This window comes from Sphingobium agrisoli (assembly GCF_041877245.1).
In the GTDB taxonomy this organism is placed as follows: domain Bacteria; phylum Pseudomonadota; class Alphaproteobacteria; order Sphingomonadales; family Sphingomonadaceae; genus Sphingobium.
Window position 1 is genome coordinate 1 of sequence record NZ_JBHDJI010000013.1, and the last position, 106,565, is coordinate 106,565.

General features: G+C 65.4%; 123 protein-coding genes and 5 tRNA genes. 51 read left to right on the plus strand and 77 right to left on the minus strand.

Annotated features, from left to right (window positions below; genetic code table 11):
- Positions 1-277: 277 nt before the first annotated feature.
- The 7 genes from hflX to dusB form a co-directional block, all read right to left on the minus strand.
- Entirely contained in the window at positions 278-1,591 is a 1,314-nt protein-coding gene (gene hflX / locus ACETPF_RS17705; RefSeq protein WP_373935927.1) for a GTPase HflX, read from the minus strand.
- Between the two features lie 62 nt (positions 1,592-1,653).
- Positions 1,654-2,136, minus strand: a complete 483-nt coding sequence (hfq, locus tag ACETPF_RS17710) for an RNA chaperone Hfq (RefSeq protein WP_373935928.1) — start codon at positions 2,134-2,136, stop codon at positions 1,654-1,656.
- A gap of 163 nt (positions 2,137-2,299) precedes the next feature.
- Positions 2,300-3,670: a nitrogen assimilation response regulator NtrX gene (ntrX, locus tag ACETPF_RS17715; RefSeq protein WP_373935929.1), complete on the minus strand. Its 1,371-nt coding sequence runs from the start codon at positions 3,668-3,670 to the stop codon at positions 2,300-2,302.
- The gene (locus tag ACETPF_RS17720) at positions 3,660-5,915 is read right to left on the minus strand and encodes a sensor histidine kinase (RefSeq protein ID WP_373935930.1); all 2,256 of its coding nucleotides are present in this window, start codon (positions 5,913-5,915) and stop codon (positions 3,660-3,662) included. The genes ntrX and ACETPF_RS17720 overlap by 11 nt, the downstream gene beginning before the upstream one ends.
- A 105-nt stretch (positions 5,916-6,020) precedes the next feature.
- Positions 6,021-7,472 carry a nitrogen regulation protein NR(I) gene (ntrC, locus tag ACETPF_RS17725; protein ID WP_373935931.1) on the minus strand — a complete coding sequence of 484 codons (1,452 nt, stop codon included), beginning with the start codon at positions 7,470-7,472 and terminating at the stop codon, positions 6,021-6,023.
- Positions 7,472-8,581: a two-component system sensor histidine kinase NtrB gene (locus tag ACETPF_RS17730; protein WP_373935932.1), complete on the minus strand. Its 1,110-nt coding sequence runs from the start codon at positions 8,579-8,581 to the stop codon at positions 7,472-7,474. Before ACETPF_RS17730 ends, ntrC begins: the two co-directional genes overlap by 1 nt.
- Positions 8,578-9,600, minus strand: a complete 1,023-nt coding sequence (gene dusB / locus ACETPF_RS17735; protein WP_373935933.1) for a tRNA dihydrouridine synthase DusB — start codon at positions 9,598-9,600, stop codon at positions 8,578-8,580. Before dusB ends, ACETPF_RS17730 begins: the two co-directional genes overlap by 4 nt.
- A 109-nt stretch (positions 9,601-9,709) precedes the next feature.
- Between dusB and ACETPF_RS17740 the strand changes: the two genes are divergently transcribed.
- Complete coding sequence (locus ACETPF_RS17740) at positions 9,710-10,876, plus strand: bifunctional 2-C-methyl-D-erythritol 4-phosphate cytidylyltransferase/2-C-methyl-D-erythritol 2,4-cyclodiphosphate synthase (protein WP_373935934.1); 1,167 nt, start codon at positions 9,710-9,712, stop codon at positions 10,874-10,876.
- Between the two features lie 5 nt (positions 10,877-10,881).
- A complete protein-coding gene (locus ACETPF_RS17745; protein WP_373935935.1) occupies positions 10,882-11,394 on the plus strand; it encodes a CinA family protein in 513 nt (170 codons plus the stop codon).
- Here ACETPF_RS17745 and ACETPF_RS17750 read toward each other — a convergent pair.
- Complete coding sequence (locus tag ACETPF_RS17750) at positions 11,346-11,816, minus strand: type II toxin-antitoxin system RatA family toxin (protein WP_373935936.1); 471 nt, start codon at positions 11,814-11,816, stop codon at positions 11,346-11,348. The genes ACETPF_RS17745 and ACETPF_RS17750 overlap by 49 nt on opposite strands.
- A gap of 7 nt (positions 11,817-11,823) precedes the next feature.
- Positions 11,824-12,765, minus strand: coding sequence for a lipoyl synthase (gene lipA / locus ACETPF_RS17755; RefSeq protein ID WP_373936054.1), 942 nt, complete (start codon positions 12,763-12,765; stop codon positions 11,824-11,826).
- Between the two features lie 66 nt (positions 12,766-12,831).
- Between lipA and ACETPF_RS17760 the strand changes: the two genes are divergently transcribed.
- Both ACETPF_RS17760 and ACETPF_RS17765 read left to right on the plus strand, forming a co-directional pair.
- On the plus strand, positions 12,832-13,470 hold the full coding sequence (locus tag ACETPF_RS17760) for a carbonic anhydrase (protein ID WP_373935937.1): 639 nt from the start codon (positions 12,832-12,834) through the stop codon (positions 13,468-13,470).
- Positions 13,471-13,489: 19 nt separating this feature from the next.
- A complete protein-coding gene (locus ACETPF_RS17765) occupies positions 13,490-14,275 on the plus strand; it encodes an NYN domain-containing protein (protein WP_373935938.1) in 786 nt (261 codons plus the stop codon).
- A gap of 163 nt (positions 14,276-14,438) precedes the next feature.
- Here the strand turns inward: ACETPF_RS17765 and ettA are convergent, their stop codons facing one another.
- Positions 14,439-16,124 carry an energy-dependent translational throttle protein EttA gene (ettA, locus tag ACETPF_RS17770; RefSeq protein ID WP_373935939.1) on the minus strand — a complete coding sequence of 562 codons (1,686 nt, stop codon included), beginning with the start codon at positions 16,122-16,124 and terminating at the stop codon, positions 14,439-14,441.
- A 102-nt stretch (positions 16,125-16,226) separates the two neighbouring features.
- Between ettA and ACETPF_RS17775 the strand changes: the two genes are divergently transcribed.
- From ACETPF_RS17775 to ACETPF_RS17795, 5 genes are all read left to right on the plus strand, one after another.
- Positions 16,227-17,600, plus strand: coding sequence for a M28 family peptidase (locus ACETPF_RS17775; protein ID WP_373935940.1), 1,374 nt, complete (start codon positions 16,227-16,229; stop codon positions 17,598-17,600).
- A gap of 156 nt (positions 17,601-17,756) precedes the next feature.
- The gene (locus tag ACETPF_RS17780; protein WP_373935941.1) at positions 17,757-17,969 is read left to right on the plus strand and encodes a hypothetical protein; all 213 of its coding nucleotides are present in this window, start codon (positions 17,757-17,759) and stop codon (positions 17,967-17,969) included.
- Positions 17,970-18,094: 125 nt separating this feature from the next.
- A tRNA-Pro gene (locus tag ACETPF_RS17785) sits at positions 18,095-18,171 on the plus strand.
- Positions 18,172-18,329: 158 nt separating this feature from the next.
- A complete protein-coding gene (locus ACETPF_RS17790) occupies positions 18,330-19,583 on the plus strand; it encodes a tyrosine-type recombinase/integrase (protein ID WP_373935942.1) in 1,254 nt (417 codons plus the stop codon).
- A gap of 19 nt (positions 19,584-19,602) precedes the next feature.
- The gene (locus tag ACETPF_RS17795; protein ID WP_373935943.1) at positions 19,603-20,337 is read left to right on the plus strand and encodes a hypothetical protein; all 735 of its coding nucleotides are present in this window, start codon (positions 19,603-19,605) and stop codon (positions 20,335-20,337) included.
- Positions 20,338-20,646: 309 nt separating this feature from the next.
- Here the strand turns inward: ACETPF_RS17795 and ACETPF_RS17800 are convergent, their stop codons facing one another.
- Both ACETPF_RS17800 and ACETPF_RS17805 read right to left on the minus strand, forming a co-directional pair.
- A complete protein-coding gene (locus ACETPF_RS17800; RefSeq protein WP_373935944.1) occupies positions 20,647-21,393 on the minus strand; it encodes a Mom family adenine methylcarbamoylation protein in 747 nt (248 codons plus the stop codon).
- Between the two features lie 166 nt (positions 21,394-21,559).
- Positions 21,560-22,744 carry a tyrosine-type recombinase/integrase gene (locus ACETPF_RS17805; RefSeq protein WP_373935945.1) on the minus strand — a complete coding sequence of 395 codons (1,185 nt, stop codon included), beginning with the start codon at positions 22,742-22,744 and terminating at the stop codon, positions 21,560-21,562.
- A 14-nt stretch (positions 22,745-22,758) separates the two neighbouring features.
- Between ACETPF_RS17805 and ACETPF_RS17810 the strand changes: the two genes are divergently transcribed.
- Positions 22,759-23,391 (plus strand): SOS response-associated peptidase family protein, encoded by a 633-nt coding sequence (locus tag ACETPF_RS17810; RefSeq protein WP_373935946.1) that lies wholly within the window; start codon positions 22,759-22,761, stop codon positions 23,389-23,391.
- Between the two features lie 62 nt (positions 23,392-23,453).
- A complete protein-coding gene (locus ACETPF_RS17815) occupies positions 23,454-23,585 on the plus strand; it encodes a hypothetical protein (RefSeq protein ID WP_373935947.1) in 132 nt (43 codons plus the stop codon).
- 80 nt (positions 23,586-23,665) lie between these two features.
- Here the strand turns inward: ACETPF_RS17815 and ACETPF_RS17820 are convergent, their stop codons facing one another.
- The 10 genes from ACETPF_RS17820 to ACETPF_RS17865 are packed head-to-tail and all read right to left on the minus strand — an operon-like array spanning position 23,666 to position 34,040.
- Positions 23,666-24,241: a glycoside hydrolase family 108 protein gene (locus ACETPF_RS17820; protein WP_373935948.1), complete on the minus strand. Its 576-nt coding sequence runs from the start codon at positions 24,239-24,241 to the stop codon at positions 23,666-23,668.
- A complete protein-coding gene (locus ACETPF_RS17825) occupies positions 24,238-24,441 on the minus strand; it encodes a phage holin family protein (RefSeq protein ID WP_373935949.1) in 204 nt (67 codons plus the stop codon). Before ACETPF_RS17825 ends, ACETPF_RS17820 begins: the two co-directional genes overlap by 4 nt.
- A 3-nt stretch (positions 24,442-24,444) precedes the next feature.
- Positions 24,445-25,755, minus strand: coding sequence for a hypothetical protein (locus tag ACETPF_RS17830; protein ID WP_373935950.1), 1,311 nt, complete (start codon positions 25,753-25,755; stop codon positions 24,445-24,447).
- A 2-nt stretch (positions 25,756-25,757) separates the two neighbouring features.
- Positions 25,758-27,449: a hypothetical protein gene (locus tag ACETPF_RS17835; protein WP_373935951.1), complete on the minus strand. Its 1,692-nt coding sequence runs from the start codon at positions 27,447-27,449 to the stop codon at positions 25,758-25,760.
- 22 nt (positions 27,450-27,471) lie between these two features.
- The gene (locus ACETPF_RS17840; protein ID WP_373935952.1) at positions 27,472-28,473 is read right to left on the minus strand and encodes a hypothetical protein; all 1,002 of its coding nucleotides are present in this window, start codon (positions 28,471-28,473) and stop codon (positions 27,472-27,474) included.
- A gap of 4 nt (positions 28,474-28,477) precedes the next feature.
- Complete coding sequence (locus ACETPF_RS17845; RefSeq protein ID WP_373935953.1) at positions 28,478-30,064, minus strand: phage tail protein; 1,587 nt, start codon at positions 30,062-30,064, stop codon at positions 28,478-28,480.
- Positions 30,064-30,465, minus strand: coding sequence for a DUF6950 family protein (locus ACETPF_RS17850; protein WP_373935954.1), 402 nt, complete (start codon positions 30,463-30,465; stop codon positions 30,064-30,066). The genes ACETPF_RS17845 and ACETPF_RS17850 overlap by 1 nt, the downstream gene beginning before the upstream one ends.
- Before the next feature lie 4 nt (positions 30,466-30,469).
- The gene (locus ACETPF_RS17855; protein ID WP_373935956.1) at positions 30,470-31,018 is read right to left on the minus strand and encodes a hypothetical protein; all 549 of its coding nucleotides are present in this window, start codon (positions 31,016-31,018) and stop codon (positions 30,470-30,472) included.
- A 3-nt stretch (positions 31,019-31,021) separates the two neighbouring features.
- The gene (locus ACETPF_RS17860) at positions 31,022-31,615 is read right to left on the minus strand and encodes a hypothetical protein (RefSeq protein WP_373935957.1); all 594 of its coding nucleotides are present in this window, start codon (positions 31,613-31,615) and stop codon (positions 31,022-31,024) included.
- 10 nt (positions 31,616-31,625) lie between these two features.
- Positions 31,626-34,040 carry a hypothetical protein gene (locus ACETPF_RS17865; protein ID WP_373935958.1) on the minus strand — a complete coding sequence of 805 codons (2,415 nt, stop codon included), beginning with the start codon at positions 34,038-34,040 and terminating at the stop codon, positions 31,626-31,628.
- Positions 34,041-34,070: 30 nt separating this feature from the next.
- Between ACETPF_RS17865 and ACETPF_RS17870 the strand changes: the two genes are divergently transcribed.
- On the plus strand, positions 34,071-34,346 hold the full coding sequence (locus ACETPF_RS17870; RefSeq protein WP_373935959.1) for a hypothetical protein: 276 nt from the start codon (positions 34,071-34,073) through the stop codon (positions 34,344-34,346).
- Here ACETPF_RS17870 and ACETPF_RS17875 read toward each other — a convergent pair.
- The 20 genes from ACETPF_RS17875 to ACETPF_RS17970 form a co-directional block, all read right to left on the minus strand.
- Positions 34,343-34,513: a hypothetical protein gene (locus tag ACETPF_RS17875; protein ID WP_373935960.1), complete on the minus strand. Its 171-nt coding sequence runs from the start codon at positions 34,511-34,513 to the stop codon at positions 34,343-34,345. The two genes, ACETPF_RS17870 and ACETPF_RS17875, sit on opposite strands and share 4 nt — an antisense overlap.
- Positions 34,514-34,635: 122 nt before the next feature.
- Positions 34,636-35,007 carry a hypothetical protein gene (locus tag ACETPF_RS17880; RefSeq protein WP_373935961.1) on the minus strand — a complete coding sequence of 124 codons (372 nt, stop codon included), beginning with the start codon at positions 35,005-35,007 and terminating at the stop codon, positions 34,636-34,638.
- Positions 35,004-35,432 (minus strand): phage tail protein, encoded by a 429-nt coding sequence (locus ACETPF_RS17885; RefSeq protein WP_373935962.1) that lies wholly within the window; start codon positions 35,430-35,432, stop codon positions 35,004-35,006. Before ACETPF_RS17885 ends, ACETPF_RS17880 begins: the two co-directional genes overlap by 4 nt.
- A gap of 5 nt (positions 35,433-35,437) precedes the next feature.
- Complete coding sequence (locus ACETPF_RS17890; protein WP_373935963.1) at positions 35,438-35,848, minus strand: hypothetical protein; 411 nt, start codon at positions 35,846-35,848, stop codon at positions 35,438-35,440.
- Entirely contained in the window at positions 35,845-36,327 is a 483-nt protein-coding gene (locus tag ACETPF_RS17895; RefSeq protein ID WP_373935964.1) for an HK97 gp10 family phage protein, read from the minus strand. Before ACETPF_RS17895 ends, ACETPF_RS17890 begins: the two co-directional genes overlap by 4 nt.
- On the minus strand, positions 36,324-36,695 hold the full coding sequence (locus ACETPF_RS17900; protein WP_373935965.1) for a head-tail adaptor protein: 372 nt from the start codon (positions 36,693-36,695) through the stop codon (positions 36,324-36,326). Before ACETPF_RS17900 ends, ACETPF_RS17895 begins: the two co-directional genes overlap by 4 nt.
- Complete coding sequence (locus ACETPF_RS17905; protein WP_373935966.1) at positions 36,695-37,240, minus strand: head-tail connector protein; 546 nt, start codon at positions 37,238-37,240, stop codon at positions 36,695-36,697. The genes ACETPF_RS17900 and ACETPF_RS17905 overlap by 1 nt, the downstream gene beginning before the upstream one ends.
- A 6-nt stretch (positions 37,241-37,246) precedes the next feature.
- Complete coding sequence (locus ACETPF_RS17910; protein WP_373935967.1) at positions 37,247-37,687, minus strand: hypothetical protein; 441 nt, start codon at positions 37,685-37,687, stop codon at positions 37,247-37,249.
- A gap of 89 nt (positions 37,688-37,776) precedes the next feature.
- Entirely contained in the window at positions 37,777-39,084 is a 1,308-nt protein-coding gene (locus tag ACETPF_RS17915; protein ID WP_373935968.1) for a phage major capsid protein, read from the minus strand.
- 10 nt (positions 39,085-39,094) lie between these two features.
- Positions 39,095-40,039, minus strand: a complete 945-nt coding sequence (locus ACETPF_RS17920; protein WP_373935969.1) for a head maturation protease, ClpP-related — start codon at positions 40,037-40,039, stop codon at positions 39,095-39,097.
- Positions 39,966-41,303 (minus strand): phage portal protein, encoded by a 1,338-nt coding sequence (locus ACETPF_RS17925; protein WP_373935970.1) that lies wholly within the window; start codon positions 41,301-41,303, stop codon positions 39,966-39,968. The genes ACETPF_RS17920 and ACETPF_RS17925 overlap by 74 nt, the downstream gene beginning before the upstream one ends.
- Positions 41,304-41,318: 15 nt before the next feature.
- Positions 41,319-43,001, minus strand: a complete 1,683-nt coding sequence (locus tag ACETPF_RS17930; protein WP_373935971.1) for a terminase large subunit — start codon at positions 42,999-43,001, stop codon at positions 41,319-41,321.
- Between the two features lie 79 nt (positions 43,002-43,080).
- The gene (locus ACETPF_RS17935) at positions 43,081-43,527 is read right to left on the minus strand and encodes a P27 family phage terminase small subunit (protein WP_373935972.1); all 447 of its coding nucleotides are present in this window, start codon (positions 43,525-43,527) and stop codon (positions 43,081-43,083) included.
- A 240-nt stretch (positions 43,528-43,767) separates the two neighbouring features.
- Positions 43,768-44,106: an HNH endonuclease gene (locus tag ACETPF_RS17940; RefSeq protein ID WP_373935973.1), complete on the minus strand. Its 339-nt coding sequence runs from the start codon at positions 44,104-44,106 to the stop codon at positions 43,768-43,770.
- Positions 44,106-44,618 carry a hypothetical protein gene (locus ACETPF_RS17945; protein ID WP_373935974.1) on the minus strand — a complete coding sequence of 171 codons (513 nt, stop codon included), beginning with the start codon at positions 44,616-44,618 and terminating at the stop codon, positions 44,106-44,108. Before ACETPF_RS17945 ends, ACETPF_RS17940 begins: the two co-directional genes overlap by 1 nt.
- 40 nt (positions 44,619-44,658) lie before the next feature.
- Complete coding sequence (locus ACETPF_RS17950; protein WP_373935975.1) at positions 44,659-44,982, minus strand: hypothetical protein; 324 nt, start codon at positions 44,980-44,982, stop codon at positions 44,659-44,661.
- A complete protein-coding gene (locus ACETPF_RS17955; protein WP_373935976.1) occupies positions 44,979-45,590 on the minus strand; it encodes a host-nuclease inhibitor Gam family protein in 612 nt (203 codons plus the stop codon). The genes ACETPF_RS17950 and ACETPF_RS17955 overlap by 4 nt, the downstream gene beginning before the upstream one ends.
- A complete protein-coding gene (locus tag ACETPF_RS17960; protein ID WP_373935977.1) occupies positions 45,590-45,754 on the minus strand; it encodes a hypothetical protein in 165 nt (54 codons plus the stop codon). The genes ACETPF_RS17955 and ACETPF_RS17960 overlap by 1 nt, the downstream gene beginning before the upstream one ends.
- Entirely contained in the window at positions 45,751-45,975 is a 225-nt protein-coding gene (locus ACETPF_RS17965; RefSeq protein ID WP_373935978.1) for a hypothetical protein, read from the minus strand. Before ACETPF_RS17965 ends, ACETPF_RS17960 begins: the two co-directional genes overlap by 4 nt.
- A gap of 11 nt (positions 45,976-45,986) precedes the next feature.
- Positions 45,987-46,202: a hypothetical protein gene (locus ACETPF_RS17970; RefSeq protein WP_373935979.1), complete on the minus strand. Its 216-nt coding sequence runs from the start codon at positions 46,200-46,202 to the stop codon at positions 45,987-45,989.
- Positions 46,203-46,451: 249 nt separating this feature from the next.
- Between ACETPF_RS17970 and ACETPF_RS17975 the strand changes: the two genes are divergently transcribed.
- Positions 46,452-47,171 (plus strand): hypothetical protein, encoded by a 720-nt coding sequence (locus ACETPF_RS17975; protein ID WP_373935980.1) that lies wholly within the window; start codon positions 46,452-46,454, stop codon positions 47,169-47,171.
- Here the strand turns inward: ACETPF_RS17975 and ACETPF_RS17980 are convergent.
- The 8 genes from ACETPF_RS17980 to ACETPF_RS18015 all read right to left on the minus strand — a co-directional run bounded on the left by ACETPF_RS17980 (position 47,164) and on the right by ACETPF_RS18015 (position 51,515).
- The gene (locus ACETPF_RS17980; RefSeq protein ID WP_373935981.1) at positions 47,164-47,793 is read right to left on the minus strand and encodes a hypothetical protein; all 630 of its coding nucleotides are present in this window, start codon (positions 47,791-47,793) and stop codon (positions 47,164-47,166) included. The two genes, ACETPF_RS17975 and ACETPF_RS17980, sit on opposite strands and share 8 nt — an antisense overlap.
- Positions 47,747-48,241 (minus strand): LexA family protein, encoded by a 495-nt coding sequence (locus ACETPF_RS17985; protein WP_373935982.1) that lies wholly within the window; start codon positions 48,239-48,241, stop codon positions 47,747-47,749. Before ACETPF_RS17985 ends, ACETPF_RS17980 begins: the two co-directional genes overlap by 47 nt.
- 59 nt (positions 48,242-48,300) lie before the next feature.
- Complete coding sequence (locus ACETPF_RS17990; RefSeq protein ID WP_373935983.1) at positions 48,301-48,624, minus strand: hypothetical protein; 324 nt, start codon at positions 48,622-48,624, stop codon at positions 48,301-48,303.
- Between the two features lie 76 nt (positions 48,625-48,700).
- Positions 48,701-49,282, minus strand: a complete 582-nt coding sequence (locus ACETPF_RS17995; RefSeq protein WP_373935984.1) for a hypothetical protein — start codon at positions 49,280-49,282, stop codon at positions 48,701-48,703.
- Between the two features lie 17 nt (positions 49,283-49,299).
- Entirely contained in the window at positions 49,300-49,725 is a 426-nt protein-coding gene (locus ACETPF_RS18000; protein WP_373936055.1) for a thermonuclease family protein, read from the minus strand.
- A gap of 49 nt (positions 49,726-49,774) precedes the next feature.
- A complete protein-coding gene (locus ACETPF_RS18005) occupies positions 49,775-50,038 on the minus strand; it encodes a zinc ribbon domain-containing protein (RefSeq protein WP_373935985.1) in 264 nt (87 codons plus the stop codon).
- 2 nt (positions 50,039-50,040) lie between these two features.
- On the minus strand, positions 50,041-50,820 hold the full coding sequence (locus ACETPF_RS18010) for a hypothetical protein (RefSeq protein ID WP_373935986.1): 780 nt from the start codon (positions 50,818-50,820) through the stop codon (positions 50,041-50,043).
- Positions 50,821-51,086: 266 nt separating this feature from the next.
- Positions 51,087-51,515 (minus strand): helix-turn-helix domain-containing protein, encoded by a 429-nt coding sequence (locus ACETPF_RS18015; protein WP_373935987.1) that lies wholly within the window; start codon positions 51,513-51,515, stop codon positions 51,087-51,089.
- An 85-nt stretch (positions 51,516-51,600) separates the two neighbouring features.
- Between ACETPF_RS18015 and ACETPF_RS18020 the strand changes: the two genes are divergently transcribed.
- The 10 genes from ACETPF_RS18020 (at position 51,601) to ACETPF_RS18065 (ending at position 55,489) form a co-directional block, all read left to right on the plus strand.
- On the plus strand, positions 51,601-51,861 hold the full coding sequence (locus ACETPF_RS18020) for a transcriptional regulator (RefSeq protein WP_373935988.1): 261 nt from the start codon (positions 51,601-51,603) through the stop codon (positions 51,859-51,861).
- A 313-nt stretch (positions 51,862-52,174) separates the two neighbouring features.
- Positions 52,175-52,645 (plus strand): hypothetical protein, encoded by a 471-nt coding sequence (locus tag ACETPF_RS18025; RefSeq protein ID WP_373935989.1) that lies wholly within the window; start codon positions 52,175-52,177, stop codon positions 52,643-52,645.
- A 182-nt stretch (positions 52,646-52,827) separates the two neighbouring features.
- Positions 52,828-53,220 (plus strand): helix-turn-helix domain-containing protein, encoded by a 393-nt coding sequence (locus ACETPF_RS18030; RefSeq protein WP_373935990.1) that lies wholly within the window; start codon positions 52,828-52,830, stop codon positions 53,218-53,220.
- 3 nt (positions 53,221-53,223) lie between these two features.
- Positions 53,224-53,442: a hypothetical protein gene (locus ACETPF_RS18035; protein ID WP_373935991.1), complete on the plus strand. Its 219-nt coding sequence runs from the start codon at positions 53,224-53,226 to the stop codon at positions 53,440-53,442.
- Positions 53,439-53,834, plus strand: coding sequence for a hypothetical protein (locus tag ACETPF_RS18040; RefSeq protein WP_373935992.1), 396 nt, complete (start codon positions 53,439-53,441; stop codon positions 53,832-53,834). The genes ACETPF_RS18035 and ACETPF_RS18040 overlap by 4 nt, the downstream gene beginning before the upstream one ends.
- Complete coding sequence (locus ACETPF_RS18045) at positions 53,834-54,157, plus strand: hypothetical protein (protein ID WP_373935993.1); 324 nt, start codon at positions 53,834-53,836, stop codon at positions 54,155-54,157. The genes ACETPF_RS18040 and ACETPF_RS18045 overlap by 1 nt, the downstream gene beginning before the upstream one ends.
- A gap of 2 nt (positions 54,158-54,159) precedes the next feature.
- Complete coding sequence (locus ACETPF_RS18050; protein ID WP_373935994.1) at positions 54,160-54,408, plus strand: hypothetical protein; 249 nt, start codon at positions 54,160-54,162, stop codon at positions 54,406-54,408.
- Positions 54,401-54,754, plus strand: coding sequence for a hypothetical protein (locus ACETPF_RS18055; RefSeq protein WP_373935995.1), 354 nt, complete (start codon positions 54,401-54,403; stop codon positions 54,752-54,754). Before ACETPF_RS18050 ends, ACETPF_RS18055 begins: the two co-directional genes overlap by 8 nt.
- On the plus strand, positions 54,747-55,010 hold the full coding sequence (locus tag ACETPF_RS18060; protein WP_373935996.1) for a hypothetical protein: 264 nt from the start codon (positions 54,747-54,749) through the stop codon (positions 55,008-55,010). The genes ACETPF_RS18055 and ACETPF_RS18060 overlap by 8 nt, the downstream gene beginning before the upstream one ends.
- Positions 55,011-55,045: 35 nt before the next feature.
- The gene (locus ACETPF_RS18065; RefSeq protein ID WP_373935997.1) at positions 55,046-55,489 is read left to right on the plus strand and encodes a hypothetical protein; all 444 of its coding nucleotides are present in this window, start codon (positions 55,046-55,048) and stop codon (positions 55,487-55,489) included.
- A 67-nt stretch (positions 55,490-55,556) separates the two neighbouring features.
- On the opposite strand, the gene ACETPF_RS18070 is transcribed toward ACETPF_RS18065, so the two are convergent.
- Complete coding sequence (locus tag ACETPF_RS18070) at positions 55,557-55,718, minus strand: hypothetical protein (RefSeq protein ID WP_373935998.1); 162 nt, start codon at positions 55,716-55,718, stop codon at positions 55,557-55,559.
- Between ACETPF_RS18070 and ACETPF_RS18075 the strand changes: the two genes are divergently transcribed.
- Genes ACETPF_RS18075 through ACETPF_RS18095 form a run of 5 tightly spaced genes read left to right on the plus strand, consistent with a single transcriptional unit; the run spans position 55,717 to position 59,573 of the window.
- Positions 55,717-57,879 (plus strand): ParB/RepB/Spo0J family partition protein, encoded by a 2,163-nt coding sequence (locus tag ACETPF_RS18075; protein ID WP_373935999.1) that lies wholly within the window; start codon positions 55,717-55,719, stop codon positions 57,877-57,879. The genes ACETPF_RS18070 and ACETPF_RS18075 overlap by 2 nt on opposite strands.
- On the plus strand, positions 57,876-58,088 hold the full coding sequence (locus tag ACETPF_RS18080) for a hypothetical protein (protein ID WP_373936000.1): 213 nt from the start codon (positions 57,876-57,878) through the stop codon (positions 58,086-58,088). Before ACETPF_RS18075 ends, ACETPF_RS18080 begins: the two co-directional genes overlap by 4 nt.
- The gene (locus ACETPF_RS18085) at positions 58,085-58,918 is read left to right on the plus strand and encodes a DUF6551 family protein (RefSeq protein WP_373936001.1); all 834 of its coding nucleotides are present in this window, start codon (positions 58,085-58,087) and stop codon (positions 58,916-58,918) included. Before ACETPF_RS18080 ends, ACETPF_RS18085 begins: the two co-directional genes overlap by 4 nt.
- Positions 58,915-59,238: a hypothetical protein gene (locus ACETPF_RS18090; protein WP_373936002.1), complete on the plus strand. Its 324-nt coding sequence runs from the start codon at positions 58,915-58,917 to the stop codon at positions 59,236-59,238. The genes ACETPF_RS18085 and ACETPF_RS18090 overlap by 4 nt, the downstream gene beginning before the upstream one ends.
- A complete protein-coding gene (locus ACETPF_RS18095; protein ID WP_373936003.1) occupies positions 59,235-59,573 on the plus strand; it encodes a hypothetical protein in 339 nt (112 codons plus the stop codon). The genes ACETPF_RS18090 and ACETPF_RS18095 overlap by 4 nt, the downstream gene beginning before the upstream one ends.
- Before the next feature lie 11 nt (positions 59,574-59,584).
- Here the strand turns inward: ACETPF_RS18095 and ACETPF_RS18100 are convergent, their stop codons facing one another.
- On the minus strand, positions 59,585-60,109 hold the full coding sequence (locus ACETPF_RS18100; RefSeq protein WP_373936004.1) for a hypothetical protein: 525 nt from the start codon (positions 60,107-60,109) through the stop codon (positions 59,585-59,587).
- A 69-nt stretch (positions 60,110-60,178) separates the two neighbouring features.
- Here ACETPF_RS18100 and ACETPF_RS18105 point away from each other — a divergent pair, with 69 nt between their 5' ends.
- The 4 genes from ACETPF_RS18105 (at position 60,179) to ACETPF_RS18120 (ending at position 63,418) form a co-directional block, all read left to right on the plus strand.
- Positions 60,179-60,709, plus strand: a complete 531-nt coding sequence (locus tag ACETPF_RS18105) for a hypothetical protein (RefSeq protein WP_373936005.1) — start codon at positions 60,179-60,181, stop codon at positions 60,707-60,709.
- Positions 60,706-62,412, plus strand: coding sequence for an ATP-binding protein (locus tag ACETPF_RS18110; protein ID WP_373936006.1), 1,707 nt, complete (start codon positions 60,706-60,708; stop codon positions 62,410-62,412). Before ACETPF_RS18105 ends, ACETPF_RS18110 begins: the two co-directional genes overlap by 4 nt.
- Positions 62,409-62,615 (plus strand): helix-turn-helix transcriptional regulator, encoded by a 207-nt coding sequence (locus ACETPF_RS18115; protein WP_373936007.1) that lies wholly within the window; start codon positions 62,409-62,411, stop codon positions 62,613-62,615. Before ACETPF_RS18110 ends, ACETPF_RS18115 begins: the two co-directional genes overlap by 4 nt.
- 257 nt (positions 62,616-62,872) lie before the next feature.
- Positions 62,873-63,418, plus strand: a complete 546-nt coding sequence (locus tag ACETPF_RS18120) for a hemerythrin domain-containing protein (protein WP_373936008.1) — start codon at positions 62,873-62,875, stop codon at positions 63,416-63,418.
- Positions 63,419-63,436: 18 nt separating this feature from the next.
- On the opposite strand, the gene ACETPF_RS18125 is transcribed toward ACETPF_RS18120, so the two are convergent.
- The 3 genes from ACETPF_RS18125 to ACETPF_RS18135 all read right to left on the minus strand — a co-directional run bounded on the left by ACETPF_RS18125 (position 63,437) and on the right by ACETPF_RS18135 (position 72,666).
- Positions 63,437-66,472 (minus strand): glycosyl hydrolase family 28-related protein, encoded by a 3,036-nt coding sequence (locus ACETPF_RS18125; RefSeq protein ID WP_373936009.1) that lies wholly within the window; start codon positions 66,470-66,472, stop codon positions 63,437-63,439.
- A gap of 79 nt (positions 66,473-66,551) precedes the next feature.
- On the minus strand, positions 66,552-69,506 hold the full coding sequence (locus tag ACETPF_RS18130; RefSeq protein WP_373936010.1) for a TonB-dependent receptor domain-containing protein: 2,955 nt from the start codon (positions 69,504-69,506) through the stop codon (positions 66,552-66,554).
- 136 nt (positions 69,507-69,642) lie between these two features.
- Entirely contained in the window at positions 69,643-72,666 is a 3,024-nt protein-coding gene (locus ACETPF_RS18135) for a glycosyl hydrolase family 28-related protein (RefSeq protein WP_373936011.1), read from the minus strand.
- Between the two features lie 219 nt (positions 72,667-72,885).
- Here ACETPF_RS18135 and ACETPF_RS18140 point away from each other — a divergent pair, with 219 nt between their 5' ends.
- The 4 genes from ACETPF_RS18140 (at position 72,886) to ACETPF_RS18155 (ending at position 75,011) form a co-directional block, all read left to right on the plus strand.
- Entirely contained in the window at positions 72,886-73,365 is a 480-nt protein-coding gene (locus ACETPF_RS18140; protein WP_373936056.1) for a gluconokinase, read from the plus strand.
- A gap of 130 nt (positions 73,366-73,495) precedes the next feature.
- Positions 73,496-73,738 carry a hypothetical protein gene (locus ACETPF_RS18145; protein ID WP_373936012.1) on the plus strand — a complete coding sequence of 81 codons (243 nt, stop codon included), beginning with the start codon at positions 73,496-73,498 and terminating at the stop codon, positions 73,736-73,738.
- A 13-nt stretch (positions 73,739-73,751) separates the two neighbouring features.
- Positions 73,752-74,705 carry a manganese catalase family protein gene (locus tag ACETPF_RS18150; protein WP_373936013.1) on the plus strand — a complete coding sequence of 318 codons (954 nt, stop codon included), beginning with the start codon at positions 73,752-73,754 and terminating at the stop codon, positions 74,703-74,705.
- A gap of 75 nt (positions 74,706-74,780) precedes the next feature.
- Positions 74,781-75,011 (plus strand): hypothetical protein, encoded by a 231-nt coding sequence (locus tag ACETPF_RS18155; RefSeq protein ID WP_373936014.1) that lies wholly within the window; start codon positions 74,781-74,783, stop codon positions 75,009-75,011.
- On the opposite strand, the gene ACETPF_RS18160 is transcribed toward ACETPF_RS18155, so the two are convergent.
- The 3 genes from ACETPF_RS18160 to ACETPF_RS18170 all read right to left on the minus strand — a co-directional run bounded on the left by ACETPF_RS18160 (position 74,993) and on the right by ACETPF_RS18170 (position 77,933).
- Positions 74,993-76,258 (minus strand): MFS transporter, encoded by a 1,266-nt coding sequence (locus ACETPF_RS18160; RefSeq protein ID WP_373936015.1) that lies wholly within the window; start codon positions 76,256-76,258, stop codon positions 74,993-74,995. The two genes, ACETPF_RS18155 and ACETPF_RS18160, sit on opposite strands and share 19 nt — an antisense overlap.
- 3 nt (positions 76,259-76,261) lie before the next feature.
- On the minus strand, positions 76,262-76,954 hold the full coding sequence (gene thiE, locus ACETPF_RS18165; RefSeq protein ID WP_373936016.1) for a thiamine phosphate synthase: 693 nt from the start codon (positions 76,952-76,954) through the stop codon (positions 76,262-76,264).
- A gap of 73 nt (positions 76,955-77,027) precedes the next feature.
- Positions 77,028-77,933, minus strand: coding sequence for a fructose bisphosphate aldolase (locus ACETPF_RS18170; RefSeq protein WP_373936057.1), 906 nt, complete (start codon positions 77,931-77,933; stop codon positions 77,028-77,030).
- Between the two features lie 229 nt (positions 77,934-78,162).
- On the opposite strand from ACETPF_RS18170, the gene ACETPF_RS18175 reads away from it, so the two are divergent.
- Positions 78,163-78,681, plus strand: coding sequence for a TlpA family protein disulfide reductase (locus ACETPF_RS18175; RefSeq protein ID WP_373936017.1), 519 nt, complete (start codon positions 78,163-78,165; stop codon positions 78,679-78,681).
- Here the strand turns inward: ACETPF_RS18175 and ACETPF_RS18180 are convergent.
- From ACETPF_RS18180 to tkt, 3 genes are all read right to left on the minus strand, one after another.
- A complete protein-coding gene (locus ACETPF_RS18180; protein WP_373936018.1) occupies positions 78,662-79,864 on the minus strand; it encodes a phosphoglycerate kinase in 1,203 nt (400 codons plus the stop codon). The two genes, ACETPF_RS18175 and ACETPF_RS18180, sit on opposite strands and share 20 nt — an antisense overlap.
- A gap of 123 nt (positions 79,865-79,987) precedes the next feature.
- Positions 79,988-80,998, minus strand: a complete 1,011-nt coding sequence (gene gap / locus ACETPF_RS18185) for a type I glyceraldehyde-3-phosphate dehydrogenase (RefSeq protein ID WP_373936019.1) — start codon at positions 80,996-80,998, stop codon at positions 79,988-79,990.
- A 31-nt stretch (positions 80,999-81,029) separates the two neighbouring features.
- Positions 81,030-82,997 (minus strand): transketolase, encoded by a 1,968-nt coding sequence (gene tkt, locus ACETPF_RS18190; RefSeq protein ID WP_373936020.1) that lies wholly within the window; start codon positions 82,995-82,997, stop codon positions 81,030-81,032.
- A gap of 190 nt (positions 82,998-83,187) precedes the next feature.
- Between tkt and ACETPF_RS18195 the strand changes: the two genes are divergently transcribed.
- The 4 genes from ACETPF_RS18195 to ACETPF_RS18210 all read left to right on the plus strand — a co-directional run bounded on the left by ACETPF_RS18195 (position 83,188) and on the right by ACETPF_RS18210 (position 84,817).
- Positions 83,188-83,373 (plus strand): hypothetical protein, encoded by a 186-nt coding sequence (locus ACETPF_RS18195; protein WP_373936021.1) that lies wholly within the window; start codon positions 83,188-83,190, stop codon positions 83,371-83,373.
- Positions 83,366-83,701 (plus strand): cell division protein ZapA, encoded by a 336-nt coding sequence (locus ACETPF_RS18200; protein ID WP_373936022.1) that lies wholly within the window; start codon positions 83,366-83,368, stop codon positions 83,699-83,701. The genes ACETPF_RS18195 and ACETPF_RS18200 overlap by 8 nt, the downstream gene beginning before the upstream one ends.
- Before the next feature lie 292 nt (positions 83,702-83,993).
- A complete protein-coding gene (locus tag ACETPF_RS18205) occupies positions 83,994-84,584 on the plus strand; it encodes a 5-formyltetrahydrofolate cyclo-ligase (RefSeq protein WP_373936023.1) in 591 nt (196 codons plus the stop codon).
- The gene (locus tag ACETPF_RS18210; RefSeq protein ID WP_373936024.1) at positions 84,581-84,817 is read left to right on the plus strand and encodes a DUF2842 domain-containing protein; all 237 of its coding nucleotides are present in this window, start codon (positions 84,581-84,583) and stop codon (positions 84,815-84,817) included. The genes ACETPF_RS18205 and ACETPF_RS18210 overlap by 4 nt, the downstream gene beginning before the upstream one ends.
- 28 nt (positions 84,818-84,845) lie before the next feature.
- Here ACETPF_RS18210 and ACETPF_RS18215 read toward each other — a convergent pair.
- The 3 genes from ACETPF_RS18215 to ACETPF_RS18225 all read right to left on the minus strand — a co-directional run bounded on the left by ACETPF_RS18215 (position 84,846) and on the right by ACETPF_RS18225 (position 86,303).
- Positions 84,846-84,922 (minus strand) — tRNA-Asp (locus ACETPF_RS18215).
- An 89-nt stretch (positions 84,923-85,011) separates the two neighbouring features.
- A tRNA-Asp gene (locus tag ACETPF_RS18220) sits at positions 85,012-85,088 on the minus strand.
- 42 nt (positions 85,089-85,130) lie between these two features.
- Positions 85,131-86,303: an AI-2E family transporter gene (locus ACETPF_RS18225; protein WP_373936025.1), complete on the minus strand. Its 1,173-nt coding sequence runs from the start codon at positions 86,301-86,303 to the stop codon at positions 85,131-85,133.
- A 145-nt stretch (positions 86,304-86,448) separates the two neighbouring features.
- Between ACETPF_RS18225 and ACETPF_RS18230 the strand changes: the two genes are divergently transcribed.
- The gene (locus ACETPF_RS18230) at positions 86,449-86,910 is read left to right on the plus strand and encodes a hypothetical protein (RefSeq protein WP_373936026.1); all 462 of its coding nucleotides are present in this window, start codon (positions 86,449-86,451) and stop codon (positions 86,908-86,910) included.
- Positions 86,911-87,052: 142 nt separating this feature from the next.
- Here ACETPF_RS18230 and ACETPF_RS18235 read toward each other — a convergent pair whose 3' ends face one another.
- From ACETPF_RS18235 to thyA, 4 genes are all read right to left on the minus strand, one after another.
- The gene (locus tag ACETPF_RS18235; RefSeq protein WP_373936027.1) at positions 87,053-88,360 is read right to left on the minus strand and encodes a dihydrolipoamide acetyltransferase family protein; all 1,308 of its coding nucleotides are present in this window, start codon (positions 88,358-88,360) and stop codon (positions 87,053-87,055) included.
- A 4-nt stretch (positions 88,361-88,364) separates the two neighbouring features.
- Entirely contained in the window at positions 88,365-89,369 is a 1,005-nt protein-coding gene (locus ACETPF_RS18240; RefSeq protein WP_373936058.1) for an alpha-ketoacid dehydrogenase subunit beta, read from the minus strand.
- 217 nt (positions 89,370-89,586) lie between these two features.
- The gene (locus ACETPF_RS18245) at positions 89,587-90,882 is read right to left on the minus strand and encodes a 3-methyl-2-oxobutanoate dehydrogenase (2-methylpropanoyl-transferring) subunit alpha (RefSeq protein ID WP_373936028.1); all 1,296 of its coding nucleotides are present in this window, start codon (positions 90,880-90,882) and stop codon (positions 89,587-89,589) included.
- Between the two features lie 120 nt (positions 90,883-91,002).
- Positions 91,003-91,926 (minus strand): thymidylate synthase, encoded by a 924-nt coding sequence (gene thyA / locus ACETPF_RS18250; RefSeq protein WP_373936059.1) that lies wholly within the window; start codon positions 91,924-91,926, stop codon positions 91,003-91,005.
- A gap of 142 nt (positions 91,927-92,068) precedes the next feature.
- On the opposite strand from thyA, the gene ACETPF_RS18255 reads away from it, so the two are divergent.
- Positions 92,069-92,368: a JAB domain-containing protein gene (locus ACETPF_RS18255; RefSeq protein ID WP_373936029.1), complete on the plus strand. Its 300-nt coding sequence runs from the start codon at positions 92,069-92,071 to the stop codon at positions 92,366-92,368.
- 109 nt (positions 92,369-92,477) lie between these two features.
- Positions 92,478-92,554, plus strand: a tRNA-Pro gene (locus tag ACETPF_RS18260).
- 35 nt (positions 92,555-92,589) lie between these two features.
- Here ACETPF_RS18260 and ACETPF_RS18265 read toward each other — a convergent pair.
- From ACETPF_RS18265 to ACETPF_RS18275, 3 genes are read right to left on the minus strand one after another with little or no spacing between them, the layout of a single operon-like run.
- Positions 92,590-92,988, minus strand: coding sequence for a YdbL family probable chaperone protein (locus tag ACETPF_RS18265; protein ID WP_373936030.1), 399 nt, complete (start codon positions 92,986-92,988; stop codon positions 92,590-92,592).
- Positions 92,985-93,173 carry a YnbE family lipoprotein gene (locus ACETPF_RS18270; RefSeq protein ID WP_328278408.1) on the minus strand — a complete coding sequence of 63 codons (189 nt, stop codon included), beginning with the start codon at positions 93,171-93,173 and terminating at the stop codon, positions 92,985-92,987. The genes ACETPF_RS18265 and ACETPF_RS18270 overlap by 4 nt, the downstream gene beginning before the upstream one ends.
- On the minus strand, positions 93,170-96,400 hold the full coding sequence (locus ACETPF_RS18275; protein ID WP_373936031.1) for an intermembrane phospholipid transport protein YdbH family protein: 3,231 nt from the start codon (positions 96,398-96,400) through the stop codon (positions 93,170-93,172). Before ACETPF_RS18275 ends, ACETPF_RS18270 begins: the two co-directional genes overlap by 4 nt.
- 133 nt (positions 96,401-96,533) lie before the next feature.
- Between ACETPF_RS18275 and radC the strand changes: the two genes are divergently transcribed.
- A complete protein-coding gene (radC, locus tag ACETPF_RS18280; RefSeq protein WP_373936060.1) occupies positions 96,534-97,229 on the plus strand; it encodes a RadC family protein in 696 nt (231 codons plus the stop codon).
- 5 nt (positions 97,230-97,234) lie between these two features.
- Here radC and ACETPF_RS18285 read toward each other — a convergent pair whose 3' ends face one another.
- Positions 97,235-97,888: an MOSC domain-containing protein gene (locus ACETPF_RS18285; protein ID WP_373936032.1), complete on the minus strand. Its 654-nt coding sequence runs from the start codon at positions 97,886-97,888 to the stop codon at positions 97,235-97,237.
- A gap of 56 nt (positions 97,889-97,944) precedes the next feature.
- The gene (locus ACETPF_RS18290; protein WP_373936033.1) at positions 97,945-98,163 is read right to left on the minus strand and encodes a hypervirulence associated TUDOR domain-containing protein; all 219 of its coding nucleotides are present in this window, start codon (positions 98,161-98,163) and stop codon (positions 97,945-97,947) included.
- 166 nt (positions 98,164-98,329) lie between these two features.
- Here ACETPF_RS18290 and ACETPF_RS18295 point away from each other — a divergent pair, with 166 nt between their 5' ends.
- Genes ACETPF_RS18295 through ACETPF_RS18305 form a run of 3 tightly spaced genes read left to right on the plus strand, consistent with a single transcriptional unit; the run spans position 98,330 to position 101,718 of the window.
- Positions 98,330-99,508 carry a glycosyltransferase family 4 protein gene (locus tag ACETPF_RS18295; RefSeq protein WP_373936034.1) on the plus strand — a complete coding sequence of 393 codons (1,179 nt, stop codon included), beginning with the start codon at positions 98,330-98,332 and terminating at the stop codon, positions 99,506-99,508.
- 27 nt (positions 99,509-99,535) lie between these two features.
- Positions 99,536-100,852 carry a replication-associated recombination protein A gene (locus ACETPF_RS18300; RefSeq protein ID WP_373936035.1) on the plus strand — a complete coding sequence of 439 codons (1,317 nt, stop codon included), beginning with the start codon at positions 99,536-99,538 and terminating at the stop codon, positions 100,850-100,852.
- Entirely contained in the window at positions 100,849-101,718 is an 870-nt protein-coding gene (locus ACETPF_RS18305; RefSeq protein WP_373936036.1) for a hypothetical protein, read from the plus strand. Before ACETPF_RS18300 ends, ACETPF_RS18305 begins: the two co-directional genes overlap by 4 nt.
- A gap of 9 nt (positions 101,719-101,727) precedes the next feature.
- Here ACETPF_RS18305 and ACETPF_RS18310 read toward each other — a convergent pair.
- Positions 101,728-101,802 (minus strand) — tRNA-Thr (locus ACETPF_RS18310).
- A gap of 703 nt (positions 101,803-102,505) precedes the next feature.
- Between ACETPF_RS18310 and ACETPF_RS18315 the strand changes: the two genes are divergently transcribed.
- Entirely contained in the window at positions 102,506-102,808 is a 303-nt protein-coding gene (locus ACETPF_RS18315; protein WP_373936061.1) for a glycine zipper 2TM domain-containing protein, read from the plus strand.
- Positions 102,809-102,877: 69 nt separating this feature from the next.
- On the opposite strand, the gene ACETPF_RS18320 is transcribed toward ACETPF_RS18315, so the two are convergent.
- Both ACETPF_RS18320 and ACETPF_RS18325 read right to left on the minus strand, forming a co-directional pair.
- Entirely contained in the window at positions 102,878-103,156 is a 279-nt protein-coding gene (locus ACETPF_RS18320) for a hypothetical protein (RefSeq protein ID WP_373936037.1), read from the minus strand.
- Positions 103,157-103,304: 148 nt separating this feature from the next.
- Positions 103,305-103,712: an EVE domain-containing protein gene (locus ACETPF_RS18325; RefSeq protein WP_373936038.1), complete on the minus strand. Its 408-nt coding sequence runs from the start codon at positions 103,710-103,712 to the stop codon at positions 103,305-103,307.
- A gap of 104 nt (positions 103,713-103,816) precedes the next feature.
- Between ACETPF_RS18325 and ACETPF_RS18330 the strand changes: the two genes are divergently transcribed.
- Entirely contained in the window at positions 103,817-104,764 is a 948-nt protein-coding gene (locus ACETPF_RS18330; RefSeq protein ID WP_373936039.1) for an isopenicillin N synthase family dioxygenase, read from the plus strand.
- A 32-nt stretch (positions 104,765-104,796) separates the two neighbouring features.
- Here ACETPF_RS18330 and ACETPF_RS18335 read toward each other — a convergent pair whose 3' ends face one another.
- Positions 104,797-105,210 carry a winged helix-turn-helix transcriptional regulator gene (locus ACETPF_RS18335; RefSeq protein WP_373936040.1) on the minus strand — a complete coding sequence of 138 codons (414 nt, stop codon included), beginning with the start codon at positions 105,208-105,210 and terminating at the stop codon, positions 104,797-104,799.
- Positions 105,211-105,298: 88 nt separating this feature from the next.
- On the opposite strand from ACETPF_RS18335, the gene ACETPF_RS18340 reads away from it, so the two are divergent.
- Complete coding sequence (locus ACETPF_RS18340; RefSeq protein ID WP_373936041.1) at positions 105,299-105,919, plus strand: FMN-dependent NADH-azoreductase; 621 nt, start codon at positions 105,299-105,301, stop codon at positions 105,917-105,919.
- Positions 105,920-106,565: the final 646 nt, after the last annotated feature.

Genomic DNA, 106,565 nt, shown 5'->3' on the forward strand with positions numbered 1-106,565 from the left:
CGTGCCTGCTACGTCGAATCAGATTTTCACGAGCTTGGGAATCCCCCGCGTGAGTCAGCCTCAACGCACCTTAGTATAAAAACAATGGCGCCTTTTCAAACACGTCTCGTTGCAGCCGCTTTGGCGTCGTGTGTCTTGGCGGGAACTGCGTTGGGCTGGTGGGCAAGGGGGCAAGCCATCATGGATGCGTGCCTAGATGCTGGAGGTCGATGGACATCACAGGGCGGCTATTGCGTAAAACCCGAGTAATGCCCGCCAGCAGCAGCAACCGCTTAAACTATCGTTCGCGCTTGGCAAAGCGCGCAAAGGCGGCGTCGGAGAGGCGGGCTTCGACGCGCTGTTCCTCGCCCTCGACATCGGCGGAGAGGACTTCGCCATGCTCGTGGAGCCAGGCGAGCGCCGCGCCGTCGGACAAGGGAATACGCAGGCCATAGACTTTCGCGCCGCGCGTCATGCGGTCGCTGATGGCGCGCTGAAGTGTGTCCACCCCCTCCCCTGTCAGCGCCGAGAGGATGACGACATCGTCCCGGCGGGCGGCGGTCTCACGGGCGAGCGCGCGGGCGTCCTCGTCCAGCAGGTCGAGCTTGTTCCACGCCTCGATAATCGGGGGTGCGTCCTCCCCCGCCGCTTCGCCCACGACATTAAGTTCGCCGAGCACGTCGAGCACGTCGTCGCGCTGGGCGTCGGTATCGGGGTGGGCGATGTCGCGGACATGGACGATGAGGTCGGCGGAGAGCACCTCCTCCAGTGTCGCGCGGAAGGCGGCGATGAGCTGGGTCGGCAGGTCGGACACGAAGCCGACCGTGTCGCTCAGGATCGCCTTGTCGAGGCCAGGCAGCGCGATCTGCCGCATGGTCGGGTCGAGCGTGGCAAAGAGCAGGTCTTCCGCCATGACGTCAGCGCCGGTCATGCGGTTGAAAAGCGTGGATTTTCCGGCGTTGGTATAACCCACCAGCGCGATCACCGGCCACGGCGCGCGTTGGCGGCGGGCGCGGTGAAGGCCGCGCGTGCGCGTCACCTGCTCCAACTCGCGGCGGATCTTCGCCATGCGATCGCGGATCATGCGGCGGTCCGCCTCAATCTGCGTTTCGCCGGGGCCGCCGAGGAAGCCGAAGCCGCCGCGCTGCCGCTCAAGGTGAGTCCAGCTGCGCACCAGGCGCCCGGCCTGATAATCGAGATGCGCCAGTTCGACCTGAAGCCGGCCTTCATTGGTGGCGGCGCGCTCGCCAAAGATTTCAAGGATCAGGCCGGTGCGGTCGATGACCTTGGCCTCCGTCGCCTTTTCCAGATTGCTCTGCTGGACGGGCGAGAGGCTGTTGTCGACGATGATGAGTTCGGCCTCTTCCTGCCGGGCGAGGGTCGCAATCTGATCGACCTGGCCGCTGCCGAACAGGGTCGCAGGCTTGCGGTCGCGCACGCGAAAGGCCTGCGCCGCGCGCACGTCAATGCCGATCGCGAGCGCGAGGCCGCGCGCCTCCTCCAGCCGGGCGTCGCTGTCGCGCCGGTCGCTATTGTGAGTCTCGGCATGGACGACGACGGCGCGCGCGCCGCGCGCCACTTCATCGTCGGAGTCGCGGTTGAAAATAGCCATGCAGGCTTAAAGCATCAGAGCGCGCGCCGGTCCACGCTTAGTAGCCCGGCGCGCCACGCAGATTAGTCGTCCTGCTCATTCTCGCCGCTGAGGTCGAGCGAATGGAGCGGCTGGACGGTCGAGATGGCGTGCTTGTAGACCAGCTGTACCATGCCGTCGCGCTCCAGCAGCATGCAGAACAGGTCGAAGGCCGCAATTTCGCCCTGGAGCATCACGCCGTTTACCAGGAACATCGTCACCGGGCTGCCCGATTTGCGGACGGCGGAAAGGAAGATTTCCTGAAGCAGCTTGGATTTCGGGTTGCCGTCGCTGGCCTTCCGAAGGTCGGTCAGGTCCATCGGCTGCGCCGGCATGACGGTGGAGATGGCGTGCTTGTAGACCAGCTGCGACTGACCGTCGCGGCGGAGCAGCACGGAGAAATTGTCGAACCAGGTGATGATGCCCTGAAGCTTCACGCCCTTGACCAAGAACATGGTCACCGGGGTCTTGCTCTTGCGCAGGCTGTTCAGGAAAATGTCCTGAAGATTGTTCACTTTATCGGCCATGGTCGTCGCCAGTCCTATTGTTGGCGGGACGTTACCCGCTCTCGCACCCTTAAGCAGGGCATCTTGCCCGCCCCCGCGTACCGGGGGCTGTTTCATTTCTACCGCAATTGCGAAGGGCCGTCCATGCCCTAGACGCGATGCGGCGAGATTTCCCTGCGGCCCCTTATTCCTTTCCGTCGGTGATCCCCAGCAGCTTCAATTTGCGGTGCAGCGCGGATCGCTCCATGCCGATGAAGGTTGCGGTGCGAGATATGTTGCCGGAAAAGCGCCGGATTTGGATACGGAGATATTCGCGCTCGAAGCTCTCGCGCGCCTCGCGCAGGGGGGCGCCCATGATGGCTGACTGGCCGATCCCCTCCCCGCCGCCGCCGCTGGTGAGTTCTGCCGGCAGCATGTCGAGCTCGATCCGGCCGATCCGGTCGCCGGGCGCCAGGATCATCGTGCGTTCGATGACGTTGCGCAGCTGCCGGACATTGCCGGGCCATTCATTGGCCTGAAGCGCGGCCATGGCGTCGCTCGCGATTTCGGGCGGGGCGACGCGGCGGTCGGCGGCGAAGCGGGCGAGATAATGTTCGACCAAGGGCGGAATATCGTCGCGCCGTTCCGACAGGGGCGGGATGGCAAGCGGCACGACGTTGAGGCGGTAGAAGAGATCCTCGCGGAACCGGCGCTCCTCGATTTCCTGCGCCAGGTTGAGCGCAGTCGAGGAGATGACTCGCACATCGACCTTCACCTGCCGCTGGCCACCGACACGGGTGAAGCTCTGGTCGGTGAGGACGCGCAAGATCTTGCCCTGCGTCGTCAGCGGCATGTCGGCGATTTCGTCCAGATAGAGCGTACCGCCATGCGCCTGTTCGAGGAAACCGGGCCGCACCAGGCCGCTCGGGTCTTCGATACCGAACAGCTCCTCCTCGACCCGGTCGGGGTCCATGCGCGCGGCAGCGACGATGATGAAGGGTGAATCCGCGCGGCCGCTCCAGCTGTGGAGCATTCGCGCCGCGATTTCCTTGCCCACCCCGGCCGGGCCAGAGATGAGCACACGGCTGCCGGTGCCGGCGACCTTCTTGATCGTGGCGCGGACACCGTTGATCGCGGCGGACGTGCCGGTCAATTCGTCGTCCTGACCGAAGCGCGCGCGCAGCACCTGGTTCTCGCGCCGCAGCCGCTCGGTCTCGGTCGCGCGGCTGACGAGGTGGAGCAGCCGGTCGGCCTCGAACGGCTTTTCGATGAAGTCGGCCGCGCCCTTGCGGATCGCAGCGACAGCGGTGTCGATATTGCCGTGGCCGGAGATCATCAGGACGGGGATGGAGGCGTCGCGCCGCTTGATCTCGTCCAGCAGTTCGAGACCGTCCAGTTTCGAGCCCTGAAGCCACACGTCCAGAAGCACGAGCGAAGGGCGGCGCGCGTCCAGCGCGTCGATCGCGCTGTCGCTGTTCGCGGCGGTGCGGGTGGCGAAGCCTTCATCCTCCAGCACACCCGCCACCAGATCGCGGATGTCCTCTTCATCGTCGACTATCAGAATATCAAGCGCCATTGGCCGTCACTTTTCCTTTGGGCAGGGCAATCACCTGCCCCTCTTCCAGTTTATCCAGCGCCCCCACGGGAAAACGCAGCGTCACACACGCGCCGCCACCGGGCGCATCGTCGAAGCGGATTTCCCCTAGATGCTCCTCAACGATCTTCTTGACGATAGCGAGGCCCAGACCCGTGCCCTTCGCCCGTGTCGTCATATAGGGTTCCAGGATGCGGTCGCGCTCGGGTGGCAGGCCGACGCCGTCATCCTGCACCCGGATGGCGATGTCGTCTCCGCTCTGCGCCAGCGTCATGACTACGCGCCCGCGCGGCCCGCCTTCGTCAGGAATGGGTTTGGGTTCAATCGCTTCCACTGCATTCTTGACGATGTTGGTGAGCGCCTGCCCCAGTTGCCGCCGGTCGCATACCATTTCAAGATCAGGAAGGTCGGTATGATATTCGAAGCGAATCGCGGGATGCGCGACCTCATGCAGGAACAGCGCGTGCCGAGCGATGTCGCCGATCGCCTCGCGCCGAAACACGGGCTTGGGCATCCGGGCGAAGGAGGAGAATTCGTCGACGATGCGGCGCAAGTCGCCCACCTGTCGCACGATAGTGCCTGTAAGGCGGGAAAAGGTCGCCTTGTCGCTGGTGATCTCCTCGGCATAGCGGCGCTGGAGCCGTTCTGCGGCGAGCTGGATCGGGGTGAGCGGGTTCTTGATCTCATGCGCGATGCGGCGGGCGACATCCGACCAGGCGGCGCGGCGCTGGTCGCTGAGTTGCTGGGTGATGTCGTCGAAGGTCAGGATATGGCCCGACACGTCGCGCGACAGCTTGACGGCCAGGGTGCGCAGGTCGCCATGCGCGCGCACCTGAACGATGCCGGCATCCTCTTCCGATGCGACATAGTCGGCCAGTTCCGAGGACAGGTCGGCGAGCGGGCGGCCGACCGGATCGTCCCCTTCTTCCGCCAGGATCGCCGCCGCGGAGGAATTGAGCAACTGGATCACGCCCTTCTGGTCGACGGAAAGCACGCCAGCCGTGACGCCCGATAGGATCGCCTCGATGAAAGCGCGGCGCTCGTCGAGCTGGCTGTTGGCGGCGACCAGCGCGCCGGTCTGCGCTTCGAGCCGCTGGGTCATGCGGTTGAAGGCCGACGCGAGCGTGCCGATCTCGTCGCGCGCCTGCGGGCTGCTGACGCGCGCGGAAAGATCGCCGGCGGTGATGCGGCGCGCGGCGGTCACCAGTTCATTGACCGGGCGGACCATCCAGTCGGCGACGGCGAGCGCGATATAGACGGCTATACCGACCAGCAGCAGCGAGCCGACGAACAACGCCATGTTGAAACGCAACTGAAGCGCGCGGGACTGCGCCGCGAACTGGTCATAATCGGCGATGACCTTCTGCGCCCGCTCGACGTTAGAGAAGGAGGTCGTGACGGCGTTTCGCGTGGCGTAGAGATAGACCTTGCTGCTGGGGTAGAGCAAAGTCACCGCCTCCACCTGATTGGGGCGGACGCGCACGACGATATTCTCGCCCTTGGAGAGGCGCTGGACCGCTTCGGGCCAGAGCATTTCGACGGCGGGGCGATTCTCAGGATCGACGGTGGCGGCGGTGCGGGCGATGCCGTCCTTGCCTACTTCGATGATCGCCGACCGGTTCAGCTTTCGCGTCACCACCTGATAGATGTAGCCCTCGGCGAAGCGGGGGCTGGAAACCGGCGATTCGCGCAGATAATCGCGCAAGTCATTCGCCATAGTGACGGTTTCGTCGCTGACCTCCCGCAAATTCTGCTCATAATAGCCGCGCGCCAGATCGCCTGCATTCTGGAGCATCCCGCGCGCGCTGTCCGAAAACCAGAATTGCACGCCATATTGGAACAGCAGCGATGCGAAGATCACCACCAGCAGCATCGGCACGCTGGCGACTATCGAGAAGATGGCGACGAGGCGAACATGAAGCTGCCCGTCGCTGCCGATCGCCGACTGGGCCGCGCGCCGCTTCGCCACGCGCCGGCCAAGCAGCACCAGCAGGGCGATGGCGGGAACGAGATTGGCAACCAGCAGGAGCGCGACGATCGGCGGTGTGAGCAGCGTATAGGATTCGCCGCTGCCCGAAAGCAAACGGTAGGTGAGCGCCGCCATGCCGACGAAAATCGCAAGCGTCACCGCCTCCACCAACGCCGCGAGCCGGCCGCCGCGCAGGAATGCCGGCAGGCGCCTTCGCCATGCCGGTGTCCGCCGGGGAATAGAGGTCGCACCGCTCATAGTGGCTTAGTTACAACAATGCCGTGCCCGCTCAAACACAGTTTTTGCCTGCAATGCATGGCGTTGGTCGAGCGGGATGATCGGTTCGTCGGGTGCAATGCCCTGTCAGGCGTTGTCATTCATCCGCAGCGCCAAGGGATCGAGGCCGTAGTCGGTCAGCTTCTTGCGCAGCGTGTTGCGATTGATACCGAGCAAAGCGGCGGCGCGAATCTGGTTGCCATCGACGCTCGCCAGCACTTCCTGCAGCAGCACCGGTTCGATGACGGCAAGCAGGTCGTCGTGCAACGCGCGGTGCGGCTGGGCAAGACCAATGCCGAGCTGCCGCCGCGCCCAATCACGGACGGCGTGGACAAGCTGGTCGGCGGGCGCGGCATGGTCGGCAGGCACGGCGTCGAAGGGCAGCATGTTCCGCAGCATGTCGGCGGTGATCACATTTTCGCGCGTCAGTACCGAAAGACGCTGCATCATGTTCTGAAGCTCGCGGACATTTCCGGGCCAGTGCCAGGCCATCAGCAGTTGCGCCGCCTCATCGGACAGGGTCTTGCGCGGCAGTCCCTCCTGCGCGGCGCGCTCCAGGAAGTGGCGGGCGAGCAGGATCACATCCTCCCGCCGTTCGCGCAGCGCCGGCAGGGCGATGGGAACGACATTGAGGCGATAATAGAGATCCTGCCGGAAGCGCCCGTCCTCGATCAGGATCGGCAGATCCTTGTTGGTGGCGGCGATGATGCGGACATTAACGCGAACGGGCTTGGACCCGCCCACCGTCGTCACCTCACCCGACTGAAGCACGCGCAGCAGGCGGGTCTGCGCCTCCATCGGCATGTCGCCGATCTCGTCGAGGAACAGCGTCCCGCCCTGCGCCTGCTCGAACTTGCCGGCGGTGCGCGCGTGCGCGCCGGTGAAGGCGCCCTTCTCGTAGCCGAACAGTTCCGCCTCGATCAGTTCGCGCGGGATCGCCGCCATGTTGATCGCGACGAAAGGCTTGGTGCGCCGCTGGCCCAGGCTGTGGATCGCTTCGGCCACCAGCTCCTTGCCCGTCCCCGATTCGCCCAGCACCAGGATCGACAGGTCGTTGGACAGGACGCGGGCGATGGTCCGATAGACTTCCTGCATTGCCGGCGATCGGCCGACGAGCGGCAGGCCATCATGCGGGATGCCCGGTTCGCCCTCCTCCGCCTGCGCGCTCTGCCGGGTGCCCAGCGCATCGGCGACTGCGCGGGTGAGTTCATTGAGGTCGAAGGGCTTGGGCAGATATTCGAACGCGCCCTTCTCCGTCGCGCGGATCGCGGTGTTGAGCGTGTTCTGCGCAGAAAGGATGATGACGTTGAGGTCGGGGCGATCGGCGATGATCTCTGCCACGCCATCTAGGCCATCGCCGTCCGGCAGCATGACGTCGGTGATGAGGATATCGGGCGCGAAACTCTGCATCAGCGCGGTGCGCTCACGGATCGAGGCTGCGGTCTTGACCTTGTGCCCCTGTCGCCGCAGCGCTTCGCCCACCACCACGCAGATGGCGGGATCATCGTCCACCACCAGGATCGCGCCGGTCTGGGGCATCAAGCGATCCCCATCGGCAGCAGCACGCGGAAGGTGGATTCCCCCGATTCGGCATCGCGCGAATATTGAACGAAGCCGCTCATGTCCCGCACCAGCTTGTCCACCAGGGCGAGGCCAAGCCCCTGCCCGTCGCGCTTGGCGGTGATGAAGGGGTTGAAAAGATGGTCGAGAATATGTTCGGGCACGCCGGGGCCGTTATCGATGACGAGGATTTCGATCGGCAGCACGGCACTGCCCTTGCCGCCGCCGACGACAACCGACACGCCGTGGCGAAAGGCGGTTTCGACGCGGATGCGGGGCTTTTCGACATTCTCCAGCGCCTCGGCGGCGTTCTTCAGCAGGTTGATCATCACCTGCACCAGCGCATCGTCGTTGATGTTGGCGAATGGCAGGGACGGGTCATAATGCTTTATGATACGAACGTTTCTTGCAAAACCGGCGGCGGCGATACCGGCGGCACGGTCGATCAGCGGATAGATGTTGCCCGGCGCGCATTCCAGCGTGCGATCGGTGGTGAAATCCTGCATCCGGTCGATGAGCGCGGCGATGCGATCGACCTCGTTGCAGATGAGCTGGGTCAGCGCGGCGTCGCGCCCCCCCTGGCTCGATTCGAGCAGTTGCGCCGCCCCGCGTATGCCCGACAGCGGGTTCTTGATCTCATGCGCCAGGATCGCCGCCGCACCCATGGCGGAGCGCGCCCCGCCCGCCGTGCCGCGATGCCCGATCTTGCGCGCCTGGCTCTGGGCATGGAGCGAGACGACGCGCCAGCCATCATGATCGCCGATCGGCGCGATCATCAGGTCGACCTCTGTCTCGGCCATGCGGCCGGCATGGACCTTGATATCATAGGCCGCGACCGCCTTGTTGCTGTGCCAGATGTCGAAGCGTGCGCCAGCTTCGGCGATGCGGATCGTGCGGGCGATGTCGCTGCCGACGATCGCGGAACGGGCCATGTTCAGAAGGGTTTCGGCCCGGACATTGGCATCGGCGATGCTGTTGTCGGGCCGCACCAGCAGCGTGGCGACGGGCAGCGCCGTCATTTGTTCGCCGAGCGTCGGGCCGTCCTGCGCCATCCGCAACGGCGGCGCGGACGTCAGTGCGCTCGTCATGCCGCCCTGCGCAGCTCCGCCGCGCTGGCGCCGCCGGCGATCAGCGGCTCGTAGAAGCGGGCGAGCATGTCGAGCACGACATCGGCCTCCGGCTGCTGATTGACGGCGTTGCGGAACTCGGCCGAGCCGGGCAGCCCCTTGGTGTACCAGCCGATATGCTTGCGCGCCATATTGACGCCGGTGTGCCTGTCATAGTGATCCAGCATCGCGTGATAATGCTCTATGATCACGCGATATTGTTCCTCTAGGCTGGGATCGGCGATGCGCGTGCCGTCGGTCAGCCAGGCCATGACCTGCCCGATGAGCCAGGGCCGGCCATAGGCGCCACGCCCGATCATGACGCCGTCCGCGCCGCTCTGGTCGAGCGCGGTCTCGGCGTCCTCGATCGAACAGATGTCGCCATTGACGATGACGGGCAGCTTCACCGCATCCTTGACCTTGCGGACGAAGGCCCAGTCGGCGGAACCCTTGTACATCTGGCAGCGTGTGCGGCCATGAACGGTAATGAGTTTCGCGCCCAGATCCTCTGCGATATGCGCGAGTTCGGGGGCGTTGAGGCTGGAGTGATCCCAGCCCATCCGCATCTTGACGGTCACGGGCACATCCACCGCCTCAACCGTCGCCTTGATGAGCGAGGCGGCGAGCGGCAGGTCGCGCATCAGCGCGCTGCCGGCGTCGCCATTGACCACCTTCTTCACTGGGCAGCCCATGTTGATGTCGATGATCGCCGCGCCGCGATCGGCGTTGAGCTTCGCGGCTTCTGCCATTTCGGTCGGCGAGCAGCCGGCAAGCTGCATCGAGACCGGTTCCTCCAACGGATGCCAGGCGGCCTTCTGCAACGACTGACGCGTCTCGCGGATCATTGCCGCCGACGCGATCATCTCGGTCACGTTGAGGCCGGAGCCATAGCGGCGCACGAGCGTGCGGAAGGGCATGTCGGTGACGCCGGTCATCGGGGCGAGCACGACCGGCATGTCGATGGTGACGGGACCGATGGCGATGGGGGAGAGGGTGCGCATGGGTGGACTATGATACTGCCTAAAAAACAGGCAGCGCTTAGCCGAAATCGGACGAGGGGGCAAGACACGGCCCCTTTCGGTGCGGCCTGTGAGGCGCTATGCGCGCCGCATGGCATCGCATCCCAAGATCATCGCGCTGATCGTCGCCGCCGGACAAGGCAGCCGGGCGGGTGGCGACACGGCCAAGCAGTTCCGCAAGATCGCTGGGAAAGCAGTGCTGGCCCACGCGCATGACGGGCTAGCCGCGCATCCGGCTGTGGAGGCTATCCATATCGTGCTGGGCCACGGACAGGAGACGGAGGCGCGCGCGTTGCTGGGCGACCGGGCGGTGGCCTCCTTCATCATCGGGGCAGACAGCCGGCGCGGATCGGTGCGCGCGGGGCTGGAAGCGATCGCGACGGCCGGCGGTGCGGACATCGTGCTGATCCATGATGCGGCGCGGCCGTTCTTGCCTGCCGCGGTGATCGACCGGCTTCTGGCCGCGCTGGAGACGGGCGAGGGTGCGATCCCTGCCCTGCCGGTCGCCGACACGCTGGTGCGCGGTGCGGACGGGGTGATGGGCGACGGCGTGGATCGTGGCGCGCTGCATCGGGTACAGACCCCACAGGCATTCCGCTTCGGCACGATCCTGGCCGCGCATCGCAGCTGGGATGAAGCCCGAGAAGCGACCGACGACGCGCAAATCCTGCGTGGATGGGGTCATGACGTCATGCTGGTGCGGGGCGATGAAAGGCTTGAGAAAGTAACCTACCCGCAGGATTTCGCGCGGGCCGAAGCGATGATGCCGCGCGTGACGCGGGTCGGCTTGGGCTATGACGTGCATCGACTGGCCGAGAACGAGTTATTATGGCTGGGCGGGCTGCTGATCCCGCACGACCGGGGGCTGGCCGGCCATAGCGACGCCGATGTGGCGCTACACGCTGTCGTGGACGCGATCCTGGGCGCGCTGGCGGAAGGCGACATCGGCAGCCATTTCCCACCGACCGATCCGCAATGGCGCGGCGCGTCGTCCGACAAGTTTCTGGCCTATGCGGGCGACCGCGTGGCGGCGCGGGACGGAAGGATCGAGCATGTCGACCTCACCATCATCTGCGAAGCCCCCAAGATCGGCCCGCACCGGGACGCGATGCGCGCCCGAATCGCTGGGATATTGGCGGTGCCGGTCGATCGTGTGAGCGTCAAAGCGACGACAACCGAGCGGCTGGGCTTTGCCGGGCGGCGCGAGGGAATCGCGGCGCAGGCGGTTGCCACCCTCTCCCTCCCCGCGCTATCCTGAGGCCCATGCCCGATACCATCCTGCCCGACCCGCTGGTCGAACTCGCCCAGAAGGTCATCATCGCCAACCGGCGCGCGGGACGGACCGTGGCGGTGGCGGAAAGCTGCACCGGCGGTCTGGTGTCGGCGGCGCTTACAGAGATCGCCGGATCATCCGACGTGTTCGAGGCCGGTTTCGTCACCTATTCCAACGATATGAAGGCTGAGCTTCTCAAAGTATCCCAGGACGTGCTGGAAACATTCGGCGCGGTCTCTATCGCGACCGCATGGGCGATGGCGCAGGGAGCGCTTAAGAAAAGCCATGCCAATGTCGCGGTCGCCATCACCGGCATCGCCGGGCCGGGCGGCGGGAGCGAGCAGAAGCCGGTCGGAACGGTCGTGTTCGCTCGGGCCGAGCGCGGGGCGGCGGCGGACAAGGTCGTGGCCGACATGCGCCATTTCGAAAATAATGGCAGGGGCGGCGTGCGGCTTCAGGCGGCGCTGTGCGCGCTCGAACTGCTATTGCCCGAGGGGGCGTAGAGCGCAGCCGCGCGTGCTTCGAACGCGCCGATCATCTTGCGAAGCGCCTTGTCGAAAAACTGGCCGGCGAGCATTTCGAAGATGCGATTCTTGAACGTGAACTCGACCTCGAAATCGACCAGCACCCCGCCCTGCCCGTCGTCGCGAAACTCCCATTCATTGTGGAGATGCTTGAGCGGTCCATCGAGATAATCGACCCGCACATGCCGCGGCCGTTCCTTGTGGACGCGCGAGGTGAAGCTCTCGCTGATCCCCTTGAAGCCCACGATCATGTCGGCGACCATCTCGGTCTCGCTGTCGGAGCGGACGCGGATTGCGCTCACCCAGGGCAGGAATTCGGGATAGGCGGCAACGTCCGCCACCAGATCGAACATCTGCGCCGGGCTGTAGGGAAGATGGCGGGTTTCGTTATGCTTTGGCATCGCTGCGTCAGACCTTCGCCGCCGCCTTGGCGAGCTGCGCTTCGCGGGCGGCGCGCATTTCGGCAAAGTCCTTGCCGGCATGATAGCTCGACCGGGTGAGCGGGCTGGACGCGACCTGAAGGAAGCCCTTGGCCCGCGCAATCCCCGCATAGGCGGTGAAGGCTGCCGGGGTCACGAACTCCATCACCTTGGCGTGCTTTGGCGTCGGCTGAAGATATTGGCCCATGGTCAGGAAATCGATGTCGGCCGAGCGCATGTCGTCCATCACCTGATGCACCTCCAGCCGCTCTTCGCCTAGGCCCAGCATGATGCCCGACTTTGTGAAGATCGACGGATCAAGCTTCTTCACCGTCTCCAGCAGCCGCAGCGAGGCATAATAGCGCGCGCCGGGACGGATGGTGGGATAGAGGCGCGGAACGGTTTCGAGATTGTGGTTATAGACGTCCGGCCGGGCGGCGACGATCATCTCGACGGCGCGTTCGTGCTTGTTGCGGAAGTCGGGGGTCAGGATTTCGATCGTCGTCTGCGGCGTCGTGCGGCGCAGCGCCTCGATCACCTTGACGAACTGCGACGCGCCGCCATCGGGCAAGTCGTCGCGGTCGACCGAGGTGATGACGATATGTTCAAGGCCCATCTCCGCCGATGCGTCCGCCAGATTCTGCGGCTCGTTGACATCAACCTTTCGTGGCATCCCGGTCTTGACGTTGCAGAAGGCGCAGGCGCGGGTGCACACGTCGCCCAGGATCATGACCGTGGCGTGCTTCTTGGTCCAGCATTCGCCGATATTGGGACAAGCGGCTTCCTCGCAGACCGTCGCCAGCCCCTTTTCCCGCATGAGCTTTCGCGTCTCATGATAGCCGGGGCTGGTCGGCGCCTTGACGCGAATCCAGTCGGGTTTGCGGGCGCGTTCCGGCTTGGCGGGAACGGGAAGCGGGCTGATGTCGTTCATGGCCTCCAGATAGCGATCCACGGCGGCTCTTGCCAGCCCGGAGTTGATGAGGCAGAGCGACGACCCATGACCGACTTTACCGACATGCTGGCAGGCTACCGCCGTTTCCGCGACACCGGCTGGGCGCAGCAACGCGAACGCTGGGACGAGCTGAACGAAGGGCAAAGCCCGCGCGTCATGGTGATCGCCTGTTCCGACAGCCGGGTCGATCCGGCGCAGATATTCGACACCAGCCCCGGCGAAATCTTCGTCGTACGGAATGTCGCGGCGCTGGTGCCGCCGTTCGAGACCACGCCGGGCCTGCATGGTGTGTCGGCGGCGCTGGAATTTGCAGTCCAGGTGCTGAAAGTCGGCGAGATCGTCGTCATGGGTCATGGCAAATGCGGCGGCTGCAAGGCGGCGCTCAGCCACGACCTCAAGGATGCGCCTCCGGGTGAAGGCGGTTTCGTTCACAACTGGATCGGGCTGCTCGATCCGGCTCGCGAAATCGTCATCGACCAATATGGTGAAGATCGCAGCCGCGACGCCGAACGGGCGATGGAGCAGGAAGGCGTGAAGGTCAGCCTAGCAAACCTCCGCACCTTCCCCTGTGTCCGGCAAAAGGAGAAGACGGGCGAATTGAAGCTCGTCGGCAGCTTCTTCGCCATTTCGGACGGACAGCTACACCTGCTGGACGAAGCGCGCGGGACGTTTTCGCCCGCCTGAGATATAAGGAGGCGGCATCATGGCGGCACGACAGGAAGGCCGCGGCAACATCGCCCTGCTCATCGACGCGGACAATGCGTCGGCGGCGCATTTCGATCCGGTGATGACCGTGCTGGCGGAGTTGGGCACGGTGAATATCCGCCGCGCCTACGGCAATTGGAGCAAGGCCACGCTCAAGACCTGGGCGGCTCTGTCGGTCGCGCAGGCGATCGAGCCGCAGCAGCAGTTCGATCTGACCAAGGGCAAGAACGCCACCGACATGAAGATGACGATCGACGCCATGGACCTGCTGACCAGCGGGCGCGTGGACGGGTTCGGCCTCATGTCGAGCGACAGCGACTTCACCCCTTTGGTCACTCGGCTGCGGCAGGACGGCATTCCGGTTTACGGTTTCGGCAACGCCAACACGCCCGAGGGTTTCCGCCGCGCCTGCACCCGGTTCATCGACGTTGCGGCGCTGAAGCCCGCCGAGGTGCCGGCTGCGAAGAAGGCGAGCGGGTCGCGAACGAAAACGCCTGCGGCCAAAGCCGAAGCAGGTTCCAGTCCATCGCCCACGTCCGCTGCGCCAGGAAACACCGTCGATCCCGAAGTCGTTCGCCTGCTGATCGACGCCTATGACGAAGCGAAGCGCGACGAACGCGGGTTCGTGGCGCTGGGACCAGTCGGACAGCGGGTCGGCAACCGGTCGAGCTTCGACGTCCGCAACTATGGCTATAAGCGATTGTCGGACCTGGTCGCGGCGATCCCCAACTTCATCACCGAAGTGCGCGAGGGCGGACAGACCTGGATCAAGCGGGTCCGCTAAGTCGCCGCCAAATCAAAAAAAGGGCCGATCCAAAAGGACCGACCCGGAAGTTTTAGGAGAGGACGCCTGAAAGGCCCTCCCCATATGGAATGGTAGCGCCACCATCGCAAGTGCGGAATCGCTTTTCGCGGTTGCAAAAATTGCAATCGCACACTGGAAAGGCTCAGCGCGTCAATTTTTTGTAGGCAAGGCGGGTTGGACGGTCGGCCGCATCGCCCAGGCGGCGACGCTTGTCTTCCTCATACATCTCGAAATTGCCTTCGAACCATTCGACATGGCTGTCGCCCTCGAACGCCAGGATATGCGTGGCCAGACGATCGAGGAAAAAGCGGTCGTGGCTGATAACCACGGCGCAGCCCGCAAAATTCTCGATGGCTTCCTCCAGCGCCGCCAGCGTTTCCACGTCGAGGTCGTTGGTCGGTTCGTCGAGCAGCAGAACGTTGCCGCCCTTCTTCAGCATCTTGGCGATGTGGACGCGGTTGCGCTCGCCGCCGGACAGCTTGCCGACATTCTTCTGCTGGTCCTGGCCCTTGAAGTTGAACGCCCCGACATAGGCGCGCGTCGACATGTCATGGCCGTTGACCTTGACATAATCGAGCCCGTCGGAAACTTCCTCCCAGACATTCTTTGACGCGTCCAGATGGTCGCGGCTCTGGTCGACATAGCCCAGACGCACGGTCGAACCGATGTCGATTTCGCCCGAATCCGGGGTTTCCTGTCCGGTGATGAGCTTGAACAGGGTGGATTTGCCCGCGCCGTTCGGCCCGATCACGCCGACGATGCCGCCGGGCGGCAGCATGAAGGACAGATTCTCGAACAGCAGCTTGTCGCCATAGGCTTTCGAGATGTTCTTCGCCTCGATCACCTTCCCGCCCAGCCGCTCGGGCACCTGAATGACGATCTGCGCCTTGCCCGGCGTGCGGTTTTCCTGGGAAGCGACAAGCTGCTCGAACTTGGCGATACGCGCCTTGGACTTGGTCTGGCGCCCCTTCGGTCCCTGCCGGATCCACTCCAGCTCGTCCTTGATCGCCTTCTGCCGGCCCGATTCCTCGCGTGCCTCCTGCTCCAGCCGCTGCGACTTCTTCTCCAGATAGGTGGAGTAGTTGCCTTCGTAGGGGAAATATTTCCCGCGATCGAGCTCCAGGATCCAGCCCACGACATTGTCGAGGAAATAGCGGTCGTGGGTGATCATCAGCACCGCGCCCGCATATTCCTTCAGGTGATTTTCCAGCCAGGTGACGCTTTCGGCGTCCAAATGGTTGGTGGGTTCGTCCAGCAGCAGGATGTCGGGTTTCTGGATCAGCAGGCGGGTGAGCGCGATGCGGCGCTTTTCACCGCCCGACAGATTTTCGACCGCCCAGTCCGATGGCGGGCAGCGCAGCGCTTCCATTGCGATTTCAAGCTGATTGTCGAGCGTCCACCCATCGGCGGCGTCGATCGCCTCCTGAAGCGTGCCCATCTCCTCCATCAACGCATCGAAGTCCGCGTCCTCCGGCGGATCGGCCATGATCATGCTGATCTCGTTGAAACGGTCCAGCTTGTCCGCCATGTCCCGCGCGCCGTCCTTGACGTTTTCCAGCACGGTCTTGGTGGGATCGAGCTGAGGTTCCTGTGGCAGGTAGCCGACCGTGATATTCTCGCCCGGCCATGCTTCGCCGGTGAAGTCGGTGTCGATGCCGCCCATGATCTTCATAAGCGTCGACTTGCCCGCGCCGTTGGGGCCGACGATGCCGATCTTGGCGCCGCGGTAGAATTGCAGATTGATGTTGGCGAGCACCGGCTTTTGCGCGCCGGGGAAGCTCTTCGTCATGTTCTTCATGACGTAGGCATATTGCGAGGATGCGGACATGGTTCGCGCAAGGCTCCAAGAGAGGAAATGACGTAGCTGCGCGGCAGTTAGCCGAGGGCAAGCGCATTGGCAAATGGCGACGCGGGGGGTAAGCCGTCAGTCATGCACAAAATCCGCTCAGCCCCGCTTGCCGCCCTCCTCCTCGGCGGCCTTTCCGCTCCCCTTCCCTCCCTCGCCGCGTCCGGCGACGTTGCCGCGATTCGCGACGCCGCGCTCCAGGACAACGTCGCCTATGCCTTTACCGAAGGGCTGACGACCGAGGTCGGCCCCCGCCCCGCCGGCACCCCGCAGGAGGCGCGCGCGCGCGACTGGGCGGTGGCGCGGCTGAAGGCGCTGGGCTTCGCCAATGTGCGCGCCGAACCCTACACGATGCCGGTGTGGGTACGCGGGCGCGAGGAAGCGCGCATCCTCTCGCCCTTCCCGCAGAATTTGGTGCTGGCGGCGCTGGGCAACAGCGGATCGACCGGCGAAAAGGGACTTGAAGGCGAAATCGTCTATTTCCCGAGCATCGCCGATCTTGAGGCCGCACCCGAAGCGGCGGTGAAGGGCAAGATCGCCTTCGTCGATCATGGCATGACGGCGACGCAGGACGGTTCCTCCTACGGCTATTTCGGCGCGGCGCGGCGGCAGGGGCCGAGCATCGCGTCGAAGAAGGGCGCGATCGCCATATTGATCCGCTCGATCGGCACGGACCATCATCGCGTAGCGCATACCGGCGTGCAGACGTGGGCCGAAGGCGCAAAGCCGATCCCTGCGGCGGCGCTCTCGGTGCCCGACGCCGAGCAACTCGCGCGGGTAATGAAGCGCGGGCAGCCGGTGCGGGTGGCGCTGACGCTCACCTCCAAAATGCTGAAGGACCAGCCTTCGGGCAATGTCATCGCGGAAATCCCCGGTAGCGATCCCGCAGCGGGGGTGGTCGTCGCCGCCTGCCATCTCGACAGCTGGGACCAGGGGACCGGCGCGATCGACGATGCCACCGGGTGCGGGATCGCGGCGGCCTCGGCGCTTCAGGTGGCAAAGGCGGGTCAGCCGCGCCGCACCATCCGCGTGCTGATGGCCGGCGCGGAGGAAGTGGGGGGCGATGGCGCGCGCGCCTATTTTGCCGCGCACGGGAAGGAGAAGCACGCGCTGGCGCTGGAATCGGATTTCGGCGCCGACCGCGTCTGGCGGGTCGATTTCAAATTGCCCGCTGGCCATGACGCGCTGGCGACCCGCATCAGGCAGGGCCTCGCCCCGCTGGGCGTCGGTTCCGGCACCCAGGACGCCGGTGGCGGGGCGGACATCGCGCCGCTGGTGAAGGCCGGCGTGCCGGTCATCGATCTCCAGCAGGACGGCACGCGCTATTTCGATCTCCACCACACCCCCGACGACACGCTGGACAAGGTGGACCCCGAACAGCTGCGGCAAAATGTCGCCGCATGGGCCGTCACTTTGTCGCTGGTCGCGAACGCGCCAGAAACATTGAGCGCTAACTGAACTTTTATAGTAGACAACGATCCGTCGCGTGATTCTGCCGCTTCACCGACGCAGAAAAGCATTGATTTGTGCATCGCACACGTTAATGCGGGTCGCTCGCGTAGGGCCACTCTGTAACGTGCCAGACGCGGCATAATGCTATGGGAGCCGTACACAATGAAGAAGATCGCTGTTGTTTTCGCTTCGGCCAGCCTGATGGCCCTCGCCGCTTGCGGTGAGAAGCCGGCCAACGAGACCGCGAACGCTTCGAACGCCGTCGTCGAGAACGTCGTCGAGAACGCCACGAACGCTGCTGACAACGCAATGAACGCCGCCAATGCGGCCGACAACGCTGCTGCCGTCGCGAACAACGCCGCGAACGCGATGTAATCTTCGCGAAAGCGGGATTTTCGAAGGGCGGGTCGCGCTGGTCGCGGCCCGCCCTTTCCATTTTCGGGCTTTATGCGGATGGCGATTGACGGATCGCCCGTCGCCCCGCTAAGGCCCGCGAGCGCCGGGGAGTAGCGCAGTCTGGTAGCGCGCCTGCTTTGGGAGCAGGATGTCGCAGGTTCGAATCCTGTCTCCCCGACCACCCACCCTTTCCATCGCTTCTCATAGATGTTCAAAATCGAACATTACCCGGGTCATCCCTCCGATTTAGCTTGTCAAGGCTTCTCACGGATTGCCATTTAAGCGCATGGTTCGGGGAGTCATCAGCGGGGCATCGCGCGGCGGTGCGGGAGTCATCGGGTGCTGACCGATGCCGTGTGCCGGACGGCGAAGGCGGCCGAGTCCGATTACAAGCTGACCGACGCGCTTGGGCTGCATCTCTATGTCACCAAGGCGGGCTACAAAAGCTGGCGGCTGGCCTACAGCTATCTGGGCAAGAAAAAGCGGATCGTCTTCGGCCCCTACCCCGCCATATCCTTGAAGGACGCCCGCGAGATGCGGGACGAGGCGCGACGATTGCTCGCGCGGGGCATCGATCCCGCGATCGACAAGCATCAGCGCAAGGCGGCATCGCTCGCCGCAACGGCAACGACCGTAGAGATCGTGGCGAGGGCTTGGTTTCACGAACGCTCGGCCATGTGGAGCCGGTCACATTCGGATCGGACGCTGAACCTGCTGGAACGGGAAGTCTTCGCGCCGATCGGCGGACTTCCGATCACGGCCGTGACGCGACCGATGATCGTGCAGCAGGTCAAGAAGATCGAGGCGCGCGGCGCACTGGAAATGGCGCGGCGATATCGCACGACCCTGTCCTCGGTTTTCGACTATGCCAAGGGCATGGGCTACGCGCTGGAAAACCCGGCGGCGGATGCCATCCCGGTGAAGACCGCGCCGCTCAGACGCCATCCGGCGTTGACGCAGATCGAGCAGCTGCGTGCGATGCTGTGGAAGATCGAGAATGCGTCCGGGCACCCGATCCCCAAGCTTGCCTCGCGCCTAACAGCGCTGACGGCGGTGCGCCCCGGCGTCGTCCAGGCGACGCCGTGGACCGAACTGGTGGATCTGGATCCCGAGGAACCCACCTGGATCATCCCGGCAGCGCGCATGAAGCTGACGGTTCAGGAGAAGCTGCACAGCCTGATGGAGCATCCGGTGCCGCTAGCCCGGCAGGCGGTGGAGCTGCTGGCGACGCTGCGCCTTCTGACGGCGCATTCGCCATATGCCTTCTGCAGCCCGAACAGCCCGCGCAAGCACATCACCGACGTAGCCGTGTCCAAGCTGTATCGGAACGCGGGCTTCGCCGGCCAGCATGTGCCGCATGGATGGCGCAGCGCCTTCTCCACGATCATGAACGAGATCGCGATGAAGGAGGAACGTCCCGGCGATCGCGTCGTCATCGACCTCATGCTGGCGCACCGCCAGCCCGGCATCGAGCCGATCTACAACCGTGCAGCCTACATGAAGCGCCGGCGCGAGATCGCGCAGGAATGGGCCGACCTGTTGCTGCTCGGCTTTCCCCCCGTTTCGTCCGTCCTGATGACGCCGCGCAAGTAGCGCGCCGGGAGGCGCGGGCATGAGCGCCGCGTCCGAAGCCCGCGCCATCGCGCGGGAGGCACGTAAGCTGATCAGGGATGCCGGCGGCAAGCTCGGCGGCAAGCGCCGCGGCGCCGACCCCGTCTGGCGGCACAGCTTCGACGTCGACAGCCGACAGGCGGATGTCTTCCGCCCGATCGCCGACGGCACGATCGCCGGCGGCCATGCCTGGGCCGACGACTATCTCCGGCTCGCCAAGGAGTATGACGTCATCCACAAGAAGAAGGGCGAGCGCAGCCCGCTGATGGCGAACGGCATTCGGGTACTGGAAGCACTCCTCCGCAACTTCCTGGACTTCAAGACCGGCCAGCTGGACCCCGCGATCACCGCGCTGATGAAGGTCACCGCCCTGTCGAAGAACGCCGTGGTCGACGCGCTTAGGCGCCTGCGCGAACATGGCTTCCTGGACTGGGTCCGCCGCAGCGAGAAGACGACCAACGTCGGCGAGGCCGGCCCGCAGCGGCAGCAGGCCACCAACGCTTATCACTTCGATATCGGCCGTCTCGGCCGTGCCCTGGGCGACGCCGGCAAGGCGGTAAAGGCCCGATTCCTGAACCTGCGCGAGGCGCGCCGCCGCCGCGCTGCCGCCACCCCCGCCCCTGCCAAGCAGCAGCCCCCTGCCCCCTCGTTGGCCGCAAAGCCGATCGACGCCGCCCTGGAGGCGGCGCTCAACCGCATCGAAGCCGCAGGAGAGGCGCGAGTTTGGAAATCATGATGTTTACCCACACAGGGGTTTAAAGGGAGAAGGACTGCCTTCGGCAGGCGCTGGTAGCGAACTACGACGCACCCCCACACGCAGATTCAACAGCCACGGCGCTTCACCGCGCTGTAGGGGGCGGGGAGGCTTTGGCCTCCCCGCTTGGCTTCCCAGGGGCGCCAAGAGGTTGGGATGGCGTCACTATTCTAAGGGTCCGCTAAGCTGACAGGCGGTGCAGCATTGGAGCGGCCCGGCGGGGTCGCACCGCCCTCAGACCCCCTGGTCAGGGGTTCGTCCTCTGGACGGGCCGCGTCGACGCTTCATGCATCAATCTGGTGAAGATGAAGTGAAATCTTCTTGCCCATAATCCGGCTTTGGGTAGGGCAAAACCGGATATCGGCACCCACGCGCGAAGCGGGGCTTCAAGAACCGAAGGTACCTGAACTGGCGCAGCTTGTGCCGGGTCGCGCGATCAAGGTTCGCGCGGATGTGCGCGGCGCGAGGGGACCGGGCCGTCTTTGAATTAGTCACCAACGAGTTGTGATAAAACTCGCCGTCCAATTCCCAGAATATTCCCAGGTGCTCGCCGTGAAACGTAAACCCGGCGGCTTGATAGACTGTGCCGAATAACCCGCATCGTTCGTCAGCAAATGATTGGATCCACTTGACGCCGGGCCGGATGCGCCGGATCAGACGGATCGAGCAAGCAATAGCGCGGCTCTCGCTGTTCCGCGGCGCTTCAGCGCCCAACCACATCCTGTTTAGTTCAAGATATTCGGACATCGCCGTGCCGGCGACGACGCTGTCTGCGCTCGCCGGATTCATGGCGAAGCCGTACTGTAGAACTCCCACAAGCGCTCGCCGGATGAAAACGCCCATGTGAAGAGTAGAAGCGGCATAGACGCGCTTGCTATAGTGATTGGCGCGAATGATGTCGTTTGCCACGACGCGATCGATCAATTCGACACGGAATTGATCGTTGCCAAATCCTATAGCTTCAAAGCTGTCGGGCGCGAGTAGGTAGCCGGCATCTTCGCCGGCCGCGCCGATCGGCGCGCAGGTGTTTGACTTCATTGAGGCTCTCACTCACAAGACCCCTGCCCGTATGCGCGGGTGCGGGGCGGCCAGTCGGCCAGCTGTGTCGTGGCGAGTCTCAGTCTCGTCGGTTCATCGGGTTGCCGCCCGTTGACCCCCGCTCCCGGCGCCGATCGGCGGCAGGCGCGGCAGGAAACACATTAAATCATGTGATCAGCAGCTCTCCCCAGCGGAGGAAGAGGCTGCGGCGCTGATCGAGCATCTCGGCGCGATTATAGGCGCGCTCGACCTTGCTCATGTCTGCGGGCGCGTGGGCCAGCGCCAGGTCGATCGCCGCGCGCTCCAGCGGGAATCGTTCGTTCATGATGGTCGAGAAGGACGCGCGCCAGCCATGCGGCACATGTCGGCCGGCATAGCCAGCACGCTTATAGAGCGCGCCGATCGCCGACGGCGCCATGGGGAAGACGACGCTTGTCCGAAGAACACCGTATTTTTCGGACAAATCGCGTAGCGCCGCCACCGCCTGCGGGCAGAGCGGCACAATATGATCGTTCGCCGGGTCGGCCTTCCGCGCCTTCTTCAACTTCATGCGCTCGGCCGGGATGCGCCACAGGGGCGCGTCGCCGTCCAGCTGCTCGAATTCCTCCCATCGCGCGCCAAGCAAAGCGCCCATGCGGACCGCCGTCAGCGCAAGGAATCGCGATGCGAGGCGGACGATCGGCGGACCACCGGCGCGCTCGCACGCGGCGAGCAGCGCGCGCGCGTCGTCGATATCGGTCAGCGCCGGCTGCCGGCGCGCGATCGGCGTCGGCCGCAGCGCGCGCGCCACGACCGCGGCGGGATCCTGGTCGACCATGCCTTCGGCGATCGCGAAACAGAACACGGCCGAGATCCGTTGACGAATACGCCGCGCCGTCTCGATCGAGCCCCGCGCCTCGACGTCGCGCAGAACCTGCAGCACCGCCGGCGCGCCGATCGCGCTGATCGGTATCGGGCCAAGTTCAGGAAAGACGTCGCGCACCAGGCTGTCGAGGACGTCCTGGGCATGGCGCTCGGTCCAATGCTCGAGGCTCTGTGCATGCCATGCGCGCGCGACCGATTCAAACGTGCGGATTTGCAAGGCCGTTGACCTGCGCTTTTGCACGGCAGGGTCCACGCCCATGGCGACCAGGCCGCGCGCTTCTTCGGCGCTTGCCCGCGCATCGACCAGCTGCAGGTCCGGCCACTGGCCCAGGCACAGCAGTTTCTCGCGCCCGTCGAACCGGTACCGCAGCCGCCAGCTCCGCAAGCCGTTGGGCTTTACGAACAGGAACAGCCCGCGATCGTCGAAGATCTTGTAGGCGCGTGGGCGCGGCCGCGCGGCTTTCACCGCGGCGTTGGACAGTGCCATGCTGGAATTCCCGATTGCGCGGCCAGGAGCAGCCGTTAGGCTCGGCCGCGATGTGCAACCATTATCGATCCGACCCGGACAAGCTCAGCACCTGGGCGGAATATGCGGGCTTCAAACTGCGCGCCGATCGGCAGGTTGATGGCGATATCTGGCCGAAGCGCGAAGCTCCGGTCGTGCGCGCTGTCGATGGGGTGCCGGCTCTCGATATCCTGAAATGGGGCGTGCCCACGACCGTGCCGGGCAAGCGACCGGGAACGAAGCTCAAGAAGCACGTCACGAACGTCCGCAATCTCGCCAGCCCCTTCTGGCGATCGATGCTGGCTAACCCCGCGCAGCGTTGCCTCGTGCCCTTCTCGCGCTTTGCAGAACCCGTGATTGGCGGTGGGCGGGCCGAACATTGGTTCAGCATCGTCGATCGACCCATGGCCGCGTTCGCTGGCATCTGGCGACCAAGCGAGGACGGCGAGGTCTTCGCCTTCCTGACATGTGAACCGAACAGCCTGGTCGCCCCGCTACACCCCAAGGCAATGCCGGTCATCTTGGCAGAGGACGACTATGAAGCCTGGCTGACGGGCTCGACGGATCGGGCTCTTGGGTTGGCCCAAGCCTTCCCGTCTCAGCTGATGCGGGTAGAGTCTCCGTCATAACGACGGACAACCCCTCCGTCACGCGTCTGGCGAAAGGCGCAGAATTGTGCCAGGTTCCAGCCATGCGCCGACCCAGCGATACCCCGCCCGATACCCCGGCTCCGGGGCTGCTATTCGCGATCGAGGCGATCGGCGTCGCGCTGCTGTTGACCGCTGCGGCGGTCGCGGCGATCGTCGACTTTTTTAGGGCGTGACAGCCGATCGGCCGCCTCCGACACCATGGCGCTGAGCAACGCGCGGGCGATCCAGGCCGCGACTTTTCCAAGCGGAATCTTCACGCGCATTTCTCCAGCGGGACATTGCCGATCCGGTGATTGACCCAGCCCTTGCGGAAGACGCCGAGCTTTGGGTTCGCGCGTATCAGCCGGCCATATTCGGCAAGCTGCTTGGCATCGAGGCGCGGCAGCATGGCCTGGCACAGCAGGGTGCGCTGACAGCGCGCGAAGCCGGCGATCGTCGCCGGCCCTACCCTGCCATCGATCTTCAGCTTCAAAGCCGGGCAGATCTCGTTGAGCGACTGCTGGAAGAAGCGCGACGGCCGCGCCGGGCCCATGTTGACGCTGGTGTCGAACAGCTCCTGCGTGACCGCCGGATCGAGCGGGATCAAGGGCTCATAGCCCGGGGCCTTCAGATAGCTTTCGTAATAGATGCTGTAGACCACCGCGTCGGGAATCGTCCGCATCGGCCCGGTATAGCCATGCTTCACCGCCACCTTCTTCGTGATGCCCTTGTTGGTCTCGCCGCCCGGGTCGTTCGGGTGGTTCACATGGCCGCCCTCGAGCCCGATCGTCGCGGCGATGATCGCGATCGCGACCGATCCGCCCGCCGCCACCGCGCTGCGCGTGCTCATCGGCCGTCCCTCCCCGCGCGCCAGGGCCGGATGAGCTTCTCCCACACGAACCAGCTAGCCTGCATCACCGTGTAGACCAGCGTGCTGATCAGCACCCAGTCGCTGAGGCCGATGCCGGCAAGCGAGATGCCGGTGACAGCAACGGGCGGGACGGCCTTGGTCGCTTCGACCAGGCTATCGGGCAGGGGTATCGATCGCATGGGTCAGCGCCTCCGCACGACTTCGCCGCCGGCGACGGCGGGATCGGGCTTGATGGTTTCGAAGATCAGGCAGTAATTGTGCAGGCGGCGCGTCGCGCCGGTCGCGTCGACGTAGGAGTCGGCAAGGCCCGCACTGTCGCGCAGCTGGCCGCGCGGACCCGCGACCCGGCCGGCGGTGACTTCGTCCCGACCGAAGCCGTATGTCAGCCTTGCCCCGGTGGGCGGCGTCGAGGAAAAGGTGACCAGCACGCCATCCGGTCCGATCAGGTCGACGGCGGTGATGTTGTCGAGCCGGGTTGCCCCGTCGGCCGACCAGAGGTCGAACCCTTTGTTCGGAGCCGCGCTGATCCAGCTCGTGTCGAACGCCAGCGGCGCGACCGGCACCTGGAAGCGCAGCAGGCAGAGCTTGTCCTGCCAAAGCGCCGAGACCAGATCGACCGACACGACCGGATCGGGCTGACCGCGAAGGCGCGCCAGCATGATGGCGGCGGCGGCGCGGCCCTGATATTTGCCGCGCATCTGCTGACTGTGATTGTCCAAGTGCCGGCCATCGACATAATCGGCCCAGTAGAGCGGCGTCGTGACGAACAGGTCCGGATCGTCCAGTCCCGCGTCGCGGATCGCCAGCGTGATCTCCGGCCGGGTGAGCGGCCCGCCGTCCTGACGATAGGTCATGTGGTTGGCGATCTGGCTCGCCACCATGATCGGAGCCCACGCCTGTCCGGTCGCCGCGCGGGCATCGTCGCGCAGGTCCGCCGCCAGCGTCATTAGCTTCAGCTTGTGCTCGGCGCGATTATCGCCCTGCAACTGATCCTGCTCACCCTGCGTCCAGTCGGTCGCGAGATAGGCGTAGCTGCGCCCGGCCGCTTGGGCGTTCGCGCGGGCGGCGGCGATCATCGCCTGCCAGTCCGCATAATAGACCGATCCCTTGCCGATATTCTCGATCTGCTGGCCTGGGTTGCCGGCGGTCGATCCGTGCAGCACGAAGCCCTGACTGGGGTAGGCGGCATAACCCGCCATCTTCTCGACGAAGATGTTGGCCGCGGCCGCGACGCCGGTCTCGCCATAATTGCCCGTCGCATGATCGCTTTCGACCAGCGGCTCGGTCGCGCCATAGTTGACGCCTGCGCCCTCGATGCGCGAGGTGCGGACCGATCCGGCGAAGCGGATATTGGCGTAGGGCTGGGCCAGGGTGACCGATGGCTCGTTCAAATAGCCCACCGAATTGCTCTGGCCGTAGCCCATCAGGTGCAGGACCTGGGCCAGGGTGACGCGGCTGAGCGGCGCGCGCGCGCTGTTGTAGCTGGTCGGCATGGTCAGATGGCCCCTCGCGCAATCAGGAAGACGCGGAAAAGATTGTAGAGTTCGGCATATTTGGCGTCCGGCATCGCCCGCCCGACACCGAAGATCGCCAGCTTGCTGAGCGACCAGCTGTTGACCCCGGTGGCGCTGTTGTTGGCTAGGCCGACCAGCTCCCGGTTGGGCACGACTTCGCTGGGGTAGCTGATCTCGACCGGCGCGCTGTCGTTGCGGAAGATCTTCACGTTCGCCGCATTGTCGCGCTTGAAGCTGAACAGGCCGCCAAGGCCGCCGATGGTGACCGCCTGTGCGATCGAACTGTTGGCGCGCAGAGCGACGGTCCCGCCACCGCTGGTGGACCGGTTGACCTGCAGCGCGCCGCCACCGAAGCTCAGGACGAAGTGCAGGAAGTCGATATCGGTGCCGATGACCCAGGCGAACATCGTCGCATCGTTGGTCTTGTACTTGCCCGATGGCAGGATGACGCCGGTGTTGAGATGCGCGCCACTGGTTTGCTGGCCCTGGCCGTTGACCTGGAACACACCCTGATAGTGGCTATTCGCCTGATAGAGCGGGCCACCGCTAGGGACGATCAGCCCGTTGCCGACCCAGTCGATGTTGGAGGATGCCTGATTGTCGCCGCCGGCGATGACGAACAGCGACTGGAGCGCATCCAGCCAGCCCGAAGCGCCAAGCCCGTTGTAGAGATTGACGATCGCGTCGAGCCGCGCGCCGGTCGGCGGCGTGGGGAATCGGGCCAGCACCCCGGCGGTGCGCGGATCATAGCCGGAGCTGTTGACCACCACCATCTCGAGCTCGGCCGCGCCGCCCAGGGTCACCGCCCTGATCGCGGTGACAGGACAGTCGCTGCCCTCGAACACCACCCCTTCGCCGGGGCCTAGCACCGGGCAGGCGCGGTTGCCGATCGATGGCGTGCCGTTGTTCAGATGCAGCACGACGGTCGCCGCATTGCTGGGGTTGCGAACGCGCAGCTGCTTGCGGCTGCTGTCGGACGCCAGGATGGTCGATACGCTTTCAGTGGCGGTTGCCGTCAGGCGAAAGGTGAAGCCGGTGCCGAACGCCGCATCGACGCCCGCCTGCGCTCCGGCCGCCGCCGCCACATCGCCGACCGCATCGATCGCCGCCTGCGCGCCGGCGTTGGCGCCAGCGGTCGCGCCGGCGGCCGCGCCCGAAATGGCGCCCGCGACCGAGCCGGCCTCGGTGCTGTCCGGTCCCGGTTCGCCGCGATCGCCCTGGCGCCCGCGCCCGCCCCGTTCGGTCACTACAAGGGCGCTCGGGCTGATCAGCGCCTCGCTGTACGGTAGGTCGATCCAGATCGGGACGATTTCGCCGGCAATGTCCGGGCCGGGCGCGACGCTCACCCGCGCCGTCCAGCGCGATACCGACGCACCGCCGGATAGCTCGACGATGTCGTAGCTCAGCGCGGCCGACGATCCGCTATTGTAGATCAGCGTCGCCTGGGCGGCCGTGATCGGGATCTGCATATATTGCCCATCATCCGACAATTCCGCGTCGATCGTCACCAGTTCCGACAGCCGGTCGGATCGGCGCACCACCAGCGCAAAGCGACGGCCGTAAAGATCCTGCGCCGTCGATCCGTCCGCCTCCGTCAAGGCGACGAACAGCAGCATGGCTTCGCCAGCGCGCACATTGAGCACGCCGGCAGGCGAAAGGCCCGCAAGGGTCATGGATCTACCTCGTTGTTTGGGGTCAGGCGCCCACGAGGGCTATCAGGGGGCAATTGGTCGAGATGACGACGCTTGGTGTGGGAAGGGTGCTCGGCAGCGCCGTATAGGCCAGCGATGCGGTGAAATAGCTCGTCGCCACGCCGCTCGAGAAATCGGCGACCCCGTTGATCGAATGCATCCCGCCGCCCGATGTCGCCATCTGCAGGACGGTCGGCGCTGCGTTGAAGAGCATTGCAAGGATGTAGCTGCGCCCGTCGAGCGTACGCGTCGCGCCGAAGCTTCCCGTCTTGATCCCCGTCGATCCCGTGGACTGCGCCGCCACTTCCTCGACAAGGGTTGCTCCATCGCCATTGCTGTTGAGTTCGTAGAGGCCAAGGCGGACGTTGCCGGCGACCGCCGTCGTCACCTGCATGGCGATGCCTGTCGCTCGCATGATGTTCGAAGCCGCGACCATGTAGAGCGTGTCCGCCGCAACCGTCTGGGTGCCGGCGTTGACGCCGTAGCCCTGAGGCAGGAAATAGCGCCCGCTGGCGAACTGCCGAACGCGCGCGAGGCCGGATGCTCCCAGCGTCGCCCGCGCCGCCGAAGCATCCGCATCATCGAGCAGCGTGCGGATGAATGCGGTGAGGTCGGCTAGAGCCAGCGCTCCGGGCCCGGTGAAATAGGGCAGTTTGTTCGCAGCGCTGACGATCGCGGCGAAGGCTGAAAGGTCGGGATCGATCGGCTGCGCATAGCTATCGACGTAATCCTTCGTCACCGCATGGCCCGGCGACGTCGGCGCCAGCATGTCGTAGACCCGGCCGACCCCGCCCATGCCGATGCTGCCGGACATTACGCCGCCGGCCTTGTCGAGCTTGGTGGCGAGCGCGGCCGCGACGGTCGCCGCGAAGGCTGGATCATCGGCCAGTGCCGCGATGAGGGCGGCGTTGTTGGCGTTGATCTTCAGCGCGGCGGCGCGCGGATTGTCGCCGGTGCCGTCGTCGGCAACCGTGCCGACGCCGATATTCTGCAAAGCAAGGGGCATGGGATCAGGTCTCGTCGAAGGTGCCGGCGATCGTGCTGTCGAAGCGGAAGGCGGATGTGGAATCGAAGGTCGCGCCGTCCCAGGCGTCGCCGTCGGCGGTGCCGGGCGGCAGCAGCGTGGGCGGCGGCGGCGCGGTTCCGGTCATCGCCAGCGCCACGGCGTGCTTGGCGGTGGTTTCGGTTTCGAAGGTGACGGTCAGGGTGCTCTGCCCCGAATCCTTGTCGATCGCGGCCACGATCACATCATGATCGACGCCCGCTTCCGGATCGACCAGATGATAGCACTGGCCGAGCTTCATGTTCCAGAAGCGCGGCTTCAGCGGATAGGTCCATCCCGTCAGTTCGCGGCGATTGAACAGCTCATAATAGGTGACCTGCGCGGCCTGATCCTTGTCGGTGACAAGCTCGCACGAATTTTCTTCCTCCTTCGGCTCGCCGTCGAGGGTGATATATTCCTCGATCGCGATCGCGTCGGACTGGACGAATTCCCATTTGTTCGCTTCGGACCGATATTTTGGGACCATCGTGTTGATGCGGTCCTTCCAGGTCCGCATGCCCGGTATCAGGCGTTCGCCATCGGCGAAGTCGTCGGGTGTGATGGTTTCCAGCGGCACCTTGGGCGCCTGAAAGCGCACCGACAGTAGCCCGCCACTGATCACGGGTATGGCGCCGCCGGCGGCGCAGATTCGCTTCAGATTGTCCCAGGTCGAAATGCCCGAGCCTTCATACACGAACCCGTTGACCTCCCAGCCATTGGCGTCGCACACATTGGCGAAAGCGTTCCAGGCCGGCCAGTCGATGCTTTCCGCCGGAAAGCCGCACCCAACCATCCGCACGCTCGCCGGCGTCCCGTCGCTGTACCGGCCGCGGGCGTACGTGATCGCGTTCAGCGCGACGTTGGGATCGTACGCGAACGTGCCCTCGTCATCGTAGCGGTGATCGCCCGATCCGCCGGGGAAGCTGCTGTCCTGTCGCCAGTCGTAGACTTTCGCCCAGCGGCCGACGACGCCATGGACCGGGATCCCGTTCGCCCAGCGCTTGTTGTCGCGATCGAACCGGTAGGAGAAGAGCCCGGCCGCATAATTGCTGAGTTTGTAATCCGCGCCCCAGTCGGGGATCGCGCCCCACGGCCCAGCCAGCGCGTCCGGCTCCGGCCGCAGGCCGAGCTGCCGGTCGAGATAGAGCCAGCTGTTATAATAGCCCTGGGCCGCGTTGCCGCTGAAGGCAATGGCGTTCCAGTCGACCAGCACCGCGTCGATCGCGAAGGCGGTGCTGACCGACCAGATGAATACCTTGGTGAGATATGGGTTCTTGGTCTTGCCGACCTTGCCGCCATACCCGACGCTATGAACCTGGCTGCCTGCTGTGAAACACCGGCCCATCCCATAGGGAATGGGGTTGTTCGCGCCGATCTGGACCTGATTGACGCCGCCCTGGATGCCTGGCTTCTTCTGCAGCAGGGCCGCGCCGACCGATGCAGCCGCAGCGACCACTGCCGCTATCGCTGCAATCGTCTGCCCGCCAGGAATAAACGCTGCCACCGACGCGATGACGCCGGCGATCTGCCCGACCGTCCGCAGCACCTTCGCCATCAGGCCCTCCAGGCGGTAAGCAGGCGGGCATCGATGACGATATCGACCGCGACGCAGCTGTCTTGGTGCCAGCCCATATAATGATCCGCCTGCACCAGGATCAGCGCGGCCTCCGCCTCGTCGCCGGCGACGACCGCGATATCGCCCGGCAGCATCATCGCCGGCGCGATGCGCGGCAGCAGCCCGTCGAAGATCGCGATCATGCCGCCTGCCTGCGCCAGCGCGCGCCGCGCGCCGATCGGCGACTGATAGCGGGGCAGTCTCGGCGGCTTGTGCCCCATCTGGATCAGGTGCGACCGCGCCATGCGGATGCAGTCGGCCGACCGATAGTCGCACCGCCGCCCCTTGTATTTCGTGCGGGTGGCGATGAGTGCGGCCTGTCGCCGTTCCAGGTCCGTCATCGGCCTAGCTTGGATTGTCCGCGCCCCACGCCGACGATTGCGGCATGGCGGTACAGTTGGCCATGCCCTTCTCGCCGGGGAAGCAAAGCTGCTGAAATCGGTTGTTGAGCGCATTGCCGCGCTGGATCAGAAACAGGCGCTTGGCCGCGCTCTCGAACTCCACATCGACCTCGAGCGTTCCCCTGCCGATCTTGATCGTCACCGTGTCGATGGCGAGATCGGCGGTCAGGTCGGGCGCGCCGACGACATGACCCGTCTCGGGGTCATATTCGCCCTCCCAAAGGCGCATCCGGCAACCCTGGTGCGCGGGATTGGACAGCGAAATGGCGGCGGCGTGCGATGGCGGCAGGAATGTCACCTTGCCGCCGGGCGCTTCATCGCCCGTCTTCTCCGAAAAGCTCTCGGCCGACTTGATGGTGCCGAACTGCGGGTCGCTGCTGCTGAATTTCGTCGCGCCCCAATAGATATAGCCCCCGTCGCATAGACGCGCGGTTCGGTCCGGCAGCGCGATTTCCATCAGCGCCACCGGGTAGATCACCCGTCCTTCGAACATCGTCTATTCCGCTTCCTCGATGTCGAAGGTCAGCCCGACGGATCGGTTGAGCTGCAGCTCCCAGCTGCGTTCGTCCCCCACGACCCAGCCTTCGATAACGGGGTCGACGATCCGCAGCGGATCGCCGTCCGCTGGTTCGGCGCGAAGCATCTGCGACAGGGTGATGGTGGCGGAGCCGCTGCCGTTTGCGGTCACGTCGGCCGCGATGAAGTCCAGATAGTGGATGCCATCCACGACAACATTGAACGGCTGCCCTTCCTTGAACTGGTAGAATGGCGCGCCGCCGTCGATGGTGAGCATCTTGCCTGCCTGGCCCGCGCCGTTGACGACGAAGGCGCCCGGCGTGCCGGGATCGAAGTCGAGCAGCGGATATTCCATCCGCGCGCCCTCCAGCTGGCCCCGCACCAGCCGGTTGACCCAGATCCGGCCCTCCTCGGCATTGTCGAGCGGCGGCATCTCGAATGCCACGCCATAGCGGTTGCCCAGGCGATTGAGCCGCTGGCTCTTCCCGCCCCCGCCGGGCTTCTGCACCCCGCCGAAGTCGAGCACGCGCGGTACCGCCCGCCGGGCGCCAGGCCAGGCCGGAAGGATGATCATGGATGGCGCCTCAAGGTATGGACTTTGCCCGCTGCCGCGCGACCGCGACCTGCGCGCCGATCGATCCGCGCGATTCCGCCTGTTGCGCCATCGGCGCCGCCACCGCGGCGGCGCGCTGGTCGATGATTACGTCGAACAGGTCGCCCTTGACGACCCGTACTGTCGTGGCCATCCTGGATCCGCCATTGTCGTTCGCGATCGACAGCCTCTCGCCATAGCTGACATTGGCGATCGGCAGCCCGTTGAGCGACAGCACATTGCGATCGATGCCCCGGCGGCCGAGGATAGTCATGTCGCCGCCTGTTGCCATCCCGATGGTCGCATCATCGTAGGACGGGATCGAGGCACTCGGATTGTTGGAGGACGTCGCGCCGGTCCGGAAGCCCAGGACGCTGCCGGCGAGCTTGAACAAGCCGCCGAGAATGCCGCCCCCTCCGCTCGCGGATCCCGCAGCTTGCTGAATCTGAAATTTGATCAGGTCGGCGATCATCTGATTAAACAGCTGACCGGCTAGCCCCTTCAGCTTGATCGTACGGGCGGCCGCTTCGCCCAGCCCGTCGACCATGTTCCGAATGCCGTTGGCGGCGATGTTCTCATAGGCCTCGTTGATCTCTGCGGCCGTGTCGGGGATGCTGTCGAAATAGCTTTCCAGCGGCCCCATCGTTTCGCGGTTGATCCGCAGCGTCTCGCCGGTGCGGATCTTCTGGAGCTGGTCGAGCTTCGCCTGCGCCAGCGCCTTTTCCGCCTCGGTGCTGTCGTGGCGCGCCAGTACTTCCTCGGCCGACAGTCGCACCGACCGCAGTTCGTTTTCGAGCAGTTCAAGCTGGACCGCGCGCCGGTCCCTCGCCGTGGTGGCGAGCGACGCGCGGATCTGCAGCATTTCGCGCTCGCGATCGAGGCTGGCCTGCGAGATCCGCGTCTCTTCCGCGAGCAGCGCGTCGTCCAGCGGCCAGTTGACCGCCTGCTTCTCCAGCTCATGATTGCGCTCGCGCTGCAGCTTCAGCTGGCGAGCCTGTTCCGCCGTCAGCTCGCCCTGCTTAACGCGGCTGTCCACATCGGCATTGTAGGCGTCGAACGCGGCCGCGTTGCGCTCGTGCTCGATGCGCGCGCGCTCCCGCAAATCCGTGGTCCGATCCTGCTCCAGCCCAAGCTGGTCATCATAGAGGCCAGCGAGCTCGTCCCGGAAACGCTGTGCCAATTCCTCGGTGCGATCCTTGGGGCCTTTGCGGGTTCGGCCAGGGTTCGGCGTAGGCAGGGCGCCATCACCGACCGCAGCCGGTTGCGTGGTGCGCTTCGCCTCGCTGTAGGCCACCGCCTGCCACAGCAAGGTGGTTTGCCGCTGCACCTCTTCAATCGCTGTTTGAAGGGTGCCACCCTGTACGTTGGGATTGCCTGTACGGCGGAAGCGAAGAATAGAGCCGCTTGACGCGAAATCTTGGCGCGCCTGCATCTCCTTACGAGCATCCGCGAGCTGCTTCATGCGGAACTGCAGATCCATATTCGAATCCGCTTTCGAGCGCGCGATCAGATCGCCACCGACCGCGCCGGCGACGCCACCGGCGACTGCACCGGGCAGTCCCAAACGGGATCCAACCGCAGCACCAGTCAATGCCGCCGAGAGGCGCGGATACTCGTTTATGAACTCCAGCGCTTTGGAGGTCATCGTGGCCAGTGCGTTGGCCATGCCGAGTATCGCGCCCGAATTTTTCGACACCGCCTCGGCGAAGCGGGCATCAAGCGTCATCTTGATCTCTGCCAGTCGATCATTTGCTTCGGCAGCACCGTCCGAGAGATCGTCCGATAGGACGATTCCCAAATCGCGGGCGCGCTGGCGCAACGTCTCGATTCCACGGCTGCCCTGCATCAACAGGGCATCGAGCTTCTGCCCGGCCTCGCCGAACAGCTTGACCTCAAGGCGGGCTCGCGTCGCAGGATCCTTAATCTTTGCGAGCGCGTCGGCAAGCCGCGGCAGAACTTCGCCGGCGGAGTAGACCCGTCCATTGGCATCCTGCACGGCAACGCCAAGGTCGCGGAACAGGGTCGCCTGTTCCTTGGTCCCCGCTTTGGCCTCACCGATGGTTTTCGTCAGCTTTTTCAGCGTGCCGTCCATCTCGGACTGCGTCAAATCCGCCTGCGATGCGACGTAACGATACTCCTGCAGCTCCTTCCTAGCGACGCCCGCCTCGTTGGCGACGCTCTTGATCGAAGATGCATAGTCCAGGGCACGCTTCGCGGCCTGCACCGCCTCCACTCCGATGAAAGCCGCCGCGAGATTCCCGATCGCAGATCTCAACCCGCCGATTTCAGCCTTGATAGCCTGGGCATCGCGCTTGATGGTCTGCGTCGCCCGTGCGGAGCCATGTTCGAATTGCGACGTGTCAAAGCCTAGCGTGACGCGAAGCGCACCGATAACATCCTTGGTCACGGCGATTCCTCGAAGCAAAAGGGCGAAAACATGACGGCAATCTGGGAAATGGTTGCATTCTTATGTGCGCTGGTCGGTGGGTGGCTGGTCCTAACCAGCATTTCTCCCGATCTAAGCGCGCCCCAGACGGCGGCACAGGCAGCGGTTGGTATAGGCGTTGCTGCTATTCCCTATTTCATCGCATCCATGGCCCAGCGCGCAGCGACGATCCGGTATTTGAAGCGCCTCGCGAAAGGCGAGCCCTCGCAATCTGAGGCCACCGATAGTTTTTTGAGCCGGGTAAAAGATTTCTTGGTGGGGGATTAGTTCTCTTCGACAGCCTGCCCATAGGCCGCCGCCCACGCCTTCATCTTGTGCCAGTTGACGTCAGGATCTTCGGCCTTTCCGCTCGCCTGGCGCAGCACGTCGGTAAGGGATTCGAGCCGCTCGCTGAACGACGACCACCGCGCATTATGCCAGCTGACTTCGATCAACGTTCGCTGCTCGCGCTGAACCCGATCTAGATGGCCAGTGAGAGCCGATCGAACGAGGCGTGGAGTCTGGTCCCAGAAAGCGTCCGGATCAAATCCGGCTTCACACCATCGCTGGTGGAGCTTTAGCCAGTCCCAGTCTTCTTCCGTCGCTGCCGAGGGTTTACCCCCTCCTTACCCTCCGCCGCCGTACCGAATGCGCTAGCGAGGCCGGCTAGGATCGCGCTGGTGAAGATAGCCGGTCCATGTTCGTCGATCATGTCGCCGACCTGAATTAGATGATAATCGGCGTGATGCTTGCGTAGCCCCGCCCAGACCAGAACACGGATGGTGTCGAGTGCCGGACCATCGACGCCATCTTCCATATCGTCGAGGATGGCCTTGGTCTTCATACCCAGCACCGGCTCGGCGGCGCACAGGGCGTTGACACCCATCTTCAGCGTCAGCCTGAGATCGCCCAGCACCAGGGCGACTTCACCGCGCAGCGGATTCGTCATGCGGCGGCTCCGTGGGTCGCGACGCCGCTAGCCTGGAAGGTGAGAACCGCTTCCTGCTTGCCGGTGATCGGCATGTCCTGCGGCGCATAGCCGGTCAGGATGGCGTTGCCGGCAACCTGGCGCTTGGCGCCGGCGGCGGCGTTATGCACCGAGCGATAGGGAACCGGGTCGGTCGCGTTCAGCATCGCCAGCAGCTTGATGTCCGCCTCCGACCCCGACAGATAGTTGACCCGCACGGTGAGCGTACCCGGCTCCAGCAGCTTCTCGCCCTTGTAGCTGTGCGCACCTTCGGTCTTGTGGTGCGAATCCTGATAGGTCGGACGGGTGGGATTGCTCGGCGTCACCGATATGACCTCGGGAATTTCGAACTCCAAGTTGTCCGCATCGGTGAAGTAGAATTCCGCGCCCTTATTGGGGTTGGACATAGCCCTTACTCCTTGTGGTAGATGGAAAAGCGCTGGGTGCGCCCGTAGACCGATCGCGCGCCGGCAACGCCGACGACGGGAATATCGCGCTCAAGATCGATGAAGCCGTGGGTGAAGGTGCGGCCGTTCACCTCCGCCGTGCCTTCGAGCAGCAGCCCGAGCGCGTCGGCCACCGCCCGCGCATCGCCATAGTTTGCAGCCATCGTATCGGCCTGCACTTGGGCGATCCGCAGCTTGTCGCGCCCGCCATGGGTGTAATCGAGACCTTCATCGATCATGGTGAAGACGATCGCCGTCAGCCCGGCCCCTTCCGGCCGATCGCCCCAATGAATCGTGGGCGCGCCATTCCATCGGGCGAGGCTCGCGGCGATCGGCGACTGCGAGACACGCTGGAGAAGATCTTCCTCAAAGGTCATGCCCGCCGCACCGCCCGGGTCAAAGCGCGATCCAGTTCATCGGCAAGCGCGACCACCACTTCGCCCAGCACGTCGCCGGCGGTGACGTTCCACGCCACCGATACATGCGGCTGCGGCGGCACCCAGCTCAGGCTGTCGCCGCGCCGATGCATGAACCCGAATTCGAGCCAGGTGCCGACCGGATCATTGGTGCCGGCATAGACCTCGGTGTAATTCTTGCCCCCACGCCGCTTCAGCTTGGACTGGCGCTCGTTCAGTTTCGTGCTGATGACGAAGCTGTTGCGGTAGGCGTTGGCTGGGCGGTCTGGCGTGTCGCTCGGATCGTCCGCCGGCGCGATGTCCTTTACGACAGCCAGGAAGGGTTCCAGCGCCCGCTCCCCTGCCCGCTGCATCGCATTCTTGCCCATCTGCTCGGGAAGGGCATTGAGCGTGTCGAGCAGTGCGTCGAGCCCCTCTATCTCGTAGGCGCCGCCGCTCACGCCGCCACCCGCGTCGCCGTGAAGGCGAAGCCTTCGTTGAAGCCCAGCTCCGCCACAGCGTTTATCTCCCACACCGGCCATTTCGCCGGGTCGGGGTCGCTCAGCGGATAGCGGATGCGATCGCGCACGCTCACCGACTTCGTCTCGGGCGTCCAGAGTACGGCAAAGCTTGCCACCTGCGATCCGCCCTGCTGCGCGGCCTCCCGCTGTTCCGATCCGCTGCCGAACGCGATATTCGCCCAAGGCCGCGCAATCTCGCGTGGCTCCGGCTCGACCGTCGGGTGCCCGAAGCCGTCGGTGGCGGCGACGATCGCCTGGATGAGGATCGGCTTGTCGCGAGCGGTGGCGCTCAGCCGGGAGTGCGCCATCACAGCCTCAGGTAGCGATAATGGCCGACCAGGGCGTCGACGCCTTCGGGCAGATCGCCGGGCATGCGCCGATACAGATGCTCCACCACCAGTCGGGTCGCCTGCTGAAGTTCCTCCGGTGGCTGCCGCAGTTGTTCCTGCAACTCCGCTTCAGGATCGACGAACCCGACGCTGGCTGTCACCGTGATTGCGCCCGGCACGCACGCCGGCGTCGGCCAGCGCGCACCGACCGCCGGGCTGATCCACGTCCAGTCGTGCCGGGTGACGGCGCGAAAATCGGTGAAGGGCTGAAATTCGCCGGCTCCATCGAGATAGGACACGGTGATGCTGTCCGGCTGCACCGGGATCAGCGGCAGACGAACCTCCGGCGTGAAGCGGTCGACGACGAACGTCACCTCCCGCCGCACCGAAACCACGCCATAGACGGTCTCGATCTGCCGCGCCGCCACGCGAATGAGGCGGCCGATATTCTCGTCCTCGCTGCGCGTATCGACGCGCATGTGAAGGCGAGCATCGTCGATGCTGATCGGACCGTCCAGCGCCATGGCTGCTTACGCCTGGTTAGCCTGAGGGTTGTCCTGGCCTTCGCCCTTCAGCACCAGCCCGGCGATCGGCGTGCCGGTGCCATGGGTGCCGCTGAAGTCGGCGAGCAGCTTCAGGTAGCGCTTTCCGCCCTTGTAGCCGAAGCGGTACGCCGCCGCGGCCGCATGCGCGCTGGTCAGTGCCTTGATGATCCCGCCGGTGTCGACCGACGTCACGCCCAGCATGTCCTTGAGCTCCACCGCCGTATAGGTGGTGTTGTCATCGGAATGGGTGAGCTTGAACTCGATCTTGTTGGTCCCGCTGAACGTGATGCCTCCGACGCCGATCGCCAGGATGATCTCGGCCGCGTTATAGCCCAGCAGGTCGATCGCGAGCGGCGTGTTGTCGGCCGACAGCGTGGCATTCTCGATCGCCACCGCGACCGAAATGTCCGAATGGATGTCCTTCATGGAAGTCTCCGAATGTCAGAATGGTGGCCGCCAGCGTTGCCGCCGGCGGCCAGAAAGGCGGAAAGCCAGAAAGCCCGATCGTCAGACGATCAGGTCGAGCACTTCAGGAACTTGATCGCCTCGAAGTTGGTGATGCCGCCGCCAACGCGCTTCGTGGTGTAGAATTTCACGAAGGGCTTGTTGGTGAAGGGATCGCGCAGCACGCGGGTGCCGAAGCGGTCGGCGATCGTGTAGGCCTTCTGCCAGTCGGCGACCGCCACCGGGAACTTGTTGGCGCCCAGGGCATCCATATAGTCGTCGGTGTGGACCGGCTTGCCCAGGATGGTGCCGACCTGCTCGGCGGCGCTCGGCGGCGACCAGAGATAGTTGCCCTGCCCGTCCTTCCACTTGCGGATCTCGGCCATTACCGAATCCGAAGTCAGGAAGGCCGCACCGTTGCGATAGCCCTGCCGCAGCGCGAACAGCAGATCCATCAGCGCGTCCGCCGGATTGGTGGTGGCGAAGGCGCTGGCGTTGCCGGTCTTCACGAAGCCGATCTTGCCCCAGCTGTAGGAGGCGTTGGCGACCGTGTCATAGGAGAGGATGCCGCGCGGCTTGTTCTTGCCGTTGCCGGTGATGAAGGCTTGGCCTTCCTCCTCGCTGAACTCGATCGCGATTTCGCTGGCGAGCCAGGCTTCCACGTCGAAGCGCGCATCGTCCAGCATCGTCTGGGTGACAGCCGGCTCGGCATAGAGTTCGCCGAAGGGCAGCGACAATTCGCGCAGGGTCGGCGTCGCGGTGGAGCTGCGCGCGTCCTCTTCGCCGGTCCAGCCGGAGGTCGCCCCGCCCATGTTGACCAGCTTGCGGTATCCGCCACCACCGACCTGGATCACGCGGCAGATTTGGCGCATCGCGGTCATGGTGCCGAGTACGCGCTCGATCCCCTGTTCCCAGTCCACCGGGACCAGGTAGCCGCCATCCGGATCGGACTGGGTCGTCAGCGCCGCCTGAACGGACAGCTGCCCAAGATCCGCATCCACTTCGCCGCGGCGGAACCAGGTGGCGAAAGCGGTGCTGTGCTGACGCTCGGCCGCATTCAGCGAATCACCGGCGCCGCCGCCCAGCTGCGCCGCGCTCAGCGCAGCAGAAAGGCGGTCGATCTCCGCGTTGATCGGCGCGATCGCGGCGTCGACCTCGGCCTGAGTGGTGCGGCCCTTGTCCGCTTCCTCCTGCTTGTCGCGCAGTTCCTTGACCGCCGCCTGGATCTGCTGGATCAGCGCCATCGGATTTTCGTTGTCTGCGCGCGGCATGGCAATGACGGCGCGGGGCGTGGGAAGCGGGTTTGCCGGGATGGCCGACGGGCGCGCAAGCGCGATCGCGCCGGCCGCGCTCGACGCGGCAGCATTGGTATTCGACATGGGAATCTCCCTATTTGAAGGAAGCGAGCAACCCCTTCAGGGCCTCGCTGAGCTGCTGGTCGTCAGCGCCTGGCGTGACGTCCGATTCGAGGGCAGCGCCGGGCGTGCCCTTCAATGCCTTGATGCGGGCACGCGCCTGGGTGCGCGTCATGCCCGACGCGACGAGCGCCAGCTCCATCGCACGTAGATCATTGACGCGGCGATCTGCGGCCTGGGCGTTTTCGTCGACGGTGATCTGGTCGGCCGCCAAGAGCGCGGTGGCGAAGCCGCGCTCGATCGCGGTGCTGCCGGACATGTATGTCTCGGCGTCCATCCACTTTCCGATATCGTCCCGCTCCGAGCCGGATCGCGCGGCGTAGACGTCGACCATCGCAGAATCGAACGGTGCGAGCCATGCGGCAGTCTCGGCCATGTCGTGGCGATTGCCCATCGCGATGACCCAGCAATTATGGATCATCAGGAAGCTGGCCGCCCCAATCTCGATCGTGTCGCCTGCCATGGCGATCACCGACGCCGCCGATGCCGCCATGCCCATCACCTTGACGGTGATGGACCTGGGATGCTCACGCAGCACGTTGAAGATGGCGAAGCCCTCGAACAGGTCGCCGCCATAGCTGTTGATGTGGACTTCGATGTCCCGATCGCCGATCGCGCGCAGCTGCGATGCGATCTTCTTGGCCGTCACGCCGCCGCCGGACCAGTAATCCTCCCCGATGGTGTCAAAGACGGTGATGATGTTGTCGCCCTGGGCGATCGCACGCAGGCCGGCGGCCGATTCACCATAGCGGTCGAGCACCGATGCCGGCGTAAACGCCTGCAGCTTCTTGTCGACTGGGAGCGGCAGCGCGCCGGGGCGCGCGCTCGCGAACAGGCGCGGCGCGTTACGCATCATCGTTTTTCTGGTCCTTTGGTTTGCCGCCGCTCTCGGACTCGTCGTTGTCGGCTGCGTCGTCACCTGCGGTGTTCGGCGGCGGGTAGTAGATGTCGCCATCGTCGCGCGGGTTCATATCCTCCAGCGCGCGCACCTCGTTGGGGGACATCCAGCCCCACTGAAGCCCTGTCGCATGGGCAGCATAGCGCGTCTTGATGTCCGTTCGGACCATGGCAGAGCGATTGAAGCGGACGTAAATGCGCGGGTCAGACACCATCGCGCTGGCTTCTTCCTCCCACATGACCAGATGGTCATCCATGGTGTAGGCGCTGAAGCCGTTGGACTTCTGCTCCAGGCCGGTGCCCCAGTTAGAATCGGACCCGCTATTGTCGCCGATCATGCTCGGCGGCACGCCGAAGAACATGCAGATCTCGGATCGGGAGAGCTTCTGCCCATCGATCCAGGCCATGTCGGTCGGACTGAGCGAGATCTTCTCCCACTTCAGACCTTCCTCGAGCAGCAGCACGCCGCCATCCTTGTCGCCGCCGGCGCGGAAGTCGTCGAGCGAACGCTGCAGCCGGTCGAAGGCGGGATCGGTCAGCTTCTTGCCCTCCGGCATCGACACCGCGCCGGACGGCCGCGCGCCGTGCTTGAAGGTCGCGGCAACCTGCCGATCGCGCGCCCGCGCCTGACCGATTGTCTCCCGCGCATAGGTAAGCGGGGTTACGCCCGAATAACCGTTGAGCGTCAGGCCATAGAGGTGGAACATGTCGGCCTGGCTGACCTTGAACTGCGTTCCGTCCCTGCGGGTGACGGTATATTCCAGCTCCAGGCTGTCCAGTTGGCGGACGGAAACCCGGTCGGGATGGATCGGTATCAGCTCGCGGACCTCGCCACGCGATATCGACTTCAGCGCAAAGCCGTTGCCGCGCAGCAGGACATGCGCCTGCATCATGCGCTTGAACTGGGCCGGCCGTTGCCACCGGTTTGGCTTCCGCTGCAGCAGCTGCGCGACGGCATGGTCGGACGCATCGACGCGCGTGCGATCGTCCACCCTACGCTTCACGTCGATCGGCAGCGTCGCCACCTTGCCGGCGATCAGGCGGATGCACCCGAACACCGCCCCGACGCGCATGGCCGTCTCTGGCGTTACCACCTCGCCGGTCATGCCGGATTCGCCGCGAAGCGCCGCCTCCAGTTCCGCCGAGGTGGCGATGATGATGCCGCCGTCGCCAGCCATGGCCATCGCCGGCGGACGCCCGCGCGGCCCGAACGACAGCGGCGCGCCGCCGGCGATTGAATGCGCGGGTGCATCCCCGGCCGAACGGCCGAGGAGGCGGTCAAACATGCCCATGCATTCTCCTCAGAGCACCCGAACGCCGCGGGTCTCGTAGACGGACGGACCCTCGGCCTCGTTGGCGAGGGCCAGGGCGAAAGCCATGATCATGGCTACGCAATTGTCGATCTTCAGGTGCGGCTGCCCATCCGGCTTATTCGGATAGACATTGTCCTTCTTGTCGGCGGCCGCGACGACGTTGCTGACCTGCCATTCCATCACCGGGCAACCGCCATGGGCGATCGTCCCGGCGCGCATCGCGGCATCGGTTTCCTTCATCGGGTCGCTCAGGTTGCCAACCGTGGCCCGGACCTCGATCATCGGGACGCCGCGTTTTGTCTGCGAAGTGGCCAGCCAGGTCGCCTGGAACGGGTCGTATGCGACATGCTCGACCTGGAAGCGGCTGCTCGCATCGTCGATCGCCTCGACGATCTCATCAAAGTCGATGACGTTGCCGGGCGTCACGTCCAGCAGCGACTGCGCATCCCAACCCTGATAGGGCTCGACCTCGGCGACCGTGTCTTCCGGCAGGAAATAACGGGTGATGATGATCCAGGGATCATCCTTTGTCGCCTTCGCACCGATCGGCGGGAACAGGTAGACCAGCGCGGCAATATCGATCTTCGACGCGAGATCGAGCCCGATGATGCAACGGCGGCCCTGAAGCTTCGGAAGCTCGATCGCGTCGGCCGCGCGGACCGGGATATCCGGGTCCGCGCAGGCGCGCCAATGCTCGACGCTGTAATAGGCCGCCTTCGTCGACACCCACAGGTTGAGGTGCTTCGTCTTGAAGACACCCGCCTTGCGCGGCGTCGATATTGCGTCCCGCTGCCGGGCCCGCAGAAAGTCCATCGACACCGACACGTCGGCGTTCGGGTTGGCCTTGCGGAGCGCCAGCTCCGACTTCCAGTCGTCCTCCTTGTCGATCGTATATTCGACGAACAGGGTTTCGTGGTCGAGCGGCGGCCCGCCATTATGGCCGATGCCGGCGAGCTTCTTCCGCTCCTCCTGGATCAGCGCGTAGCAGGGACCGGCGAGGTTATCGCCGGCGGTCGTGATCAGCAGCTGCAGCGGTTGGTCGCGGGCGCCCATGCCGGTGACCATCGTGTCGACCTGGCCGTCGTCGGGATGCTCGTGATATTCGTCGTGGATCGAGCAGCTGGGCGACTGCCCGTCGCCCGGATCCCCGATGATCGTCTCGAACTTCGACCCATCCCCCGGGCGGGAGATGGTCTTCGCCAGCATCTCGATGCCGAACTTGCGCTTCAGTGCCGGCGTGCGGTCCGCCATCAGGCGCGCCGGCTTGAAAACCTCCCAGGCCTGCTTCTCGTTGGTCGCGCCCGAATAGACCTCGGCGCCGAACTCCCCGTCGGCGCACAGCATGTAGAGGCCAAGGCCCGCGGCGATCGCCGACTTGCCGTTCTTGCGCGGCACGACCAGGAACAGCCGGCGGAATCGCCGGAGGCCCTTTTGCGCGCCGGACCGATGCAGCCAGCCGAAGGTGACGCAGATGATCCAGATCTGCCACGGCTGCAGGACCAGGCGCTCTTTTGAGCGGGCCCATTTGCCCTTGCTGTGCGGCAGCGTCTCGATGAACCGGCACGGCTTGCCCGCGCGGTCTGTGTCGAAGACGAAGGGAAACTTCGTCCCCCTCGCCCGGCTGAGCTTCAGCTCATCCAGGAATCGCCTGCACTGGAGCCGGATCTGCAATCCGGCTGGGATCTTCCCCGAACAGACGTCGGTGGCATATTTGCGGGCTATGCCCGCATAATCACGCCCCTCGGCCACATCAGAAGTCAGCGTAAGGGTCGTCTTCGACCTGCTTGTGCCCGGTCGCCAGCTTCAGCGCGGCCGAGGGGTTGAGCATCAGCTCGCCGAGGAGCGACTGGGCGTGGCGCATAGCAGCGTCGAGCATGGCTACGGCGGGGTGCGCGCGCTTCATGATCTTGAGCGCTGACACCGACCCGTCCTTGGTCGTGATCACGCTCTGCGTCGTGAAGGTGCAGCCTTCGGTTTCGATGACCGCCTGATACATCGCGATCTGCTCGAGCCTGAGCGCCAGCAGCCCGACATGCTCAGCATAGTGCGGGCTCGACCGCTTCTGCTGCTCCAGAATGTCGGCGATCGTCGCGAAGTACCCGCGAGCGATATCGGACAGGTGAAGCGGTGCGACCATCGGGCCGAGCGGCACGTCCTCATTGAAGAGTGCATCGCGATCGGCGCGATATGTACCCATCGCCTCCTTCAGCGCCGGGTCTTTCCTCTTCCGTCCAGCTCCGGACCGGGATCCGCCTCTAGCCATCCCTGGCCCTCACTTTTTACCCTTTGATTTTGACCGCGTGAGAAAATGACCACAGGCGCGGTCCCGGGGCCCTCCACAGGGAAGTTTTGACCCTCCCCCGGGGGTGCAGATCGCTCGAAACGGGCCGAAATGCGTCCGATTTCACTTGATCGCGACCCATTTGCAGGTGGCCGATCAGTCCGAATCGATCCGGTTGCGGTGCCGGGCGCGAGCCGATTCGCGCGCAGTCTTCGCCTTTGAGTGCCGGTCGCAAAGGCCCTGATAGTTCTCGCGCTCGTTGCCGCCGCCCTCCGCACGGTTGCGGATGTGGTCGGCGATCACCGTGCGCCCGGGCGGAGCCACGCCAGTGCGCAGGCACTCGGCGCACCATGGCTCCTCGATGAGCACGCGCTTGCGCATCTCATCATGGACAGCGTCGTAGCCACGCTGCTGCCGGCTCTTGCCCTTGCTGGTCGCCCAAGGCTCCGGCGGCCGCCATCCCGGCGGCCGAAAGCGCGGAGCCTGCCGGGGCATCAGGCCGCGACGGTGCGGCCGATCAGGATGATCGTGTAGGTGACGGGCGTGCCGCTGCCGCTATTGCCCACCAGCAGGATGTCGCCGGTGCCGGCCGTGACCGTCCAGCCCTTCCTGTTGGTGATCATCGCCACATCGTCGGGACCGACGCTGAGCTTGGGCGTGGTGCCCGAAAGCGGGCCGTTGAACGCGTTGCTCGCCGCGCCGAAGATCTGCACGTCGTTGGTGTTGCCGGCATCGGCCGTCACGATGATCGCGGTGATCTCGGCCGCGGTGATCGTGCCGCCGAGCAGTCCAGTCAGCACGCCGGCCAAATCGAGATTCTCGCTCGAGGAAGCGGCGATCGTGCGCGTGTCGGCGAACAATATGTCCGCCTTGCCCAGCGCATCGGTGCCGCCGACGATGCGGATGACCTTCTCGAGCGTCACCGGCGCGAGAGGATTGCCAAGGTCGGCGGTGCCGGTCAGCTTGGCGGCGACGGATAGGGCGATGTTGGCGGTGACACCGGGCATGAAGGGCTCCTGTAACGAGGGGGTATTGCGGCCGGGCCGCTTATGCTTCCTTCACCATCTGCGCCTCGATCTCGGCGAGCATCTGCCCGCCCGTGTCATCGATGGCGCCGACGGCCAGCTGCGCCAGGACGAAGCCGGGCACATGGATCGAATATTCGTCGAGCGTCTCCAGCCAGGCGCGGCCCGACGATCCGCCGACGGAAACCTTCAGCCAGTGCAGCGCGCTGTCGAAGACGCCGCAGGACACGCGTTGGCTATCGCCCGTAACCACATCCAGCGTGCAGCCCGCCACCTCCGCCGATTGCTCCAGCTTGCGCACCAGTCTTTCGCCGGCCCTGGCCGCATCAAATCCCGCGTCGATCACGGCTCGATCGCGCCGTCCTGCGCGACCGGCTCCAGGAAGAAGCTCTCGCCCTGCTTGATGGAGAAGCCGAGATAGTGAAGCGGCGACAGCGCCTGTCGCGCGGCCTCTTCTATGGGAGGTCCGCCATTGTCTGCCAATGACGGGGCTTCGGCTTCGCGGATCGCCAATGCGTCGCGCTCGCCCTCCAGCGCCTTCATGATTGCCGCCTTGTCGGGCGAATGCTTGGTGCGGACATAGTCGGTGAGCTCGGCCGCGCGCAGCGTCACGGTCATGTCGTCATCCTTGCCATGGGCGAAGGCAACGCTCGCCTTGTCCAGCCGATAGCCGAGATAACATCCGCCCAGCTCGATCGACTTGCGCTTGCCGCCGGTCAGCGCGTCGAAATGCGCCGCGAACCAGGGCTTGAGCTGCTTCTCGATATCCTTGAGCTCGGCGACGATCGGCACCAGCTCGGCGTCGGCCGACTGATTGGCCGCGGCGATCGTTTCGTCTCGCGCCTGGATGACAAGGGCGGCGGCTGCGCTGCGCTCGGCATAGCGGGTGCACAGCGCGGTCGCCTGCTCCGTCGTCTGGGGCGCTCGCTGTGCGGCGGATCGAACGCGACCCATCAGCTTGCGGTCCCGACGATGCGGCCGACCATGGCCTGTGCGCGACGGGTTGCTTCGTCGAGCTTCAGCTGCGCGAGCAGGCTGCGCACCAGACGCTTGGACAGGCGCATTTCGCCCTCGCCCTGGGCCATGATCTGCAAGGTTAACAGATCCTCCTCGCTCACGCCGGCAGCGCCCGGGTTAAGGCCTTGCGCATGTCGACGACGCGCGGCCAGCGATAGCCGATGCGGGCAAGGTCCGGCTCAGGGCCAAGGATCAACCCGCCGCGCGCCACGCGGACCGGGCGCTCGCGGCCGTCGATGTCCTTTGCGATGCGGTAAGGCGTGCGGCCGTAGCCACGCGCCTTCAGGCCGCGGATCTCGATGCGGCGAAGCAGGCTGCTCATAGGGTCTCCGGTCAGAACAGGGCGCGGGCCCGGCGTCCGTCCGTCTCCAGCATGATCGGCGGCGCCGATGCGGCCGCGAACCCACGGAAAGACGCGACGATGGAGGCCGCGATGGCTTGGGCCCGCTCTTCCAGGTCGGCATGAACATGGTCATGGCGGCCTCGGGGGATGGGAAGGCGGGCATCGCGGATCAGCTCGTCCAGCGCGTGGCTGGCATTTTCGAGCATGTCGGGGATCGAAGGCCGGGTAGGCGTAGCTGCCATGACGAACCTCCATCGACGCAAAAAGCCCGCCTGGTCGGGACCGGGCGGGCTCTGGACGCAATTAGCGCGGGGTCGTTTCTGGCGGTTGCGTGGCCATTTTGGCAGTGGCGCTTTTGTCCACCCCGGCAATTTTTCGTGATGGCGTCGCGTCTATCGCGAAAGATGCCCTTCTGTCATTCTGAACGCGATTGCGAATTTTGGGGGAGTTCAGCGATGACGGGTGATCCGGCAGCCGACAGGATGGTGTGCAGGACGGACGCGGAGTGGGCGGCGGTGCGAGAAGCCCGGCGCGCGGTGAACGTGGCTTGGGTATCGACCCTGATCAACGCGCTAGTGATCATCGTGGCCGTGGGTGCACCGTTCCTGCAGCAGTTCGTAAACGGACAGGAACAGGCCGCGCTGCATTTTGCGATAAAGAAGCAGATGATGGACGACATTCGTGAAGCGCTCAAGGTGGCCGACGCCGAGCAACCGGTGGAGGTCGATCTCGCTGGCCCGGCCGACGAGCGCGCCTCTCCGGAAATCGTCGCATTGGCTCGGTTGCATTTGCAACAAATGGCCAGGGAAAGCCGCATGGAAGCTGATGAGATCAACAGACAGTATCAGCTCGATCGCGACGACTTCGATCTCTGGCGCTTGGTCGGAGAAATGAAGGAGGTCTATACGGAACTCGGGAGTGAGGCGGAATCTGCTGATGCACTCCTCTCGGTTCTGCCGTTCACCACCAACGCGGTTGTAAAGGAGAAGATCGAAGGAACCGTGGATTCGGCCATCGATCAATTGCGCGATCTCCGTCTGATTTATCAGCTCAACGTGAACCCGGACGGCTCAGTCAAACCGAGCCGCGTCATTTTCGCGAGCTGCAAGGACGATAGCCATAAGGCGGGCTGCGCAAAGCCGATCGGACTTTGGGGTAGAAAGGTGATCAAGTAAGCCCCGCATGCGCGGCGACGAGATCGGCCGCCGTCACATCCTTGCGCACCGCGCCATGGACCCGCGCCCACAGGTGCAGCGCGTCGGTCAGCAGCCGCCGTGCCCTGCGCACATGAATGTGGTGCGCCGCGGCCGCACGGGCGAGCCCGACGTCGTGCACCACGATATCAAGCACCAGCGCCGCGCTGGGCCCCATCGCGCTTCGCCACCGCGAATAGGCCATCTCCCGCCACACTGCGCCGAGCGCTTCGAAGAAGGCGTCGCCATGGCGGGACATATCGACCCGCGTTTCCAGGCTGCACGTCCGCGTCGCGACCCCAGCCATGATCTGCTCGGCCGCCACGGCGATATGCTCGGCCCAGGCCATCTCGTCGTCGGTCAGATGGCCCGACGCATGCAGCCGCGCGATCGCACCCGGGCGGCGCTGCCGGTTGGCTTCATGGGTTTCGGGCGTGCCGGCATTCTTGTGTCGCCATCGGTCGATCAGCTCGGCACGCGCCTTGCGCAGCCTGCGCTCCTCGATGGCGCGATCGGGATGCCGCCATGCCCAGGCGCGCTTTGCCAGTTCCTGCTGGTTAAGAGGGAGCGCCCCCGTCCGTTCCCGACCCGTTTCCGTCCGCATGCCCACGGTCTCCCTCCGGGCCTTCCTGCGCGCGCGCACGGTCGGGCGGCAGTGGCGCATTTGTCCACCCGCTCCCCATGCCGGAATGCACCACCAGCGCGCCGGCCTCGTCGATATCGATCAGCGGCGCGGTGCCGGCCGGCGGCGCGATGACGTCGTCGTTGACGACATAGCCGGCGGCGCGCAGTTGGCGCAGCGCCTCTTCCAGCACGCTGGCGGGCCGAACCCCCCGCGCCATGCCGTCGATGCGGTGAAGATGGCCCTCGCGGACCAGCTTGGTCACCAGCTTCTGCGCCCGCGACCGCGCGCAGCCGGCTGCTCGCGCGATCTCGCTGATCGAGGGGCCTACGCTATGCGCGTTCCAGTAAAGGCGGACGAAGGCCAGCACCTGGTTCTTCCTGCTCGCCATCGTCGGCGTCAGGCGGGGAATGTCGATCTCGATGCCCAAGCGGGCGCCCTCCCTGTTCGGGAGAACATAGGGGGAAAGTCGTTGAAAATCCAGCGATGCTACCCGCGCTTGCGCGCGATCGCGCGCTTCCACTCGCGCTCGTCCGGCATGGGAAGCAGGATGGTCGGCATTGTCTGCGATGGCTGCACCAACGACGGCCGAATTCGCTGGCCGCTCTTCGCATGGCATTTGCGGCAATAGAAGCGCGCTGTGATGTCGCGGAAATCGTCCGACCACCCCCGCTTATCGAAATGCCACCACAGGCCGCACGGGTGGAAAATGGCATGATGGTGACAGCGGCAAAGCAGATGCACGCCATAGTTCCACAGGACGCATTCGAACAGCGTCGTGGGCACAACCCGATTTCCCTCGCTCCTCGCCATGGCCCGCCTTTCGCGAGAACATATGGAGAACGATATTGGAGTCGGTCAACATTCACTTTAGCCAGCAGGTCTGCGCTTAGCGGGCGGCTTCCGCAGCGGCCTCGTCGGCGGCACGCAAAGCGGCGTTCATCGCGTTGTCGGCCGCGCGCGATGCGTTCTCCGCCGCGTCTGCCGCCGCCATGGCATTCGCTTCATCGCTCTTGCGGCCGGTGGCGGTGCGGGCGTCCCGCATCATGCCCATTACGCCGAGGACAGCCAGCGCGATCACCACAGCGACGACCAGCCCCGCTATGATCTTCCTGTTGCGGGCGGCTTCATCCGAATCAAGCGGCAGCGGAGGAAATGCCGGCCGATCGATGGACTCAGACGCTGCGTCGTCGCCCTCGCCCCCGCCCCTGCCCGTGCGGCTTATCAAAGCGGATAGCGCCTCCTGGATCGTTCCAGCGGCAAGCAGAACGATGCCGGCCAGGAACAACAGCCCGCCACCCTGGAAGACCATCTCGCGCAGCTGGGCGCGCGGCATGTTGTACGTCTCAATGAAGCGACCAGTCCCAATGACGGACCCGGTATAGGAAAGCGTGGTCATGTCCTCCATGCTGACCGTCGATGGCATCAGCAGCAGCGCGATCGCTGCGATCACTACGCCGACGATCAGCATGATGGTTCCCCAGACTTTCATGAGCAGGCCCCCTTTTTCCAGAATGTCTCCCACCGGCGCGCGAAGCCGTCGCGGATCATCCGGCAGCTGAGATCGTCGCCGGAAGTTCGACACCAGGCTGCGGTGCGCCCGCCCTTTGCATCGCCGGCAGACACGCAGCGCAGAGTCGAGCGCACGACAATGTGGCCATCGACCGTCCGGCCACGCGATCCACCAAGCAGGCGAACCAGATGATCACGCGCAGCAATCCCGCTCGACCCGGCGCAGGGCTGATACGGCCGGCAGCGTCCGTCGAGCTCCCTCACGCCGATGCCCGCAAGGCGAATGCGCGGGCCCTCCGCGCACCAAATTGGCCCGTCACCGTCCCATATGCGGATTGCATGGCACGTGAATGCCTGTCCCGCTGGAACGGCTGCCGCAGCCATGGCGATTGTCAGAATCAGCACGAGGCTGTGATCACCACCCGCACCTGCCGCGGCACCGCCGATAACATCACGCGAACTCATGCCCGCAATGCTTGCAGACAAGCGCATCGACCTTCACCAGCTCGGCGCAGCGAGGGCATTTCTTGCTGTCGCCCGATGCGATCTGTTTGGCCTCGACCTCTTTCTGGCTGCCCATGAAAAAGGCTGCGATGATACCGAAGGGGCCCAGCAGGACGCCGACAGCAAACCCCAGGATTCCGCTGCCCCCCTTATTGGACGCAATCATCGCGGCGATGCCGCCGCATATCAGCCAAAAAATTACGAAGACCATGCCTATTGCCCCCGATCCGCTGGCTTGTTGTCGTGGATTTCGCCTCCCGCTCCGGTCGCCCCGCTGCGCGTGTGAACCGCTTGACTGTCGATTGGATCATCCTCGCGGGCTGGCATGTTGATTGGCTCATAGGGCGCATTGTGGATGTCAGCCTGCCATCCCTGACGACGATGATATTGCATCATGGGGGGAAGATACTCGGTTGGGACCCGCAAACGGCCGCTCATGATCCGTCTGAATGCCTGCGCGTCTTCAGATTGCCCCCAAGCCCACTGGATCGCATGCGCCACCCATTCGACATCATCGTCGTTATGCACGAAGTCGCCGCTTTCGATCACGGATGTTGGAGGTGGCCAGATGATATGCATCAGGCTGGATCGGAAATGTACGTCCACCGGGAAGGGGAACCCACTCGCGACAGCAAAGAGCAAATCGCCGAAGGTCGACACGGTGATTTGCCCATGGTGCTTGGTGTCACTCGTCACCAACTCGCCAGGTTTGACAATTGCAAACCCGCAATGGTTCACTTTGTGTGCCCACAGCGGCCCCTCGTGACGGCCCACCGCTACCACCCATCCATCCGGCGGCCTTTGCTCTTGCATGAGGAACCGGCGCTCGGTTGCTGTGGCTGCCGCAGTAGGTCGGTGACCCATCTCATAGCTCATCGTGAACATGGTCATCCACAATGCCAGCGTCAAAAACTGATCAGTTTGGATAGGCCACCCGCGCCCGGCGGCAAGCTCGGACATAATTGGCTTAACATTTTCCCCGACCTTTGCCATCCATCCACTATTGCAAGCCTGACAGGCGATACGGAGTGATTGGTCCCGTAGGTCGCCTGGGCGACACATAGCGCCACGACTGAATTTTTCGCGGCCGGATGCATCTTCCAACCGAAGTGTATGATTGGAATATGGATGGACGCGGGGAACGATATCCTTGCTCCACCGACCCCAAATATGCTCCTTGGTCGTTCCAGGCTGGCCACAATAAATGCAACAAGAGCGCGGCGGCGCGGGGGCGTTCCCTACGCGCCGCTTGCGCCGCGTCACTGATCTTCCCCTTTGAACTGCGGCTTTTTGTCGTGCAGCGTCCCGCGTGCGGCTTTCCCCTCTCCGCCGCGGGCGTGGACCGTCTCGGACGGCGGTGCACCTCCCGCCATCGAGCGGGCGATCTGGAGCAGCGCGCGGCGATCAGCCGGCGCGAGGTGGCCGAAATGATCGACCAGCTCGCGTTCTTCCGAATCGAGCAACGGCGATTGCGGCGCGTCGGCGAGCGGGTCGTCAGTCTCGCCCGTCAAATATGCCGGCGTAGTGCCAAGCTCACGGGCCACAAGATGAAGCACCGAGGAACGATGGGGATTGTTTTTAGCGATCTTGGCGATCGCGCCCTGCGTGACATTAACCCGCCGCGCGAGTTCGGCCTGCGTAATGCCTGACGCAGATAATCGGTCCCGGACTCGCTCGCTTAGGATCATGTTCACAAAATATAACTACCGGAATATTCCGCCATCGCACTTTCGGAATTGACAGAGGCTTTCCAATAGGAATATTCCGGTTGTCATGAGCGAGAGTGAATCGATGTTAGCGGCCTTCCGGCGCGCGATCGAAGTTGCGGGGGGCCAAGTTCCTTTCGCTGCTCTGGTTGGTCGCACCCAAGGCGCGATCTCGAAACGGCTGAAGGATGGGCGACCATTGCAGGCGGAGCACGTCCTCGTCGTCGAGGATGCCACCGGCATCTCGCGCCACGATCTGCGCCCCGACATCTATCCGCGCGAAAGTGGGCAGGCCGGCGACCAGCAGCTGGAAGGGGTGCGGCCATGAGTCCGTCATCCCTCCGCGCTATCCGTCGCCCCCCTGCCAGTCTCCCCCAATCCCCGCGCGCCTTTGGGCTGCGCGTTCGTCCCATAGCCCCCGGCAAGACTTCCCGCTTTCGACCCACCGGGGACTATCCTGCCGCCGCCGGAACATCTCTGAACAGCCGTCCGGCGGCGGCCTTTCTCTCGATTCGGGCGGACTTGAACGGCCGAACCATGAAATTCCTCGGGCGCTCCGGCCGCCCCGGACCTTCCGCTGCGTGGCCGCGCGCGAGGTTCATGCCCCGCCTTCGGGTCGCACCTCTGCGGGGTGCCGGACTTTGACCAAACGGCGCGCCCCGCTGTCGATCGACGCCGCTCTCGCCCGCATCGCGGGCCAGGAAGGCGTCGGTGGCTGGGCCGGCATGGCGGTAGCGGTCGACTACAATGAGCGCACCGTGCGCGCTTGGGGCGATCCCGATCGCGACGAGCAGCCGCCGCTGCCTGCGATGATCACGCTGGGCATCCTTTATCGCCGCAACGGCGGCATCGGCGATCCGCTGCTTCAGGCGCATGCCGACATGATTGGCGCGGCCGACGCGGTTGCTTTCTCCGACAAGCACGAACTGCGCCGCGACTCCCTCGGCTTCATGCGCGAAACCAACGAGGCGAACCTCGCCTTGCTGGAAGCGGCCGAGCCCGATTCCGGCGACGCCGAGACCGCCCGCGCGACCAAGGAAGTGCTCGACGTGCGCAACTGGGCCGATCGCATCCTCGCCCGCCTCGGCGGCCGCCCGCGCGCGCCGCCCTGATCGCCCGGCAGGGACGCCTGCCGATCAAATCCCGGTCAAAAAGCCGGCGCGCGATTTTCCGCCATTTTCCGCAGCGAAATCGCCCCGCCGATCAAGACCCGATCAAGAAACCCGGCCGGCCCGGCGCACCTGACGCGCTTTCGGGCAGGCTTTTCTGCTGCCTCCTTTCGGGAGCGTTGCCCATGATGACCCCCGGCACCTATTTGCGAAAGCGCCGCGTCGCCGCCGGCCTCTCGATCATGGACGTGGCCGCGCTGGTCCACACCGATCCGCGCCTGGGCGGCATCGACAAGACCGCCTGGATCGACCGCATCGAGCGCGACATCGCGGCGCTCAGCCCCGACGTTATCGCGACCCTCGGCCGCGCCTTCCGCTTCGACCGTACCGTGCTCCAGCAGCTGATCGCGATCCGCAGCTTCGGCACGGACGCGGTCAACCCCGCCCCCCGCATCTGCCTGACCTGCGGCTGCAGCCAGAACGACGCCTGCTTCGACGGCCACGCCACCTGCGCCTGGTCGAGCGAGCATCTCTGCACCGCCTGCGCCCCCACCTCTCTCGCCCTCAAGGAGGCCTGACCTATGCCCTCACCCTCCCGACCCGCGCCCTTTCGCCCCCGCGACTATGCCCAGGACGATCCCGACGTCCGCTTCTGGGACGAGCCCCGGCCACGCCTGACCTTCATCGAGGATGCCGACGCGCAGCTCGACGCCGACCTGCGCGGCGTCAGCCGCGCCATGCTGCTCGGCTTCGTCTGCGGCATCGTTGCCGCCGCGCTGATCTGGTGGTGGCAGTCATGACCCGGCGTTGCAGACTGTCCGACGAGCAGCTGGACGAAATGGCGCGCCTGCGCGAGCGGGGCTGGGGCCCCGGTCGGATCGCGGAACATTTCACCCACGCCGGCACGCCGATCAGCGGCTCGTCGATCAACTGGCAATGCATGCGGCTCGGCGCCGACGCGCCCGCGCGCTTGCGAGGCCGATCGTCGGCGCCGCGTGAAACCTACTGGCGCAATGGCCGGCCCTGTCGCCCCTGGACCGCCGAGGACGATGCGAAGTTGATCGAGCTCGAGCAAGCCGGCGTCAAGCTGCACATCGTCGCGCAGCGGCTCGGCCGCGCCAACAGCAGCGTGCGCGGCCGCCTGCTGACCTTGGCGCGTCGGGACGCCCGCCGTGAGGAGGCGAGCGTCTGATGACCCCCTCCGTCGAACTCTTGCCGCCGATCAAGGCCGATCCGATCGAGCCCTTCTCGATCCCGATCCTGCTGGACGACAATGGCTGCGCCTGGATCCCCGACGGCTTCCGCGCCGGCTTCTTCCAGTTGCTGCCCGTCTGCGAAGGCGCGTCGCTGGGCTGGGCGCCGATCCCGGAGCTCAACAAGGCGCTGATCTCGATCTGGGGCGGCAATCCCTTCGCCCCGACTGGCGAGGCGATCGCCATCGCGATCAGCCGCCGCGGCCTCCGCGGCCTGATCGACGGGCTCAAGTCGATTGAGCTCCAGATGGAGGGCATGTAACCATGGCCCAGCCCCCGCGCCGCAAATCTCTCGGCGAGCTCCAGCGCCAGGTCGATGCGTTCAACGCCCGCTTCCCCGTAGGCCAGCCCGTCATCCTCCAGCGTGACACCGGCGAGCAGCTGCGCACCGTCACCCGCTCAGAAGCGCAGATCCTCTCCGGCCACTCGGCCGTCATCTGGGTCGAAAGCGTCAGCGGCTGCTACCTGCTCGACCGCGTGACGCCTGTTCCGGCGGAGGCGGCGCATGGTTAGCGAGCGCTTCGTCACCCGCCTATCCGACGAGGATATCGCCGACCTTGTCCTGTCCTCGGCTGATAGCGCGGCGCTCCACCGCAACTGGAGCCTGTATCGGGTGCACGTGGTCGCCAACGCCGTCCGCATGGGCCGACTGATCGGACGACGCGAAGCCCTGGAGCCAATCGACGACGCTATGCGCTGCAGCGTCGATCATGAGTTGATCGATTTGGTGCGCAAGCACGAGCCCGGCCGGCATGGCTGGATCGATTCACTGGTCCGCCTGAAGGGGTTTCTCGACCGCTATCCTTCGCGCGGACGGTCAGACGACGGCGGCCCCGGCACGGAGCAGGCAGATGGCTGAAGCCCGCGCCTATCGCCCGTCGTGCGGCTCCGAGGGCGCTGACTTCATGGCGCGCTGGTGCGGCCTTTGCGCCCATGACGACGATGGTCGTTGTCATATCGCGCTCGACACCATGATCTATCAGGTCACGGACGCGGAATATCCCGCCGAATGGCGCACCAACAGCGCCAGCGGCCCGCACTGCACCGCGTTCGAGGCCGCTGATCCGCTGGAGCAGCCCTTCGATCCTGCCGCCGCGATCGGATTGCTCCTATGACCGGCTGCGGATCCTGCACCCTTTGCTGCACGGTGATGAAGGTCACCATGCCGGACCGCGTGAAGCCGGCGCACACCAAGTGCGGAGATTGCACTGATCGCGGGTGCGCGATCTATGCCGACCGTCCTGAAGCTTGCGCCACATTCCAGTGCTGGTGGCTCGGCAGCCAGCGCATGCGGGAGCGAGACGACCTGAAACATCTCGCGATGCCCTTGGCGATGCGCCCGGACCGCACAGGCGTCGTGCTCGATCTGAACAGCGCCGGCTACGTCATCGCTCACTGCGACAAGCCGGGCGCGTGGAAACGGGAGCCCATGCGCCAATGGCTGCTCGCATCCGCGCAGCGAACGCGCGTGCTGCTCGAACTCGGCCACGAAACGCAGCTGCTGAATGCAGACGGTTCGGTCGAGCGTCTGATGACCATCGGCGTCGATCCGAACACCAACGAACGTCTCTACGTGCGGAGCTCGGCCGCATGATCGCGGCCGCAATCTGCGCCTGCGCCGAATGCCGCGCGCTCGACATCGATTTTCCGAATGATGGGCATCAGCTCGCGCTGATCGCCCCGACCAGCCGCCCGCCTGCCTCGTCCCCAAGCTCACCCCGGCAGGCGAAGCGGGTGCGGACCGGGTCTACGCCCGCCCGGTCCGCACCATCCCATCCCGAAAATGCATGCACGAAGAGGTGCTTATCCAGGAGAAGACCCATGTCCGTTACCACGATGACGATCGACGCGCTATGCGTCTCCCCGTTCAACGTCCGCCAGAACCAGCACGACGCCAATGCGATCACCGGCATGGCCGAATCCCTCGCCACGCGCGGCCAGCTCTATCCGCTTGTGGTCCACCCCATGCCAGCCCAGCGCGGCCGGAAGAAGCGTTATGGCGCGCTCGCCGGCGGCCGCCGCTTTCGCGCCTTCGCGCAGCTGATCAGCGATGGGCGCCTGCCCGCCGACCATCCCATCGACGTCATCGTCCGCGAGATCGAGGACGAAGGCGAACTGCGCGAGCTCAGCCTTGCCGAGAATCTGGTGCGCGTCGACCTGCGTCCCTACGAAGTCTATGCCGCCGTCGCGCGGGCGAATGCCACCGGCCGCAGCCTGAAGGAGATCGCCGACACCAACGGCCAGACGGTCGATACCGTCCGCCGCTGGGCCCGCCTCGGCAATCTCCATCCCACCGTCTTCGCCGCCCTGGAAGCCGGCGAGATCAGCCAGGATGTCGCCAAGGCGTTCGGCGCGACCGACGACGTCGCCGTGCAGCTGCACGTCTATGAAAAGTTCCTCGAACACCCGCACCGCAGCCATGGCAACCCGGCGGCGCTGGTGCGCCGGCTCCTGAAGATCGGCGATCGCGAGCTCGAAAAGATGCTCCGCTTCGTGGGCGAGACGGCTTACGCCGACGCCGGCGGCCGCTACGAGCTCGACCTGTTCGCCGACCAGGCCGAACAGCGCGGCCGCGTCGCTGACGAAGGGCTGCTACTTGGCCTTGCCGATGCGAAGCTCGATGCGATCCGCGCGCGAGTGCGCCGCCAGTGCGGCCGCGACCTGCGCTTCGAACCCGCGCCGCCCCGCCTGATGCTGGGCAATTACGACCAGGGCGTCGACAATGGGCTCGAAATCGTTGCCGAACCCGAGCCCGCCGATGCGGCCGACGCGGCCTGGCTCGCCTCGATCCGCTACGAAATGGCACATCTGGAGGAATGGGCGATCTTCCATTCCGGCGACGCGGAAATGGACGAGGATCTGCACGCCCACTGCATCGCGGCGATCGACGCCTATTATGTGCCGCTCGAGGAAGAGCTGGCGCTGATCGAAAACCGCATGATGCTGCCGCTGCCGGCGGGTCAGGTCTATGCGACGCTCGTCGTGCAGGAGGGTGGCGAGCCCGAGCTCCGCTATTGGTGGGCCAGCCGCAAGGAAAAGCAGAAGGCGGAGGCGGCAGCGCGCAAGCTGCCCGACGCGCCCGCTCCGCGCCCCGTCTCCACCGGCCCGATCGGCCAGAACCCGTCCGACCCGGCCGGGCAGGCGCGGCCGATCCTGCGCCCCGGCTCTGCGATCGATGGCGGGGCAGGCTATGGCTATCGCCAGCAGGCCGACCAGCTCGCCCGCGATGATCAGGGCCTGACGGCCGATGGCGTGCAGGTCATGCGCTCGCTGCGGCGGGAGGTGCTGCGCGCAGCGCTGGTCAGGGATCAGAACCGCCGACCGGCCGGCCAGAGCATCGCGCTCGACTATCTGCTCTGGGCGCTGGCGCGCGAGCGCCTGACCCATCGCGGCATCATGGTCGCCGGCGCGCAATCGACCGATCGCGGTCTCGCCGGCCTGTCCGTCCGCCACGACGTGCTGGCGAGCGGCATCCAGGATCATGTCGATCGGACAGCGGCGCACCGCATCTGGCAGGATGCGGTCGATCTGCTGAAGCAGCATTCGTCGATGACCGAGCCGGATCTGGTGCAGGCCTTCGACGCGTTCCGCGCCGACGCCGTTGTGCTGCGCGATATCGCCGCGGCCATCATCGCCGGCTGCGCGCTGGAGCGATCCGCCAACGCGCCGGGCTACGAGATCGAAATGCACGATCATATCGCGCTGCTCGCCGGCTATGGCGATGACGAGGCGGTCCGCAGCCTGATCGAGCCGACCGAAGAATTCGTCGCGCTGCTGCCGCGCGCGCGCCAGCTGGAGCAGGTCCACCCGCACGTCACCCAAGGCGAATATCTCGCCCTCGAAAAGCGCAAGGCCGCCGACCTCCCCGCCCCCGTCGCCCGTGCGCTCGGCCGGGCGAAGGACTGGGTCCACCCCATGGTCCGCTTCCGCCCGCGCCTCGCCGCGGTCTTCGCCAACGACAAGCAGCTGGAGGCGGCAGAATGACGTTCCCGGCCGCCATCGAGGAGGATATCAGCCGACGGCTAAATCAGATCGCCTCGCACTTCATCGGCACGCCGAAAATCACCTTGCTCGTCCGGAACGAGCTCGGCTCCGACAAAGACGCCGACGTGGTGATGACGAACGACCTGCTGCCTGACGCCATCGCGGCGCTTCAGCACCGCCACACCAAAGATCAGGAGGCCCGCTCATGAGCAGGAAGCCCCAATATGACGCACCCAAGGGCAGCCTGCCGGTGCTCCAATATCTCTCGCCGACGCAGCTTCAGGTCGACGCCACCTACCAGCGCTCGATCGAGAACGGCCAGAGCCGCAACCTGATCGCCAAGATCGCGCGCGAGTGGAACTGGGATCTGTGCCAGGTCCTGGTCGTCTCGCGCCGGGTGAGCGGCGGACTGTTCGTGGTGGACGGCCAGCACCGCCTGTCGGCCGCGAAGCTTCGCCCCGACATCGCCCAGCTGCCTTGCGTGGTCGCGACCTATGCGTCCGCGCAGGAAGAGGCGGCGATCTTCGCCAAGCTGAACCGCCAGCGCACGCCGCTCAAGGCGCTCGACATCTTCAAGGCCGCCGTCGCCGGCAAGGATCCCGAAGCCTGCAAGCTGATGAGCCTCATCAGCCAGGCCGGGCTCCAGCTCGCGACCAGCACCAACAATGTCGATCAGGCGCCGGGCAGCATCGGCAACATCGGCGGCATCCGCGAAGCCAAGCGCAGCTATGGCGACAAGGTAACGCTGAAGGCGCTGCGCGTCCTGGCCCGAGCGTTCGACGGGCAGGTGCTGCGCTACGCCGGCACCCTGTTCGGCGGCATTGCCGGCACGATCGGCGACGCCTGCCGAGGCGGCAACGCGATCAGCGAGACCCTGCTCGTCGCGGTCCTCTCCGGACAGGAACAGGCCGACTGGTACGCCGAGATCATGGCGCACAAGGGCAAGTTCCCTGAAATGCGCACCCCGGCCGCCGCCGCCCACATCATCAGTTCGGCCTATGTGGAAGCGGCGGCCGAGTACGAGGAAGTCGCAGCATGAGCAGCCCCTTCATCCGGTTCATTTTGTCCGCCGTTATTGCTGGCCTGCCGCGCGCGACCGAGGACTGGCAGGCCGGAGATCTCGCGGTCTGCCTGGGCGTAAAGGATGGCGTCGGCGACGCTATCGAGCCCACCGAAGGAGACCTGCTGCGGGTCAAGCATGTGTGCATGGGCGGCCTGTTCCTGCACTTTGACGGAAAGCCCGACAATCGTCATTGGCTAGCGGCCTACTTCCGCAAGGTAAAGCCCGACACCGAACCCGCCGCCGATGAGGCGTGGGTCGAGCAGCTGAAGCACCTACGCCGCAAGGTGCCGGCATGAGCACTGAGCATCTGCACCGCGAGATGGCGGACGCCTTCGTGACGATCGGCGAGGATGTCGAGCCCAGGATCGACGCGCTGATGCACGAGGCGTTCGATCGAGCCATGGCGCTGACCGAGCTAGGCGACCAGCGCCACCACGATGCGCTGTCGCTCGCCTTCCAGCTTTGCGCCGTGATGGTGGCGAAAGCGACGATCCTGCTGGGCGATTGCTATCCCGAGGCCGATCCCACGCGCATCTGGACAACGGCCATGACCGATCTGCAACTTCGCACGATGCAGGCCATTGCGCAGCTGCAGGCCACCCGCGTAGCCGCGAAGGCGACGGTCCAATGAGGCGCATCCCGCTATTCTGGCATGACGACGAGGTCGGGACGATCGAAGTACCGGACAGCTTTCGCCCGCCCGTCACCCAAGCGGAACTGGATGCTATACCGTGCATCCTCTTCCTCCGGTCTTGCTCCTGGATCTATCAGGTTCGGCCCGGCGACGTCGTTCTTGAGCTCCGCCAGCTCGACGGCCGGGATCGTGTCGTGGCCGTTGCGAGCCGGCAAATTGGTCCCGGCGACATCGGGTGCATTCTCGGGTTCGAAGCCGCGCCAGGGCACGAACATGTTCGCGCCGATAGGGGCATGCTGGACTTGGCGGACCAGGTGCTGAACGATTTCATCGGGAGGCGTTCCGATGCCGTGTGAGCGCGTGCCCATGCCGGGCGGCGGCGCGGTGATCGTCTGTTCGCCCGGCCGCCGGCGTCGCTGCGACTGCGGCAAGCCGGCGCCGTTCCTGTGCGACTGGAAGGTGCCGTCCCGCCGCACCGGCACCTGCGACGCGCCGATCTGCGCCGACCATGCGACCGAGCCCGCGCCGAACAAACACCTCTGCCCGATTCATACCGCTGACTATACCCTGAGGCAGGCGGCGCGGGCGGTGAGGCGGTCGGCATGAAGCTGCTGCCGATCAGCCTCACCGAGCCCACGCTCGCCCGCATCCGGGGACTGCGCCTGACGGCCCTGCGCCGGCCCGGCGACCTGCTGGCCGAGGTCCAGCCGGGCGACAGGCTCTGGGTGCGCGAGCCGTTCCATCTGACTGAGCAATGGGACCACTGGTCGCCCACGGCCGCGCGCGATCGTGGCGCCGTGCCCTTCTATGCCATCGATGGCGGCGAAGGACTCGGCCGTCGCCGCTTCGCCCGCGAAATGCCGCGCGAATGGCACCGGATGCACCTGGTGCTGACCGCTGTCCAGCGCTGCCCGCTCCAGTCGATCGGCGAGGACGAGGCGCTGGCCGAGGGCTACGCCTCGCGCGCTGGCTTCGCCGCTCAATGGGATCGCGAGAATTCGCCCTCGCGCAGCATCACCGGCGATCGCATCCGCTGGGCCGACAATCCGACCGTCACCTGGATGACGTTCCGCCCGGTCTTCGAACCTCTGTCGAACGCCGCCTTTGCTGCGCGCGGGAGGGCGGCGGCGTGAGCGAGCATCCCATCTCGATCGAGATGCTGGAGGAGGGGCATCTGCTCCTCCTCGGCACGACCGGCGCCGGCAAGACCTATCAGCAGCGCGGCTTCCTGGAACGGCTCCGCTTCAATGGCCGCCGCGTCGGCGCGGTCGACAAGCTCGGCAACCATTGGGGGCTGACCCTTTCGGCCGATGGCAAGGGCGCCGGTCTCGACTTCATCATCTTCGGCGGCAAGCGCGGCCATGTGCCGATGACCCCGCTCGATGGCGAACGCATCGGCCGGCTTTTCGTCGAGCGCAACATCCCGGCCATCTTCGATGTCAGCCAGTGGAAGGCGGACGAGCAGCTGGACTGGATGGAGGGCTTCGCCGACGCGGTCTTCCTGCACAATGAAGGTCCGCTGCATCTTGGCCTGGACGAGGCGCAGAGCTGGGTGCCGCAGGGCGGCGGCGGCGACGCCTTCAATAGCGTCCGGCGTCTGGCCGAACAGGGGCGCGGGAACGGCATCCGCCTGATGATGGCGGCGCAGCGGCTCAGCCGCATCGACAAGAGCTGCGCCGGCATGGCGGCGGTCGTCGTCGCCATGCGCCAGACGGGCACCGCCGATCGCAAGGCGATGCGCGATCTGCTTGCGGCCGACGCCGACCAGATGGCCATGATCGAGCGCGAGCTCCCCGGCCTGCCGACCGGCAGCGGCTTCGTCTGGGATCCACTTCAAGGCAGCCTAGTCCGCCACGCCTTTCCGGCAAACCTCACCTTCGACAGTTCGCGCACGCCCCGCCATGGCGACACGCCGCCGGCGTCGATCGCGGTGTCGAGCGACCTGGTGGAGGAGCTGCGCCAGGCGCTCGCGCCGCCGGTCAAAAGTTCGGTGGCGGACGACTATCCTGACGACGTCATCCCCGCCGATCCCATGACCGCGTTCGAAAAGGGCGGCGCGATCGGCGCGATGCTGGTCGAGCGGGACGACCGGATCGCCGATCTCGAATTGGCAAACAGAATGCTGGAGGCAACGGCCGAGACGTTGGCCGCCGAACGCGACCAGCTCGACATAGCGATCAGTCTGATAGTGCGAATCGCTGGCATGGCGCGTCGCGCCGAGCTCACAAAGGATCTTCACCACAGACTAACTGGCGTGAAGCAGGCGCAGACTGCAGTGACAGCGCCCGGCGGGTCTGAACCACCCGCCGCCGTTGAGGTCGCACCGCCAGCGAGGGACGTCCGGATTCCTCCGTCCCATGCTGGTGGTGCGTCCGATCGGGATCTGCGTTCGCTCGCGGTGCTGGCGGCGATCTACCCCGCAGGGCTAAGCGAGGCTGCCTGGGCGGGCCGCGCCGGCCGCGCGCGCAAGGGCGGCGCCTGGGCCTCGCAGCGCAAGCGCTACGCCGACGCCGGCCTGATCGAGAAGCGCGACGGCCGCTGGTTCGCCACCGCCGCGGGCGTCGAGACAGCCGCCGGGGAAGTTCCGACCTTGCCCGCGCCGGGTGCCGAGTTGGTCAATTGGTGGGCCGATCGCCTCGGCCCCGCCGGCAAGCTGCTGCGCCACCTTTACGGCATGCACGGCCTCAGCCGAGGCGAACTCGCGGCCGCCGTCAACATGACCGCCACCGGCGGCGCCTTCAGCGGCGCCGTCGCCGAACTCAAGCGCAACGAACTGATCGAGGAGCGCGGCAAGCGCCTCTTCGTAGCGCCAGCCCTGACCGGAGAGGAAGCATGAATGACGCGACGACGATCGCGCCGGGCGATCGACTGATCGATCTGAAGGAAGTCCGCGCCCGCACGTCACTCAGCACGGCCACCATCTATCGCCGTCGCGGCAAGACCTTCCCACGCTCCTACGCCATCAGCGATTCGCGCGTCGCATGGCTCCTGTCGGACATCGAGCGCTGGATCCAGGAGCGCGTGTCGTCGTCCCCCTAGCCTCGCTTCAAGGAGTCACAACGGGAGGCATTTCTGAAACATCTTGGGGCAATATCTATGTTTAACAATTCTCTATCTGAAACGTGCGGTTCCTGTCTCCCCGACCACCCATACACATAGGTCATCCGGCGCCACCCTGAGTGGTATTCGCCGTAGCTATTCGGGCGAAAGCGCCCGATGCTCCAGCATCCAAATCCTCCCGGTCTCGTTGGGCAAGCGACGGTCATTGCCGTCCCTCACAGCCAAGGAGATGCAGCATGTCCTTTTTCGACAAGATCGTCGCGGCCATCACCCCGCCCGAAAGCGACGAGACCCGCATGGAGACGCGGGCGAAGGCGCGCGCGCTGGCGCAGGCGGGTGACTGGCTCGACCAGGTGCTCGACCAGCACGACCGGATCGAGGCTGGCTTCGCTGCCGTCAAGGCCGCGCCGGACGCCGCCAGCCAGCGCATGGCGCAGAAAGACTTGGCGGTGATTCTGACCGGGCACAGCAATGCCGAGGAATCCGTGCTTTATCCCGCGCTGGTCGACGACGGGCACAAGGCGCATGCCGGCCTCGCCTATGAGGAGCAGGCGGCGGCCAAGGTCCAGATGGCGCTGCTGGAAAAGATCGAGCCGCTGACCCAGGATTATCTCGACAAGCTGGAGCATATCCGGGGCGCGGTGACCCACCATATGTATCAGGAAGAAAGCAACTGGTTCCTCGACATCCAGCGCGAGGTGCCGCCGACGGAGCAGGCCATGCTGACCCGGCGCTTTGCCGAGGAAGTGGAGCGCTATGTTGGCGGGCCGGCGACGGTCTGATGGCCGCCGGGCCGGTTTCTACCTGCCCGGCGTCACGGCATAAAGGGCGTGGTGCGAAAGCACGTAGAGCGTGCGCTTGTCCTCGCCGCCGAAGACCAGTTGCAACGGGCGCTCGGGCACGTCGATCCGGCCGATCTCCTTGCCGTCGGGGGCATAGACGAAGATCTGGCCGTTGGCGACATAGACGCGGCCCTGCCGGTCGACCGCCACGCCCTCGCCGCCGCGCTCGGCAAACACTTTGAGGTCCGTGATCGCGCCGCCCGCGCCGACAACCCCACTATAAGTGCGGTTTTCGGACCCGTTGGTTACGAACACGCGCTCGCCCGGCTTGCCCTGGATGAAGCCGTAGCTGTCCAGCGCATCGGAGAAGCGCAATCCGCGATGGTCCGCCGGTCCCTGTGCGAAAGTGCGATAGGCAGGCAGTGCCACGCTGCCATCAGGCGAGACATATTGGTGGAGCTTGCCCTTACCCATGTCGCGCACGAACATCTCGGCTAGCGTCGTATATTCGTAGGTCTTGGGGTCGATCTGGTCCTTGAACTCGCCGTTGATCCACCAATTGACCGGCAGAACGGACGCCGGGCCAGGGGCGACGGGTGTCGCGGGCACGACGCTGATCTGGCTGTCGGGCGCATCGGGCCTGACGCTATAGACCGTACCGTTGCGGCCATAGGAGGAAAGCACGAGCAGGTCGCCCGACTTGTCGACGGTGAGGTTGACCGGATCGAGACTGGCATCGCGCACCATCTCCAGCCTGCCCGCGTCGGACCAGCGCCAGATGCGCTGGAAGAAGCGGTCGATGAAGTAGAGCCGGCCCTGTGCGTCCACCGCGCCGCCGCCAGCCGAATGGAAGCCGTCTGCCAATTGCGCGACCTTGCTTCCCGAGAAGGCGGAGGGCTCGACCGCGTCGGGTTTGGCGGGAATGTCGAGCACGGCGAACTCGCGCTCGCGCGTGTCGATGCCGTGGGTGACGTCGCGGATGCTGTTTTCGAAAGGGAATTTGGTGAGGCGCAGGAAGGTCGCGCAGCCATTCTCGTCGCAGGTGCCAAGCCCGCTTTCGCCGTTCACATGGACGTTGCGGAAGCGGACGTCTTGCGAATTATATACTGTCACCGCCGCTGGCGCGGCCTTGCGCGTGCGGGTGACGCGATAGCCGTGGAAGTTGGCGACCAGGATGTTGCGCGAGTTGCGGATTTCGAGCGCGACGGCGTCGCCGCTCTCGCCCGCTTCGCCTTCGGTCTGGGGCGCGAGAAGCTCCCAGTTGGCGACACGGTTCAATGCAAATTCCGACCGCACATGATGCTCGACCGACGCCTGGATGATGCGGCCCGGCGTCTCCGTATCCGACACATAGATGCCGGGATGGCCGAAGGTGCTGGGGCTCCATATATTGGCGAAAGTGCCCCCGCCGCCTTCGGTCACCCAGAGGCTGGCATATTGCCCGGCCCAGCGGCGCGCTGCGTCGGGATCGCCGGTCGCGTTGTTGTTGTAGGGGACGATGCGGGTGCCATCGAAGCGGTCGGTGCCGTGGCCGCCCTGGAACTTGACGTCGTTGACCATCGAGTTCGCGCCCGCCTTCCACAGCAGAGCGGTGGCACGCGGGTTGGCGCCTTGCGTGTCGAGGCCAAGCCCCGCGACGATCGCGTCGCCACCCGACGCGCTTTCCACCAGCGCCTTGGGCGCGCCGACGCCCTGATAGGCAGGCGTTCCGTCCGGCAGCACGATCTGCGTCAGGCTGGGGTGCAGGCCCACCAGCACCGTGTCCGGCTTGAGCTTCAGCGTATCGCTGACGCGGTAAAAGCCGGCGGGGAGATAGACGACGCGATGGCTGTCGATCGCCTTCTGAAGCGCGGCGGTGTCGTCGGTCCTGTCATCGCCCTTCGCGCCGAGGGTGCGGACGCTCACCCATTCGGACACCGGCGGCAACGCGCGGATCGTCGGCGCGGCCGGCAGGGGCAAAGCGCCGATCGTCTCGATCTTCGCATCGGTCTTATAGTCGCCGATGCGCCCCACGCCGGGCAGGGTCAGGCCATGCGTGAAGGAGGCCACCTTGTAGGCCGCGCCCTTGCCCGCCACCGTCCGCCCGCTCTCGCGGAACCGCGCGAAAGTCGGCGTGCCGCTCGCGACCACATTCTGGAAGCCGACCTGGGTATAGACATTCTTCTCGTTCGAGATGACGACGCCGGCCTGCCGCACATTCTCGAACCGCAGATCCTGGCCCCAGAGCCAGTCGCCATAGCCCCGGTCGATCTCGATCCCGACCGGCACATTCTTGAAGCCGACATTGACCATGGTGAGGCCCGCTTCATGCTCGCGGATCGCCGCGTCACGCTGCCCCTCGAAGGTCGAATCCACCAGCGCGAAGCCCCAGGCAGGGGACGGCTTTTCAGCGAGAATGCCATAGCGGCCGCCCTTGAAGTGCAGGTCCTCCGCCTCGTTGGCGACATGAAAGAGGCCGGCAAGCGCGGTCCCGAGATCGAAATCGACATGGGACACGAAGCTGTGCTGCGCGCTGTGGAAGCGGATGGCGGTGGCGGCGGGATTCCCGTCCAGGATGCGGAAGTCGATATTGCCAAGCGCCGAGTAAAAGGTGCCGGGATTGGCGTCGGCGATGGTCTTGTCGAACGGCACGCTGCCGGCGGGCGGGAAGGCGGCGGGCGGCGTGTCCTTGTCGGTCTGACGCTTGGCTCCCGTGAACATCAGCATATGCGCGACGCCCTTCTGGAACCCGGGCGTGCTCTTGCCCAGCAGGATAACCGGCCGCTGCGCGCCGACGCCGAAGATGCGGACGCCCGGCCACAGGAAGATCGTGCGGCTGATCCGATAGGTTCCCTGCGGCAGGAAGACGATCCCCCCCCCGCCCTTGGCCGCCGCCTTGTCGATAGCCTGCTGAATGGCGGCGCTGTCGTCGGCGCGGCCATCGCCTGCGCCCCTCACCGTCACGGCGCGCGGTTCGTCAGGCGCGGTCGTATAGACGGACGGAGAAGCATAGGCCGCAGCGCCCCCCAGCATCAGCATCACCGCCGCGCAGGCGCCACTCAATCCGCGAACCATGGGACTACTCCTGGGCAAGAAACAAATGTCCCGGCCGTGCAGGGCCGGGACAAGGTTGGGGAGGGTAAGGGCAAGGCGTTCAGAAATTGAACCGGACGCCCGCCCTGTAGATACGGCCCAAAGTGTCGTAGAGGGCCGGATTGATGTCCAGACCCGTGTTGGTCTGGGGCGAAGCAACAGGATCCTTGTCGAACAGATTGTCGACCTTACCATAGATGGTCACGTTATCGGTGATGTTGAAGCTTGCGCCGACATCGACGTAGAATGCGCCCTTCATGGTGTTGTAGTCGATCGTCGGATGATTGCCGGTGGAGGCCGGGCAGGAAGACTGGCAGACGACATATTGGTTGCCAAAGGTGCCGCTGCTGATCCAGCGTTCCTGCACCGTCAGGCTGAACCGGCCGCCGTCATAGGTCTGCACCGCCAGCCATTTCCAGTCGGGCGTCGCGCCGTTGTTGGCTCCGGCCTGATCGACCGGGTCGACGCCGGCGATGCCGGCATTGACAATGAACTTGCGAATATGGGTGGCAAGCACGCGGGCGGTGAAGCTACCGGGCAGGCCGAGTGGCTGCTGCCACTGATAGCTGGCCTCGATATTGAAGCCGCTGGTCTTCCACGACGCCAGATTGAACGGTTGGACGTCGATGAAATTGTCAGCCTGATTAGGGGCATCCAACCTGAAGCCGCCGCAGAAAGCGGTGTTGCCGTCGAAGCAGAAGCGAACGATCTGGTCCGCCGACAGGGACGAGACGACGCCCTTCAGCTTTATGTTATAATAGTCGAGCGACAGGCTGAGCCCCGGCAACCAGGACGGTCGCGACAGAACGATGCCGAGTTCTGTGTCGCGCGCCACCTCAGGCCGCAGATTGGGATTGCCGACCGCGCGCTGAAACGCGCTCACCGCGCGATTGTTGAACGGGTCGTTGAAGTTTGGCAGCGTCGTGATGGTCGGCGCGGCGAACAGTTCCGACAGGTTGGGCGCCCGGACGTCGCGTGACGTCACTGCGCGCAGGCGGACGCCTTCGAGCGGCGTGTCCCAGGTGCCGCCGATCTTCCATGCCCAGATGGTGCCCGATGTGCTGTAATCGGTGACGCGCGCCGCAGCATTGATATTGGCGCGGCCCATGGCGTCGCTGTTGATGATCGGCAGGTCGACTTCGACGAAGCCTTCGATCACCTCATATTTGCCGGTGCCATTCTTGTAATTCCCTGCTGCCCAGCTGTTGCCGAGCTGCGCATTCAGCAGGGGGTCGGCGGGATAGGTCGCGTCATTAGGGCTGAGAGCACTGACGCCAGCGCCATAGGGGTCGGCATTCACGCGGTAATATTCACGCCGATATTCGCCGCCAAAAGCGACCGAGACGGGGCCTGCCCATAACTCGAAGGGATTACCCGAGAAGTTCGCGCTGGCCACATCCTGGGTCAGCTTGGTGTGCTGGAACGGCCCGGTGTGTGGCGCAACATAGTTGATCGCGGACGCCGACGGCGCGAAATTGCCGAAGATATTGATCGGCTGGCAGCCGCTGGCGCGCGCTACCGGATCGGCGCACACGATCGCGCCATTCAGCGTGATGGCATTGGTCGCCGCCAAATAGCGGTTCTGGATCACAATGTCCCGAACCTGAATGTCGGAGATGGTAATGCCATGCTCATAATAGGCATCGTAATTCCAGTCGGTCCCGCCGAGGCCGAACTTGCCCTTTAGGCCGCCGACGAAGCGATATTGCTTGCGGTCGGTGTAAACATGCGGATCGGGGAAGTTCGCGTTGCTGGAGCCGAAACCGAAGCTGGTGATCCCGGCAGTCGCGCAGCGGTCGCGGACCAGCTGCGGCAGGTAGGGGTTGGCGCACTGGACGGTCAGGTTGGGCCGGTTGTAGCCGGGACTCGGCTGGTTGTCGGTCTTCACCTGCGCGACATTGACGGTGACATAGACTTCATTGTCCGGTGCGAAATCATAGCCGAGACGGGTATAGCCGACGATCCGCTCCAGCCCGGACTTGAGTGACGCCCCCGAACCCGGCGCGCCGGTCAAGTCGCCGCCGACGCAGAAGCTGTTGCCCGGGAAGCAGTTGCTGACCCGGCCGTTGCCGAGCGGCTGGCCGTTGGAGCCATATTGAAAATTATAGGGCGTTCCGTCGGGGGCGAAGGCGATGCCCTGCAAGGGGCCATTGTTGATGAGGCCGTAGCGCGCATATTGGTAGGGCTGCGCAAAGTCGCGATAGTTGAACTGGGGCAAGCCATTGTTGGTCTGGCCCGTATTCATGAGGGTCGTGGCGCGATACCAATCGCGGCTGCCAGCGAGGTCGGTGCCGAAGTCGCCGGGGCCGACACCGCCTTCATGGTCATATTCGCCACTGATGATGAAATGCAGCCGGTCGTCCAGGAAGGATTTGCCCCAGGCGGCCTGGACCAGCGCGGTCTCGTCATCACCATATTTGGTGATGCTGCCCAGCACATTGCCCTTGAAACCTTCGAACCGCGTGTCGGTGATGAAGTTCACCACGCCGCCGACCGCATCCGAACCGTAGGAAGCCGAAGCGCCGCCGTTGACGATATCGACGCGCTTCACCAGCAGTTGCGGGAACATTGAGATGTCCGGCACGCCGGTCACGTTCGCGCCGACCACGCGCTGCCCGTCGAGCAGCGTCAGCGTGCGGATCGGCTGAAGGCCGCGCAGCGAGAAGGAACTGAGGCCCTGCTGCCCGCTCGATGTGCTAAACGTCCCCGTCGCCGCGCCGGTCGATCCCTGAAGCGAGGGCAACTGCTGGATCGTGTTGAAGATATTCGGCTGCGCATTGTTCGCGATCTGCTCCTCGCCGATGATCGTCGTGGGCGTCGGCGCGCTGAAGCCGCTGGTGGTGATGCGGGATCCCGTGACGACGATATCGGCATCGGCTGACGCTTCCTGCGGCGTCACGGTCTGCGGCTGGGCTGGCGCGGTCTGGGCCTGCGCGGCGCCGGCCAGCGCGACGCTCGCCATGGCGGCCAGGCTCACGCTTGCCAGATGCCGATTGAGTCCGGTGGTCACGTTCATTTGGTCCTTCCCCTTTTTGTCCTGCACCCTCCCGGCGCAGTCCACGCCCATGGCGGGCCGTTCATGACAGACTATGATGTTATCGCTCACACCGCACTTACGACATAGGTCGTAGGCGCAGCGGGAGCGGCTGATTTCAGGGCTTTGCAGCGTATAGCGCGTGATGCGTCAAAATGAACAATGTGCGCTTGTCCGGTCCGCCGAACACGATCTGGAGTGGCCGGTCCGGCACGTCGATCCGCCCGGTTTCCTTGCTGTCCGGCCCATACACGAAGATCTGGCCGTTGGCGACGAACACCCGCCCCTGCCCATCCACCGCCACGCTTTCGCCGCCGCGATTGGCGAACGGCTTCAGGTCATCGAGCGCCCCGCCCGCGCCCACGACGCCGCTATAGGTCACATTCTCCGACGCATTGGTGACGAACACCCGCTCCCCCGGCCTGCCCGACACGAATCCGTGCGCGTTGAGGCCGTCCGACCATCGCCAGCCGGTGTGATCCGCCGGCCCCTGCTGCCAGGTGCGAAAAGCGGGCAGCGACAGGCTACCGTCAGGCGAAACATATTCCTGTGTCTTGGGCGCGCCCGCGTCGCGTGCGAACATCTCGGCCAGCGTTGTGAATTCGTACGTCTTGAAGTCGAGCTGATCCCTGAACTCGCCATTGTTCCACCAGTTGACCGGCAGCAACGTCCGCGCCGCGCTGCCCGACTTGACGGGCGTCGGCTGGATCAACATCATCGCGTCCTTGGGGCCGTCCGGGTCGAAGGAATAGACCCCGCCCTTCTCTCCGAGCGACGACAGCACCAGCACATGGCCCGATGCGTCGATGCCGAGGTTGACCGGATCAAGCGCATGATCACGCACGATCTCCAGCCCCCTCTCCTCGCTCCAGCGATGGATGCGCTGGAACCGCCGGTCGATGAAATAGAGCGCGCCCTGCGCATCCACCGCCGCGCCGGAGATCGACCAGAAGCCCTCCTCCAGCTTCTTCACCTGGCCCGCAGGCGCAGCCGCCGGAACCACGCTGCCCGCCGGGCCGATGTCGAGGCTGGCGAACTCGCGCTCGCGCACCAGCAGCTTGCGCGTCACATCCTCGATCGCATTGTCGAACGGATATTTGCTCGCCCGCAGGAAGGTGCCGCAGCCTTCGTCGTCGCAGGTCGCATAGCCGCTTTCGGCGTTCACATGCACGTTGCGAAAGCGGATGTCGCCCGAATTGGTGATCTTGACCGCACTCTTTTCCGGCGCATAGGTGCGGGTCACGCGATAGCCGTGATAGTTGGCGAACAGCAGGTTCTTGGAATTGCGGATGTCGAGCGAGATCGCGTCCGGCCCGTCGCCCACCTCCTGCTCGGTCTGCGGTGCCAGGAACTCCCAGTTCTGCACATTGTCGAGCACGAACTCGTTGCGGGCATGATGCTCGACCGACATTTCATAGACATGGCCCGGCGTCGCCGTGTCGGTGACGTAGAAGCCCGCCTGCGCGAAGCTGTTGGGGCTCCACACATCGACGAAGGTGCCGCCGCCTCCATCCGTCACCCAGATGCTGGGATATTGCGCATCCAGCCGGTCGTCGGTGATCGGATCGCCGGTATGGACCCGCGCCGCGCCCAGCATCGTGCCGTCCGCCGTGGGCGTACCGCCGCCGCCCATGATCTTGACGTCGTTGACGAGGCTCTGCTCGCCCGACCGCCACAGCAGCGCCGACGCGCGCGGATTGACCCGCCCCGTAAAGAGGCCGAGGCCAGACAGGATATTGTCGCCGCCCTTTGGGCTTTCCAGGATCGGCTGGACCGAGCCGAGCCCCGCATGGGCGGGGTTGTTGTCCGGGATATAAAGCTGCGTGATCGCGGGATGCAGGCCGATGAGGATGCTGTCGGGCCGCAGGGTCAGCCGGTCCGTCACCTTGTAGAAGCCGGTCGGAAAATAGAGGATCTTGTTGCCGTCGATCGCCTTCTGGATCGCCGCCGTATCGTCCGCCTTGCCATCGCCCACCGCCCCCAGCGAGCGGACGTTGACCCATTCGCCCATCGGCGGCAGGTCGCGGATCGCGTCGGTGCGGCGTGCGGGCATGGCGGGCAGCGCCTCGATTTGCGCCTGCGTCCTGTAGTCCCCCATCTGCCCCAATGCAGGCACCGCAAGGCCGTAGGAGAAGGCCGAAACCTTGTACGCGTTCCCCTTCCCGCTCACCGCCTGCCCGCTGTCGCGGAAGCGGGCGAAGGTCGGGCTGTTCACCGCCAGCGCATTTTCGAACCCGACCTGGGTAAAGACGTTCTTCTCGTTGGAGATGATTATCCCGGCCTTCGACACATTCTCGAACCGGACATCCTTGCCCCACAGGCTGTCGCCATAGCCCCGGTCGATCTCAATCCCGACCGGCGTGTCGCGGATCGCGACATTGACTAGGGTCAGGTCGACCTCATGCTCGCGGATAGCCGCCGCCTTCTGGCCGACAAATTCGGAATCGAGCAGCGTGAACTGCCAGGCAGGCGACGTCTTTCCGCTGACGATGCCATATCGCCCGCCCTCGAACCGCACATTGTCGATGACGTTGCCGGCCTGATAGACGCCGGCGAAAGCGCTCCCCAACCGGAAGTCCATGTGGCTGAGAAATGCATGCTGCGCCATGCGGAAGCGCACGCCCGCCGCCGCGGGATTGCCGGAGCCAATCTCGATGTCGATATTGCTCATCGCCGAATAGAATGTGCCGCTGTTCGCGTCGCGGACGACCTTGTCACGGGGCACCACCGTCGGCACGGGCACCGGCACCTTGCCGACCCGATACTGATCGCCCCCGCCAAAGACGATCATGGTCGATACGCCCTTCTGGAAGCCCGGCGTATTCGCGCCCAGCAGGATCACCGGCCGCGTCGCGCCCACGCCATAGACGCGCACGCCGGCCGGCACGACCAGCGTCTTGGTAATGCGATAGCGACCCGAGGGCAGGAAGACGATGCCGTGCCCGGTCTTGTCGCGCGCCTTGTCCAGCGCGGCCTGGATGGCGTCGCCGTCATCCGCACGCCCATCCCCCTTCGCAACGACCGTCACCGCGCTGGGCTCGGCGGGCGCCTGCGGGAAGATGGACGTTCCGGCCTGCACCGCGACCGGCGCGGCCAGGGCGCTCGCCGCCAACAGAGTCGCGATCATGCTGCGCGCGTACATAGCCGCTTCTCCTTACGGGATGAGGATGGATGCTCCTTCCGCTAGGCCAGCGCGACGCCAGAGGCACTTGCGACAAAGGTCGTAGTTTTCAGCGGGATGCCGACCCCGGTATAGAAATCGCACGCGGCGGCCCTTCCGGCCCCTGCCTTTCTGCGCGAGACCGCCGCCTTGTCACCCGCCTCCGCTTGTTCCCCCGCCCTGCCCGCCGCGATCATCGTGATGGGCGTCAGCGGCTGCGGCAAATCGACGCTCGGCGGTCTGCTGGCGCAGGCGCTCGCCTGTCCCTTCCTGGAAGGCGACCAGTATCATTCGCCCGAGGCGGTCGAAAAGATGCGCCGGGGTCAACCATTGACCGACGAGGATCGCTGGCCCTGGCTCGACCGGCTGGGGCAGGCGATCGCGTCCGCCCGGCGCGAGCCGGGCGTAGCCGTCGCCGCCTGCTCGGCCTTGCGCCGATCCTATCGCGACAGATTGCGCGCGACCATCGGCGGGCCGGTGCAATTCATACTGCTGGAAAACAGCCGGGACGCGCTGCTGGACCGCGTCGGCAACCGGCCCGGCCATTATATGCCCGCCAGCCTGCTCGACAGCCAGCTCGCCACGCTGGAACGGCCGCAGCCCGACGAGGGCGCAATGCTGCTACGGACCGACATGCCGCCTACCTCCCTGTGCGATCTGGTGCTCGCCGCACTGCGCTGAATCGCTGCCGGCAACGCCCGGTCAACCATTTTCCCCGCCAATAATCTGCATTAGCGCTTGCGCGGATCGCCCGGAACGCAAGACCCTCGCCACGCCTTGAGCAATCCGTGACCCCGGACCGGGAGCGGACATGCAAAGGATTTCCAGTAGCGTAAGACACAAGATCCGGCTGATCGCCGGCGGATGGATCGTGGCGGCGGGCCTCGCGATCGTTGCCACCTTGCTCTGTCTGCGCGTGACCGGCACGCCACTCGGGCCGGCCATGCTGTCGCTGGCGATATTCGGCATCGGCCCGGCGCTGCTGCTGGCCGGCGCACTGATTATGAATGCCCTCGCGTTCACGCCCCATACCACCCCCAGCCACCCCCACTGAGGAGCCAACCCCCATGTTCATGCACAATAAGCGGCTGCAATATACCGTCCGCGTCGCCGAACCCAATCCGGCCCTCGCCTCGCTGCTGCTGGAGCAGTTCGGCGGGCCGGACGGCGAGCTGGCGGCGGCAATGCGCTATTTCACGCAAGGTCTGGCCGAAGACGATCCGGGCCGCAAGGACATGTTGCTCGACATCGCGACCGAGGAACTCAGCCATCTGGAGGTGATCGGGTCGATCATCGCCATGTTGAACAAGGGCGCAAAATCGTCGCTCACCGAAGCGACGATGGAGGAAGCCGAACTCTATATGGCGATCAACGCGGGCGGCAACAGCCACACCCAGTCGATCCTCTATGGCGGCGGCCCTGCCCTCACCAACTCGTCGGGCGTGCCATGGACCGCCGCCTATGTCGACAGCCGGGGCGATCCGACCTGCGACCTGCGCTCCAACATCGCGGCGGAAAGCCGGGCCAAGATCGTCTATGAACGGCTCATCAACATTACCGACGACGCCGGCATCAAGGATGCGCTCGGATTCCTCATGACCCGCGAGGTCGCCCACCAGAAGAGCTTCGAGAAAGCCCTCTATTCGATCGCCGACAATTTTCCACCCGGCAAGCTTTCCGGCCTTGCGGCCTACGCCAACACCTACGTCAACGCGTCGCAGGGCAAAGGCGACGCGCAGGGGCCGTGGAATACCGGCGAACAATGGGAGCGCATCGACGACATCGCCGCCAGCCTGCCTGCCGATGGGGGCAAGGGCATCGCCTCGGTCACGCTGACCGAGCGCGAGATGGAGGATTTCGAGGCGATGGCAGCGAGGCTTCAATCCGATCCCGAGGCCAACCCCGCCACCGGCGCGGACCTGGGCGCAGGGCCGGGCGCGGGCAAGCTGACCGACGAGGATCAGGGCGGCGCATCCGACATGGCCGACGCGCGGGCGCAGGCTCTGGGCCAGACCCGCTGACCGCGCCGGGCACGGCGGCGCTGATAATACTGGGCATCGCACTTGCCCGAGAATTTTCACGAAGGAGACGACGCCATGAAATATCCCCTGATGGTCGCGGCCGGCGCGCTGCTGCTGGGCGCCTGTTCGTCGCAAACGGATAACAATCAATCAGGCGTCGATGGCTCGACGATTAACCGCGCCGACGATGCCACGATGAACGCCTTGGAAGCGCCGGCACCCAGGAGCGGATCGGGCGATGTGCCGCCCAACGCGCCGATCAGCAATGACGGCGGCAATGCGGAAAATCAGACCTCCGCTCCCTGACGCGCGGTTTCGGGCAACCGCAACAGCACCGGCAGCACGGCGAGCGCGACGAGGGCGATCATCAGCCCCGGCGCGCTCGCCGCGCCGCTACGCTCCGTCAGCCATTGCGCCAGCCAGGGCGTCAACCCGCCGAACAAAGCCGTCGCCGTCGTCGCACCCAGCGCCAGCCCGCTCAACCGTCCCTCGGCAGGAACCTGCTCGGCCGTCGCCACCGCACCTACCGCGCTCACCCCGCCCGCCAGCGCCGCCAGGATCAGCGCGCCCGTCAGCGCCGCCGCCTCGTCCGCCCCTGCCAGCAGCGCGAACAGCGTATAGGGCAGCACCGCCGATAGCACCGCCAGCCCAACCAGCACCGGTCGCCGCCCGCTCTTGTCGGACAGCCAGCCGATGATCGGCGTCACCAGGATGACGACCAGCGCCGCGACCGTCGCCAGCCGCAACGCCGCGCCCTCGTCCATGCCGCCGGTCGCGGTCAGATAGACCGGGACATAGGTAATCCCGACATAATAAGTGATCGACCCCAGCGCCGAGATCGCAAAGCCCCGCAACACGCCTGTCCGATGGTGCCGCAGCGTGTGCAGGATCGGCGCGCGCACCAGCATGCCCGCCGCCTTCTGTGCCTCGAACGCCGGGGATTCGCGCATCGCCGCGCGGGCGAGCAGGATCAGCCCCGCCATGGCCGCGCCGAACAGGAAAGGCAGCCGCCAGCCCCAGCTTTCAAGGTCGGGCGTGGGCAACAGACTGACCGTCAGTGCGGACAGCCCGGCCGCCAGCAGCGCCCCCACCTCACTCGTCGCCGCCGCCAGCGAGGTGACCAGCCCACGCCGATGGGCCGGCGCGCCTTCCAGCAGATAGGCAACGACGCCGGTATATTCCCCGCCCACGGCAAAACCCATCACGCAGCGCAGCGCGAGCAGCAGCACGCCGGCCCATGGCCCGATCTGCGCCTGCGTCGGCAGCATCGCCGTCGCCAGCATCGCCGCCGTCATCAGCCCCATCGACGCCAGCAATGTGGCGCGCCGCCCATGCCGATCGCCATAATGGCCAAAGACCATCGCCCCTACCGGCCGCATCAGATAGGCGACGGCAAAGCCGCCCAGCGTCACCAGCAGCGCGTCGCTCCCGGTAAAGAACAGTCGCGACAGCAGGGTGGCGAGATACAGGAACAGCGTGAAATCATACCATTCCACCACCGTCGACAAGGCCGCGAGAAAGAGCGACCGGCGATCGAGCGGGGATGGCGTCATCGGTCAGCGTCGGCCAAGCAAGTCGCCGAACGCCGCTACCCCCGCGCCCGGCCCGTCCGGGTGCCCCCAAACCGCCCCGCTCACCGCCAGGAAATCCGCGCCCGCCGCTACCAGCGGCGCGGCGTTTTCCGCCGTGATCCCGCCGATCGCGACGCAGGGCAGCTCGAACAGGGTCGTCCACCATCCCAAGATCGACGGATCGGGCCGATGAATCGTCTCCTTGGTCATGGTGGGGTAGAAAGCGCCGAACGCGACATAATCGGCCCCCGCCTCGCCTGCTTCCATCGCCAGATGGCGGCTGTCATGGCAGGTGACGCCGATCTGCACCTTCGGCCCCAGCAGCGTCCGCGCCGCCTTCGGGTCGCCATCGCCTTGCCCCAGATGCACCCCGTCCGCGCCCAGCCGCTTGGCCAGCGCGGCGCTGTCGTTGATGATGAAAGCGATCTCCCGCTCGGCGCAAAGGCGCTGCAAGGGCTCGGCCGCCCGTGCGATCACATCCTCGTCCAGCCGCTTGAGCCGCAACTGGAACGCCGCGACGTCTCCGCCGTCAAATGCGGCGCGGAGCCGGTCCGCGAAATCCGCCTCGATCGTGGGCGGCGAGATCAGGTAGAGCTGGCAGGCGGGGCGAAAGCCCTGCTCGAACTGGTCGGCGAAATGCGGATCGAGCGCCAGTTCGTCATCGGTAAAATCGGTCATGCGCGCCTTATAGCCGCTCGGGCGCACGCGCCAAGGAAAAGGCGGGGCATGTCAGCCCCGCCTGTTCCATCCTTCAGGCCGCGACCGGCTGCTTGGCCGTGGACGCACCATGGATTTCGTCGATCGCCTCGCTCAGCGATGCGTTGAACTCGTCATCGCTCATCTGATGGCGCAGGTCGTTGAGCAGCGCGCGGCTGAAGCTCGCGATGATGCCGCGATTCTTCGCCAGTTCCGCGCACGCCTCGGTGCGGCTGAACCCGCCCGACAGGGCGACGACGCGCAGTACCTTGGGATGATCGACCAGCGGATCGAAGAGGCCGGCCTTGGCGGGCAGCGACAGCTTCAACATCACCTGCTCGCCCTCTGGCAGCGCGTCGAGATTCTTGAGGATTTCCTCCAGCAGGATCTGGTCCGCCTCGGCGCGCTCGGGCGACTTGATGTTCACTTCCGGCTCGATGATCGGCATGAGGCCGCCGGCCAACACCTGACGGCCCACCTCGAACTGCTGCGCGACGACCGCGGCGATGCCTTCGCGGTTGGCAAGGTTGACGACCGAGCGCTCCTTCGTCCCGAACACGCCCAGCCCCTTGGCGCGGGCGAGCAGCGCGTCGAGGTCCGGCATGGGCTTCATCAGCTGCACGCCGTTCGCCTCGTCCTCCAGCCCCTTGTCGATCTTGATGAAGGGGACGACGCCCCGCTCGATCAGGGCCGCCGGAGTCGGCTTGCCATCGACCGTGCCGTCCATCGTCCGTTCGAACAGGATCGCGCCCAGCACCTTGTCGCCGGTGAACACAGGCGAGGTGATGATCCGGCTGCGCATCGCATGGATCAGACCGAACATCTCCTCCTCATTGGCCCAGGCACCCTCTTCGATCCCATAGCCCTTCAGCGCCTTGGGCGTCGACCCGCCGCTCTGATCGAGCGCGGCGATGAAGCCGTTTCCCTCGGCAATCTTGTTCTTCATATCCTGATCCAGCATCTGCACATACCTTCTCTTGTGCACGCGGCCCCCTGTGGCGGCGTGAAAGCGGGAAGGCAGGCGCTCCAATCGCCCGCCCGGTCGGAGGGGCACGCCCGCGCGCCCCGTCTTGATGGGCTGTTAGCCAGTCCCATGCCGCACCGCAAGAAAACATAAGCCTCTGTTCGGCAGGCTGGCGTGGGGACGCGCCGCTGCTATCATGCGGCGGAACAAAGGGGCGGGGGCTTGCATGAAATCATGGCTGATCGGCGCCTTCGCGCTCGCGATCCCCGTCGTAACGTCGGCTGGGGCGGCTCAGAGACCCGTCGTCGGGGCCCCCGCCCCGGATTTCGACCTGACATTGGTGGATGGCGGCAAGGTGTCGCTCGCCGATCTCAAGGGCCAGGTGGTGGTGCTCAATTTCTGGGCCACATGGTGCGTGCCCTGCCGCACCGAACTGCCCACGCTCGACGCCTATTACGCGATGCAGCAGAAGCACGGGCTGAAGGTCTATGCCATCACCACCGAGGATTCTGTTCCCCTCCCGCGCCTCAAAAAGCTGTTCGCGGCGATGGCCATGCCCTCGGTCCGCCGGATCAAAGGCCCCTACGGCCCGCTGACCGGCGTCCCCACCAACTTCGTGATCGATCGCGCCGGCGTGCTGCGCTACGCCAAATCGGGCGCATTCGACCTCAACGCCCTGAACGCCCTGCTGGTGCCGCTCCTGCGCGAGAAGGCGCCGGGCCAGATCAGCCCATCAGCGCCTTGACGCCAGGCAAGTCCTTGCCCTCCATCCATTCCAGGAACGCGCCGCCGGCGGTCGACACGAAGCTGAAGTCGGCCGCCACGCCGGCATGGTTGAGCGCCGCCACCGTGTCGCCGCCGCCGGCGACAGACGTCAACTGACCTTCCTTGGTCAGCGCCGCCGCCGTTTTCGCCAGTGCGACCGTCGCCGCATCGAACGGCGCGATCTCGAATGCGCCGAGCGGGCCGTTCCATACCAGAGTGCGGCAATTCTTGAGCGCATCGCCCAGCGCCTCGACGGCGGCGGGTCCGACGTCCAGGATCATCTCGTCCTCGGCGACCTCATGCACGTTGCAGGTGCGGACCGACGGCGGGTTCGCGGCAAACTCCTTCGCCACCACGACGTCATAGGGCAGGTGGATGGTGCAGCCGGCCGCTTCCGCCTTGTAGAATATCGCCTCGGCGGTGTCAGCCAAATCCTTCTCGCACAGCGATTTCCCCACATCCACGCCGCGCGCGTAGAGGAAGGTGTTCGCCATGCCGCCGCCGATGATCAAATGATCGACCTTGGCGACCAGATTGTTGAGCACGTCAAGCTTGGTCGACACCTTCGCGCCGCCCACGACCGCCGCGACCGGCGTCACCGGCTCGCCCAGCGCGGCCTGAAGCGCGTCCAGTTCCTTCTCCATCGACCGCCCGGCATAGGCGGGCAGCTTGTGCGCCAGCCCCTCGGTGGAGGCGTGAGCCCGGTGCGCGGCGGAGAAAGCGTCGTTGACGTAAAGGTCGCCGATCGCCGCCATCGCTTCGGCCAGCGCGGGATCATTCTTCTCCTCGCCGGGATGGAAGCGCGTATTTTCCAGGATCGCGATGTCGCCGTTCCGCATCACCTTGATCCCGTCGGCAGCGGCCTCGCCCTGGCAGTCGGGAATGAACTGCACGTCGCGGCCGAGCACCTGTGTCAGCGGCCGGGTGATCTTCGACAGCGAATATTCGGGATTCTTCTGTCCCTTCGGACGCCCGAAATGCGCGAGGATCAGGACTTTCGCGCCGCGATCCGCCAGTTCCAGCACGGTCGGCATCGCCGCACGCAGGCGGGTGTCGTCGCTGACCGACCCGTCCTGCATCGGCACGTTCAGATCCTCGCGCACCAGCACCACCTTGCCGGCGATGTCGCCCATGTCATCGAGCGTCTTGAACGGCTTGGTCATGAATATTTCCCTGTTTCCGGGCGAAAAAATACCGTTCGGTTCGAGCTTGTCGAGAACTGTTCTCCACCGACGCTTCTCGACAAGCTCGAAGCTGCTCGAACCGAACGGTCCTTATGATTGATCCTAAAGAAACTTCGCCACAACCCCGGTCGTGTCGATCATGCGATTGGAAAAGCCCCACTCGTTATCATACCAGCTGAGCACCCGGACGAGAGTGCCGTCGATCACCGCCGTTTCCAGGCTGTCGACGGTCGAGCTGCGCGGATCGCCATTATAGTCGATCGAAACGAGCGGCTCGTCCGAATAGCCGAGCACGCCCTTGAGCGGCCCATCTTCCGACGCGGCCTTCAGCAGCGCGTTGACCTCGTCCTTGGTCGTCGCCTTCTTGGCGATGAACTTCAGGTCCACGACCGACACGTTGGGCGTCGGCACGCGCACCGACGATCCGTCCAGCTTGCCCTTCAGTTCCGGCAGCACCTCGCCCACAGCGCGGGCCGCGCCGGTGGTGGTCGGGATCATCGACAGGGCGGCGGCGCGGGCGCGGCGCATGTCCTTGTGCAGCTGGTCCAGCGTGTTCTGGTCGTTGGTGTAGCTGTGGATCGTGGTCATGAAGCCCTTCTCGATGCCGATGGCGTCATGAAGAACCTTCGCCAGTGGCGCGAGACAGTTGGTGGTGCAGCTCGCGTTCGAGATGACGATGTCGTCGGCGGTCAGCTGGTCATGGTTGACGCCGAACACCACCGTACGGTCGACGCCGGTGGCCGGCGCGGAGATGACGACGCGCTTGGCGCCGGCGGTCAGGTGTGCGCTCGCCTTCGCCTTGTCGGCGAAGATGCCGGTGCATTCCAGCGCGATGTCCACGCCCTGCGCGGCGTGGGGCAGTTTGGCGGGGTCGCGTTCGGCGGTAACGGCGATGCGCTTGCCGTCGATGACCAGCGCGTCTCCATCCACGCTGACCTCGCCGGCCCAGTTGCCATGCACCGAGTCGCGCTTGAACAGCAGCGCGTTGGACTGGGCGTCGCCCAGATCGTTGATACTGACCAGTTCCAGGTCATGATCCGTGCGCGACAGGATGGCGCGCGCCACCAGGCGGCCGATGCGTCCGAAACCGTTAATTGCTACCTTCGTCGCCACTGCACGGGCCTCCTTTTCGCTGTTGTTCGGTTCAGTTGTTGAGCGCCGCCACGATGCGCGGCGCGATCTTCGCGGCGGTCAGGCCGAAATGGTCGTAGAGCGCTTCGGCGGGCGCGGACGCGCCGAAGCTGTCAATGCCAAAGCGCAGGCCGGCGATGCCGGTATAGCGCTCCCAGCCAAAGGTCGTCCCCGCCTCGATCGACGCGCGCAGCACATGGTGCGGCAGCAGATCGTCTTTATAGGCCTGCGACTGCGCCTCGAAATGCGCCCAGCTCGGCATGGACACGACATCCGCGCCGATCCCCTGCTCCTCCAGCAGCTTGGCGGTATCGACTGCGATTTCGACTTCGGAGCCGGTCGCGACCAGCACGACCTTGCGCTCGGCGGTCGCCGCGACGAGGCGGTAAGCGCCCTTGGCCGACAGATTCTCGGTCTTTTCCGTCCGCAGCTGCGGCAGGTTCTGGCGGGTGAGCGCCAGCACCGACGGGCCGGTCGCATCCTTCAGCGCCAGTTCCCAGCACTCCGCCGTCTCGACGATATCGGCGGGGCGATAGACGTCGAGGTTGGGGATCATGCGGAGCGACATGACATGCTCGATCGGCTGATGGGTCGGGCCGTCCTCGCCCAGACCGATGCTGTCATGGGTCAGCACATGGATCACCCGCTGCTGCTGGAGCGCCGCCAGTCGGATGCCGCCGCGCATATAGTCGGAAAAGACCAGGAAGGTGCCACCATAGGGGATCACGCCGCCATGGAGCGCCATGCCGTTCATGGCGCAGGCCATGCCGAACTCGCGGATGCCGTAATAGACGTAGCGGCCGCTGTAATCGTCTGCGGTCAGCGGACCGGTGGACTTGGTCTTGGTGTTGTTGGACCCGGTCAGGTCAGCCGATCCGCCCAGCGTCTCGGGCAACAGGTCGTTGATCGCGCCCAGCGCCAGCTCGCTCGCCTTGCGCGTCGCGACCTTCTGCGGCGCGGCGATCAGGCTGTCGATATAGGCGTCGAGCGAGAAACCCTCCGGCAATTCGCCGGCCATGCGACGGGAAAATTCCGCACCCTTGTCGCTGCTTGCGAGGCGGCTTTCCCAAGCAGCGCGAACATCTGCGCCCTTCGCCCCGATCGCCTTCCACGCAGCCGCAACATCCTCCGGGATAAAGAAAGGCTCGGCGCTCCAGCCCAGAAACTCCCGCGCGGCGGCGACTTCGGCCTCGCCCAGCGCGCTGCCATGGACCCCGGACGTGCCCGCCTTGTTGGGCGCGCCACAGCCGATCTTGGTGGCGCAGGCGATCAGCGACGGGCGCGGATCGGCCAGCGCCTCGTCGATGGCGCGGTGCACGTCGGCGACATCATGACCGTCGCACGACACGACATGCCAGCCGGTCGCTTCGTAGCGCGCGCGCACGTCCTCGCTGCTCGACAGGTCGACCGCGCCGTCAATGGTGATCTTGTTGTCGTCCCACAGCACGATCAAGCGGCCGAGCTTCAGATGGCCGGCAAGACCGATGGCCTCATGATTGACGCCTTCCATCAGGCACCCGTCACCCGCAATCACCCAGGTGCGGTGATCGACCAGATCGTCGCCGAACTGCGCATTCAGATGCCGCTCCGCAATGGCCATGCCGACCGCCGTGGCAAGCCCCGATCCCAGCGGGCCTGTGGTGGCCTCGACGCCAGCCAGCTCGAAATTCTCGGGGTGCCCCGCGCAGGGCGAATGCAACTGGCGGAAATTGCGGATGTCCTCCATCGTCGGCCGCGCATAGCCAGTGAGGTGCAGCAGGCTGTAGATCAGCATCGATCCATGCCCCGCCGACAGCACGAAGCGGTCGCGGTCCGCCCATTTCGGCTGTGTCGGATCGAACTTCAGATAATCGCCAAACAGCACCGTCGCCACGTCCGCCATGCCCATGGGCATTCCCGGATGGCCGCTGTTGGCGGCCTGCACCGCGTCCATGGAGAGCGCCCGGATGGCGTTGGCGAGCGACTTTTCGGAGACGGTCATCGGGAACAGGCGTCTTTCCTGGACTGGTATTGGCATCAGGCCCGCGTGCGCGCGGGACGAATCGGGATCGCGATCCCTTTGTCCCGTCAAGTGCAATGCGTCAACCGCATGTCGCCCGCCCGCGCCCGAAACCCGGGCGGCCCCGACCAAAGCGCTTTTGCTTGGGCCGCAGTTTCGCTATGCCGGTCAAATGGCTAGCGACCGCATGATGCAGGCGATCGGCACGCTGGAGCGCGCCGTCAGCCGGCTTGAACAGGATGTGGCGCGTCTTATCCAGACGCCCGCCCCTTCCCCCGTCGATCAGAACGCCGCGCGCGCCGCGCTCCGCTCGCTCGACGATCTCATCGACACGTTGAAAAGCCGCACCGATGGCTGAAACCACGCTGCACATCGCCGGCCGTCCCTATCAGATCCGCTGCCGCGACGGGGAGGAAGCGCATCTGGCGCACCTCGCCACCCTGATCGAACAGAAGGCGCGGCAGGCGCAGCAGGGGACGCCTGGCCTGACCGAAGTCCGCACCCTGCTCTTCGCTGCGCTGTTCCTGGCGGACGAACTCAACGACCTCAAACGCGAGAGCGCGGGGCGGCAAAACGCCCTGCCGCTGGAGGGCGCGGACGAACCGGCCGCGCGCGCGGTCGAATCGCTGGCGGCCCGGATAGAAAAGCTGCGCGACACGCTTGCCGATGCGGCCGCGCGCGCCTAGATTAGTCGGCGACGGGCACTGCGCGGCACGAGCTTCAAGCGAACATCCCTGAGGCGATAATCACATCCAAGGGGGCTGTCCCTGGGCGGGTTCCGGCCCGATCTACATGGTCCCCACCTGACGTTGAGGCGTCAGAGGATTTTCCAGCAAACGACCGAGGCGGTCCCGTCACCCCGACCGATGCATAGCTGCTCCTGCGAAAGCAGGAGCCCAAGGGCCTTGGCGCACGACGTCGATCCTTCGTCCTGCTTCTACTATCTTCAAACCATCGCCTCCTGTAAGGCCCGCCAGCATGAGCGACGAGACGATCGATCCCGCCGACAAACCCGCCCTGCGCGCCCTCGCCCGTGCGCGCAGACGCGCCTTCGTCGCGGCGCTCGATCCGCTCGCCCACCGCTTGTCGTTCAAGGCTCTCCCGTCTCCCCTCGGCCGCCGGCTGGCCGACGCGCAGGTCGTCGCGCTCTATATGGGCCTCGACGAAGAAGCCCCGGCGCAGCGGCTCGCCGCGCCCTTGCTTACCATGGGCAAGACCATCGCCCTCCCGCGCGTCCTCGATCGCCTCGGCGGCATGGATTTCCTCGTCTGGCATCCCGAAGAGCCGCTGCTGCCGGGCCTGTTTCGCACCAGCCATCCCGATCCCGCCAATGGCGCGGTGACCCCCGACGTGATCGTGACGCCGCTGATCGGCTATGATCGCGCGATGAACCGGCTGGGCCAGGGCGGCGGCTATTATGACCGCGCCTTCGCCCGCTATCCCGACGCGCTGCGCGTGGGGATCGCCTGGTCGGCGCAGGAGCTGGAGGCGGTGCCCGCCGATCCCTGGGACTTGCCGCTCGACATCATCCTTACCGAAGTCGAACTGATCGAGGGGGAGCAATCATGAGCATCGACCCGCGCCACTATCATCAGCCCAGTTGGCGCAAGCCCGTGGGGATGCTCACGATCGTCGCCCTGATCGCGCTCTGGGCGGTGCTGGTCGGCAGCCTGTCGCCCTATATCGGCGCGCTGCCGGTCTGGGCGCAGGTGCCGGTCTATATTTTGCTCGGCATCATCTGGATCTGGCTGCTGCCCTTGAAGCGCCTGCTGGCCTGGATGGAAACCGGCCGCTGGCGGTGAAGGGGAAAATCACTTCCTCTAAGGGAAGTGGCGCGAGTGACGGGGCTCGAACCCGCGACCTCCGGCGTGACAGGCCGGCACTCTAACCAACTGAGCTACACCCGCGCATGGGCGGCATCTGTTCATGGCCCTGAACGCCATCGGAGGATGCGCCTCCGGGACCAACCAAAACCCACCTTCCTGTTCAAGGAAAGTGGCGCGAGTGACGGGGCTCGAACCCGCGACCTCCGGCGTGACAGGCCGGCACTCTAACCAACTGAGCTACACCCGCGTTCGGTGTGGAAGCGCCGTCTATGAGCGTCGGGCGGGGCTGTCAACCGTCCGCGCCCCCGCTTTCCTCTTTCTCGTCATTTTCTTTGCGGGGCGCCACCGTCAGCGTGCCCTGCTCGAAAAGGAAGCCTGCGATATCGGGCGTTCCCGCCGCCGCCACCACGGTCTGGATGATGATCAGCAACGGCACGCCCAGCAGCGCCCCTGGCGTCCCCCACACCCATCCCCAGAAGGCGAGCGAAACGAGGATCAGCAGCGGATTCATCGTCAGCCGCCGCCCCAGCAGCAAGGGCGTGACGACATTCGCCTCGACCAGATGAAAGCCGATCTGCAACGCGGCGGGCAGCAGCGCCACCCACACATCGTCGAACACCATGAGGCCGCCCAGCCCCAGCAGCGCCGCGGCCAGCATCGGCCCGAAATAGGGCACGAAATTGAGCAGCGCGACGATGCCGCCCCACATCAGCGGCGACGGCATCCCGATCACCCACAGCGCGACGGCGACGGCCAATCCCAGGCAGATGTTGATCGTCGCGATGGTGATGACATAGGCGGAGGTCGCGTCCACGACATTCTGGATCACCCGCGCGACCGCCATCGCGCCATCGAAGCTGCCACGGCTGTTGATCGTGCGCCGCCGCAGCCGCGTCCAGCCAGCCAGAAAGAAATAGATGATGAGCAACGCGAACACCATCTGGATGAAGGCGGCCGGCGCGCTGGTCGCCGCGAACTGCAGCAGCGATCGCGGCGCGTCCACCGCGGAGGCCTGTGCCGCCGCCACCGGCCCGCTCGCGATCATGTCGACCGTCTCGTCCACGAAGCGCTGGAGATTGGCATACAGGTCGATCAGCGGGGCGAGATTGGCCTGGATCTTGGGCAACCGCTGCGGGAGCGCCGCGAACCAGTCGGTCGCCGGCACGATGATGAGGACCAGCGCGGTATTCGCCACCAGCAGGAAACCGATCAGCGCCAGCAGCGCGGCCAGCCCCGATGGAATGCCGCGCCGCTCCATCCATTCGAGCAGAGGCACCAGCGCGATGGCGATCACGAGCGCAGCGGTCAGCGGCAGAAAGAATTCCGCCCCCGCCCGCAGCGCGAAGGGCAAAGCAAGCATGAGCCCAATCCCGGCTGACAGCGCGATCGACGCCAGCAAGCGGTCGCGCCGTCGGTTGATCTCCTGAAGGTCGGCGGTGCTCGGCTGATTCCCGTTGCTCATGCGCCAGATGTGAAGCGGCGGCGCGGCAGCGTCAATTTACAATGGCTGTTCGGCACAGCCGATGATTCGCACAAAACGCCGCCTTAACCAAATATTCGGCGCGGCCCGCTATCGCCCGTGCGGGGACATGAGAACGGGGCAAGGCATGAGGCAGGCGCTCGTCGCGCTGGCGATGATGGGGGTGAGCGGCGTGGCGGCGGCGCAGCCGGCGGTGCGGCTGGACACCCAGTTGTTCGTCGAACGGGTCAGCACCGACCTCAACGGCCGCCCGCGCCGCACGCTGGAAAGCGCGGCTCGGGCAATGCCTGGCGAACCCGTGATCGTCATCCTCCACTGGCGTAACGAGGGCGCGCAACCGGTCCGCAGCTTCGCCGCCAGCCGGACGGCGCTGCGCGGCCTGACACCCGATCTCGCCGCCCCCGGCGTTCAGGTGTCGATCGATGGCGGGCGCAACTGGGACCGCTTCGACCGGCTCTGGCTGCCGACGCCGCTCGGCGGCGTCCGCCGCGCCGTCGCGGAGGATGTGACCCACGTCCGATGGCTGCTACCCGACGCGGCCCACCCGGGACAGGCGGGCCGCCTCAGCTACCGCAGCATCGCGCGCTGAAGCGCATTTTGCAAAACACCCGTTCGTCCTGAGTAGCCATTGAGCGAAGTCGAAATGGCGTATCGAAGGACAGGTGCCTCTATACGACGCTTCGACAAGCTCAACCTCTACTCAGCACGAACGGAATTTATACGTTCTTCGCTCAGTCCACGAACAGGAAAGCGGGCGCTTCAAGCCTCTTCTTGACCGCCTGCACGAAGCTCGCCGCGTCCCAGCCGTCGACCACCCGATGGTCGCAACTGATCGACAGGTTCATGAGTTTCGCCGCGACCACCTCCTTGCCCCGGAACACCGGCCGCTCGATCACGCGATTGGGACCGATGATCGCCACTTCGGGCCGGTTGATGACCGGCGTCGTCGCGATCCCCCCCAGCGGCCCAAGCGACGTCAGCGTCAGCGTCGATCCGCTCAGTTCCTCCGACTTGGCCTTGCCCGTCCGCGCGGCCTCTGCCAGGCGGCGAATCTCGCTCGCGAGTTGCCAGATATTGCGGTCCTGCGCATCGCGGATCACCGGCACCATCAATCCCGCGTCGGTCTGTGTCGCGAGGCCCAGATGCACCGACCCGTGCCGCGTCACCACGCCAGCCTCGTCGTCATAACGCGCGTTCAGCATCGGAAAGTCGGGCAATGTCTTGCAGATCGCGACGATCAGCAGCGGCAGCATGGTGAGCTTGGGCCGATCGCCCCGTCCGTCGTTCAATTGCTCGCGCAGCGCCTCCAGGGCGGTGACATCGATCTCGTCGACATAGGTGAAGTGGGGGATATGCCGCTTGGACGCCGCCATATTCTCGGCGATCCGCCGGCGCATCCCGATGACCTTGACCGTCTCGTCGCCGCGCCGCGCGGAACGCCCCGCCGGCGCATAGCCCTGCCCCGCCCCGTAGAGCAGATAGGCGTCGAGATCGGCATGGCGGATGCGCCCATGTCCGTTGGCGCCGCTCGGCTTCACCTGGGCAAGGTCCACGCCCAGCTCCTTAGCCCGCGCCCGCACGGCGGGGGAAGCGAGGATGGGCTCCTCTCGTTCACCGTGCTCCTGCGAAAGCACAAGCCCAGGGTCTTGTCGTACAGCGTCCGAACTCTGGGCTGCTGCTTCCACAAGAGCACTGGTGGCGGGCTGATCCCCAACTTCCTCGATCACCGCCTCCCCAGCCGTCTCCGCCGCGATCGTCTCTTCGCTCGGCGGGGGAGCGGCGCCAACCGCGCCATCGCCCTCGACCTCGATCTCCACCAGCATCGCCCCGATCGACACCTGATCGCCCGGTTCGCCCGCCAGTCGGACCACTGTGCCAGCGACCGGGCTCTCCATCTCGACCGTCGCCTTGTCGGTCATCATGTCGGCGATCGGCTGGTCCTCCTCGACCCGGTCGCCGACCTTGACGTGCCAGCCGACGATCTCCGCCTGCGCGATGCCTTCGCCGATATCCGGCAGCTTGAATGTGAACAGCGCCATGCGCTCAATCCTTCATGATCTTGGTGATGGCTTCGCGAATACGCACCGGTCCCGGAAAATAGGCCCATTCCAGGCTGTGCGGATAGGGCGTGTCGAAACCGGTGACCCGCTCGATCGGCGCTTCCAGATGATAGAAACAGCGCTCCTGTACCAAAGCGAGTAGTTCGGCGCCGAAGCCGCTGGTCCGCGTCGCTTCATGCACGATCAGGCAGCGCCCGGTCTTCCTGACCGATTCCTCGATCGCCTCGATATCCAGCGACACCAGCGTCCGCAGGTCGATCACCTCGGCATCGACGCCCATCGCCGCGACCGTGTTCTCGACCACATGGACCATCGTGCCATAACAGAGGATCGTCAGAGCCCCCCCGGCCCGCGCGATCCGCGCCTTCCCCAGCGGGATACGGTAATAGCCCTCCGGCACCTGCGCGTCCGGATGCCCCGCCCAACTCTTGGCCGGCGTATCATAATGACCATCGAACGGACCGTTGTAGATGCGCTTGGGCTCGAAGAAAATCGTCGGATCATTATCCTCGATCGCCGCGATCAGCAGCCCCTTGGCGTCATAGGGGGTCGACGGAATCACCGTCTTGACCCCCGAGACGTGGGTGAAGATGCCTTCGGGCGACTGGCTGTGCGTTTGCCCGCCGAAGATGCCGCCGCCGAAGGGCGACCGTACCGTCATCGGCGAGATGAACTCGCCCGCCGACCGGTAGCGCAACCGCGCCGCCTCGCTCACCAACTGGTCGAGCGCGGGGTAGATATAGTCGGCAAACTGGATTTCGGGCACCGGGCGCAGGCCATATGCGCCCATCCCCACCGCCACGCCGATGATCCCGCATTCGGTGATCGGCGTGTCAAACACGCGGTTCTTGCCATATTTCTGCTGGAGCCCGGCGGTCGCGCGGAATACCCCCCCGAAAAAGCCGACATCCTCGCCCATCACGACCACGTTGGGGTCGCGCGCCATCATCACGTCCAGCGCGCTGTTGATCGCCTGGATCATGTTCATCTGCGTGGTCTGCGTCATACCCCCTCTCCACGCGTGGGAGAGGGTTGCGAAGACTTGGCGGCTATGCCGCCTAGTCGTAGCTGGGTGAGGGGTGAGCACCCCCTCCGCCCAATCCCAGCGTCGCCATTCACTCTCATCCAACTCCGCTTAACTCGCTTCGCTCGCAAGGCTGCGTATCCTTCTCCCATCGAGGGAGAAGGTTTGATGACCCAATCCCTCACAGCCCCGCCGCCTTCCACTCATCGAGCATCTGCTGCTTCTGCTCCTGAAGATGCCAGGGCATCTCCTCGAACACGTCCTCGAACATGCTCTCCATCGGATGATGCAGGCCGTGGCCCAATATGCCGTTCTTCTCCGCCTCGCGCGCCGCGTCGCGGACCAGTTCCGCAAGCTCCTTGTCCATTGCCGCGTGCCGGTCTTCGTTCCAGATGCCCAGGCCGATGCAATGCGCCTTCAGCCGCGCGATCGGGTCGCCCAGCGGCCACAGGCTGCTTTCCTCGGCGGAGCGATAGGCGGTCGGATCATCCGAGGTGCTATGTCCCTCGACCCGATAGGTGAAATGCTCGATCAGCGTCGGCCCGCCATTGGCGCGCGCCCGGTCGGCGGCCCAACGGGTCGCGGCATAGACCGCCAGCACGTCATTGCCATCGACCCTCAGGCCCGCAATGCCATAGCCGATCGCCCGCGCCGCAAAGGTCGTCGCCTCCGCTCCCGCAAAACCTGAAAAGCTACTGATAGCCCATTGATTATTAACGACATTCATGATGACGGGTGCGCGGTAAACGCTGGCAAAGGTGCAGGCCGAATGGAAATCGCCCTCCGCCGTCGATCCCTCCCCGCACCAGGTCGCGGCGATCCGGGTGTCGCCCTTCGCCGCGCTCGCCATCGCCCAGCCGACGGCCTGCGGATATTGGGTCGTCAGATTCCCGGAGATGGAAAAGAACCCCGCGTCCCGCGCCGAATACATGATCGGCAACTGGCGGCCCTTCATCCGGTCGCCCTTGTTGGAATAGATCTGGTTCATCATGTCGACGATGGGCCAATCGCGCGCGATCAGGATGCCCTGCTGGCGATAGCTCGGGAAGCACATGTCATCTCGCGACAAGGCCAAGGCCGCGCCGATCGACACCGCCTCCTCGCCGGTGGATTTCATGTAGAAGCTGGTCTTGCCCTGCCGCTGCGCGCGGAACATCCGCCCGTCGAACGCGCGGGTCAGCGCCATATAGCGCAGCATCTTCAACAGCGTCTCGGCCGGCAGCTTGGGGTTCCACGGCCCGACGGCCCCTCCTTCCTCGTCCAGCACGCGCACCAGGCCATAGGCCATGTCGCGCATGTCGGCGGGCTGCGCCGCCTCGTCCGGGCGGGGTTGCGCGCCGGCAGGGGGGATATCGAAATGGGTGAAATCGGCGGCCTCGCCGGGCCTAGCCGGCGGCTCGGGCACATGGAGCTTGAGCGGCGGCAGGTTTCGCCCCGCCTGCCCGTCCAGCCCCGCGGATCCTCCGAGATCGCTCATCCTGCCTCCTTTGTGCATTGCAACAATGTTGCTCTGCACGGATATTATATTTCAATGCCGTCAAAGGCAAGCCTTGCTGACCCAATATTCGCCAAACAACTGTCCAGATCGCTGTACAAATCACACCGCGACGGGCGCTGCGATATGGCTCTGCGGCGTATAATCCACCACTTGGAAATCCTCGATTTTATAACCGAAAATGCCCGAAGCGCGCCGGTTGATCCGCAGCTTCGGCGCGCCCGCCGGGGTGCGACGAATCTGCTCCTCCACCAGATCGGCGTGGTTGAGATAGAGGTGCACGTCGCCCCCCTGCCAGACCAGCTCGCCCGGTTCCAGATCGGTCTGCTGCGCCAGCATCCGCGTCAGCATCGAAAGACCGAATATGTTGAAGGCGAAGCCCAGCCCCAGGTCGCAACTGCGCTGGAACAGCAGGCCATTGAGCCGCCCGTTCGCGACCTGAAACTGGTAGGTCATGTGACACGGCGGCAACGCCATGTTCGGCACCTCCGCGACATTCCAGCCGGTGAAGAGCAACCGCCGCGATCCCGGCGTCGCGCGGATCGCGTCGACCAGTTCGGCAATCTGGTTGCGCCCCTTTTCGGCCCGCCGGTACAGCCCCTCGCCCGCCGGCTCGTAAAGCGGCCAGTTCACCCATTGCGCGCCATAGACCGGCCCCAGATCGCCCCAGCGCGCGGCAAAATCCGCGTCCTCGATGATCCGCGCCTCGAACGCATCACGGTCGATATCCTCCCCCGTCGCCCGGCGATAGGCGTCGAGCGGCCAGTCGGTCCAGATATGGACGCCCTGCCGCACCAGCTCGCGGATATTGGTGTCCCCTTTCAGGAACCACAGCATCTCGCGCGCGGCGACTTTCCAATAGACGCGCTTGGTCGTCAGCAACGGCACGGCGTCGTCGGCCAGCGAGAAGCGCATCGTCGCGCCCAAAATGGACCTAGTCCCCACCCCCGTCCGGTCGATCCGTTCGTCGCCATGACGCCAGATATGCCGCATCAGGTCCAGATATTGCTGCTCATAATGGGGCATGTCGGTCAAAGGCGGCGGTCCTGCGAAGCGAGTCTGTAACCCGCTTCTAGCCCAGCCCCGCATTCAGGTCATGGCGCTTTGTCCCCTCCGTTTCGGACGGGGTTGCGCTGGCGTCGGTCAAGCAGCGTGCGACCATTGGGCGATGACGCAAGACGACCGACTGACGCTCGCCCTCCTTGACCGGACAGGCCGCCCGGTACGGGTGGAGCCGCTGGCGTCCGATTGGCGCCACACGCTGCGCCGTTTGGTCGCCGACGAAGGCAGCTGGATCGCCCTGTTCCAGCAGCGCGCGCCGACCCGATCGCCCACGCCCGGCCCGGCCGACATCGCCCTGACTCGCGCGCTCATCCGCATCCTGCGCCCGCTCGACCTGCGCCTCGCCGACCATGTCATCCAGGCCGGCGAAGCCCGCTTCAGCTTCCGCGCGGCGGGGCTGCTCTGATCCGCCGGGAAAAAAGGCATCATTCCCGCTTGCCAGCCCCCAAAGCCCTCTCTATAGGCGCACTCCTGCCTCGCGGGGCCGCCCTTCAACCGGCGGTTCCGGCATCGGTCGGGGAATAGCTCAGCCTGGTAGAGCACTGTCTTCGGGAGGCAGGGGCCGGAGGTTCGAATCCTCTTTCCCCGACCAACTTTCTCATGGAAATCGCCGCTGACGGCCGGGCCTCAGCCCGCCGTCGCGCAGTAGGCCGGCAGGTTGATCGGCGCGGCGCCCTTGGTCTGCCACGCGCCCGCGCCGATGCGATAGGCCTGGCCCTGCTTCAGCCGGCCGAGCGTCTGGCAAGCGGTGGCGGCCGCGACATCCTGCACGGTCACGCCGCGCTGGCCGGCAAGCTGGGTATAAGCGGCGCGGCGCTTGATGTTGATCGCCTCGACCTCCGACCGCACGTCCGCCCCGACCGATCCGGCAATACCGAGATAGCCGTCGGCCTGTTCGCCCACCGTGCCTGCGTTCAGGGCAGCCGCCACCACGCCCGACTGAGCGCGCGCGACCCCGGTCATCACCAAGCCGCTCGCCAGCGCAATCGCGGCTCCTGCGGCGAATATCAGCATCTTGCGTGTCATTGCGGGAACAACTCCGGGTTATTCTGGATCAGATCCTGGGCGTCGCGCTGCAACCGCACCACGACCTCCTGCTGCACCTTCACATTCAGGTTGATCTCGATCGGCTTGTCCGGGGCCTTCACCTGTATGCACCCCCCCAGGGCAAGACCGGCGAGACCGGCCATCATGATCGCTCGTTTCTTCATTTCGGCTCCCCTTGTGGCACTGTGTCGCTTTCCGCAGGCTGAACCGCAAGACCTTGTTGCGTTTCCGTTCGGATCTTCTGCTGCACTTGATCGCCGATGCTGTTCTGGATCAGCTGCGACGGATCGATGAAGGACTGGGCGGTGCCGAGCAGCCCGCGGAAGGGCGCGGCGATGCGGACGTTGAAGATGAAGGGCAGGCCGGTGAAATTCCTCGCCAACCCCGCAGGCGCGCCGCCGATCTGCCCGCGATTGACGCCATTGAAGACGACGTTAGTCACCATCTCGCCGTCCAGCGCCCCGTCCATCAATATGGTCAGACATTTATATTGCAGGTTCTTGAGCGCGTCGAAGGCCATGCGGCCCATGGTGCCAAGCTGCTCGTTCGACACCGGCCCGATATAGGACAGCACGCCCGACTGGCGCGTGGGGTCGCAGGGGATGGTCGGCAGCACGCCTTCGGGCATGATCAGCGGCGGCATCCCCTGCTGCCGTGCGACCAGCACACCGCCGGCGACGCGCCCGCCCTGCGCGTTGAAGATCAGCGGCATGATGCCGTCGAACGTGCCGGTGGCCGACACATTGTCCAGCTCCATCGCCTGGATGAAGGCGCCGGCGTCCAGCCCCACGACCCGGAAGGTCATGTAGCGATCGACATCGGCGGAAAAATCCATGGTGGTGGGCAACAGTACCAGCTCGCCGCCCGAGAACGGCCAGCCGCCCCCTTCGATCCGCACCTTCTGCCCCGCCTCCAGCCGATAGCGCACCACCCCGTCGCGCACCTCGATGCCCGGATTGACCGACTTGATCCGCGCCTCCTGCCCCGGCGCGGTGACGAGGTTGATGAGGTCGGTGAAGCGAATCTCCCCCGACAGCCCCTCGACCGGGCCGAAGGCGGCGGCGAGATTGGCGTTGTCGGTGCGGAAGGTGCCGGTGGACGTCACCCCTGCCCCGGTCCAGTCGATCCGCCCCTGCCCCGTCACCGTCGCATTCACATTGGCAACGACGCCGAGCGCCAGAGGGGTGAGTTCCTCGGGTTGGAGCCCAGCGTTGAAGACGAGGCCGGGCACATCGAGGTCTGCATGGCCGCGTCCGGTGGACAGATCATGGGCGATGATGACCTTCGACACGCTGGCGCTGCCCCGCGGGGCGGTTACCGTGCCGGTCGCGGTGATGCGACCGTCCTTCAGCATCAGCGCGAAATCGGGCACCGGCATCGGGTTGAAGCGCGGCGGACTTTGCGAATCGCGCACCGTCATCGCCGCCTTGAGCGACAAGGCGCCCTTGTCGAAACGCCAATCGCCGGTCCCCCGCTCCACGATCAGCGGCACCGCGCCGATCTGCCCGCCCGCACCGCTCAGCCTGCCGGCAAAGCCGCCAGCCGTCATCGCGCCGTCCAGACTGGCGGCCGTCAGCCGCACCGGCGCGTCCTGCGGCCCGATCGTCAGCTCGGGGTCGGCCAGCGCAAATCCGGGGCGGCCCAGCACTATCCGCGCCTGCGTGGCGGTCAGCCGCATCGGGCTGTCGCCGCTACGCCCAAGGAGCGCGAGGTCACGGATCGCCATGCCGCCGCGCAGCCCGCCAGGCCCCGTCGCCAGCATCGCGCCGCCCTCGGCCGGACACAGCGTCTGGCGCGTCCGCCCCAGCGCAAACGCGCCATAGCGCGCCTCGGTCAGGGTTAGCGGCACGCAGTCCGGATTGATCGTCACCGCGCCGTTGGCGGCAATGCGCCCCTCGACCGGGAGGCTGAGGCCGCGCAGCCGTCCGTCCGGCAAAGGCCCGTCCAATCGGATCGCCGTTGCGAACCGGGTCGCGCCGCCCCGGTCGGCGGTAAATCGCACCGTCTCCAGCGCCAGCCGCGCGTCGCCGGCGGCATAGGGATCGACGAACAATTGCCCGCCAAAACCCCCGCCCGGCCGCCGCGCCAATTTGAGCGCTGCCTTGGGCAGTCCGCCGCCATCGGTTGTCACCGCGCCGTCGAGCGCCCAGTCGAGGCCCGACGCCTTGCCCGGCCAGCCAATCGTCAGTCGACTGCCCTGCGCCAGCCCGACTCGTGCGCCGCTCTGGGCATCGAGCCCGCCGTCGGTGAGCGCGATGCTGCCCGCGCCGCCCTTTTGCACAAGCGCGAAGGTCATCCCCACCCGGTTGCGCCGGCTCGCGCGTTCGGCCGCGTCGGCAAGGCGCGCGGCAAGCGGCGCGACGGGCGTGCCTGCCGTGCCCGATCGCAGCGCACCCAAAGGATCGTGCCCGGCAAAGCGCAGGTCTTCACCCGCCAGCCGACCCTTGAAGCTGGTCCCCTGGCGCCCGACCGCCCAGTCGCCGGTCAGCGTCGCGTCGCGCAGCGCTGCGCCCTGCCCGCTCAGCGCAACCGCGCCGACCTTCGCCTGCCCTTGGGTCCGCGCGGCATCGCCATCGAAGCTCACCCGCCCTTGCGGCGCGGCGAGCACCAGCCCCGCGCCCTTGAGCGCCTGCCCCGACACATCGACATGTCCGGCCCAGCGGTCGAGTGTCTGGCTCAGCGTCAAGTCGATGACCGCCGCCGGGCGCGCCATCGCCACGCCGCTGGCGCCGCAGCCCAATGCGTCGGCGCGCACCGGCCCGCGCAGCACCGGCCGCCCGCCCGTCATCGCAAGGTCGATTAGCGCCCGCCCCATGGCAAGGCGGCAGCCGGCAACCGCACCGCTTGGCATCGCGGCGGCGACCTTGCCCCGGAAGCCCGAGCGAAGATTGCCGCTCCCGTCGATCTGCATCCCCACCCGCCCGGCGTCGGTATCGAGCGTCATGCGCGCGTCAGCGAGCGACAGTAGAATATCGGGCAGGCTGAACGGCGCAGTGGAAGCGGGATCCCGGAACTTATCCAACTCACCGAGCGTCAACGCGCCGTCTTGCAGCGAGCCGCGCAACCGTACGCCGCCAGCGCGCACCGCCGCGACCTGCGGCGTCAGCCCCGTAAAGGCGATGTCGACCTCCACCCAGCGCGCCGTCAGATCGGGCCGCCTGGGATTGCCCAGCACGATGTTTTCGATCCGCTGCGTGCGAAACCCCACATCGACCAGATCATAATCGGCCTGCACCCCGCGCCGGTTGAGTTCGCGCGTGACGAAATTCTCGGCGATCGGCGCGCGCTGGGTCCATAATGCAACCAGGACCAGCGCCAGCGATCCGGTGCCGACCCCCAGCCAGCGCAGCCATGCCCGGCGAACCACCATGTCGCCGTCTTCTTCTTCCATGCGTCTCGGCAACCCCGGCTTTGGTGCGATGCGGACATCCGTAACGGCAGCACAACGTCCTGGCGACGGGAAATATCCTTGCCCGTCAAAACTGCAGCTTATAGCGTCGCTTATGCACTTTACGGGGGCACGATTGGCGGATCAGGACGCAAAGGCGACGCATGATGGCGCGGGGCACCGCGCCCGGCTGCGGCAGAAGCTGGCGGAGGCGGGCGGGCAGGCGCTGCTTGATCATGAACTGATCGAATATCTTCTTGCGCTTGCCATCCCCCGGCGCGACACCAAGCCGCTGGCGAAGGAATTGCTTCGCAGCTTCGGTGGCATCGGACCGCTGATGGCGGCCGACTGGCAGGCAATCGCCAAGGTGCCGGGGATGGGCGACACCAGCGTAGCCGCGATCAAGATTGTGCAGGCGACTGCGTTGCGAATGCTCCGCAACGAGGTGGCGGAGCGGCCGGTGCTGGGCTGCTGGCAGGCTTTGCTCGACTATCTGCGCGCCGACATGGCGCATCTCAGCATCGAACGGGTCCGCGTCCTCCATCTCAACAGCCGCAACATGCTCATCCGCGACGACCATATGGGCGACGGATCGATCGACCAGGCGGCGATCTACACCCGCGAGGTGATAAGGCGGGCGATCGACCTGGGATCGGCGGCTTTGATCCTCGTCCACAACCATCCCAGCGGATCGCCCGAACCGAGCCGGCAGGACATAGAGATCACCCGCCAGATCATCGACGCGGGCAAGCGGCTTGGCATCTCCGTCCACGACCATGTCATCATCGCCGCGCAGGGCCATGTGAGCCTGCGGGCCAAGGGGCTGTTGTAGGGCGCCTATGCCGAGAGTTTCCGCGCGCGGTCTCGCCATGCTTCAGCCAGAACCGGCATGCCGGCGAGCGCCCGCACCGCCTCCCGCTCGCTTCGATGCCCGCCACCGATCAGCAGGCGGAAGACCCGCGCCATGTCCCAGTCGGGCAGCGGCCGGTCGAGCAGGGTCATGCGCGTCCCCGCCTCTGCTTCGCCCTCGCGAATCACGCGGAAATAGAGGCCGGCTCGGCCCGTCTTGATGATGGTCGCCATTGCGTCGCGCGTGCCGAAGCGATGATCGAGCTTCCAGCAGGGCTGCCGGCCATGACTGACCTCGACGATGGCGCTGCCCAGCGTGAACCGGTCGCCCAGGCAGATGTCGGCTTCGGTCAGCCCCCGCGACGCGATATTCTCCCCGAACGCGCCCGGCGCGTCGAGATGGGGCATGTCGGGCTTGCGCGCTCGCCACCAATCATAATGGTCCTGAGGATAAAGATGGATCGCCTTGTCCCAGCCGCCATGATGAATGCGGTCGGCAACGGCATCGCCGGCCAGTCCGTCCCATGTGATCCGCACCGGCCCCGCGACCGGCCGCTTGGCGATGGCGCTGTAATCGTCGCCGCGAAAGGGCATCGGGGCGCCGACCAGCAGCGCATCGACCGTCATGTAGGGCACGTCCATCGGCCCGCCATGCCATAGCCGAACCGATCAGGCGACGGCCAATATCGGTCGCGCGGCTATAGCGCGCTGAGTTCGGAGGCGAGTTTCAGCACCTCGCCGCCATTGTCCGCGCGAATGAGGAAAGCGGGATCGCGCGGCGATCCGTTGCGGCGGATCAGCGCGCCCTCGATCGTGCGCTCGACTTGGCGCTCGTAGCGTTCGGCGATGCGCCCGCGGCCGACGCCCTGCCCCCAGTTCCACCTGACCCGCATCCCGTTCCGGAACGTCTCGGTCATCGGGGCATCCTCTCCTTATTGGGCGCATGCCGCGCCGGCCGTCCTCTTGTTTGAACGGCAAAAATCCCAAAGAGTTGGAAGGTTCCACATTGAGCCTGGGGCACCCCGCCGCAGCCGCCCACGCCGGGGTGTTCCCCCAGTCGCTCGAATGGACTAAGGGGCGCCGATGGATGCAACCGGCCTTCGCGTAGCCCTCTTCAGCGGCAACTATAATTATGTGCGCGACGGCGCCAATCAGGCGCTCAATCGCTTTGTCGCCTATCTGTTGCGCCAGGGAGCGACCGTGCGCGTCTATGCGCCGACGGTCGAGAAGCCGGCGTTCGAGCCCACCGGCGACCTGGTGAGCGCGCCGTCCTTCGCAGTGCCGGGCCGCAAGGAATATCGCGTTCCCTACCGGCTTTCGCGCACTCTGCGCCGCGATATCAAAGCATTCGCCCCCAATCTGGTCCATCTGTCGAGCCCCGATCCTTTAGGTCATCGCGCCCTCAGCTGGGCGCGCCGCCATCAGGTGCCGACCGTCGCGTCGGTGCATACAAGGTTCGAAACCTATCCGCGCTATTATGGCCTCGCCTTCCTCGAACCGCTGGTCGAATCGATGCTGCGACGCTTCTATCGCCGCTGCGACGCGATCGTCGCGCCCTCCGAATCGATGGCGCAACTGCTGCGCGAACAGCGGATGAGCTATGATGTCGGCATCTGGACGCGCGGCATCGACCGCGACATTTTCCATCCCGGTCGCCGCGATCTCGAATGGCGCCGCTCGATCGGCTTAGAGGATGATGTGCCGGCGATCGGCTTCATCGGCCGGCTCGTAATGGAAAAGGGGCTGGACGTCTTTTCCGACACGATCGACCAACTCAGCGCGCGGCAGTTGCGGCACAAGGTGCTGATCGTGGGCGAGGGCCCGGCGCGCGAATGGTTTCAAAATCGGCTGCCGCAGGCGGTGTTCACCGGATTTCAGAAGGGGCCGGAGCTTGGGCGCGCGGTCGCCAGCATGGATATGCTGTTCAATCCGTCCGTGACCGAAACCTTCGGCAACGTGACGCTCGAAGCCATGGCGTGCGGCCTGCCCACCGTCGCCGCGCGCGCAACCGGCAGCGAAAGCCTGGTGACGGAAGGCGTCACCGGCCGGCTGATCCGCCCCGGCGCGATCGGCGCCTTCGCCGATGCGCTCGAAGCCTATTGCCTCGACCCCGACGCGCGCCGACGCGCGGGACAGGCGGCGCAAGCGCGCGCCGAGCGCAATGGCTGGGACCAAGTCAATCAGGCGCTGGTCGACACCTATCTTCGCGTTATCCGCCAGCGCGCACAGGGGCTCTTGCCCCGCTCCAGCCCGGTTCCCTAAGCTCGCCGCCATGCCTATATCCGGCTGATGGCCGACCTTTTCGCTCCCGAAGACCTGCCCGCCGACGCGCCGGCCGACACCGCGCCCCTCGCCGGCCGGCTTCGCCCCCGCACGCTGGCCGAGGTCGTCGGGCAGGAGCATCTGACCGGTCCGGACGGCGCGATCGGGCGGATGGTGGCGGCGGGGCGGCTCTCTTCGATCATCTTCTGGGGGCCGCCGGGCACAGGCAAAACCACCATCTCGCGCCTGCTCGCCGACGCGGTAGGGATGCGGTTCGAGCCGATTTCGGCGGTGTTTTCGGGCGTCGCCGACCTTAAGAAAGTGTTCGCCGCCGCCAGGGAGCATGGCCGGCGTGGCGAAAAGACGTTGCTTTTCGTGGACGAAATTCATCGCTTCAACCGGGCGCAGCAGGACAGCTTCCTGCCCTTCGTCGAGGACGGCACCGTGACCCTGGTCGGCGCGACCACCGAAAATCCGAGCTTCGAACTGAACGCTGCGCTTCTGTCCCGCGCGCAGGTGCTGATCCTGCGCCGGCTCGATGCGGCGGCGCTAGAACTGCTGCTGGAGCGGGCCGAGGCGCTGACCGGCCGACCGTTGCCGCTGGACGCCGCTGCGCGCGAAGCATTGCTGGCGAGTGCCGACGGCGATGGGCGTTTTCTGCTGAACCAGGTCGAGACGCTCTATTCTATCGCGCTAGCCGACCCGCTCGATCCTGCCGGCCTCTCCGCGCTGCTGCACCGCCGCGTGGCGGTCTATGACAAGGATCGCGAGGGACATTACAACCTCATCTCTGCCCTGCACAAATCGCTGCGCGGGTCCGATCCGCAGGCCGCGCTCTATTATCTCGCGCGGATGCTGACCGCCGGCGAAGAGCCGCTCTATGTGCTGCGCCGCCTGGTACGCTTTGCGACCGAAGACATCGGCCTCGCCGATCCGCAGGCAGTGGTGCAATGCCTCGCCGCGAAAGACGCCTATGAGTTTCTGGGATCGCCCGAGGGCGAACTCGCGATCGTGCAGGCCTGCCTCTATTGCGCGACCGCGCCCAAATCCAACGCCGGCTATATGGCGATGAAGGCTTCGTTCAGGTCGGCGCGCGAAACCGGATCGCTGATGCCGCCGATGAACATCGTCAATGCTCCCACCAAGCTGATGAAGCAGGTCGGATACGGCAAGGGCTATCAATATGATCATGACGCGGCGGAGGGCTTTTCCGGCGCTAACTATTGGCCCGAAGAGATGACCCCGCAGACCTTCTACGCCCCGACCGATCGCGGCTTTGAGGCGCGTGTGGCCGAACGCATGGCCCATTGGGACCGGCTGCGGGCAGGGCGCGACAGCGGGTGAGCGGGTTCGACCATTTCGCCGTTGTCGACTGGTCGGGCGAGGCGGTTGCCCGGCCGAAAGGGCTGGCCGTCGCCTATGCCGACAGGGGGGACCGGCCGCCCGTGCTGCTCGCTCCGCCCGGCGGATGGACACGCGAGAGGCTGACGGAGTGGCTGGTCGCGCATGGCCGCGCGGGCACCCGGCTGCTGATAGGGCTCGATCTCTCGCCCGCCTTGCCCTTCGCGGACGAGGGGGCATATTTCCCCGGCTGGCCCGACAGTCCCGCCGATGCGACGGCGCTATGGGCAATGGTCGAGCGGCATGCCGCCGACGATCTCCACCTGTCCGTGTCGTCGCTGCTGCGCCATGCCGAAATCAGGCGGCATTTCCGCCAGCATGGTGACTGCGGCGATCTATTTCCCGCAGGCAAGGGCCGCCTGCGGGTTTGCGAACTCGGACAAGCGGCCATGGGCCTTTCGCCCTCCAGCTGCTTCAACCTCGTCGGCGCGGCCCAGGTCGGCAAGTCGAGTCTGACGGGTATGCGGACCCTGCACCGGCTGCGCGGCGTCGTGCCGGTCTGGCCGTTCGATCCCATCCCGGCCGACGGGCCGCTGATCGTGGAAATCTACACCAGCCTCGCCGCGCGGGAGGCGCGCCTGCCCCCCGGGCGAGCCAAGATGCGCGATGCCCAGTCACTGGATGCAGCGCTTGCGGAACTGGGAGTCGGTCCGCACCGCGCCTTGCCGCGCTACAGCGACCACGCGACCGACGCGATCCTGACCACCGCCTGGCTGCGTATCGCGGCGGACCGGGCATCGCTCTGGAACCCTCCAGCCATGACCCCGCACATCGCCCGCACGGAAGGCTGGACGTTTGGCGTTGCGTGAAATGGAGGATGGTGCCGGCTGAGGGGATCGAACCCCCGACCTTCGGTTTACAAAACCGCTGCACTACCGCTGTGCTAAGCCGGCTAATGGATGCTCGCCCTAATGGCCGTGCCCGTGCCGGTCAACGTCAAACCATGGCGGTCCCCGCCGAATCAAAATGGGGGCCGGCATCGCTGCCGGTCCCCATTTCCGTCGGGTCGTCCGATCCGCGTCTTTTGCAAGATGCGATCATCGGCCCGGCGTATCCCGCGCCTTGTCCTCACGGACTCGACGCAGGCTTTGCCCCGGTTCTCAAGCCTTTTTCAAGGCCGTCCGCCCGGTGCGGGTCGCCATCATTCCCAAACCCGACGTTCACTTTCGCGCGTACCCGGCATGGGTTGTCAAGCGGCCTCGTCCGCCTTGGCATTTTTGCTGGAAGCAAGACCGCCCGGCCAGACTATCGCGGCAGAAAACACCTGATTTCTCAGCATATTTTCGGGTTTGGATCGCTCCGCTTCCTCGCCTCGACAAGAAAGATCGTCTCACCATCTGCGAGTCGGGCCAAGGGGAATCGCGCGCCATGATGACCATGGTGATGCGAAATCTGTGGATAAATGTGGATAACTTTCTCCTCCATCCGAATGTCGGCTTGCTTAGCGCCAATCCCGTTCGCGGCTTGCTTCGGCTGCGTCGCGTCAAAATTTTATCGACCGCATTACAATATCTTGCTTCGTTGCCGCACGTTCATGCAACCTCGATCAAAGTGAAAGGGTTGAACCGTCAATTCACGCAACCGGAGGAGAAACTCATGCGTAAAGCCCTGCTCGCCCTGGCCGCCGTCTCGCTGGCCGTCCCTGTTTCCATGGCCATCTCGACCGAAGGCGCTCAGGCCCGCAAGCATCATCGCTACAGCGAATGGCGCGGGCGCGATGGCCGGACCTATTGCCGCAAATCCAATGGCACCACCGGCCTGATCGTTGGCGGCGTAGGCGGCGCTCTGGTCGGTCGCGCGATCGATACGCGCGGCGACCGTGCGACCGGCACCATCCTGGGTGCGGCCGGCGGCGCGCTGCTCGGCAAGGAAATCGACAGCAAGCGTCGCTGCCGCTAAGGCTCGGCACACAAAAAGGGCGGCATCCTCATCGGGTGCCGCCCTTTTCAATGTTCCTGGAGAATTGCTTTATTCCGAAGCGGCGCCGCGCGCTTCCTCGACGTCAAAGGCAACCGCCTTGCCGCCCGATACGCCTGAAACCTTGCCATTCTTGACGGCCAGATTGAAGGCAACGGCGTCGGGATAACGACGGCCGGAAATCACCTGGCCAGTGTTGGTGTCCTTCACCTGGTACACATAAGTGTAGCCTTCGTGGGTGAAGCGCTGCTTGGCGGTGGCGTCTTCGGCCTGAGCGGCGGTGGCGGCGATGGCGCTCAAAGCGCCGGCAATGATGAACTTCGACAGCATTCGCATAGGGTGTCTCCTTGTGAATGCCGATCAAACACCTCTGGATATATTTATTGGTTGCGGCTTACCTATGTCGCGACGCGACATGCCCCAATCGCAAATAGCGTCATTGCAGTTGCGTAACGTGCAACCTTCTTTGTCGAGCGCCTCAAGCCTTTGACAAGGCGACGATATGGTCAAATTGCGCCTTGGTGAGGGGCGACACGGACAGGCGCGACTGGCGCAGCATCACCATATCGGAAAGCGCTGGATCGGCCTTCATGGTTTTCAATGTCACCGGCTTTGCCAATTTTTCCTTCGGCGCGACATGCACCGCGACCCATTTGCCGGTTTCGTCCGTGCTGTCGGGCGCGGCTTCTTCGACGATCGTCATGATGCCCACCGCCTCGACGCCGATATTGCTGTGGTAGAATAGCGCCAGGTCGCCTTTCCGCATCGCCTGCATATGCAGCTTTGCAGCATGGTTACGCACCCCGTCCCACTCCGCCTTCCCCTTGGCGACCAAGTCGTCATAGGCAAAGACATCCGGTTCCGATTTCATCAGCCAATAGTTCATTCTGCCTCCTTGCAACAGCGGCCCGGCGCGATCAAGGATGCGGGCATGAACGGCCGGCCCCATATCCCGGAACGCGGCCAATGCGGAATATCTGGAGAAGAAATGTGTCGAAAACGGTGCTGGATCGAGTGCCCGTCCTGTCGATGGCGGACATGCCCAAGGCGGATTTTGCCCAGGCGTTCGGGCAATCCTTTCAACGGTTCGGCTTCGCCATGGTCCGGGATCATGGTATGGACCAAAATCTGATCGATGAAGGATGGGCGCTGGCTCGCCGCTTCTTCGACCTGCCGGTGGCGGCGAAGCAGCGCTATGATGCGAAACCCAATGGCGGCCAGCGCGGCTACACCGCCTTCGGCACCGAAATCGCCAAGGGCGCGCGCGAGAATGACCTCAAGGAATTCTGGCATGTAGGTCGCGATCTGCCCGTCGGCGACCCACTGGCCGAAACGATGCCGCCCAACATCTGGCCGGACGAATTGCCGGAATTCGCGTCAGTTTTTAGGGCCCTCTATCGCGAGTTCGACCGTGTCGGCGCGGAACTGCTCTCCGCCATCGCCCTCTATCTCGGCCTGCCCGAGCGCTGGTTCGACGGCCCGATCGAAAACGGCAATTCGATCCTGCGCCTACTCCACTATCCACCGGTGTCGCCTGAAGCGCCTGGCATCCGCGCCGGCGCGCATGAGGATATCAATCTCATCACCCTGCTGTTGGGCGCGGAGGAAGGCGGGCTGGAACTGAGGGACCGTGACGGTAACTGGCTTCCCGTCGTGCCGCCGCGCGGCGCGCTAGCGATCAATGTCGGCGACATGCTCCAGCGGCTCACCAACCACGTCCTGCCCTCGACCAGCCACCAGGTCGTCAATCCGCCGCCCGACCGCCGTGGCCATTCGCGCTATTCGATGCCGTTCTTCCTCCACCTGCGCCCGGATTTCATGATCGATGCGCTGCCGCAATGCGTGACAGAGGATAATCCGCGCCGCGACCCGCCCATCAGCGCACATGATTATCTGACCGAGCGGCTGATCGAGATCGGCCTTATCAAGAAGGTCTAGGCGACCAGAAGAACTGGGTACGATTGTCTCGCTCAGCCGCGCGTAGCCAGCGTGACGGGCCAATCCGTCCCGTTCGCCGCCCGCAGATCAAAGGCGTGGCGCGCGCCTTCCACGGTCGCCCGATTGGCCAAGGCCCATTGGGCGAGCGCGTCGACAGGAATCAGCAGGGAACGTCCTAGCGCCGTGAGCTCATAGTCCACACGCGGAGGGATCGCGGGTGTCACCGTCCGTGTGATAAGTCCGTCACGTTCAAGGCCACGCAAGGCCAAGGTGAGCATGCGCTGCGATATGCCGTCCACGACTCGCCGCAGCTCGCTGAATCGCATGCTCCGCTCACCCAGACGAGAGATGATGAGGACGCTCCATTTGTCGCCCACCCGCGCGAGAACCTCGGTAACCTTGAGGCACTCGCTGACGGGGTGAAAGGCAATCTCGGTATCAGTCATGTTACCTCGGTATAGAAAATGTGCCGTCTTGCGGCGCACATATCGGTATATATTTGTACCTCGGTCACATATCTATAGCGAGGTGATCGTGAAAATTCTTCGAATCGACAGCAGCATTCTGGGTGAACATTCCGCGAGCCGGGAGCTCACCGGAGCCATTGTCGACAAACTCAAATCGGACCTCCCGGACGCCGAGATCGTCACGCGCGATCTCGTGGCCGACGGCCTGACCCACGCGGTCCCAGCAACGCTGCCGTCGGCGCATCCGCTCTCGCAGATGGCGGGCCCGCTCGAAGGCGATGCGGCGCTTGGCCGTGCTGCCAGTGACGCCCTGCTTGAGGAATTCCTCGCGGCCGATGTCGTGGTGATCGGCGCGCCCATGTATAATTTCACGATCCCCACGCATCTCAAGGCCTGGATCGACCGCATCCTCGTGCCCGGCACCACCTTCGGCTATTCCGAGCAGGGTCCAACCGGTCTGATGGGTGCCAAGCGTGTCATTATCGCGATCACCCGCGGCGGCTTCTATGGTCCTGGCACTGCCCAGGCGGCGGTCGAGCATGGTGACAGCTATCTGCGCGCCGCGCTTGGCTTCATCGGCATCGCGAATCCTGAGATCATCATCGCGGAAGGGCTGGCCGTCAGCGAGGAGCAGAAGGCTATCGCCAAGGCCCAGGCAAATGAGGCGATCCAGGCGCTCGCTGCATGAAGATATGACATGACATCGAGGGGACGGCGATCCGGCTACGCCAGCGTCGTTCCCCTCGGGCTCACGCATATCAGCTTCTTGCCATTGGCCCGAGTTCGGGCCGCGCAAGAGCATTGGGCGCTGAAGCCCGTTTCTCGGCGATCGATGCCGCCCCTTGCCCTGCTCTTGACGGACGAGCTTGTTAAAGGCGTCACGCGCTTTTTGCGGCCGCCAAATCGGTTGTCGACATGACTGGCCTGAGCGAGCGCAGGCCTGTTGCGCCCGCCTGCCACCGTGCCGATTTCTGCCCTGCCGCTACCTATTAATCGACGTAGATCAGGCGGTTCGGCTTACCCTACAGATGGACGTCAGCCACATCCCCGATGAAAATGCCGTGCGTCCCGTGTTGAGGGGTCTTCCCATCCCTACAGATGTCGATGCCTGGCCACCTTCAAGCCGGGGGATGCCAAGTCCGCTTTTGGTCCCGCCCCCCCCCCTGAGAGGCGCACCTCACCCTCGAATTGCCCGGCGCAACGATCTGCCACCGGACACCCCGAGCGGTGCAGGATATTTATGTGGGAAGGCGATCCAGATACCAGGATGGGATAGAGGGAAGCGGCCTGGTTGACGCAGATCGGCATGGAGGGATGCCGCAACGCATTCCTGA

What these genes read in the sequence shown, in the direction of transcription:
- hflX (WP_373935927.1), bottom strand. Translation starts at nt 1,591, where the DNA reads ATGGCTATTTTCAACCGCGACTCCGACGATGAAGTGGCGCGCGGCGCG.
- hfq (WP_373935928.1), bottom strand. Translation starts at nt 2,136, where the DNA reads ATGGCCGATAAAGTGAACAATCTTCAGGACATTTTCCTGAACAGCCTG.
- ntrX (WP_373935929.1), bottom strand. Translation starts at nt 3,670, where the DNA reads ATGGCGCTTGATATTCTGATAGTCGACGATGAAGAGGACATCCGCGAT.
- ACETPF_RS17720 (WP_373935930.1), bottom strand. Translation starts at nt 5,915, where the DNA reads ATGAGCGGTGCGACCTCTATTCCCCGGCGGACACCGGCATGGCGAAGG.
- ntrC (WP_373935931.1), bottom strand. Translation starts at nt 7,472, where the DNA reads ATGCCCCAGACCGGCGCGATCCTGGTGGTGGACGATGATCCCGCCATC.
- ACETPF_RS17730 (WP_373935932.1), bottom strand. Translation starts at nt 8,581, where the DNA reads ATGACGAGCGCACTGACGTCCGCGCCGCCGTTGCGGATGGCGCAGGAC.
- dusB (WP_373935933.1), bottom strand. Translation starts at nt 9,600, where the DNA reads ATGCGCACCCTCTCCCCCATCGCCATCGGTCCCGTCACCATCGACATG.
- ACETPF_RS17740 (WP_373935934.1), top strand. Translation starts at nt 9,710, where the DNA reads ATGGCATCGCATCCCAAGATCATCGCGCTGATCGTCGCCGCCGGACAA.
- ACETPF_RS17745 (WP_373935935.1), top strand. Translation starts at nt 10,882, where the DNA reads ATGCCCGATACCATCCTGCCCGACCCGCTGGTCGAACTCGCCCAGAAG.
- ACETPF_RS17750 (WP_373935936.1), bottom strand. Translation starts at nt 11,816, where the DNA reads ATGCCAAAGCATAACGAAACCCGCCATCTTCCCTACAGCCCGGCGCAG.
- lipA (WP_373936054.1), bottom strand. Translation starts at nt 12,765, where the DNA reads ATGAACGACATCAGCCCGCTTCCCGTTCCCGCCAAGCCGGAACGCGCC.
- ACETPF_RS17760 (WP_373935937.1), top strand. Translation starts at nt 12,832, where the DNA reads ATGACCGACTTTACCGACATGCTGGCAGGCTACCGCCGTTTCCGCGAC.
- ACETPF_RS17765 (WP_373935938.1), top strand. Translation starts at nt 13,490, where the DNA reads ATGGCGGCACGACAGGAAGGCCGCGGCAACATCGCCCTGCTCATCGAC.
- ettA (WP_373935939.1), bottom strand. Translation starts at nt 16,124, where the DNA reads ATGTCCGCATCCTCGCAATATGCCTACGTCATGAAGAACATGACGAAG.
- ACETPF_RS17775 (WP_373935940.1), top strand. Translation starts at nt 16,227, where the DNA reads ATGCACAAAATCCGCTCAGCCCCGCTTGCCGCCCTCCTCCTCGGCGGC.
- ACETPF_RS17780 (WP_373935941.1), top strand. Translation starts at nt 17,757, where the DNA reads ATGAAGAAGATCGCTGTTGTTTTCGCTTCGGCCAGCCTGATGGCCCTC.
- ACETPF_RS17795 (WP_373935943.1), top strand. Translation starts at nt 19,603, where the DNA reads ATGAGCGCCGCGTCCGAAGCCCGCGCCATCGCGCGGGAGGCACGTAAG.
- ACETPF_RS17800 (WP_373935944.1), bottom strand. Translation starts at nt 21,393, where the DNA reads ATGAAGTCAAACACCTGCGCGCCGATCGGCGCGGCCGGCGAAGATGCC.
- ACETPF_RS17805 (WP_373935945.1), bottom strand. Translation starts at nt 22,744, where the DNA reads ATGGCACTGTCCAACGCCGCGGTGAAAGCCGCGCGGCCGCGCCCACGC.
- ACETPF_RS17815 (WP_373935947.1), top strand. Translation starts at nt 23,454, where the DNA reads ATGCGCCGACCCAGCGATACCCCGCCCGATACCCCGGCTCCGGGGCTG.
- ACETPF_RS17820 (WP_373935948.1), bottom strand. Translation starts at nt 24,241, where the DNA reads ATGAGCACGCGCAGCGCGGTGGCGGCGGGCGGATCGGTCGCGATCGCG.
- ACETPF_RS17825 (WP_373935949.1), bottom strand. Translation starts at nt 24,441, where the DNA reads ATGCGATCGATACCCCTGCCCGATAGCCTGGTCGAAGCGACCAAGGCC.
- ACETPF_RS17830 (WP_373935950.1), bottom strand. Translation starts at nt 25,755, where the DNA reads ATGCCGACCAGCTACAACAGCGCGCGCGCGCCGCTCAGCCGCGTCACC.
- ACETPF_RS17835 (WP_373935951.1), bottom strand. Translation starts at nt 27,449, where the DNA reads ATGACCCTTGCGGGCCTTTCGCCTGCCGGCGTGCTCAATGTGCGCGCT.
- ACETPF_RS17840 (WP_373935952.1), bottom strand. Translation starts at nt 28,473, where the DNA reads ATGCCCCTTGCTTTGCAGAATATCGGCGTCGGCACGGTTGCCGACGAC.
- ACETPF_RS17845 (WP_373935953.1), bottom strand. Translation starts at nt 30,064, where the DNA reads ATGGCGAAGGTGCTGCGGACGGTCGGGCAGATCGCCGGCGTCATCGCG.
- ACETPF_RS17850 (WP_373935954.1), bottom strand. Translation starts at nt 30,465, where the DNA reads ATGACGGACCTGGAACGGCGACAGGCCGCACTCATCGCCACCCGCACG.
- ACETPF_RS17855 (WP_373935956.1), bottom strand. Translation starts at nt 31,018, where the DNA reads ATGTTCGAAGGACGGGTGATCTACCCGGTGGCGCTGATGGAAATCGCG.
- ACETPF_RS17860 (WP_373935957.1), bottom strand. Translation starts at nt 31,615, where the DNA reads ATGATCATCCTTCCGGCCTGGCCTGGCGCCCGGCGGGCGGTACCGCGC.
- ACETPF_RS17870 (WP_373935959.1), top strand. Translation starts at nt 34,071, where the DNA reads ATGACGGCAATCTGGGAAATGGTTGCATTCTTATGTGCGCTGGTCGGT.
- ACETPF_RS17880 (WP_373935961.1), bottom strand. Translation starts at nt 35,007, where the DNA reads ATGACGAATCCGCTGCGCGGTGAAGTCGCCCTGGTGCTGGGCGATCTC.
- ACETPF_RS17885 (WP_373935962.1), bottom strand. Translation starts at nt 35,432, where the DNA reads ATGTCCAACCCCAATAAGGGCGCGGAATTCTACTTCACCGATGCGGAC.
- ACETPF_RS17890 (WP_373935963.1), bottom strand. Translation starts at nt 35,848, where the DNA reads ATGACCTTTGAGGAAGATCTTCTCCAGCGTGTCTCGCAGTCGCCGATC.
- ACETPF_RS17900 (WP_373935965.1), bottom strand. Translation starts at nt 36,695, where the DNA reads ATGGCGCACTCCCGGCTGAGCGCCACCGCTCGCGACAAGCCGATCCTC.
- ACETPF_RS17905 (WP_373935966.1), bottom strand. Translation starts at nt 37,240, where the DNA reads ATGGCGCTGGACGGTCCGATCAGCATCGACGATGCTCGCCTTCACATG.
- ACETPF_RS17910 (WP_373935967.1), bottom strand. Translation starts at nt 37,687, where the DNA reads ATGAAGGACATCCATTCGGACATTTCGGTCGCGGTGGCGATCGAGAAT.
- ACETPF_RS17915 (WP_373935968.1), bottom strand. Translation starts at nt 39,084, where the DNA reads ATGTCGAATACCAATGCTGCCGCGTCGAGCGCGGCCGGCGCGATCGCG.
- ACETPF_RS17925 (WP_373935970.1), bottom strand. Translation starts at nt 41,303, where the DNA reads ATGTTTGACCGCCTCCTCGGCCGTTCGGCCGGGGATGCACCCGCGCAT.
- ACETPF_RS17935 (WP_373935972.1), bottom strand. Translation starts at nt 43,527, where the DNA reads ATGGGTACATATCGCGCCGATCGCGATGCACTCTTCAATGAGGACGTG.
- ACETPF_RS17940 (WP_373935973.1), bottom strand. Translation starts at nt 44,106, where the DNA reads ATGCCCCGGCAGGCTCCGCGCTTTCGGCCGCCGGGATGGCGGCCGCCG.
- ACETPF_RS17945 (WP_373935974.1), bottom strand. Translation starts at nt 44,618, where the DNA reads ATGCCCGGTGTCACCGCCAACATCGCCCTATCCGTCGCCGCCAAGCTG.
- ACETPF_RS17955 (WP_373935976.1), bottom strand. Translation starts at nt 45,590, where the DNA reads ATGGGTCGCGTTCGATCCGCCGCACAGCGAGCGCCCCAGACGACGGAG.
- ACETPF_RS17965 (WP_373935978.1), bottom strand. Translation starts at nt 45,975, where the DNA reads ATGAGCAGCCTGCTTCGCCGCATCGAGATCCGCGGCCTGAAGGCGCGT.
- ACETPF_RS17970 (WP_373935979.1), bottom strand. Translation starts at nt 46,202, where the DNA reads ATGCTCGAAAATGCCAGCCACGCGCTGGACGAGCTGATCCGCGATGCC.
- ACETPF_RS17975 (WP_373935980.1), top strand. Translation starts at nt 46,452, where the DNA reads ATGACGGGTGATCCGGCAGCCGACAGGATGGTGTGCAGGACGGACGCG.
- ACETPF_RS17980 (WP_373935981.1), bottom strand. Translation starts at nt 47,793, where the DNA reads ATGCGGACGGAAACGGGTCGGGAACGGACGGGGGCGCTCCCTCTTAAC.
- ACETPF_RS17990 (WP_373935983.1), bottom strand. Translation starts at nt 48,624, where the DNA reads ATGGCGAGGAGCGAGGGAAATCGGGTTGTGCCCACGACGCTGTTCGAA.
- ACETPF_RS17995 (WP_373935984.1), bottom strand. Translation starts at nt 49,282, where the DNA reads ATGCTGATCGTCGGCGTAGTGATCGCAGCGATCGCGCTGCTGCTGATG.
- ACETPF_RS18005 (WP_373935985.1), bottom strand. Translation starts at nt 50,038, where the DNA reads ATGGTCTTCGTAATTTTTTGGCTGATATGCGGCGGCATCGCCGCGATG.
- ACETPF_RS18010 (WP_373935986.1), bottom strand. Translation starts at nt 50,820, where the DNA reads ATGGCAAAGGTCGGGGAAAATGTTAAGCCAATTATGTCCGAGCTTGCC.
- ACETPF_RS18015 (WP_373935987.1), bottom strand. Translation starts at nt 51,515, where the DNA reads ATGATCCTAAGCGAGCGAGTCCGGGACCGATTATCTGCGTCAGGCATT.
- ACETPF_RS18020 (WP_373935988.1), top strand. Translation starts at nt 51,601, where the DNA reads ATGAGCGAGAGTGAATCGATGTTAGCGGCCTTCCGGCGCGCGATCGAA.
- ACETPF_RS18030 (WP_373935990.1), top strand. Translation starts at nt 52,828, where the DNA reads ATGATGACCCCCGGCACCTATTTGCGAAAGCGCCGCGTCGCCGCCGGC.
- ACETPF_RS18035 (WP_373935991.1), top strand. Translation starts at nt 53,224, where the DNA reads ATGCCCTCACCCTCCCGACCCGCGCCCTTTCGCCCCCGCGACTATGCC.
- ACETPF_RS18040 (WP_373935992.1), top strand. Translation starts at nt 53,439, where the DNA reads ATGACCCGGCGTTGCAGACTGTCCGACGAGCAGCTGGACGAAATGGCG.
- ACETPF_RS18045 (WP_373935993.1), top strand. Translation starts at nt 53,834, where the DNA reads ATGACCCCCTCCGTCGAACTCTTGCCGCCGATCAAGGCCGATCCGATC.
- ACETPF_RS18050 (WP_373935994.1), top strand. Translation starts at nt 54,160, where the DNA reads ATGGCCCAGCCCCCGCGCCGCAAATCTCTCGGCGAGCTCCAGCGCCAG.
- ACETPF_RS18055 (WP_373935995.1), top strand. Translation starts at nt 54,401, where the DNA reads ATGGTTAGCGAGCGCTTCGTCACCCGCCTATCCGACGAGGATATCGCC.
- ACETPF_RS18060 (WP_373935996.1), top strand. Translation starts at nt 54,747, where the DNA reads ATGGCTGAAGCCCGCGCCTATCGCCCGTCGTGCGGCTCCGAGGGCGCT.
- ACETPF_RS18065 (WP_373935997.1), top strand. Translation starts at nt 55,046, where the DNA reads ATGAAGGTCACCATGCCGGACCGCGTGAAGCCGGCGCACACCAAGTGC.
- ACETPF_RS18075 (WP_373935999.1), top strand. Translation starts at nt 55,717, where the DNA reads ATGTCCGTTACCACGATGACGATCGACGCGCTATGCGTCTCCCCGTTC.
- ACETPF_RS18070 (WP_373935998.1), bottom strand. Translation starts at nt 55,718, where the DNA reads ATGGGTCTTCTCCTGGATAAGCACCTCTTCGTGCATGCATTTTCGGGA.
- ACETPF_RS18080 (WP_373936000.1), top strand. Translation starts at nt 57,876, where the DNA reads ATGACGTTCCCGGCCGCCATCGAGGAGGATATCAGCCGACGGCTAAAT.
- ACETPF_RS18085 (WP_373936001.1), top strand. Translation starts at nt 58,085, where the DNA reads ATGAGCAGGAAGCCCCAATATGACGCACCCAAGGGCAGCCTGCCGGTG.
- ACETPF_RS18090 (WP_373936002.1), top strand. Translation starts at nt 58,915, where the DNA reads ATGAGCAGCCCCTTCATCCGGTTCATTTTGTCCGCCGTTATTGCTGGC.
- ACETPF_RS18095 (WP_373936003.1), top strand. Translation starts at nt 59,235, where the DNA reads ATGAGCACTGAGCATCTGCACCGCGAGATGGCGGACGCCTTCGTGACG.
- ACETPF_RS18105 (WP_373936005.1), top strand. Translation starts at nt 60,179, where the DNA reads ATGAAGCTGCTGCCGATCAGCCTCACCGAGCCCACGCTCGCCCGCATC.
- ACETPF_RS18115 (WP_373936007.1), top strand. Translation starts at nt 62,409, where the DNA reads ATGAATGACGCGACGACGATCGCGCCGGGCGATCGACTGATCGATCTG.
- ACETPF_RS18120 (WP_373936008.1), top strand. Translation starts at nt 62,873, where the DNA reads ATGTCCTTTTTCGACAAGATCGTCGCGGCCATCACCCCGCCCGAAAGC.
- ACETPF_RS18125 (WP_373936009.1), bottom strand. Translation starts at nt 66,472, where the DNA reads ATGGTTCGCGGATTGAGTGGCGCCTGCGCGGCGGTGATGCTGATGCTG.
- ACETPF_RS18130 (WP_373936010.1), bottom strand. Translation starts at nt 69,506, where the DNA reads ATGAACGTGACCACCGGACTCAATCGGCATCTGGCAAGCGTGAGCCTG.
- ACETPF_RS18135 (WP_373936011.1), bottom strand. Translation starts at nt 72,666, where the DNA reads ATGTACGCGCGCAGCATGATCGCGACTCTGTTGGCGGCGAGCGCCCTG.
- ACETPF_RS18140 (WP_373936056.1), top strand. Translation starts at nt 72,886, where the DNA reads ATGGGCGTCAGCGGCTGCGGCAAATCGACGCTCGGCGGTCTGCTGGCG.
- ACETPF_RS18145 (WP_373936012.1), top strand. Translation starts at nt 73,496, where the DNA reads ATGCAAAGGATTTCCAGTAGCGTAAGACACAAGATCCGGCTGATCGCC.
- ACETPF_RS18150 (WP_373936013.1), top strand. Translation starts at nt 73,752, where the DNA reads ATGTTCATGCACAATAAGCGGCTGCAATATACCGTCCGCGTCGCCGAA.
- ACETPF_RS18155 (WP_373936014.1), top strand. Translation starts at nt 74,781, where the DNA reads ATGAAATATCCCCTGATGGTCGCGGCCGGCGCGCTGCTGCTGGGCGCC.
- ACETPF_RS18160 (WP_373936015.1), bottom strand. Translation starts at nt 76,258, where the DNA reads ATGACGCCATCCCCGCTCGATCGCCGGTCGCTCTTTCTCGCGGCCTTG.
- thiE (WP_373936016.1), bottom strand. Translation starts at nt 76,954, where the DNA reads ATGACCGATTTTACCGATGACGAACTGGCGCTCGATCCGCATTTCGCC.
- ACETPF_RS18170 (WP_373936057.1), bottom strand. Translation starts at nt 77,933, where the DNA reads ATGCTGGATCAGGATATGAAGAACAAGATTGCCGAGGGAAACGGCTTC.
- ACETPF_RS18175 (WP_373936017.1), top strand. Translation starts at nt 78,163, where the DNA reads ATGAAATCATGGCTGATCGGCGCCTTCGCGCTCGCGATCCCCGTCGTA.
- ACETPF_RS18180 (WP_373936018.1), bottom strand. Translation starts at nt 79,864, where the DNA reads ATGACCAAGCCGTTCAAGACGCTCGATGACATGGGCGACATCGCCGGC.
- tkt (WP_373936020.1), bottom strand. Translation starts at nt 82,997, where the DNA reads ATGACCGTCTCCGAAAAGTCGCTCGCCAACGCCATCCGGGCGCTCTCC.
- ACETPF_RS18195 (WP_373936021.1), top strand. Translation starts at nt 83,188, where the DNA reads ATGGCTAGCGACCGCATGATGCAGGCGATCGGCACGCTGGAGCGCGCC.
- ACETPF_RS18200 (WP_373936022.1), top strand. Translation starts at nt 83,366, where the DNA reads ATGGCTGAAACCACGCTGCACATCGCCGGCCGTCCCTATCAGATCCGC.
- ACETPF_RS18205 (WP_373936023.1), top strand. Translation starts at nt 83,994, where the DNA reads ATGAGCGACGAGACGATCGATCCCGCCGACAAACCCGCCCTGCGCGCC.
- ACETPF_RS18210 (WP_373936024.1), top strand. Translation starts at nt 84,581, where the DNA reads ATGAGCATCGACCCGCGCCACTATCATCAGCCCAGTTGGCGCAAGCCC.
- ACETPF_RS18225 (WP_373936025.1), bottom strand. Translation starts at nt 86,303, where the DNA reads ATGAGCAACGGGAATCAGCCGAGCACCGCCGACCTTCAGGAGATCAAC.
- ACETPF_RS18230 (WP_373936026.1), top strand. Translation starts at nt 86,449, where the DNA reads ATGAGGCAGGCGCTCGTCGCGCTGGCGATGATGGGGGTGAGCGGCGTG.
- ACETPF_RS18235 (WP_373936027.1), bottom strand. Translation starts at nt 88,360, where the DNA reads ATGGCGCTGTTCACATTCAAGCTGCCGGATATCGGCGAAGGCATCGCG.
- ACETPF_RS18240 (WP_373936058.1), bottom strand. Translation starts at nt 89,369, where the DNA reads ATGAACATGATCCAGGCGATCAACAGCGCGCTGGACGTGATGATGGCG.
- ACETPF_RS18245 (WP_373936028.1), bottom strand. Translation starts at nt 90,882, where the DNA reads ATGAGCGATCTCGGAGGATCCGCGGGGCTGGACGGGCAGGCGGGGCGA.
- thyA (WP_373936059.1), bottom strand. Translation starts at nt 91,926, where the DNA reads ATGCCCCATTATGAGCAGCAATATCTGGACCTGATGCGGCATATCTGG.
- ACETPF_RS18255 (WP_373936029.1), top strand. Translation starts at nt 92,069, where the DNA reads ATGACGCAAGACGACCGACTGACGCTCGCCCTCCTTGACCGGACAGGC.
- ACETPF_RS18265 (WP_373936030.1), bottom strand. Translation starts at nt 92,988, where the DNA reads ATGACACGCAAGATGCTGATATTCGCCGCAGGAGCCGCGATTGCGCTG.
- ACETPF_RS18270 (WP_328278408.1), bottom strand. Translation starts at nt 93,173, where the DNA reads ATGAAGAAACGAGCGATCATGATGGCCGGTCTCGCCGGTCTTGCCCTG.
- ACETPF_RS18275 (WP_373936031.1), bottom strand. Translation starts at nt 96,400, where the DNA reads ATGGAAGAAGAAGACGGCGACATGGTGGTTCGCCGGGCATGGCTGCGC.
- ACETPF_RS18285 (WP_373936032.1), bottom strand. Translation starts at nt 97,888, where the DNA reads ATGGACGTGCCCTACATGACGGTCGATGCGCTGCTGGTCGGCGCCCCG.
- ACETPF_RS18290 (WP_373936033.1), bottom strand. Translation starts at nt 98,163, where the DNA reads ATGACCGAGACGTTCCGGAACGGGATGCGGGTCAGGTGGAACTGGGGG.
- ACETPF_RS18295 (WP_373936034.1), top strand. Translation starts at nt 98,330, where the DNA reads ATGGATGCAACCGGCCTTCGCGTAGCCCTCTTCAGCGGCAACTATAAT.
- ACETPF_RS18300 (WP_373936035.1), top strand. Translation starts at nt 99,536, where the DNA reads ATGGCCGACCTTTTCGCTCCCGAAGACCTGCCCGCCGACGCGCCGGCC.
- ACETPF_RS18315 (WP_373936061.1), top strand. Translation starts at nt 102,506, where the DNA reads ATGCGTAAAGCCCTGCTCGCCCTGGCCGCCGTCTCGCTGGCCGTCCCT.
- ACETPF_RS18320 (WP_373936037.1), bottom strand. Translation starts at nt 103,156, where the DNA reads ATGCTGTCGAAGTTCATCATTGCCGGCGCTTTGAGCGCCATCGCCGCC.
- ACETPF_RS18325 (WP_373936038.1), bottom strand. Translation starts at nt 103,712, where the DNA reads ATGAACTATTGGCTGATGAAATCGGAACCGGATGTCTTTGCCTATGAC.
- ACETPF_RS18335 (WP_373936040.1), bottom strand. Translation starts at nt 105,210, where the DNA reads ATGACTGATACCGAGATTGCCTTTCACCCCGTCAGCGAGTGCCTCAAG.